Consider the following 113,379-nt stretch of genomic DNA (forward strand, 5'->3'; position numbering starts at 1 on the left):
CACCTTTACTATACTTTTACTATGAGTTATGACCATTGCTGCGCAGGATAGGTGGGAGGCTTTGATACCGGACTTTTGGGTTCGGTGGAGCCAACGGTGAGATACCACCCTGCGATTGTTGTGATTCTAACCTGCTCCCCTCATCGGGGAGAGGGACATAGTAAGACGGGTAGTTTGACTGGGGCGGTCGCCTCCTAAATTGTAACGGAGGCGCGCGAAGCTACACTCAGGTCGTTTGGAAATCGACCGTCGAGTGCAAAGGCATAAGTGTGGTTAACTGCGAGACCTACAAGTCGAGCAGATGCGAAAGCAGGCCTTAGTGATCCGGTGGTTCTGTATGGAAGGGCCATCGCTCAACGGATAAAAGGTACGCCGGGGATAACAGGCTGATCGAAGCCAAGAGTTCATATCGACGCTTCGGTTTGGCACCTCGATGTCGGCTCATCACATCCTGGAGCTGTAGAAGGTTCCAAGGGTTAGGCTGTTCGCCTATTAAAGTGGTACGTGAGCTGGGTTCAGAACGTCGCGAGACAGTTCGGTCTCTATCTGCTGTGGGCGTAGGAGATTTGAAGAGGGCTGTCCTTAGTACGAGAGGACCGGGATGGACGAACCTCTTGTGTTCCAGTTGTCCTGCCAAGGGCACGGCTGGGTAGCGAAGTTCGGTTGTGATAACCGCTGAATGCATATAAGCGGGAAGCACGCTCTAAGATGAGATCTCCCAACCCAAAAGGGAAATGAAGGGCCCAGGAAGACCACCTGGTTGATAGGCTGGAGGTTGAAGCGCAGTAATGCGTGTAGCTTACCAGTACTAATCGCCCGTTCGGCTTGTCCATAGAATTTACTCGGCACAGAAACAACTCATAACAACGCACCGTTGTTCTGATAAATTGTCCACTGTTCTGAATTCATTCAACACAAGCTTTGTAGTTATATCTTTTGGAAGAAACTACGAAATACCCAAGTAACAACCCAATCTATTCAGTTGTGGAAGATCGCGAGAGCGAAATTCTCAAGTTTGCCGGTGAGTTTACCGCGAGGGTCACACCCGTTCCCATCCCGAACACGGAAGTTAAGCCTCGTTGGGCCGATGGTACTGCACGCGTAAGTGTGTGGGAGATTAGGTGATCGCCGGCATTATCTCGGACAAAGCCCCAACTTCGGTTGGGGCTTTGTCGTGTCTGCCGCAGGAACGGCGGACGCAACGGCAGTTCGACGCCGGGCAAAGGCAAATAGAGTTTCTCGGTGGCTCAGTCGACGCAGTGGCCTGTGTCAGTGGCTTTGATTTCTGGCCACTTCAAGCTCTGTACTTCATGGAACCAGGATTCCATCGGGTTGAGCGCGGCGCGGGATTGCTGCCACTGCTGCTTCAGGGTGGGTGGACTGGCGTCAGGCGACTCGGTCTCGTGTCCGGTTCGTTCGTCCCAGGCGACATAGCCGTTGGTTCGCATCTCATCGGACTTTTGACGCTCGAGCTGAAATACTGCAAAGCGCGGTACTGTGACCGGAAGACGGGGAAGTTGAAAGGACGGGGCGTTGAGCAGATCCTGTGCGCCGAGGAGGCTTTGCAGGCGTGTCATTTGAAAGCTGTCGAATGTCGCCTCGTAGACGTGGGGGGTCGAGAAGGTATTTGGAAGCTTTTGGAGCCGGGTTTCCAAGTGGAAACGCCCGTCCGTACGCACCACCATGCAGGAGTTGAGCATGACTCCGTAGAGGAAATCGAATCTGGTTTCGCCGATGGAGATGAGGCGGGAGGCCTTTGGGGGAGATTGGGCGTCCTGGATGGTGAGGAGGGGTACGTGCAAAGCGGCGATCAACAGAGATTTAAGGATTGGTCCCAACGGACTCACCTCCTCTGAGCGGTTAGACGGAGGTTAGTGTAAATCGTCTTTGGTTAGGGAACGGCTAAATACAGGGGTCCTTCGCTTCGCCAAAGATGACGACGTAGAGTCTGCAACGGCAAGAACAACGATACGGGAACGGCAACGGTGGCTGCGACGGCACGGCGTGGACGGGCAACGGCAAGAGAAAGAGCAACGGCAGACGCAGATTCCCTTTGGGAATGACAGACAAATAGGCAACAGCAACGGCGGCGGGAGCCGTATTTGCGTGCGGCTAGATGACTGGGCCGGCGGCTTCCGCCGAGGGGGGCCTTGGCTTGGTTGAGTGGCGGGTGGATGGGGCTGCGGGGGATTCAGGGGCGGCGGGTGGGGTAAGCGTGATGGGTGGGGCTGGTGGTGGGAGGGGGGCTACTATGCCCTTCTTGACCGAGATGTCGTTCTGGGTGGTGTTGATGCGGATGAGGGAGCCGCCGGTGCCTACCGTTCCGGTTAGCTTGCTGACCTTATCGTCGTCGGAGTGCTGGAGAGGAAAGTCGGTTTCAACCTCGCCCTCGCGGGTTTCGGCCTGGACGGCAAAGTTGGCGTGTTCGGGGACGGTGACGTTGACCTCGCCGTTGCGATTCTGGATGGTGAGGTTGCCCATGGGAGGCGCGGCGGTGACGTCTACGGAGCCGTCGCTGGTAGTGACGGAGACGTCACCGGCTACGCGGTCGAGGGTGACGTTGTAGCTGCGGGCGCTGAGGGAGACGGGACCCTGGATCTGGTCGGCGGTCAGGTCGCCACGGGTGATGTCAACCTCGCCGTCGAGGCGGGCGAGTTGGAAGTCGGTGCGGCTGGTGTGGAAGCGAACGGAGCTGCCGATGTGCTCGAAGTGAGTCTTGCCGAAGAAATCTCCGTTGAGTGAGACGGCCCCGTGGACGTCGGCGATATCGGTGTCGCGGCAGTTGCCTTCGAGGGTGAGGGAGCCGGTGACGCCTCGGGCGTCGAAGGAGGAGCCGCGATTGTTGATGTGGGCGATGACCGATCCGCCGATAGCGTTGACTTCGACGTCGCCGTGATTCGAGGTGATGGTGACGGGCGCCTTGAGGGTGTTGACGTGGACGTTGCCGTGGTCTGCGGTGACGGTGGCCCCGGCGGTGTTGGGGAGGGTGATGGTGAGGTCGGCTCGGGCTCCGTCGAGGTTGGGGACGTTGAGGGACATGACGAGGCCGGAGGTGGTGAGGGTGGGGGAGAGACGGCTGGCCTTGTCGGCGGCGTCGGAGTCGGAGCGGGTGAAGACCTGCTTGTGGACGCCGACGTGGATCTGGCCGTCTTCGCTGGTTCCGGTGACGTAGACGTCGCCGTGCGGATTGTTGACGGAGAGGCTGGTCCCGGCGGGGAAGGCCTGGTCGAGGGGCTGATCGCTCTCGTGACGGTCGCCCATGAACTCTTCCATATTGTCGTCGTTGATGGAGAAGCCGTGAGCGAGTGAGTGAAGATCGCCGTGGGAGGCGCTGAGGATGATGCCGGGGATGCAGAGAAGGAAGAGCAGGAAGATGACGCCGCCGCCGATGCGGCTGCGGTTGGCGTAGGGATGGTCGGCGGGGCGGGAACGGTCGAAGATCCACTCGGCGAGGAGAACGATGCCTCCGGCGAGGAGGAGCATGGGCCACCAGCGTCCGTACCAGATGCCGACGTCGGTGTAGTCAAGGCGGCCGATGCGGAGGAGGAGGAAGATGACTCCGACGGTGATGAGGAGGATTGGGCCGAGGATGGAGCTGCTGCGGGTGCCGCGAGCCTGGAAGCGCTGCTGGTCGCGGTAGGCCTTCCAGTGTTCGCGGGAGATGTCGCGCTGGGCCTTGGCCTGTTCCCGCATGACGCGGCGCTGATATTTCCAATCGCCCTGAGGCGGATACGGAGGAGGATAGGGTGGGGGTGCGCCGGCCATGATCTACCTTCCTTCCTGAGAGTTGGTTGAGGGTGCGGTTTCGGTGGGGACGATGGCGGTTCCCGGGTTCGGGGTGTAGGTCGAAGGCGGCACGGGCGGGTTGGGCGGACCGTAGTTGTAGGGCGTTGGACCGGCTCCGCGATAGACGGCCCGCTCGACGAAGGCCATGACACCGGCGAGGATGAGGAAGAGCGGCCAGCTTCGGCCCCAGTTCAAGATGTTGAAGTCGTCCAGAAAGAAGATGACACCTACGAGGATGAGCCAGACGGTTCCACGTGCCGCACGGAAGAGGCGGACGCGGTATTCGGGGCTGCCGTCATCGGCGAGGCTGTGGCCGGTGCGCGTCATCCGATTGATGAAGAGCCAGATGCCGATACCGATGAAGAAGAGCGGCAGGAAGAAGCGAAAGTTGATGCCACGGAAGATGCCCGAGGTGTTGAGGAGAAAGAGGGTCCCGAGGGCGATGAGCCAGATGGCCCCGGCAGGGAAGCGGTGGCGCGGCGCGGGATAGGGGGGCTCGGCGTTCGGGTCGAACGGCACGTAGGTCTCGCCGGCGAAGGGCGGCGGGGTAACGGGCTGGTAGGGCGGGTAGTTTGGTGCCTGCTGCTGCGTGTAAGGGGGCACCGGTGGGGCGGTGTAGGGCGGGACCGGCGGGGGAGCGTAACGGTAGCTCTCCCATGGGGCTCCCCAGTTGGAGGTTGGAGCGCCTGTGGGTGGGGGCGGGGCGTTTGGGGCAGCGGCGCCCGGGGGCGGCGGCGGGGTCTGGGGGTTGCTGGGGTAGTTGGGCCAGGCTTTGCCGAAGCCGAGCTTCTCGCCGATGTCGTTGAGGCCGAAGGGGTTGGGGAGCGGGGTTCCATCGCGGCGGGCGCGGGCGGTGTGGTGGGCCTCGATGGACTGGTAGGCGACCCAGCCGAAGACAAAGAGGAGGAAGATGCCGTTCGAGTCGACGAGGCTCGAGAGGACGGCGAAGACGACGAGGTGGACGATTCCCTTGGCGTACTGGCCGTTGTACATGGCTCCGACGCCGGGGATGAGGCCGAGGAGGGCGGCGAGGCCGGGATTGGGGACGTCCCCGGCGGGCGAGGGTGGTGGGGGGTAGGGCGGCATCGCTCCGGGAGGAATGCCGCCGCCGGATGCTGTGGAGGGGCCGGACGTGGGCTCGGGGCCGGGATAGGTGTAGCCGGTAGAGGCTGGGGCGGCGAGTTTGGTCTCATTGCAGAGGCCACAGGCGAAGGCCCGGCCTGCCAGGCGATCGGCGTCGGAGGCGACCGCCCTCCCGCAGATCTGGCAAAAGGCTAGTTGCTGCGTTGGATCGGGTTGATAGGTGTCGTTCATGCCAGATCTCCTTTCGGAATGATTTGAACTTTGGAGGTGCCGGCGGTTACCGGGGAAAGGTTTACAAGGGTCAAAGTGATGGGGTCAGTGTTCGGTAGAACGAGAGCGGCGCGGTAGAGGTCGTCGCGGAAGAGCGGCTCCCGGCGGCTTGTGCCGGGGCCAGGCTTGGGACGGGTCTTCTGCTCTTCGGGCTTGTCGTCCGGGCGGCTCTTGGGGTCGGCGGGATTGTCGGGCGCGGGGGCCGGGAGATCGTCGGAGGTGGAGCGGAGATCGTGGGCGCGGGCTTCGAGCTCGTAGACGACGCGGAGGTTGTCGCAGTAACGGACGACGTGGGCGTTGGCCTCATAGAAGCTCTTGCGGATGGCGGAAGGCTTGAGGTCTTCGGCGGTGAGCGCGCTGAGATGGACGCCGGTGAGGTTGAGCGTGAGGGCGATCGAGAAGAAAGCCATGGCGGCCGTCATCGCGAGGCGCGGCTGCAGCATGGTGTGGGCGAAGCCCTGGGCGGCGGCGCGGAGGCGGAAGGGGAGGACCTTGGCTCCGGGGAAGTCGGCCGGGAGAGCGGGGCGATTGTAGAGAGACGGGCTCGGGGCCACGGGAGGCATGGCGACGGGGACAAACTCGCTCATGACCGTAACGGAGGACGGGGCTACCGCCGTTGTGGTGGAGGCGTCTTCGGCGGCTTGCAGGCCGCTGGTCTGGGCGATAATGCGGCTGAAGAGGTCGGCCGAGGGTTCGGGGCGCGGGTTGCGGAGCATCTCGATCCACGCCCCGCCACGCTTGGCGTCCATGAACATGCGGCTGCAGGCAGTGCAGCTCGCGAGGTGACGATCGAAGAAAGCCTGGTCTTCTGGTGAGGCCGTGCGGTCAAGCGCGTCCATCAGCAACGCCTCGCACTGGGCGCAGACCTGCGGATTTCCCGGTTTGGTGCTTCCGAATTGACTCATCTCGGCCACTTAAACCACCTGCCCTTCTATACGTTGCAAAAGCCGTGCCAGTTCACCACGACCGCGGCTGATACGGCTTTTTACCGTGCCCTCGGGAATGCGGAGGACTTCGGCGATCTCTTTGTAATCCATATCTTCGAGGTCCCGAAGGATAACAGCCTCGCGGAGTTCGGGAGAGAGTTGTTTGAGGGCTTCCTGGATGCGGACCTTGAGCTCCATGCCGGCGACGTGATGCTCCTGTGTGGGACGGGTGTCGGCGAGGCGGTCGCCCATGGTGGGGCCGTCCTCGTCTCCGTCGTAGGATGCGTCGAGGGAGTCGCTGGCGCGGTCGAGGCGGGTGCGGCGGAAGTGGTCGACGAGCAGATTGCGGGCGAGGGTGGTGATCCAGGTCTGGAAGCTGCCCTTCTGGGTGTCGAAGCTGGCGAGGTTCTTGTAGAGCTTGAGGAAGACGTCCTGGGTGAGGTCTTCGGCGTCGCAGGAGGAGCCGGTGAAGCGGTAGCAGATGGCGTAGATGCGGCGATGCTGGGTCGCGACGAGCTGCTGCCAGGCGTGCTGATCGCCGGCCATGCACTGGCGCACCAGCCTGGCGAGTATCTCCTGCGCGGCATCCTGTTCCGGCGTACGCTCCAACGGTGCGGGTTCACTCCTCTGGGATGTGAGAAGTGTACCCTTTGCGTCGATGGACGGCGGGGTGGAGGTCGCTGGAGCGACAGGGCGGTGCGTGGTTCGCGGGGCCGGACTCGCCGCTCTGGGTGTGCGCGGGAAGGGAAACGGCCGGTGGGGTGCGCCGAGAGACGGAATCGCGATGTGTAGAACGCCCATGCTGACAGTACGCATGGGCGTTCGAGGTTGTTCCGTAGGCTTTGAGTTGAAGGACGACTAGGGCGTGGGGGCGTTGATGACTCCGCACGCGATGCGGTTTCCGGCGGCTCCGGTTGGATCGGTCTTCTGGTCGTCGGCCTTTTCGTGAATCATGATGGAGGTGCCGAAGATGGAGTTCGGAGCCCCCGGGGTCATGGAGAGATAGTCGACCTTGTAGGTGATCTCGCCGGTGTGCTGCTCGCCGATGGTGATGTTCTTGCCGAGATCGCCATTATGGTGGCCCATGGGGTTGTCGAGGCCGTGCTGCTTGCCGTCCGGGTTGAAGTGGCCACCGGCGGACTTGAAGTCGGGGCCCTCGCAGAGGGGCTTCTGGTGGATGTGGATGGCGTGGTCGCCGATAGGCAGGTTCTTGAGTTTTACCTTGACCTCCACACCTTTCTTGGTGGGCGAGAAGACGGCCATTCCGGCGTCTTCCCCAGTCGAGGTCTTGATCGGAACGGTCACTGCATCCTTGGCTTTGGCGAAGGCTGGCATGGAACAGAGGGCGAGGGTAAGGACTGCTGCAACGGGACGGCGCATGGTCTTGATCTCTCCAAAGACGGTTTGAGATGCGTGAGGTGCTCCCCAACAGACTACTCCAGCGGGTCGCGGAAGATGTTTCATGAGGCCGCAACCTCCATGTATGGTGATTCGATGAGCACTTCGCACGTTGCCCGTCTTGCGGCCACGGTTAGTCTTGCCGCCGTTCTCTCGCTCTCTTCGAATACCTTCGCGCAGCAAGCGCCTCCGGCGAAGCCTGACGAGGCGAAGCAGGTGACGCCTCCTGCAACACCCCCGCCCCTGCCTCCGGATGCACATGTGCAGCAGACCGTGCAGGTTGATGGGAAGACGCTGCACTACACGGCGACTGTCGGGACGATCCAGATCAAGGGCAAGGACGGCAAGCCTGCGGCGGACGTTGTGTTCACGGCTTATACCGTAGAAGGCAAGGACAGGCCGGTGACGTTCGCGATGAACGGCGGCCCTGGGGCTTCGTCGGTGTATCTCAACCTTGGGGCGATCGGGCCGAAGCGGGTTGCGTTCGGTTCGGAGGGAGACAGTCCTTCGGATCCGGCGACGCTGCTGGACAACCCTGGAACGTGGCTCGATTTTACGGATCTGGTCTTCATCGATCCGGTGGGGACAGGATATAGCCGGGCGCTCGTGCCCGAGGCTGACGCGAAGAAGATGTTCTACGCGACCGCCGAGGATATTCATTACCTCTCGCGCGTGGTCTTCGATTGGCTGGTGAAGAGTGGGCGGATGACGAGCCGGAAGTACTTCGTCGGCGAGAGCTATGGCGGGTATCGCGGGCCGAGGGTGACGCACTATCTGCAGACACAGCTTGGTGTGGCGATGAATGGAGTGGTGCTGGTTTCGCCGTATCTGAATCCTCAGCAGGAGGCGAATGCAGATCTTTCGCCGCTTCCGTGGATGATGACTCTGCCTTCGATCGTGGCGGCGCGGCAGGAGCGAGAGCATGCACTTTCGCAGGTTTCGATGGATCCGGTGATCTCATATACGCGCGGCGACTATGCTTCGGCGCTTATGCGTGGGCGCTCCGATCCCGAGGCGACGCAGAAGATGATTCAGCATGTGACCGAGATCACGGGCCTGGATCCCATCTTTGTGAAGCGGGCGGGTGGACGGCTGGAGACGCAGGCATATCTTCGGGAGGTCTTCCGGGCCGAAGGGAAACTTGGCAGCCGATACGACCCGAACGTGACGGCTCCGGATCCGTTTCCGTATGACCCGGACCAGAGGTCGAACGATCCGATACTTGAGAGCATCATCGCTCCGACGACGACAGCGATGGTGAACTTCGTGACACAGACCGTTGGGTGGAAAGTCGATGCACGGTATGAAGCGCTATCCGGCGATGTCAACCGGAACTGGGATTTTGACAGCGCCGAGTTGCGACAGGGAGCGGTGGAGGATCTGCGGGAGGCAGTGTCAGCCGACACGAAGATGCGGGTGCTGATCGTGCACGGATGGAACGACCTCTCCTGCCCGTTCATGGGGTCGATTCTGACGGTAGACCAGATGCCTTTGCTCGGGGATCCTACGCGGGTGCAGGTACATGAATATCCGGGTGGGCACATGTTTTATAGCCGTCCGGCGAGTTCAGCGGCGCTGCGCAAAGATGTGATGGAATTGGTGGCTAAGCACTGAGGGTTCGAACAAGGACAAAGGCGCTATTGAGCGTTCTACGTTCCCACATTAGCCGATGCTCAAGCCGTCGGCGAAGATGGGGCACCTTTTGCCTGGGCTGGGACACAAGAGCGGAAAGACAGGCTTAAAGCTGCTGGATTGCTGGGAGTTCGAGTTGCTCGGATGCGTTTTCGTCGACAAAAGGCTGGAAGCAAGCGCGGCAGCGGGCTTCGTACATACCGGCTGCGCCGACGACAACCAGCTCCTGACTCGATCCTAAACGCTGGGTATGGATGGCCGGAGAGCCGCAGACCATGCAGACGGCGGACAGCTTAGTAACTTCGTCCGCAATGGCCATGATGGCGGGAATGGGGCCGAAGGGCTCGGCGTTGAAGGTCGTGTCGAGACCGGCGAGGATGACACGCTTGCCGACGTGAACGAGTTCGACGGCGAGGGGGATGATGCTGTCGTCGAAAAACTGGGCTTCGTCGAGGCCAATAACCTCAACTTCGTGAAGCTGCGGGTAGAGCGAGTCGCGGAGGCGCTCGACGTTGGCGACGGTTTCGGCCTCGTGGGTCTGAGAGCTATGGCTCGAGATCGCAGTGCGATGATAGCGAAGGTCAATGTCGGGCTTGAAGCAGGCGACACGCTGGCGGGCAATGCGAGCGCGCTTGAGCCGGCGGATGAGCTCTTCGCTTTTGCCGGAGAACATGGGTCCGGTGATGACTTCGATACGGCCCACGTCGGCGCGGCCCGAGTTGAGATGGTTCATGAATCTCATGTTAACCGCGCAGACCCCGGTGGAATACCCGGCGAAAATTCTCAGGCGAGATATGCCGCGTGGTCTTCTTCCGTCATCGGAAGCGGTTGCCAGAGCTCGATGCGATTGCCCTCTGGATCGACGATCCAGGCGAAGCGCCCGTAGACGTAGTCCTCCGGGTTGGGGTCGATCCAGACGCCGGCAGCGGCGAGTTGGGCAAGCATACCGTCCATGTCGTCGACGCGGTAGTTGACCATGGAGGCCTGGGGTCCGGGTCCGAAGTATTTCGTATCCTCCGGAAAGAGCGACCACGCCGTCATACCGGTCTTTTCGGGAACCTCATCACTCCAGAGAAAGTTGATTCCACCGTAATCCGTCAGTGCAACTCCGAGGTGCTGCGCATACCACTGCGCCAGCGCCCTTGGATCGCGCGCCTTGAGAAAGATCCCACCGATCCCGGTAACACGTGCCATTCCACCACCCCAAAAGTACGACAAACCAAAATTTCTTGTCCTCTCTGGCAACGTTCCCAGAAGGCATCCATCTTGCGCCCACCACAATACCTCGCGGCGTGTGGAATAGGCCATCAAAAAGTCAACGAGATGGATGGGGCGCTTGAAGAACAAACGGTTTATATCTGGGGAACGAGGGATAGTTCCGTTATGAGACGGGAGACCGAACCATTGTCAATCGCCTGCCGGGCAAGGCTGACGCCGGAGAGGAGGTCTCCGGCTAGGCCCGCGGTGACGAGGACGGCGGCGGCGTTGAGGAGGACCACGTCGCGGTGCGGGCCGGGTTCGCCGGCGAAGATGGAGCGGAGGATTTGTGCGTTGGCTGTGGCGTCTCCGCCGTGGAGTTGGCCGGGAAGTGCTCGCTTGAGGCCGGCGTCTTCCGGGGCAAAAGTCGAGAGGATGACCTTGCCGTCACGGACTTCGGCGATGGAGCTTGGGCCACCGATGGATATCTCGTCCATCCCCGTGCCGTCGCCGCTTTCGCCATGGACGACGAAGGCGTGCCTCGTTCCGAGAAGGACCATGGCTTCGGCGACGATCGGGACGAGATGGGGGGAATAGACGCCCATCACCTGGGCGCGGGCTCCGGCGGGGTTGGTGAGCGGACCGAGAACATGGAAGACGGTGCGGATGCCAAGGGCGCGGCGGACGGGCATGACGGCGCGCATGGCGGGGTGGTGGCCCGGGGCGTGGAGGAAGGCGAAGCGGTGGCGGCGGAGCGCTTCGGCTGCTCGCGGGGGTGTGAGACTGACGGGGATGCCGAGCGCTTCGAGTACGTCCGCGGAGCCGGATTTGGAGGTAACGGCGCGATTGCCGTGCTTAGCGACAGAGGCTCCGGCAGCGGCGGCGACGAGGGCGGCGGCGGTGGAGATATTGAAGGTTCCGCTGAGGTCTCCACCGGTTCCGCAGGTGTCGACGAGGGTATCGCGTTCGGCGCCGGTGAGAGGCAGGGTGGTGGCGGCGGAGCGCATGGCGTCGACGAAACCGGCGAGTTCTGCAGGATCTTCGGCGCGGCTGCCGAGTGCTCCGAAGAGGGCGGCGAGTTCAATCTCGGAGGATCCGCCGGAAAATACGGTTTCCATCAGTGCGCGCGCCTCGTCACGGCTGAGCGTGGCTCGCTCTTCCATCAGGCGCTTGAGGTAAGGCTTGAGCGACATAGGAAAAGGGTAGCAGGGTGTTAGAGCTAGGTTTGGAGTGTTCGGTAAGCGGACGGATGCGTCGATATTCATCCGGCTTGGTTGCCGCTCGTTCGTCGCGTCCGCTACACTTCATGCTGTTTGGCATAAGAAGGACACGAGCGGACGGCCCATGAAGATCCACGAGTATCAGGCAAAAGAGATTCTGCGGAAGTACAACGTGCCGGTTCCGGGCGGCGAGATGGCGACGACGCTCGAGCAGGCGGACACGGCAGCCAAGGCGTTGTTCTCAGCGGGCAACAAGGTTGTCGTGGTGAAGGCGCAGATTCATGCGGGCGGACGCGGCAAGGGCGGTGGCGTCAAGGTCGTCAAGACGCTGGAAGATGCGCAGGCGGCTTCGAAGGCGATCCTGGGGATGCAGCTTGTGACACACCAGACAGGGCCGCAGGGGCAGAAGGTGCAGAGGCTGCTGATTGAAGAAGGGTCGGCGATCGATCGGGAGCTTTATCTCGGGATCGTGCTGGACCGGGCTTCTGCGAAGATCGTGTTTATGGCTTCGCAGTCGGGCGGCATGGAGATCGAGGAAGTTGCTCATGCTACACCGGAGTTGATCTACAAGGAATATATCGAGCCGGCAATCGGGTTTCAGCCCTACCAGGCTCGCAAGCTGGCGTTCAAGCTTGGGTTGAAGACGACACAGATCAACCAGGCCGTCGCGTTCATGATGGGGCTGTACAAGGCTTTTGTCGATACGGATTCGACCCTGATGGAGATCAACCCCTTCATCACGACGAAGGATGACAAGCTGGTCGCGCTCGATTGCAAGATCAACTTCGACGACAACGCGATGTTCCGGCATAAGGATCTCAAGGAGCTTCGCGACCTCGCGGAAGAAGATCCGCTTGAGGTGGAGGCTTCGAAGTTTGCGCTGAACTACATCAAGCTCGATGGGTCGATCGCGTGCATGGTGAATGGCGCCGGGCTTGCGATGGCGACGATGGACATCATCGAGTATGCCGGGGGCAAGGCGGCGAACTTTCTCGATGTCGGCGGCGGGGCGAACCAGGAACAGATTGAGAATGCATTCGGGATCCTGCTGAGCGATCCGAATGTGAAAGCCATCTTCATCAATATCTTTGGCGGGATTCTGCGGGTCGATGTGCTGGCACAGGGCGTAGTGAACGCGGCCAAGAAGCTGAATGTGCAGATTCCGATTATTCTCCGGCTTGAGGGGACGAACGTCGAAGAGGGCCGGAAGATTCTGGCTGACTCCGGGTTGAATTTCCAGGTTGGAACGACGATGAAGGAAGCCGCCGATCTGGCCGTAGCCGCGGCGAAAGGCGGGAGATAGCAATGGCTGTTCTGGTCGATAAAAATACTCGTCTCATTGTGCAGGGCATTACGGGCCGCGAAGGCACGTTTCACGCTAAGGGTTGCGCGGAGTATGGAACCAACGTTGTTGGCGGTGTGACGCCGGGTAAAGGTGGGACCATTCATGAGGGGTTCCCGGTCTTCAATACCGTCGAGGAGGCGGTAAAGGAAACTGGCGCGAACGTGACCGTGATCTTCGTTCCGCCACCGTTCGCGGCGGATGGAATTCTTGAGGCGGTTGGGTCGAAGATTCCTCTGGTGATCTGCATCACCGAAGGCATTCCTACGCTCGACATGGTGAAGACGTGGGAGGTCGTGAAGAACTCTCAGTCGCGGCTGATCGGGCCGAACTGCCCTGGTGTGATATCGCCGGGCAAGGCCAAGGTTGGCATCATGCCGGGACGGATTCACAAGGAAGGCTCGGTTGGGATTGTGTCCAAGTCGGGCACGCTGACGTATGAGGCGGTGTATCAGCTCACGACGCGCGGTATCGGGCAGTCGACCGCGATTGGGATTGGTGGCGACCCGATCATCGGGACGACACATATCGATGCGCTGCGCCTGCTGAATGAGGATCCGGAGACCGAGGCGATCATCATGATCGGCGAGATCGGCGGGTCGGCGGAAGAGGCCGCCGCGAAGTACATCAAGGAGCATGTGCGGAAGCCGGTGGTTGGCTTTATTGCCGGGCAGACGGCTCCTCCGGGAAGGCGTATGGGACATGCCGGGGCGATCATCTCGGGCGGCGAGGGTACGGCCAAGGAAAAGATGATCGCGATGGAGGCCGCGGGCATTCACGTGGTGACTTCCCCGGCTGATATCGGTGAGGCGATGGCCAGGGTGTTGGGCAAGGCGTAGCTGGTTCTATCGTCGCTGCCGGCTGTAGAAGAGACCGGCGCCGAGGAACGTCGCGGCTAGCAGAAGTGCCAGCTGGCGTGGGGGATGTTGCCCAGCCTTAGGCTGATGACCGCGTCGAGGAACCACGCGGCGCATCCCGCGAACCAGATCCAGGCCATTCGCTTCATCCTGGTTTGGACGCTCCTTCCTGAGCTGCCGATAGCAGCCGATTCGCGGGCCTGCAACACCGTTGCTTTACACTGGAAGGATACAGTTGCGAGTGCGCGCGGCGAACCGCAGCGGCCGCCGCGACCCATCAAGGAGACTCACGTTGTCACAGCGCACATTCAGCATCATCAAGCCCGACGCCGTTCGCAAGGGCTATACCGCCGCCATTCTCGCTGAAATCCAGAAGGCCGGCTTCAAGATCGTTTCGATCAAGCGCCTCTCCATCTCGAAGGCGCAGGCCGAGGGTTTCTACCACGTGCATGCCGCGCGTCCGTTCTTCGGCGAGCTGACGGAGTTCATGAGCTCCGGTCCGATCTTCCCGATGGTGCTCGAGAAGGACAACGCCATCGCCGACCTTCGCAAGCTGATGGGCGCGACGAACCCGGCACAGGCGGAAGAGGGCACGATCCGCAAGCAGTTCGCGGCTTCGATCGGCGAGAACGCCATCCACGGCTCGGATGCCGAGGATACGGCTGCCTTCGAGATCGGCTACTTTTTCGCTGGTATCGAGCTTCAGTAAGAATTCTGTCGGCTGAAAAGAGAGGGCGGGAGCTTTATGGCTCCTGCCCTTTTGTTTTATTTCTTCTTGTCTTCGAAGAGCTTCAGGTCGATGCCTTCGCCCATGGCCTTGTAGCCGGCGTCCTTGGGATGGAGATGGTCGCCGCTGTCGTATGCCGGAAGAAACATCGTCGGGTTGGCTGGATCCTGGGTCATTTTGTCGAAGTCGATCACGCCGTCGAGCATGTTGGATGTTTTGATCCAGGTGTTGACGGCTACGCGTACTGCCTCGCCCGCCGGCGACGCGTAGCCCGCTCCGACGTAAGGCGTGAGGGTGGCTCCGATGATCTTGATGCCGTGCGTGTGGGCGCGTTCGGCCATCTGCTTGAAGCCTGAGATGAGGTCGTCGGCGGTGACGATGTCGTGAGGCGTCTTGGGGTTGTAGGCGCCGCCGATGTCGTTGATGCTTTCGAGCACGACGACGTACTTCACGCCCGCCTGGGCGATGACATCGCGATCGAAGCGCGCTAGGGCGCTTGGGCCGGTGCCGTCGTGCAGGATGCGATTGCCGCCGATGCCCTGGTTGAGGATCCCCATGCCGGCGGTCTTCTTGTTGTCGTGGAGGCGTTTGGCGAGAACGTCGGGCCAGCGGGCGTTGGCGTTACGCGTGGAGAGGGCTCCGTCGGTGATGCTGTCGCCGAAGGTGACGATGGAGGCGTCGTCAGCCGAGACGCGGACGTCTATGCCCTTGAGGAAGTCCCAGTTCGTGAATTCCTTCGCTCCCGCGAGAGTGCTCTTGCCGACCATGTTGCCGTCGGCCATGTAATTGGTCTGGTCAGCGAAGCCGTGGGAGGTGATCTGGCTGATCTTCTGGGCGGGAAGGAAGATGCTGACGGCGACGTCGGCGAAGGGTTTGAGCATCAGGGAGAAGCCGTCACTGACGGCGAGCGCACCGGGCGGGATAGTGATGGTTGGGCTTCCGCCGAAGGTCACGGAGTTGGCCGACGTGAGAGCAATATCGCTTCCGCCAGAGCTCAGGGCGACGTGGACGGCTCCAACGATCAGAGGCTCGGTGCCGAATTCATTGGTTAGGACGACGCGCGTGTAGGCGCCGCCGAGGGAAATGTGAACGATCTGGCGAAGAGTGATGTCGGTTGTGCCGAGGGCATCTTTGTTGGTTGCCGCCATGGGCGATGTGGCCCAGGTGCCAACCCAGATATCCGGCAGGGGCTTTTTGGCGAAGGCGGGGACTCCGGTGAAGCACAGGGCAAGCGACAGGGAAGCAAGAGCGGTACGCAGCATACGATCGAATTTCATGGAAACCGTCACCCTCGGAATGTAGTTGGTTGGGATGGTGTGCGCATCGTACGGCATGCAGGTCCGGACGCTCCCATAGTACTCGACGCGGCGCGGGCGGAGGGCGCTATCGCGCGGAGAGGGCGTTCACGTATAGTGGGCGTGCCAACCTGTGCGGCGACGATTCGAGCCGCGCCGGGCAAACCTACGAACGTATTTGCAACGTAAAAGGACTCCTGACCAATGACCTTGGCACGCGCTATTCTGCTTACTATGACCATCGCCGCCTCTACTCTCTCTGCCGGTGCCTCCGTAACGAAGGCCGGCTTTGGTGCTGACAAGAACGGAACGCCCGTCGATATCTACACCCTGACCAGCGGGAAGGTCGAGGCGCGCATCATGACGCTCGGAGCGCGGATCGTCTCACTGAAGGTTCCGGATCGTAACGGAAACGTGGCGGATGTGGTGCTTGGATATGACACAGTCGCGGAGTACCAGAAGGATGGCAACAGCTACTTCGGCGCTATCGTTGGCCGCTATGGGAACCGAATTGCGAAGGGCAAGTTTTCGCTCGATGGGCATGACTACCAGGTGCCGACCAACAATAACGGCAATTCGCTGCACGGCGGATTGATCGGTTTCGACTCTCTAGTGTGGACGGGCAAGCAGGTGCCGGATGGCGTCGAGATGACGCTTGTGAGCAAGGATGGCGACCAGGGGTATCCGGGGACGCTCACCGCGCACGTGACCTATACGCTGAAGGGAAGTGCGTTGAAGATCGACTACTCGATGTCGACCGATAAGGATACGGTGGTGAACCTGACGAACCACTCCTACTTCAACCTTTCGGGCGAGGGGAACGGCACGATTCTCGATGATCTGCTGACGATCCCGGCGGCTCGCTATACCCCGGTGGACTCGGGGCTCATTCCGACTGGGATCGAGTCGGTTGCGGGCACACCGCTTGATTTCCGGAAGCCTACGCCGATTGGCGCGCGCATCAATGATCCGAATGATCAGTTGAAGATCGCTGGCGGCTATGACCATAACTGGGTTCTCAGCGATACACCCGGTGTGCTGAAGGAAGCTGCTAAGGTTGAGGATCCGAAGACCGGGCGCGTGCTGACGGTGATGACGACGGAGCCGGGCGTGCAGTTCTACACGGGGAACTTCCTGACCGGGAAGCAGCCGGGCAAGGGAGGGGCTTCGTATCCGAAGAACGCGGCCCTTTGCCTGGAGACGCAGCACTTTCCGGATTCGCCGAACCATCCGGCGTTTCCTTCGACGGAGTTGAAGCCGGGGCATCCTCGGCATAGCACGACGATCTTCAGCTTCTCCACGGAGAAGTAATCTCGTTAGGCGTATAAGCCCCATTTCTGCTGACTTGATCGGTCGGCAGGAGTGGGGTTTCTGTTTTGGGGCCGCTGATGATGCCAGATATCCCGGATGATTTTGAGGGCTCGGATCGGTTTCATCTCGACGATGGATCGGTTGGGTGGACGGCTCCGGAGCTTGTTCGACAGGCGGGCCCTCGCAAGTCTGGGCAGGGTTCCGCGACGCTGCTTCGGCTTGAGCTGAACGCTCTTGCGCTACGGTACGCGGCGAAGCGGAGTCTGCTGCACGATACGACGACGGGTGGGTCGCCGTGTGTTGTGTTTGGGCCGGAGGGAACAGCGAGCGGCCCGCGTCACGGCAACTTTATCGATGAGGCGTATCGGGCGATTCTTGCCGATGTGGCGTGGTCAGCGCGATTGGAGAAGGCGCATACGGCACACCGGCGGGCCTGGCCACGGACGGACTGGCGCTGGCGTGAACTCGATGCGGCAACGAGTTCGGACGCGCTGCTGATGAATGTCTTCTGCTTTCCGGGCGTACTGGATGGAGCGGCCGGGTTGGGGTTACGGGTTCTGCTTGGGATCGGGGCTGGGGTGAGGTCAGAGTTCGGATTCAAGCCGAGGATCCCGTTGACGAATGGGCGATTCGATCGAACGGAGATCGATCTGAGGCTTGGCAGTCTGCTGGTTGAGGCGAAGCTCACGGAGTCGGACTTTCAGCAGGCGAGGCCTGCGCTGGTCGAGCGGTATCGGGATCTGCTGGAGGCGTTCGAACCGGAGATTGTTGCGGGGAAGACGTCCGTGGTTGGGTACCAGTTGATTCGCGGGACGCTGGCTGCGATGGCTGTGCCATCAGGATCGTTCTGCGTGCTTGCCGATGCGAGGCGTCCGGACCTGCTGGAGCAGTGGTACTCCGTGATGAGCAGGGTGCGGACGGGAGAGCTTCGGTGCCGTCTGCAGATGCTGACGTGGCAGGAGGTGTGTGCCGTGCTGCCCGTGCGCTTGCAGGAGTTTCTTGGGGAGAAGTACGGGATTCTTCCGGCCTGACATTAGCTGTCGTATGTTGGGAGCAGATCAACGACGAAAAGAGTGCCTATGCCGCGTGTTTGTTTTCTGTTGAAGGTTCGCAAGGAGCGTCTGGCCGAGTACAAAGAGGCTCATGCGGCAGTATGGCCCGAGATGCTCGATGCGCTGCGTGAGACAGGCTGGAAGAACTACTCATTGTTTCTGCGGCCCGACGGATTACTTGTGGGGTATGTCGAGACGGACGACTTCGAGGCCTCGCGCGCGGCGATGAAGCTGCATGCGGTGAATGCTCGCTGGCAGGCCGAGATGATGCCCTTCTTCGAAAGCACGGAAGCCACCGCCGATGATGCGATGGCTCCCTTGGAAGAGGTCTTCCACCTGGACTAGATGCTTAGCTGTACTTGAGCCAGCGGAGGATCTCGGGGAGGTTTGGCTTCTTGCCGTACATGAGGATGCCGACGCGGTAGATGCGGCTTGCGGTCCAGAGTACGGCCCAGATGGTGATGCCCATGAGCAGGAACGAGAGGGCGACCTCCCATGCCGGCGGCGGGTTAAGCGAGATGCGGAAGTTCATCAGAAGCGGGCTGCAGAACGGGATGAGCGAGACGATGCGCGACCAGGTTCCGTTCGAGTTGTTCATCACGACGGGAAGCATGAGCATGCAGAAGGCGAGCGGGATGACGAGAAACATGTTGAGCTGCTGGAGCTCCTGTTCGGAGTTCGTCATCGCGCCGAGAGCGGCGGCCATGCTGGAGTAGAGCAGGAAGCCGAAGATGAAGTAGAGGACGAAGAAGAGCGCCTGCCACCAGGTAATCGAGAAGGCAAAGTCTCCGTTGGCGAGGCTGGCGGCGAAGGGCGTCGCGGCGAGAATAAGGGCGGCGGTCATCCAGATAAGGATCTGCGTGATGCCGACCGCGCCGACGCCAAGAATCTTGCCGGCGAGCATCTCTTCGGGGCGGATGGTGGCGAGCAGGACCTCGAAGACGCGCGAGGTTTTTTCCTCGATGATGGAGCGTGCCGTATTCATGCCGTAGAGCATGACGACCATGTACATGAGGAAGAAGAGCACGTAGGCGACGGCAATAGAGGTGTTGGCGTTCTTGTGTTTGCCGCTGGAGTTCGTAGTGTCGATCGTGACGGGCGCGAGCATGGAGTCGACGTCGGAGGCGACCATTCCCTGGTGGGTGAGGCGCTCGCGCATGAGCACGGTACGGAGAGCGTCGCTGAGGATGGAGCTTGTGGCGACGTCGGCCTTCGAGCGCGGCTTGTAGTCGAAGGTGGGACGGCCGGTGTTGTCCGAAGCGGGCGTGATCCACATGTAGCCATCGATGGAGTGGTCGTCGAGCTCCTGGTCTAGGGAGTCACGCACACTCTCCCCGGGGGCCATGGTGTCGATGGTCATGTCGCTTCCCTTGCCCTTGTGCAGCTGATCCTGCAGGTCGAGTGCGAGTTGCGTGTCCTTGGTGACGATGACGATGTGCGAGGTGGACTTGGTCTTCTTCGAGAAGATCGCGGTGCCGAAGACGAAGCCACCCATGAGCAGCGGGATCAGGATGGTGGCGATGAGGAAGGCTTTGGTGCGGACGCGCTCGAGATATTCGCGCTTCGCGATGAGCCATGCGTTATGCATCGATTTTGCCTCCAACAGCCTCGATAAAGATCTCTTCGAGGGTGGGCTCCATGACTTCGAAGCGGGTGATGCTTGTGCCGCGTGCGACAGCTTCAGCGAGCAGGGGTTGAGCGTCGGGATCGGAGCCAGCGAGGCTGCGGAGCTTGATTTCTACGTGACCGCCGTATAACTCGGCCTTCTCGATCGACGGATGCTGCAGAAAGGAGTTATCGCCTTCGAACTGCATCACGACGCGGTTGCGCGGGTACTTTTGCTTGACCTCGCGCATGCTTCCTTCGAGTACGAGACGGCCCCGGCTGATGAGGGCGATCTCGTCGCACATCTTCTCGGCCTGGTCCATGCGATGGGTGGAGAAGAGGATGGCCTTGCCGGTCTTGCGCAGATCGAGAAGCGTGTCCTGGAGGAGCTTGCCATTGACCGGGTCGAGGCCGCTGAAGGGCTCGTCCATGATGATGAGGTCGGGCTCGTGGAGGAGCGCGGCGATGAACTGGATCTTCTGCTGCATGCCCTTGGAGAGGTCTTCGGTCTTCTTGGGGATGGCTTCGGTGATCTCCATGCGCTCGCACCAGGTGAGGGCGCGCTTGCGTGCGGTGGCGGCGTCGAGAGCATGTAACTGGCCGAGGAACACAAGCTGGTCGAGCACGTTCATCTTCTTGTAGAGGCCGCGCTCCTCCGGGAGGTAGCCGACACGCTTGAGGCAGTCGCGGGTGAAGGGCTGGCCGAAGAGCGAGACGGTGCCGGAGTCGGGGACCGTGATGCCGATCATCATGCGGATGGAGGAGGTCTTGCCCGAGCCGTTGGGGCCGAGGAGGCCGAAGATGGTACCGGGTTCGATGCGGAAGGAGAGACCTTCGACCGCTACCTTCTGGTCGTACACCTTGCGGACGTTCTTGAGTTCGACGATTGGCTTCTGTTCAACGCTAGACTTCTGTTCGACGATAGGCATGAGGTTCCTGAATGCAATCTGCACCCACGGAGCGAACTCCCGCCACACGTGGGGAATACCCCAGTCTACCAGTGTGTTTCCGTGCTAAGTCATGCTATCAACAGGGCAGGCGTACGGTGACTCCTGCATCGCGAAGGCTCGCTTTCAGGCCGCGCGAGTCGGTGACGCCGAAGTGGAAGATGCTTGCGGCCAGGGCGGCGTCGGCGCGTCCGCGACCGAAGACATCGGCGAAGTGCGCGGCGGAACCGGCTCCTCCGCTGGCGATGACGGGGATCTGGACGGCTTCGCTGACGCGCGCGGTCAATTCGCAATCGAATCCGTTACGCATGCCATCGGTGTTCATGGAGGTGAGGAGGATCTCGCCGGCTCCGCGCTGCTCGGCTTCGCGGGCCCAGTCGATGACGCGGAGGCCGGTTGGCTTGCGTCCCCCGGAGACAAAGACCTCGGCTTCGCCGACGGGGTCGGCTGCGCCCTCGGTGCGGCGTGCGTCGATGGCGACGATGACGGCCTGGGCCCCAAAGCTTCCGCCGATCTCGCCGATGAGCTCGGGGCGGGCGATGGCGGAGGAGTTGATGCTGACCTTGTCGGCTCCGGCGTTGAAGACGGCTGCGGCGTCTTCGGCGCTGCGGATGCCGCCTCCAACTGTGAAGGGAACGAAGAGGGCGGCGGCGGTGCGCTTGACGGTGTCGAGGAGGGTGCCGCGTCCTTCGTGGGTGGCGGTGATGTCGAGCAGGACGATCTCGTCGGCGCCGCCGGCGGCGTGGCGATGGGCTAGCTCGGCTGGGTCGCCGGCGTCGATGATGTCGACGAACTGAATGCCTTTGACGACGCGCCCGTCGCGGACGTCGAGGCAGGCGATGATGCGTTTGGTCAGCATTTGTCCGGAGCTCCCGGTAGCCGAAGCCACCCGTGAATGTCACCCAGTGCCGTCTCCGGCATCTCGGCTTTTGGAAGGTACAAGAACCGCTTTTTCCCAACAAACAGCAGAAGCATCGAATCGTCTTCCGCGGTCTCACAGATCGATCCGCGTTGGAATCGCCCCTCAGACTTACCCTCGATGCCCGAGATCAGCACATCTCCTTCCACCGCGACATAAATGTGCCGTGGGACCTTCGAATCACCCCCGTACAGACGGTACGTTCGCCGAACCGTCCAAGGTCTCATCAGAGGGCACACCGCTCCTCCTGCCATAGCTCCAACTGCAAGCGGCATCAGCGTAGCAAACACAACGTCATGTCCTGAGGACTTAAGCACTCCCAGGACAACAAGGGTCAGGAGACCCAACGTAAACAGACCCCATATCTGCATGTGAAAGAAGAACCGCCGTCTGCCACTGCTCCGCACGTAAGTCTGCTGTGCCCGTTTGAAGTGATCGAAGCCGGACCGATAGTCGTACCGCATCGTGCTGAACCCCTTTAGCTATGTATCTTTGTCCCACGCGACGGAGACCATCCTCAAACAATAATCGCGTTTGGTCAGCATGGGATTCCTGGGAGCGCCTCGAAGTCGACGACGACCTTGCCGAGCGAGCCGGCTGCGACTGCGGCGTGCGCCGCCTCGATGTCGTGCGAGGTGAAGCGCCGGGCGTGGAGGAGTGGCTTGAGCTTGCCCGCGTCGACGAGGGTTGCTATCTCGCGGAGGATCTCGCCCTGGTGCGAGCCATCCGCGCCGGAGAGCATGGGCTCGAGCGTGAAGACGCCGGAGTAGGTGGCACCGCGGAAGGAGAGCGGCGCGAGCGAGTGGTTGCTCCAGCCGAGGCAGCTTACGACGTGGCCGCTGTAGCGGCGGACGGCGGCGAAGGAGGCGTCGATGTTGGGGCCGCCGACGGTGTCGTAGATGATGTCGAAGCCTGCCCCGCCGGTGTGCTTCTTGACGTACTCCTCCACCGGGACGCTGCGGTAGTCAATGGGAGTGGCTCCGAACTGCTCGACTATATGCGTCTTCTCCGGCGAGACAGTAGCGAAGACCTCGGCTCCGTGAGCCTTTGCGAGTTGCACCACGATGTGCCCTACGCCTCCCGCGCCACCGTGGACGAGAACCTTTTGACCGCCGTGGACGCATGCACGGTCGACCAGGCCCTCCCATGCGGTGATGGCCGCAAGGGGCAATGAGGCCGCCTCGCGCATCGAGAGGGCGACGGGCTTGAGCGCGAGCAGCTTGGCCCGGGCGGCGACGAAGTCGGCCAGTGTGCCTTGCAGGCCGCCAACTCCGCCGACCATGCCGTAGACCTCGTCACCCGGACGAAAGGCGGTGACCGCAGGCCCGACTTCCTCGACGACGCCCGCCATCTCCACGCCGAGCACCGCTGGCAGAGGCTGCCGTGCGTGCACTGCCTGGCCCGCGCGGATCTTGGCGTCGAGAGGATTGACGCCGCTTGCGTGGATTCGCACCAGTACCTCGCCGGGACCGGCGACGGGGCGTGGCGTTTCCACGAGGGTGAACGGTCCTCCGGGATGTTGTACTACGAAGGCTTGCATGGGATCACCAGACGATCGACGGCCAGAATTTTCAGGAGCTGACGCTCATGCCGACGACCGGGCACTTGGCCACTGCAGCGTCGCTTCCGCCGACGCGTCCGAAGCCAAAGTCGTTGGTGCCGAGGAAGGTCATCTTGTGGTGGCGGGCCATGCCGGTCAACTCGTTGTGAACCATATGCATGGCCATCTGGATGGCGTGGACGCTGTCCGCTCCGCCCGCCGGGGTGATGTGATCGCGGCCGAGAGCGCTGATGCGGTAGGGGCAGGCCCATCCCTTGCCCTCGACGACGAACGGCTTGCCGAAGGAGACGGTCAGGGTGGCGGTGTGGCCTTCGTGTTCGAGATCGAGGAAGCGCTCCGCGATGGTCTCGAAGGGGATGAGGTCCATGCCGGTCCAGTTCGCGGCCTCCATCGGTTTGACCATCTCGACTGTTCCGGTTACTTCATAGCTTGTGTCGCCCATTGCAAATCCTCCACTAGGTTAGATGTCAGAGGTCGATGAAGTTCTGCAAAACCCGCAGGCCGACCGAGGCTGACTTTTCCGGGTGAAACTGCACGCCCATGACGTTGTCGCGCTCGACGGCCCCGGTGAAGGACCCGCCGTAGGGGGTGGACGCCGCGGTGTCGGGGCTGAGAGGGGCGCGCCAGGAGTGGGTGTAGTAGACGAACTCGCCGGGCTGGATGCCGCGCATGAGCTTTGAATCAGGCTTGAGGTCTTCGAGGGAGTTCCAGCCGACGTGCGGGGCCTTGAGGGGCTCGCCTTCGAAGAGGGCGGGGAAGCGCTCGCACTCGCCGGCGAAGTGTCCGAGGCCGGGCGTTTCGGGCGCTTCGGTCGATCCCTGGTAGAGCCATTGCAGGCCTACGCAGACGCCGAGAAACCAGGCTCCTCGGGCGATGCTCTCGCGCACGGCTTTGGTGATGTGGAGCTCGTTCAGTAGGGACGTGGCCCGGAAGTGGCCTACGCCGGGGAGGACGATCTTCGAGGCGCGGCGAACGACTTCGGGGTCCTGCGTGATCTCGGTCTCGGCGCCTAGATAGGTGAGGGTCTTCACTACGCTGGTGAGGTTGCCCGCCTTGTAGTCGATGACGGCGATCATATCTCCGTCTCCGCGAGGCCGGGACCCTCGAGCGTGAGCATGCTGCGGACGAACTTCCACCCGTCGGGCTCGCGGCAGAGGACGGCCATGTGGCGCATGGCGTACTGGTCGACCGACGACTCGGAGCGAAGGCTTACGGTGAGGAGTTCTCGCGCGTAGAAGACGGCGAGAGTGTTCTCGATGCGAAGGTCTTCTATGACAAAGGACGCCTGGACCGTGCCCTCGTCAAACATGGAACGGAAGAACTCGCCCACAGACGCGATGCCTGTACGCTTGGGCATCTCTCCGGTGATGAGCTCGCAGTCTTCGACGTAGAAGCGCATCATGCCCTCGACATCGCAGCGCGCCATGCATTTGCCGCGAGCGGCGATCATGGCTTCGATCTCATCGCGTGGGGTCATCGGTCTAGAGCAATCCTTTGGTGCTTGGAAGCATCTCGCGCATACGTTCGTCGCGGCTGCAGGCTCCGCGCATGGCGCGGGCGAAGGCTTTGAAGATTGCCTCGATCTTGTGGTGATTGGAACGGCCGTACATCGTTTTTACGTGGACGTTTGCTTTCGCTCCTCGAGCGAAGCCATCGAAGAAGTCGGAGACTAACTCGGTCTGGAAGTCGCCGACGATAGGGACGTTGACCTGGTCGTCGACGACGTAGGCGACGCGCCCGCTGAGGTCGACGGCGGCGACGGCGAGGGTCTCGTCCATGGCCATGACGAAGTAGCCGGCGCGCATGATGCCTTTCTTGTCGCCGAGGGCTTCGAGGAAGGCTTCGCCGAGGGCGATACCGACGTCTTCGACGGTGTGGTGCTGGTCGACGTCGAGGTCGCCCGTGCACTTGAGTTCGAGGTCGAAGCCGCCGTGGCGGGTGAAGAGCTCGAGCATGTGGTCGAAGAATCGGATGCCGGTCGAGACGGTGTAAGAACCCTGGCCGTCGATCGTGAGGGTCAGCGCGATCTGCGTCTCGGTGGTTGCGCGGTTGATGCTTCCTCGACGTATCTCTGGGGCTTCACTCATACTCCCTGACTCCTTCTTCCGGCCCTGCCGGCTTCCTGCCCGCGGGCGCTGTCCAATGAATCTCGGCGAGCGATTCTTTCATAGCTGCGAGTCCACGTGTTACATGATCTTCAATACCGATAGTGATGCGTACGAAGCCGTCGCATCCGGGGTCGGAGGAACGGTCGCGGAGAAGGATACCGCGTGCGCGCATGGCTTCGCACAAGGCCTTGTGTTTGGGGCCGATGTTCATAAGGACGAAGTTCGCGGCGCTTGGCCAATAGGTGACGCCGAGTTCGGTGAGGCCGGCCATCATGCGTTCGCGGCCGGTGCGCACCTGGTCGGTGTACCACGTGAGATAAGCCTGGTCTTCGAGAGCCACGGGAAGGCAGGCGAGCGCGATGCCGTTGATGTTGTAGGGCGAGGCGACCTTCTTGACGTAGGCGATGAGTTGCGCGTCCGCGGCGAGCATACCGATGCGGAGGTTCGCCATGCCGTAAGCCTTCGAGAAGGTGCGGGCGATGACGAGGTTCGGGATCGCCGGCACGTCGCCCATCGCGGTCTCGCCGTGGAAGTGGTAGTAGGCCTCGTCGACCATGACGACGGCTTGAGGCGCGGCCTCGCAGAGGGCCAACACCTGCTCGCGGCTGATGGTCGAACCCGTTGGGTTGTTGGGTGAGGCCACGATGATGAGCTTGGTGCGATCGGTGATGGCGGCCAGGAAGCGATCGAAGGGAAAGGCAAGCGTTTCGTCGGCCTGGACACGGATGAGATGTGGCGTCATCATCTGCACGCTGACGTCGTACATGAAGAAGGACGGGGTTGCGATGATGGCTTCGTCCTCAGCTTCGAGGAACGCCGCGCAGAGGAGGTGAATGGCCTCGTCGACGCCATTGGTAAGGATGACTTCGCTGGGCTGAAGGCTGAAGTGCCGCGCGACGATGTGCTCGACGCCTTCGCGCTCGGGATACTTCGTCAACTCCTCGGCGGTTGTGGCGCGAAGAGCTTCGAGCACGCGGGGCGAGGGGGCAAAGGTGTTCTCGTTGAAGTCGAGACGCAGCGCTGTACGTTCGGCGAGCGGCGGGTGGTACTCAGGCATTGCGAGAACGGCGGCGCGTGGTTTGACGGTTTTGGTTGCGGTGATCATGACTTCCTTCCCATCTTGACGCGAACACTTTCGGCGTGGCCGGTGAGGCCCTCGGCCTCCGCGAGCAGGATGGCGCGTGGGCCGAGTGCATCGAGTCCTTTGCGGGTGTACTCCTGCACGGTGATGACCTTAAGGAAGTCCGAAACGCTCAGGCCACCGCGCACGCGGCCATTGCGGCCTGTGGGAAGAACGTGGTTCGGGCCGGAGACGTAGTCGCCCATGGACTGCGGCGAAAAAGCGCCGACGAAGACCGATCCGGCGTTACGAACCCATGCGAGGTCCTCGGCGGAATCGACAGAAAGATGCTCCGGCGCGAGACGATTGGTGAGGGTTTGCGATACTGTAACTGATTCGGTTACAAAAATAACTCCCTGCGCGGCAATGGACTCTTTCGCGATCTCATTGTCCTTCGCCTGCCGGTTCACCTCGGCGGAGACGGCGTGAGCGAGCTGCTCGTTGCTTGTGATGAGGATGGCGAGTGCTTCAGGATCGTGCTCAGCCTGCGCGACGAGGTCGGCGGCGATGCCCGCAGGATCGCCAAGCTCGCTGGTGACGACGATCTCGGTTGGGCCGGCCGGCATGTCGATGCCGCACTCCTGCGAGACGATCTCCTTGGCGGCGGTGACGTAGAGATTGCCGGGGCCGACGATCTTGTCGACGCGCTCGATGGTCTCGGTACCGTAGGCCATCAGGGCGATTGCCTGGGCTCCGCCGGTGCGGTAGAACTCGGTGACTCCGGCGAGCCATGCGGCGGCCATGGTCTCACGCGCTGGCTTGGGGGAGCAGACCACGATGCGTTGGACGCCGGCCACCTGCGCCGGGGTTACCGTCATGAGTAAAGTAGATGGTAGCGGATAGCGTCCACCCGGAACATAACAGCCTACGGCTCCGATGGCGCGGACGATCTGGCCTGTCTTTACGCCACCCTTGGCGGGCTCAGGCGGAGAGATCGTCCACTCCTTCGGCTTCTGCGCTTCGGCGAAGGCGCGGATATTGGCCCGCGCAACTTGCATGGCTTCGCGAAGGTCTTCGGGAGTGTCGTCCCATGCGGCCTGCATCTCTTCACGCGAGACGAGCAGGGAAATATCCTTGCCTAACTCGTCGAAGCGGACGGCGTACTCGGCGACTGCGGCATCTCCGCCCTGGCGCACATCGGCGAGGATGGTGCGCACGACGGACTCGACCTTGGCGGTGTTGACTGCGCCGCGCTGCTCGAGCCCCTTGATGAGGGCTTCGGCTTTCTTCGCGGATTCTCCAAATGTCTTAACCAGCTTCATCGTGACTCCTGGCCTCCAGCCCCATATGACCGGAGGCCGTCAGGCAGTTACAGGACGACCTTACTCAGTGGATATTCGACGATCCCCGTGGCACCCGCAGCCTTGAGCTTCGGGATGACATCGCGCACAAGGCTTTCCTCAAGGATGGTGTTCAACGCAACCCACTCGGGATCGCTCAATTGGGAGACGGTAGGCGAGTTCAGCGCGGGAAGAACGCCCAGGACGGCATCGAGATTCGCTTTGCCCACGTTGAGCATGAGGCCGACCTGGCCCTGTGCCGCGATGGCTCCGTTCAGCATCAAGGCGAGGCTGTCGATCTTCTCTTTCTTCCACGCATCAGCGTAGGAATCCTTGTTCGCGATGAACTGCGTCTCGGACTCCATAAGCGTCTCGATGATGCGGAGGCGATTGGCGCGGAGGGAAGAGCCGGTCTCGGTGACCTCTACGATGGCGTCGGCGAGCATGGGAGGCTTGACCTCGGTGGCTCCCCAGCTGAACTCGACCTTGACGGGAATGTTCTTGCCGGCGAAGTAGCGCTTGGTGAACTCGACGAGTTCGGTGGCGATGGTCATGCCGGCGAGGTCTTCGGGTTTGTGGAAGGGGGAGTCTTCCGGAACGGCGAGCACCCACTTGACCTTCTGGCGGCTTGCCTTCGAGTAGGTGAGGCTGGTGACGTATTCGACGTCAGTCTGGTTCTCGAGGACCCAGTCGTGGCCGGTGAGTCCGGCGTCGAGGTGGCCCTGTTCGACGTAGCGGGCCATCTCCTGCGCGCGGACGAGCATGCACTCGATCTCGGTGTCGTCGATGGTGGGGAAGTAGCTGCGGCCGCTGGCGTAGATGCGCCATCCGGCGCGTTCGAAAAGGGCAATGGTTGCGTCCTGCAGGCTGCCCTTGGGGATGCCCAGCTTCAGTACTTTCTTGTCGCTCACTTGCTCTCTCCTGGTACGGTTGCGGCCGGCATCAGCGGCTTGGTGAAGCAGCTTACGGTTCCTTCGTGGCATACGAGTCCATCGCCTTCGACTTCAACCTTGAAAAGGAGCGCGTCGTTGTCGCAATCGGTCGCGGCCTCGATCACTCTCAACCGGTTGCCACTTGTCTCGCCCTTCATCCAGAGCTTGCCGCGTGTGCGGCTCCAGAAGGTGACGTAGCCGGTCTCTAAGGTCTTCTTGTAACTGACCTCGTTCAGAAAACCGAGCATGAGAATCTCGCCCGTCTTTGCGTCCTGCACCATGCCCGGGACCAGGCCATCCATTTTGGCGAAGTCGATCTGGATGTCTGCCCCTTTGGTCTCTACAGCCGTCATGCCATTCTCCCGAAACTGTTTTGTTGCGTCTCTCTAAGTTGCCGCGCGCGTAAAAAGGCCCGCTCGCGGTGTTCGCGTCAGCGGGCCTTTTCGAATCCTATTTGAGCGTCGTCTTACATCGCTCGACCGGACAGAGCCGCCAACACGCTGAATGCGTGGTGATGGGAATGCCCGTGATGGTGCGACCGAACGATCATCTGTCATAACGCTAATCGTGTCGCCCGGCCTTGTCAATGTAGCTTCGTCGGGTCTGCCCGAAAAGGATCGCCATGGGCTAATCTATTCGCGCACGCTGCCGGACGTTCCTGCGTTGCGTGAAAATCAAAAGACCTCTCACGCGCCGAACGAAAATCGTACCGAAATCGTAAACAGCCATCAGGAGTAAACGTCCTATGTTCAATCCTCTCTCGACCGTCCGCCGCCGTCTCCTCTCCGCCGCGCTTCTACTTTCGTTCGCTCCCGCCTTTGCTCTCGCCGCCCCGATGCAGGCGAAGCCCGCGGCTGCCGTTGTCGCTGATGCCAGTAAGCTCGACATCAACACGGCGACTCCCGATCAACTCAAGGCGCTGCCCGGAATCGGCGACGCGTACACCAAGCGCATCATCGATGGACGCCCCTACGCCGCCAAAACGCAGCTCACGAGTAAGGGAATTCTCCCGCAGAAGACCTACGACGGCATCAAGGACATGATCATTGCCAAGCATGCGAAGAAGTAACTAGCCGTGGTTCGGCTGGCTGGCTGCTACCATGCATCCAGCCAGCCCTTCAGGACGACCTTCCGATGAACCAGACGACCCGACGTTCCGGATGACACCCATCAAACAGACGAAGCGATCATCGTCCGCCCCTCTCTATGCGCTGCTTGCGCTCGTGGCCTCGATTGCGCTCAGCTACTCGGCCTTAGGTGCCTTTTCAAGCTTCAGGAATCTCCTGCACGGCACAGAGCGCGTCGAGACGCCGTTTTTCAACGGGTACCTCGCACATGTGATTCGTCTCAACCAGACACAGGCCCATATCGCAGGTGTTCCTTCCGGCTTCGCGCTCGATACCATCACGCTGGTGAATCCATCCGCGAAAGCCGCGGGCCTGGAGCGTGGAGACGCAGTAGACACCCTCGATGGCCTGCCCTTCCTGGGCAGCCGGGATATGGCACTGGCCGTTATTGACAAGCGTCCGGGCGACCGTCTCGACGTAACGTTCTGGCACCAAGGAACCTCGCTCGACGAACCTCCGCGCCATGCGATGATCGTTCTCTCGCCGCAGCGAGCGTCTCCCGCTCCCTTCCAGGCGTGGCTTGTTCAGAGCTTCTTGGTGCTGATGCCGATCTTTTGCTTGCTGACCGGCCTCTATGTCGTGTTCGCCCGGCCACGGAATCCGAATGCCTGGCTCATCTTTGCCATCCTCGCTTACTTTCACGCCGTCTTTCTGAATCCGGGTCAGCTCGGCAGCCGGTACATGCCCTTCGGCTTCCTCTGGAACAACGTCGTCCAGACCTCGATGTCGATCTGCTTCATGCTCTTCGGCGTCTATTTCCCAGAGCGTTCTCCGCTTGACCGGAAGGTGCCGTGGCTCAAGTGGCTCCTGCTCATTCCTCCGGTCTTGCTATTCCCGCTCGACAGCTTTCTGGATTATGCGAGCACCTTCCGCTTCAGCCTGGGCGCTTCCTTTCAGAACATGCGGGTTTCACTCAATGCCACGGAAAACGTGTTTGCCGTGCTTGCAATCTCGTACGGTTTCGCTTGCCTCTACTCCAAGGAAGGCGATGCCACGACCTCCCCGGACGCACGCCGGCGCCTTCGTGTTCTGATCGCCGGTTGTACGGTCGGCCTTCTGCCGTTCTTCGCCCTTGTCGCCTACTCGATGATTCGCGGCCTCGACGTTGGGGCGAGCACGCCGGAGTGGGTCGCTCTCTCGGTCTTCACTATCCTCTTCGCCTTTCCCGTGACGCTCGCGTATGTCGTGATCGTGCAGCGTGCGATGGATGTCCGGATCCTGTTGCGGCAGGGCACGAAATATTTCTTCGCTCGGCAGTCGCTCTGGGTCGTCACAGTCGCGCTTGCGACCTGGATGTCGATCTCGATCAACAACTACATCAAGCTTCATGAGCAGCGCCGGGCGGTCGACCTCGTTCATCTCGCCGTCGTCGTCGCCATCTTCATCGTGTACCGCTCGCTCGGAGCGAAGCGTCTGCAGGCGAGGATCGACCAGAAGTTCTTCCGCGAGGCTTATTCCACCGAGCAGGTCCTCTCCGAACTCTCCGAAGAAGCGCGTAACTTCACCGAGACCGCGCCGCTGCTCGAGACCATTACGCAGCGTCTCCGGAGCACGCTGCACATCGATCGAATCGCCGTGTTCCTGCTGGCAGGCGATACCTTCCAGCTCCAGTATGCGACCGGCACTCCAATCAGCCCGGGCTATATGCTCTCCCTGCCGTCGAATTCGACGACGATTCGGAACCTCTCCAAGCCAAAAGCCGCACCCGCGAATGTCTACCGCGACGACCCGGGTTCCTGGCTGATCGATGCGAGCGACGCGGAACGCGCAGCTCTCTCCGACCTCTCGACCGAGCTTCTTGTGCCGATGCCCGGGCGCAACCGCCTGATTGGCGTAATTGCCCTTGGGCCGAAGAGTTCCGAGGAGCCCTACTCGAAGATCGACCGCCAGCTTCTCCAGACCGTCGCCTCGCAGACAGGGCTCGCACTCGAGAACGCCGAATTGCTCAAGCGTCTGACTGCCGAACTTGCTCAGCGCGCCAGCCTGAATCGCGAGATCGAGATCGCACGCGAGGTGCAGGAGAGGCTCTTTCCGCAGACATACCCGACGGTCGATGGAGTGGACCTCGCTGGATACTGCCGGCCCGCTCAATTCGTCGGCGGCGACTACTATGACTTCTTTCTCATCCCCCAGCCGTTCAGCACGCCCGAAGCGCCGGCAAATCGCCTTGCCATTGCTGTGGGGGATATTTCGGGCAAAGGCATCTCGGCGGCGCTCCTGATGGCGAGCCTGCGGGCAAGCCTACGGTCGGTCGCCACGCTGCGACAGCCCGATGGCAGCGGCAACCAGCATCTCGCCACGCTGATGAAACACGTGAATGAGCTCGTCTATGAGGCCTCGACGACCAATCGCTATGCGACGTTCTTCTACGCCGAACTCGACCCGGTGACGAAGATCCTCAACTATGTCAACGCCGGGCATAATTGCCCCGTGATCCTTCGTCGCGGCGACCCGGGGCCGGGAGAGGCGATCCCGCTCGAGCCAACTGGCACGGTGGTCGGTCTTCTCCAGGGAGCGGATTACGATCAGGCATCGATCCAGCTTCAGCCCGGCGACACGCTCCTCGCCTTCACCGACGGTATCTCTGAGGCGATGACGGCCGATGACGAAGAGTGGGGCGAGGATAGGATGATCGCCGCCGCCCAGACCCTGCTCGGCGACCCCCGCAGATCGAGCACGGCGCAGGGCCTGTTGCAGGGGCTACTGGCCGATGCCGACGCCTTCACGAACGGCGCACCGCAGCACGACGATATGACGATCCTGGTCTGCACCCTCGCCTGAACCCGAATCGGGATCGGCCCGCACCTCCCCATTTGTGGTACCGCGCCAGGCACCGAAGCTCACTTTCCCGCCGCCTCGACGGCTTCGAATCGTTTAGTCTGAGGGCAGCTATGAGGAACAGACGCACACGATGAGCAACGAGGCGCAGGAGCTCATGTCGCAGGCCCCCGCGCGCACAAGGGGGCACCTCGCGCGTTTTTCCGCATGTCTGCTCGCCATCGTCACATCCTTCATAGTCTCGGGCTGCCAGAGCGTCTCGGGAACGAGCATCGTCACCTCGCAAGTGCGCATCATCGACGCCTCGCCCGACGCTCCCGCCGTCGATATCTACCAGGGAAGCAATCCCGTCGCCTATAACCTCGGTTTCGGCACGGCTACGTCGTACATTCCTATCTCGCCCGGCCTCTACGACTTCACAGCCGACACCACGGGTACGCGCCAGGTCCTCACAACCGCCCGCGCGACCTTCGCGACAGGCGGCCAATACACGGTGCTCATCAGCAACATAGCGGCCAGTCTGCAGGAGATCGTCATCAAGGATCAGGGCGCGTCGGCTCCAAGCGGTAATGTATCGCTGCGTTTCCTTGACGAGGGCACCGCGACCGGCGCGGTTGACGTATACCTTGTGCCCTCGGGTTCGGCGATCACGGCTGTCTCGCCGCTCGTCACCGGGTTCACCTTCGGCACGAACTCGGGCTATCTCAACGTGCCGGCCGGCGCGTACAAGGTAGTCATCTACCCTACGGGCTCTGTCCCAACCGCGACCAGCGTCGGCTCCTACACCGGCTCGCTTGTGACCTATAGCTCGGGCGCCGCACGCACGCTGATTATCCTCGATTCGAAGCTCCTCGCAAGTCCTGCAGCACAGATCATTACGGTCAGCGACTACGACTCGCCGAGCGCAACCAGTTAGTTGCTCAGGCAAACCAAAAGGCCACCTGTTTGAGGTGGCCCTTTCGTTTGCAGCTAATATGTGAGACTTAGTACCGGTAGTGCTCCGCCTTGTACGGACCCTCGACCGGAACACTGAGGTAGTTCGCCTGCTTCTCGGAAAGCGTCGTGAGCTTCACGCCGATCTTCTCGAGGTGCAGCCGCGCGACTTCCTCGTCCAGCTTCTTCGGCAGGATGTAGATCCCGGTCTTGTAGACGTCCTTGTTCTTCCAGAGATCGAGCTGTGCAAGCGTCTGGTTCGAGAAGCTGGCCGACATCACGAAGCTCGGGTGACCCGTCGCGCAACCAAGATTTACGAGGCGGCCCTCGGCGAGAACGAAGATGCTGTTGCCCGTCTCGGTGAAGGTGTACTTGTCGACCTGCGGCTTGATGTTGAGCTTGGCCGCGCCCTTGAAGGCGTTCAGCGGCTCCATCTGGATCTCGTTGTCGAAGTGGCCAATGTTGCAGACGATCGCCTGATCCTTCATCCGCTTCATGTGCTCGAGGGTGATGATGTCGACGTTGCCGGTGCAGGTGACATAGATGTCGCCACGTCCGAGCGTGTCTTCGACGGTCGCCACTTCGTAGCCTTCGATCGCTGCCTGAAGGGCGTTGATGGGATCGATCTCGGTGACGATGACGCGTGCGCCAAGCCCGCGCAGCGAAGCCGCCGAGCCCTTGCCCACATCGCCGAACCCGCAGACCACCGCAACCTTGCCCGCGACCATGACGTCGGTGGCGCGCTTGATGCCGTCGACGAGCGACTCGCGGCAGCCGTAGAGGTTATCGAACTTCGACTTTGTGACGGAGTCGTTCACGTTGATGGCGGGAACGAGCAATGTGCCCTTCTCCATCATCTTGTAGAGGCGATGAACGCCGGTCGTCGTCTCTTCGGAGACGCCGCGCCACTCCTTCGCCACATCCTGCCAGCGGGTGGGGCTCTCGGCGTGAACCTTCTTCAGGAGCGTCTTGATGACGTCCTCTTCGAGAGAGCCCGAGGGAGAGTTGACCCACTGGTCACCCTTCTCCATCTCTACGCCCTTATGGATGAGCAGGGTCACGTCGCCGCCGTCATCGATCACAAGCTGCGGTCCGAGCACGCCGCCCTTGCCGTCGGGGAACCGGAGTGACTCGTTCGTGCACCACCAGAACTCCTCGAGCGTCTCACCCTTCCAGGCGAAGACGGGAACGCCAGCCGCCGCAATGGCTGCCGCCGCGTGGTCCTGCGTGGAGAAGATGTTGCAGCTCGCCCAGCGAACATCGGCGCCGAGCGCGACCATCGTCTCGATGAGCACTGCGGTCTGGATCGTCATGTGCAGCGATCCGGTGACGCGTACGCCGGAGAGCGGCTTATCCGCCGCGTACTTGTTGCGGATGGACATCAGGCCCGGCATCTCCTGCTCGGCGATGTCGATCTCCTTGCGCCCAAACTCCGCAAGGCTCAGGTCACGGACCTTGTATTCCTTCGCTACACCCGTCGCAGTCGAAATCGCTGCCGTATCCAATGTTGCTGTCGCCATCTAAAACACCTCTGAGGATTGCGTTCTGCCTTATGAAGAATACCAGCCAGGGCCTATCCCGTGCCTGATCTCATGTTGATAGTTGACACGAGTCAAAACGGACGTACGGAATGCAATCGGGCACACCCGGCCTATTTTGCCTCGGATGCTGGCTTGCGAAGGGCCGCACATAGAAGGGCACCCAGGATCGCCAGCCCCGCGATCGCGAGAAGTCCAGCCTGAAAGCTGTGGGTCAAGTCCTTCAGCTTGCCAGTCATGAAGGGTCCCGTGAAGCCCCCGATACCGCCGACCATCGTGATAATCGCCACACCACCCGCCGCTCCCTGACCGCCGAGCACCTGCGTAGGCAGAGCCCAGAACGGACCCATAATGCTCCAGAAGCCCATTGCCGCCAGCGTCATGGCGCAGAGCGCGGTGGGAAGCGAGGATGCGTGGGACGCCCAGCCAAACCCGGCTGCGGCCAGAAGCATGCATCCGGCGATGTGCCAGCGGCGCTCGCCGGTTCGGTCGCTGTTCCACCCAACGGCCACCATGAAGATCGCCGCCGCGACATACGGGACCGTCGCATAGCGTGCGATCAGGCTCGCCGCCCCTGGACCAGCCCCAGCGTGGACGAAGGTATTCAGCAGCAGCGGCATCCAGAGGTTTACCGTGTATACGCCGACCTGTTCCAGAAAGAAGATTCCGGCCAGCACCCATACCATGGGCATCTTGAACGCGTCGAGAACGTGGTGGTTGTTGTCGGCACCTCCGGCCTCGCGATCCCGCTGCAACTCTTCATCCAGCCACTTCTTTTCAGGGTCCGAGAGCCAGGGCGCGTCGTCCGGATGATCCCTCAGAACGAACAGAACCGAAATCCCCATCAGGATCGTGGGAACGCCCTCCGAGATAAACAGCCACTGCCACCCATGCAGGCCGACGAACCCTTCGAGCTTCAGCAGAGCGCTCGACAGCGGAGCGCCGACCACACCCGCGATCGCAGTCGCCGTCATGAATGTCGCAACGGCCCGCGCTCGCTCCTTCGATGGGAACCAGTAGGTCAGGTAGAGAATCATCCCCGGGAAGAAGCCGGCCTCGCTGACGCCGAGGAAAAACCGCAGCGCGAAGAACGAGTGCGGTCCGGCTGCCCATGCCATTCCCGTCGCGATCATTCCCCACGTGATCATGATCCGCGCGATCCAGAGGCGCGGGCCGACCTTCCCCAGAAGCAGGTTGCTCGGCAGGTCGAAGAGCGAGGAACCAAGGAAGAAGATGCCCGCGCCCGTGCCATAGACCGTGTCGCTGAGTTTCAGGTCGCGCTTCATCTCGAGCGCCGCGAAGCCGACGTTCACGCGGTCGAGGTAGGCGAGGATGTAGAGGATGAAGATGTACGGGATCAGCCGCAGGCCAATCTTCCGGTACAGAGCGCGCGAGTCGACCTGCTCGCCTGCGACGGAGGCGTCCTGAACTGTTCCGCTGTCGTTCATTCCTCCACTGTACGTTGGGTTTCGGGCTGCGTCCGCGCCCTGTTGAAATCTCGCGGCACTAATGTCTGCCCCACTGCACCAGCGGAAGAAGGCTGGAGTAGTCGTCGGTCCAGGCCTGCACATCGGGCCTCGGTTTAATCCGCGTTCCCGTTGCCAGGTCGCCCTGCGTGAAGTAGTTCGGGTCGGTGCTCAGCAACACCCATGTCGCCCGATACTCTCCTTTGAACAGATCTTCGCCGCTGTCGAAGAAACGGGCGTTCATGCCCGACGCCACCGCAAGCGCGCCGATCTCCGGCACGAGGTTCAGGTACTGGTTCGAGACGTGGATCGCGACAACGCCTCCCGGAGCCAGGTGCCGCTTATACTCCCGCATGGCCTCGACCGTCAGCAGATGCACCGGGATCGCATCGCCGGAGAAGGCGTCGATGACGAGCACGTCGAAGCCCTGGGGAGCTTCGTTGTGCAGTGAGGCGCGGCCGTCCCCTTCGGCAACGGTGATCGTTGCGCCCGAGCCCTTCAGGTAGGTAAACCAGCGGTCGGCGATTGGCCGGACCAGCGGGTTGATCTCGTAGAAGCGGATGGTGTCGCCGGTTCGACCGTAGGCCGCCAGCGTTCCGACGCCGAGGCCAACCACGCCGATATGCCGCGCACGGTTAGTGCAGCATTCCTTGATCGCGAGCCCGACACCCGAGTCTTCGGCATAGTAGGTGGTGGGCAGCATCTCGCGTCCCGGTTGCTCCTGGATCTGGGTTCCGTGCTGAATAGTTCCGTTCGCGAGCATCCGGACGGCGCCAGCGGCTGACGTTGTCGCGGTCACGCGCAACGTTCCGTAGAAGTTCCTCTTCACCTCCAGCACTCGACGCTGATAGGCGACATGTAATAGCACAACGAGCACGCAGAGGAGCGCCGTTCCCACGCCCCAGAGCAGCCTCTGTCCCCAGCCATCGTTCCAGGTCACGGTGAGCGCGAGCGCTGCCGTCAGCAGAAACGAGAACGCGAGATCGTAGTTCGCCGAGAAGATCAGCGGACTCAGGATCGCGACGAAAAACGTTCCGGCGACACCACCGGCGGCAACGAGTAGATAGAACTCGGTCGTCTCACCACGCCCTTGCGGACGTAGGCGGTGGACCTCGGCATGGCAGAAAAGACACGCGGCAAAAAGTTCGAGAAGGAAGAAGGGAATGCCGACCGAGATCGGCAGTGAGACATCCGTCTTGGTGAGCGCATACCCCAGCCCCGCCATCATGACCACAAGCAGACGCACGACAAGCCCACGCTGGTAAAGCATCGGCATCTCGAACGCAATGATGAAGCTGATGAGGTAAGCAGCGAGAGGAAGCATCCACAGCAGGGGAATGGCGGCGATGTTCACTGTCAGGTGGCTGGTGATCGCCGCCAACTGCACCGCCGCAGCCATCGGCAGCAGGAACCACATGGCCTTGAGACGTCCACTCGACCGCACCGTCGGCGTTACCGCTTCTTCCTCATCTTTGCGCCATACGCCTTCACGAGCCGCGAGCCACGCCGCCAACGCCGCATACACGGCAAAGCTCACCGTCCAGCCGATCCGCTGCACCCGCAGCGTAATATACGGCTCAATCAGGATCGGGTACGCCAGAAGCCCAAGCAGCGATCCCAGGTTCGAGAGCGCGAAAAGACCGTATCGGACCCCGCGGCCCTCCAGCCGCGCCATCCACACCTGGAGCAGCGGACTCGTCGAGGCGAGCAGCAAGAACGGAAGCCCAATGGTGAGCCCAAGGGTGCGGAAGATCGTCCAAACCGGATGCCCCGCATCCCCAACCGGCACATGGGAATGCAGCAGAGTCGGAAGTGTCAGCGCGAACACGACAAATACGAGGTAAGCCCACCGCTTTCCCAATCCCCCACGCGTGATCCAGTGCGCGTACAAATAACCGAGAAGAAGCATCATCTGAAAAAACACAAGGCACGTCACCCAGACCGCCGACGACCCTCCAAGCACAGGCAGCAACCCCTTGGCCGCCATCGGCTCCACCAGGAAGAGCAGGAATGCCCCCAGGAAGACCGTTACCCCGAACAGCCACCGCGATCCCGCCAACGTCTCCTCCTCAGCGCTCAAACCCGCCACCCGTTATACAAGGATTGACCTGGAATCTGGCCGATGATCGCCCAAGTTGCTGATTCTCAAGTAGAAACCTAAACCATCTGCAATGGCCGAAGTCCTACGCACAGCACTTTGTCATATCGCCGAAACCTCCGGGGCGATATGCTGGGAGCGAAAATCTACCGACGAGGGCATATGAACAACGTACTCGCGCAACTGAAGGATGGCATCCGGAAGTTCCGGACCGAGGTGTACCCCGAACAGGCTGACGCGTTCCAGCACGCCGCGTCCACGCCGCAAACTCCCCACGCCCTCGTCATCACCTGCGCCGACTCCCGCATCGACGCCGAGACCATTACCAGCTCCAGCACCGGTGACATCTTCATCACCCGCAACATCGGCAACCTCGTCCCGGCCTACGGCGAGATGCTCGGAGGCGTCAGCGCCGTGATCGAGTACGCCGTCAGCGCCCTGAAAGTAAAGCACATCGTCATCTGTGGCCACAGCGACTGCGGCGCCATGAAGGCTCTTCTCAAGCCCGAAAGCCTCGAAGCCCTTCCCACCGTCAAGACGTGGATGAACAACGCCGCCGCCGCCCTCTCGGTGGCCAAATCGCTCGAGTCCCCCGAGGAGAGCCCCGCCGACAAGCTCAAGCGGCTCACCGAGGAAAACGTCCTCCTCCAGATGCAGCATCTCCGCACCCATCCCTCGGTCGCCGGAGCCATGGCCCGCGAGGAACTCACCATCTCCGGCTGGGTCTACGATATCGGCACCGGCCAGATCCGCATCACCGAAGACGGCAGCCGCAACTTCGAGGTCGTCATCGTCGAGGCCGACCACGCATGATCGTTCCCCGCGGGCCAGACCTGCTCCGCATGCTGCAGTACGTCGGCAAGCCTTTGCTTCTTCTTGCGCTTTACGACGTTGCCATCGTCTTCGCCTTCAAGGTGCTGCATTGGCAGTGGATAGCGCTGCCCCATATTCCTCTGGCACTCTATGGCTCCGCGATTGGCCTGATCCTCGGCTTCCGTAACCAATCCTGCTACGCCCGCTGGTGGGAGGCCCGGACGCTCTGGGGTGCGGTGGTCAACAACGCTCGAAGCTGGGTTCGTCAGACCGTAACCCTTCGCGCCCCGGAGGATCACGAGACGCCCGAGCTGCACGAGATGCGGGTCAACCTCGTCTATCACCAGATCGCCTTCGTACATGCGCTTCGCGCGCATCTTCGCAAGCTCGAGCCATGGAGCGATCTCAAGCCGCTCCTCGTCGAGACAGAGCTTGCCACGCTGCAGGGACAGGCGAACGTGCCGCTCGCGCTGCAACTCAAGATGGGCTCGCTTCTCCAGGAGTGCAAGCACCGAGGCTGGCTCGATCCCCTGCAATGGGCCGCGATGGACACGACCCTCAATGACCTCGCCGACGCTCAGGGAGGCACTGAGCGCATCAAGAACACCCCCATGCCGAAACAGTACGACTACTTTCCGCGTCTTTTCGTCCACATCTACTGTTTCCTTCTGCCGCTTGCGATGGTGACCAACATGGGCTGGTTCACACCGCTCGGTTCCACGCTCGTCGGCTTCATCTTCCTCACGCTCGACAAGATCGGCCGCGACCTCGAAGATCCGTTCGACAACAAGATCTACGACGTCCCCCTCACCTCCATCACGCGCGGAATCGAGATCAACCTCCGCCAGATGCTCGGCGAAACCAACCTGCCTCAGCCGGTCACTCCGGATAAGGGCGTTCTCTGGTAGCAGTCCCGGCTAGTTAGCACCTGCCTCTTTGGTTGTCATTCCCGAAGGGAATCTGCGTCTGCCTTTACCCGTGCTACTTTCGCTACCGGAATCAGCCCAAGCGCCCGCAACTCCTTCTCCGGCACGGTCTCTCGAAGATAATCTTTCAGCCTCTGCCCACGCTTCAGCACGAACGTCTCTTCCAGCACCTCGATCGTGCTCATGCGGTCGAGGCGGAAGTTGCGGAATCCTTTCCGCATCTCGCACCATGCCGCCATCGTCCACACGCCGCCCCAGAAGGCAAGCGCGAGCGGTCGCACGCGCCGTTCGCTCAGGGCGCCATCGAGGCGTTCATAGCGGAAGCGGACCGGGTGCGACCGCATGCACGCCGCATGCAGATCATCGATCCGCAGACGCACTTCGCGCGACAAGGCAAAGCCCGGCGCATACATCTGCACCATGTCCATCTCGATCCGCATCTGAGCCGGAAGCGCCGCCTCGATCTTGCGCAGCGCCTCGCGCGCGCACGCGGCCATGGCCTCGCCGCCCCATGCGCTCGCCATCCGCGCGCCGAGTACAAGCGCGGTCGTCTCCTCGGCGGTGAACTGCATCGGGGGCATATCCATCTCGCGCCGCAGCGTATAGCCGACGCCTGCCTCCCCCTCGATCATCACGCCGCTCGCCTGCAGGTCGGCAACGTCGCGATAAAGCGTTCGCGTTGAGATCTCGAGCTTCTCCGCTAACTGCGCCCCGGTCAGCAGTCTCCCGGAGCGCAGCATCTGGACGATTCGAAACAGCCGGTCAGCGCGTCGCATGCTGACACTCTACTGCCAATTCCCTCACAGCCCATGCACCCCGACCATGTTTCCTTCGGTGTCCTTCATCACAAACATCTCGCCTGGAACACCGGGAACCGACATCTTCGGCACAACCACCGATCCGCCGGCCTTCTCGACCCGCGCTTCGGCCTCCCCAACCTCTCCGGCAAAGACCGGAAGCTTCAGGTAGACCATCGTGCCGCAAGGCGAAGGCTGCGAGTGTGGCCGCTTCACCAGCGCTCCGCCGACACCCTCGCCGACAAATGGGAACATGACGATCGGATCGCGGCCTCCCGCGAACTCCTGCATGTTGGTATGCAATACATCCTCATAGAACCGGCGCGCCCGATCCAGGTCTACGGTTGGAATCTCGAACCACGTCAACGCATCGTTATTCATCTTGGCTTCTCCCGCAAGCAGCGTTCCGCCACTCACAGGATTAGGCTACTGACACCCTGCTGACACCATCCTGTCAGCAGCTTCACAGATGCCCAAAAGTATTTCTACCGCGCCTCAGCTTCGAGCAGCCGCCGCTTCCGGTCTACACCCCAGCGATACCCAGTCAACGAACCGTCTTTGCCCACGACACGATGGCAGGGCACGGCCACCGCGATCGGGTTCGCTCCGCACGCCGCCGCAACTGCACGCGAGGCCGTCGGAGCACCAAGCGACATCGCCAACTCGCCATAGCTTCTGGTCTCACCTCGCGGAATCTGGCGCAGAGCCGTCCACACCCTTTGCTGGAATGCCGTCGACCGCACATGCAGCGGGAACGCAGCCGCTGCCGGATGCTCCGTCGTCTGGCTCGCCACGAAGCTGACGGCGTCGGCCAGCCACCCTTTATTCGGCTTAGCCGGCATAAGCTGCGCCTTCGAGAACTGCGCCCGCAGGTTGCGTTCCAGCTCGGCGTCATCCTTGCCGAAGGCGATCGAGCAGACACCAACGTCGGTCGTCGCCACCAGCATCCGTCCAAGCGGGCTTGGCGCAATCGCATAGCGGATCAGAAGGCCAGCGCCGCCCTCGCGCATCTCCCGCGGCTTCATCCCCAGCGTGTCCTTGCTGTTCTCATACAGGCGGCTCGATGACCCGAACCCCGCCTCGTATAAGGCGTCCGTAATTTTTACCGGGCCAGCCGCCTTCGCGGCAGCCCGCCGCGCCCGTAGGCCGACCGACACACCAGGGGTGGCGCTGCCCTCAACCTGGAAGCTCTCGTCCACCTCGGCTTTCGGCTTGCGCACCTTCTCCTTGAACTTCTCCACCCGCTGCGCCTTGGCGAACTCGCCCGGTGTCACGCCGAGCACACGCTTGAAGCCCCGCAGGATCGTCAGCCGCCCAACTCCCGTCGCCTTGGCTACATCGGCCAGCTTCGTCCGCTCACCCGCATGGTCCTTCAGGTAGTCGGTCACCGCCGCGATGGCTCCGGCCTGCGGATCCGCCTTGGCTTCCACGCGGTCCGGCTCGCATCGCATGCAGGCCCGATATCCCGCTGCCTCAGCCGCAGCGGGGTTCGGGAAGAAGGTCACGTTCTTCCGATTCGGTCTGCGGCTCGCGCAACTGGGCTTGCAGTAGACCTTCGTCGATTTCACCGCGTAGACGAACACACCGTCCGCCCGCGCATCGCGCTCGAGCACCTGCTGCCACTGCTTCCCCGGAAATACGCTCGGTACATCTGTTACCAATCCTGTCGCCTGATTCTCCATGTCCGTCCCTCTTTCAGTATCCTCCCACCGGCTGCTCCGGCGCACACTCCGCTCTGTTCAGCCAAACTTGCGTACACACGCAACAAGGGCCCGGCGTTCCGGGCCCTCGTTCAATCCTTGCCTCGTCCCTGAAGCTAAAGCTTGCCCGGCACCGGAAGTGCCTTGCCGTCCTGATCGATCTCATTCGCTTCCACGTAGAAGTTCATGAGGTCGGCGCGTCCAAATGCTGTTGTAATGGCCACATCGGCGGCATCGCGACCCGTCGCCATCAGCACCCGGCCATAGCGTGGATCGTTATGCCGTGCATCCATCGTCCACCAGCGGCCATCGAGCCATACCTGGTACCACGCGCTGAAATCGCCCGGCCCACTATAAGGAATACGAATGTCCCCAAGATAGCCGGTTACGTAGCGCGCCGGAATGTTCTGGCAGCGGGAGAGCGTCACGGCGAGATGTTGGAAGTCGCGGCAGACGCCGATCCGCTCGGTAAAGACATCCATCGCGGTCTTTGTTGGGCGCGCGGCCTTGTAGTCGAACTGCACCTTATTGTGGACCCAATCGCGAATCGCCGTCGCCCGCGTCCATCCCGGGGAGTATCCGCCGAAGAGATCCTGCGCGATCGGCGAGAAGCGGTCTACCTCGCAGTACCGGCTCGGCAGAAGGAACTGCAGCACCTCGGCCGGAAGCTCGTCGATGGGAGCCTGCTGCGCGTCAGCAGCGATCTCGTCGGTGGTGTCCGGCCGCTCCACAATGGCCTCGGAGCTAAGCTTCAGGCGCCCTGGAGGGGCGACAAATCGTGTGCAGCGGTTGCCGAAGCTGTCGTTGTATTCGCGGAACGGGACGGTAGCGCCATCGACCTCTACGCGCAATTCGTTTCCACTCCGCACGGAGCCATCGATCGAGGGGTCGAGGTGCAGAAGCGCAATCATGGGCGTCGCGAACGCCGAATAAAACTGGATATCAAACTCCGTGCGAATCAGCATAGAGAGGGGGTCCTCAAAAAGATAAAATGTTATGGAAGAGGAAGAAATCGGTGGGTTTCTAGCTTCTCATCAACTATATAGACTCAGCGCGAGGCATCCCGGTTGTAAACAACCACGGATTAGTCCCCTGGACGCGCCCTACCGGATAAGTCGGGCCTGCGGATCGGTACAAAAAAGAAGCGGGCGAGCCCCGAAGGACCCACCCGCTCCCGGTGACGAACTCCTACTTGGCTGCTACTTCAACCTTGACGCCAGCCTGCTCCGCGAGGGCCGCGGCCTTGTCGGTCGCCTCCCAGGTGAAGTTATCGCCCTTGCGTCCGAAGTGACCGTAAGCCGCGGTCTTCTTGAAGATCGGGCGGCGCAGGTTGAGGCTCTCGATGATGCCTTTGGGCGTCAGCAGGAAGTTCTTGCGAACCAGCGCCTCGAGCGAGGTCTCATCGACCTTGCCCGTGCCGAACGTGTCGACCAGCACGCTCACCGGCTCAGCCACGCCGATCGCGTAGGCAAGCTGCACCTCGACGCGATCTGCAAGTCCAGCAGCAACGATGTTCTTGGCAACGTACCGCGCCATGTAAGCCGCGGAACGGTCGACCTTGGTCGAATCCTTGCCCGAGAACGCTCCGCCACCGTGGCGGCCCATGCCGCCATAGGTGTCGACGATGATCTTGCGTCCGGTCAGGCCGGTGTCGCCCATCGGTCCGCCGATGACGAAACGGCCGGTTGGGTTGATGTGGTACTTGGTGTCCGCATCGAGAAGCTCGGCGGGAATGACAGCCTGGATGACGTGCTCGAGGATCTCGGCGCGAAGCTGGTCGTTGCCGACCTCTTCCGCGTGCTGCGTCGAGATGACGACCGCGTCCACGCGAACAGGCTTGTGGTTTGAGTCGTACTCAACCGTCACCTGGCTCTTGCCGTCGGGACGGAGGTACGCCATCTTGCCCGACTTGCGGACTTCGCTCAGTTTCTCCGCCAGGCGGTGCGCAAGCGAGATTGGCGTCGGCATCAGTTCCGGGGTCTCGTTCGTAGCGTAGCCGAACATCATGCCCTGGTCGCCGGCTCCGCCGGTGTCCACGCCTTGCGCGATGTCGGGGGACTGCTTGTTGATCGTCGAGATGACAGCGCAGGTATTCGAATCGAAGCCGTGCGTCGCATCGTTGTAGCCGATCTCGGAGACCGTCGAACGAACCAGAGTCTGGAAGTCCACATACGCCTTGGTGGTGATCTCACCGGCGATGACGACGAGACCGGTGCAGGTCAGCGTCTCGCAGGCTACGCGGCTGTAGGGGTCCTGCTCGAGGCAGGCATCCAGGATGGCATCGGAGATCTGATCCGCGATCTTATCGGGATGCCCTTCGGTCACTGATTCACTTGTAAAAAGAAAACGGTCGCGTTTCGCCAACGAACTACCTCCAAAAACTTCTGTGCCGTGTGTTCAACCCTCCTATTTTACCCATTACAGGACAAGTGCAGCAAAACAGGGGGCAATGAGCTGCAGGGAACCCGCAGTGAGTGGCGTCATCTGGCATCGGCTGGAGTGCTATCCGGCGCGGAGACGATCTGGGCATTTTGCCGTAACTCCATCTGCCGATGCTGCACCAGATGCCACGCTAACCACACAATGGCCCACAACATAACCATCAAAATCGCCACGCCAACCCACCGCAAACCCATGCCGGGCTGCTCCGTTGACCGGCTTTTCTTCACATTTTCCGCGAACTGAACCCAATCCCGATCTCCGTCGCCGCCCAGGCCCACCTCCCGGCAGCTTTGCTCAAACCGTTCAATCCAAACGGCTTCTTCCATCCCAAGAGCACTGAGGTAGCTGCGCAGGATGCCTTTCCGAAACACGCCCCCAGGAAGCTGCGCGTACTCGCCCGCCTCGAGCGCCCGTACATTCTGCGGCGAAACCTTGGTCGCGGCGCAGATATCCTCCACCGCCACCCCCCGCACCTCCCGCTCGTGCCGCAACTCTTCGCCGAATCGTGTCATGTCGCTTCGTCTCGTGTGTCTGGCCGCTCAACACATTGTTATCCATGCAACCAAGTCGCCAATGCCTGCCTGTCATTTTATTCGAGCGCGCACCTAGCTGGAGAACCCTCGCCGGATCCCCCACAAACCCTCTGCTAGACTTTCCTCAAGTCCGTGCGGATCCCCTACCCAGTGCGAATTCCCGTCTGGCATGCCACTGTTTTCGCGGTGGGCCTGGCAGTCGTGCAACTCGCCCTCGGGACGAATGCCCTCTTCAGCGGACTTTGCATTGTCTTCATCGTGACGGCGACGTACGCGTTCAACATGGCCGGAGGTCTCGCCCGCCCATCCGGATCCTACGTCTTCTTCTTCGCGTTGCTTGCCGTGATTCTTGGTCTGGTCGCCAAGTGTCTTCTTTTGGAAGCCGCCGATTCGAACCTTCGCGTTCCGATGATTACGATGGAGGCGTATACCGGCGGCATCCTCGCCATGCTTGCCGCCGTGTACATGAGCCAGCGATTTATCCGGAGAGTAGGCTTCCTCCAAAATCTTGCGACCGTCGACAATATGAAGATGGCGGCGATTGGCTGCCTTGTCGCGGGCATCGGTGTCCCGCTACTCGGTGGTGTTCTCTACACCGAAGGCGGAAACGTCTTCACCCCCCTCTTCTCCGCCTACAACCAGATCAACCACTTTTTGCCCATGGCCATCATTCTTGGCGTTACGGCGGAGATCTATCTCAGCAACGGGACGCGCAGTGTCAACGCCCCGGTTCTGATTGCAGGCGGCTGGATGCTCTTCCAGGGAGGGGTACTCAGTTTCTCCAAGGAAGCCCTTTTCCTGCCACCCGTGTGCTGGCTTGCGACGGGGGCCTCGTTGCGTTACCGCTTCAGCCGGGGGCAGCTTTTCGGTGGCCTCCTAATCCTCTTCCTCTTCGGCCGCTACATGATCCCTTTCTGCCAGTACGGTCGATCCTTCCGCAGCGACTCCAACACCTTTTCGCAGAATGTCGACGTCTCCATCAGCCTCCTCTTCCGTCTCGAAGAGGTTCGAACGCTCTACGCGCAAAACCTCGCCATCATCGATCGCGGGAGTCAGCACGGATACTTCAACACCGATCAGGGCCTGTTCGACCGCCTTCAGATGTTTGGCATCGACGACGCGCTGAATGCCGTCACGGAAGAAGAAGGGGAGTACGGACTCACGCCGATACTCAGCTACTTTCTGAACGCCGTCCCGCACGTCTTCTGGCCAGACAAGCCGACCATCAACATGGCCAATGTCTTCGGTCATGCGGTCGGTCTACCGGAGTCCGATACCACCACAAGTATTTCGTTCAGCCCCGTCGCCGAGGCCTACCACGACGCGAAGTGGGCGGGTGTCTTCATCGTTGCGCCCATCATTTGGTTCCTGCTCTTCATCATCATGGATTCGCTATGCGGGGATACGCGCAAGTCCCCCTGGGGAATCCTCGCCTTGTCTCTCTTCGCGCACGACGCACCCGAAGGCATGCTTGGTGGCCCCGTGTACCTCATGAGCATGGGCGTGATCATTATCTCGACCATCGCCATCTTTTCGGCTTATCTTCTTCCTCTTCTCGCCACCATGACGACGGGAGCCAAGAGCAGGAAGGCCAAGCGGGTCCTTGCTGTCCTCCCGGCCGCCCGCCAGCGAGGTGGCCTCGTCTCCAAGCCCCCTGCTGCCGACTCCAGCCTCTAAGCTCTCGCCCATCGCCGGTCTCCTCCCATACACTGGAAGGTATTGTGAACAAACTTGTCGTCGGCAATCTCGTCCACCGTCCTCTGCGCTCCATCATCAGCGCCTTCGCCGTCGGAATCGAGGTCATCATGATCCTTTCCATCGCGGCCGTCATGTTCGGCATGCTGAACGGATCGAAGACGCGCCAGACCGGCATCGGCGGCGACATGATCGCGCATCCCGGAGCCTCCTCGAACCTCATCGGTCAGACCAGCGCCTCTGCCTCGGTCAAGGTCGCCGACATTCTCAACAAACTTCCTCACGTCGAGGTCGCCGCTCCCGTCTACCTGAAGCTGGTCGCCGGCTCCTCGCTCGAGAATATTTACGGCATCGACTTCGAGAGCTTCAACGCGCTCAAGCCCTTCGTCTTCCTCGAGGGCGGCCCATTCAAGAATCCCGACGACATCATCATCGACGAATTCATCGAGGCCAAGGGCTTTCACCTCGGCGACCCCATCCAGGTGCTGAACCATACTTTCCACGTCTGCGGCATCGTCGAACACGGTAAGGGTGGGCGTAAATTCATTCCCATCGCCACCATGGGTGAAATCGACACCAACCCCGGTAAGGCCAGCTATTTCTACCTGAAAACCGAAGACCAGCCCAAGTTCCAGGAAGCCGTCCGCAAGGAGATTCTCGCGACGGACGGGATGCAGTCCTACGATGTTCAGACCCTCGCCGAACTGCTCGATTCGCTCACCCCGGAGCGGATGCCTGGCTTCAACATCGCTCTGCGCGTTGTCATCGGAATCGCTAGCGTTATCGGCTTCCTCGTAATTTTTCAGTCGATGTATACCGCGGTTATGGAGCGTACTCGCGAGATTGGCATCTTGAAGTCCATGGGCGCGTCCAGCGGGTATATCGTCTCGGGCATCCTGCGCGAGACCGGACTCCTCGCCGCTGTCGGCATCGTACTGGGTGTGCTGGCGACCTACCTCATGCGGACGATTTTCCGCTACCGTATCCCGACGCTCGACTTCTCCATCACTCCGGGCTGGGTGCTGACAGCGATACTGATTGCTTTCACGGGCGCGCTCTTCGGAGCGCTTTACCCGGCGTTGAAGGCAGCCCGCAAGGACCCGATCGACGCCCTCTCCTACGAATAGCCCGCGGCCGCATGCATCCTGGTCCACGGATGAACGCGGGGAACGCCGTGTCTCCACCGATCGTATGCATCTGTGATACATAGAGGGTTTACCACGCCCTGACGCCGCACCCACTTGGCCGATACCCACTCCATCCCGGAGCGCCGCTCGCGTACCTTCCGCCTCATCGAGGCCGCGATCCTCTTTGCCGCGGCTGTCCTCTTCAGCCTGCACTTCCTCAATCTTGAAGCGGACTTCCCAAACCACTCCCCCTGGATGGACTGGTCAAAATACACGGACGAAGGCTGGTATGGCGACGCCGCCATCCGTCATTTTCAGTTGGGCCACTGGAACGTTCCCGGCGACTTCAATGCTGCCGCCGCGCTTCCGGTCTGGCCAGTTGTCGAAGGCTTGCTGTTTCGCTTCACAGGCGTCTCGCTCATAGCAGCCCGGGCCCTGACCGTAAGCGTCTTCGGCCTGATCCTAACCGCCTCCTACCTCCTTCTTCGGCGATGGAAGAGCTTCTCCGGCAGCGGGCCGGGGTCGACTATGATGACACGTCGCTCGCTCGCCCCCGCTCTCGCGGTTCTTCTGCTTGTCGCAAGCCCGTTCTGTTTCGTTTTCACGCGGCTCGCGATCCTTGAGCCGTTTCTCATCCTGCTTACGCTTCTTGCTCTGCACGCGGCCTCGTCCGCCCCTGCGCCCGGGATGAGAGGAAAGATCAATACCATCGTCCTTGGTCTTCTTCTTCCAGCGATGGTTCTCACCAAAACGACTGCGGTCTTTCTCTTTCCGGCTGTAGCCTGGCTTCTATGGGCGTCATCGCACTACCGGCTCTGGCCTTTTTTGCGTTCTGGGCTTTCCGCCCTCGCGGTGACCGCCGCCGCGTGGTCGAGCTACTTCCTCCTGGTCGTCCGCCCGCATTACCTGGAGGACTATCGATATCTCTTCAGCGCGAACGCCTACACCCGCATTACCGCCGATACCGCCATCTCCGTTCTCCATGACACCGTTATGGATGGTCTCTGGATCGGAGAGCTCCTGTACCCGCTGGCGATTCTCTGCCTCGTCGTCGCGCTCGTCCGCTTTCGCTGGTTCCGGGAGCGCCCCCTGGTTCCCACTCTTCTTCTTTGGGCCGTTGGATACGCGGCCTTTCTCGCTTATCACAACAACCTGCAGCCGCGGTATTACCTCGTCGTCGCGATCCCGCTCACCCTGTTCGTCGTTCTGGTTCTCGAACCCGCCATTCACCTTCTCAATCCGGCCTACAAGCCTACGCACTCCACTCCCGCGCGCCCGCTTCTTGCCCTTGGCGCGATGCTTGTCTTCACCGCTGTGGTCGTGACGGACAGCATCCAAACCCTCGATTTCATCCGCAACCCCGAGTACACCCTTGTCGACGCCGCGGCCGGCGTGGCGGCGGTCGTTCGCGCCGACCCGTCGCACAGCCCACTTCTTCTCTCCATCAGCGGCTCCGACATCTCCCTCATGACGGGCATCCACAGCATCTGCGACGACTTCGGGACGCTCGAACTTGCCGATAGGGTCAACCAGTATCGTCCCGGCTGGTACGCCGCTTGGAACCAGATCGACGACGACAAGATGGATGCTCTCTCTCCGCTCTATCACCCCGTGCGCGTCGCGGCTTTTCCGGCCATGGATGATCCCGAGCGCAACCTGCTCATCCTTTATCGCCTGGACGACAAGACCTCCGAGCCCGAACCCCGCCGGCGCCGCAAGCCCATCCCGCGTTCGCTCCAGACGAAGATCGGTCAGCAGCCGAGCGTCAACCAGCTTGAACATTGAGCGCTACTGCTGCGTCGTCACGAGTTTGAACTCTTCCGTCAAATCAAGCGCCAGCGGCACTGGAGTCCCCTTCAACTGTGCCGGCTCGAACTTCGTCTTTCCCAGCGCCTCAACAGCTTTCGCATCCAGACCGTATCCCAGAGGCCTCTGCACCGTCAGGTGCTGAGCCAGGCCCTTTGCGTCCACCACGACCCGGACCACGACGGTGCCCTGGACGTGGTCATGCGCCGCCTCGGGCGTGAACTCCGGCGGAGTACCACTCGCGATCTTTACCATCTGCTCAGGACTCATAGGTGCCGCGCTGCCAACGCCGTAGATCGTCTGCCCGGCAAGCGTGTCGCCTTGCCATGGAAGCTTCGGGTCGAAGTAATGCCTCCAGAAATCGGGCATCGAGCGCTGCATCGCCGGATCGATTCCCACAGAGAAGATGGCGGCGAGCGTGCGGTCGAAGTAGCCCTGTGAGATCACGTTCGTGCCATCGGTCGGAGGTGTCGCAACCAGTATTTTCATCGCCGCGTCCTTCTGCGAATGCCGCTCGAAGAGGCGATTGTCTGGGTTATATCGAATCGCGACCCGAACCCCATCCAACTCGATCTCCTTCGGTCCTTTCCGCATCGCACTCTGGATGTCGATCCCCGCAAGCGTCCAGTCACTGGCCTTCGGCGTTCCCTGAATGACTCCTGCCGCATCGTACGTCAGCTCGTTCGCTGTATAGAACCCCCGCACGAATAGCGCACGGCCAATCCACGTCTGAGCGGTGGCGAGAGCGCTGTCCGGCCCGGACACGGATGCGATCTTCGGGGGAGGCAGAGGCTTCTGTCCCAAAGCCACACCCAGACCAGACAGCCCACACGTCCCCAGAAACAAAGTCCCGGCCCATCGCATCGTCCCTCGCATCGCAATCCCTCTTTTGTGCCGATTGTAAGCGCAGATCAGCCGCTCGGAGTCTTGCACTACTCCCGCGACGCTTTGAGGAACGATCGGATTGCTTCGTTACATGCTTCCGGTGCATCCTGCTGGACCCAGTGCGACACACCGGGTAGAAATTTCAGGGTGAGCTGACTCACGAACTCCTCTGTCCCCTCGGTCGTGTACTTCGCCAGGAAGTCGTCTTCCTCGCCCCAGAGCAGAAGAGTCGGCACATCGATCCTGGGGAAACCGAGCTTCGCCTGCCTCCTCAATCCGCCGCCACGCAGGAATGCCCGGTACCAGTCGATCATGGCCTTCAGCGCTCCAGGCTGAGCTGCGTTTGCCCGTGTCGCTTCGACGAGGTCACGCGGAAATCGTTCCGGTGCCCTCGAGCTCCTTACCATCGAGTCGCCGACCAACTTTGCCCCATCTCTCGCCATGGCCCACTCTGGAAGTCTGGGAATCTGAAAGGCCGCGGCATACCAGGAACGGAGCATCTGACTTGGGCGGCGAGCGCTTCGCGCGAAGCAGATCGGGTGCGGCACATTGATGATCACCATCTTTTCGAGCGGGCGTAGGCGCCTCGTCACAAAGCACCAGGCAACGATGCCTCCCCAGTCGTGTGCGAGGAGAACCACCTTGCGCGCACCCGAAGCGTCAATCAGAGCGGCAACATCGGCCATGAGGTTTTCGATGGAGTAGTCCTCCATTCGCGGGGGCCGGCTGCTTCGTCCATACCCGCGCTGGTTCGGAGCCCAGACCCGGAAGCCCATCCCGGCCAGCATATGCATCTGGTCCCGCCAGCTAAGAGCGACCTCAGGGAACCCATGGAGGCAAAGCGCGAGCGTTTCACCCTCGCCGCACATCAGCACCTCGAACTATAGGCCGTTCGCCTCTATAAACTCCGCCCTCATTCCATCCTCGGCCATCTGGGCATGATCCTCTAAGAAATTCACCGCAGCAGCATCGGGCTGTCTAAGTAGATGACTTTCCGAGCGCAACCGGTGTTAAGCCTATCTTCTGTGGAATGAAGACTTTAGAAACGAAGTCCAACGCTAAGTCATTTGGTTTGAAGACTTTGAGACTTTATGGGGAGGGTGGGGGTACCTTGCTGTCGCAAACTCCATTGACTCGATGCACAACCTCGTCTATCCTGAAACCTCGCGCAGTCTCGCGTCTGCACGTCTGGGTCATTCCGGCGTAGCACCGAAAGAGACGTCTTGTGGATCCACGTGGGGCGGCCAAAAGCCCAGCCCCTGAAGCACCCACTCCTCAAGCCCCATCCAGGCTTTGTGCGGACCCGAAGCAGACCAGGCCTTCAGGCGTGTTGGAAATCTTTCCGACCTCTCATGGCTTGGCATGCGTCAAAAGTTGCTTGTCAACGCACCAGAAGCATAAATCGCTCGACCTCTATTCTTCCGAACCACGCTGACCAGGGAAGACAGCAGAACCAGGGAGTACACCGAAGTGAATAACACCACCACGATCCCGAGCGGCAAGAACATCCAGCGCAAGTGGTTCGTCATCGACGCCACGGGCAAGACCCTCGGCCGTCTCGCGACTACCGCCGCCTCCGTGCTCGCCGGCAAGACCAATCCTCTCTATACCCCCTATATCGACATGGGCGATCACATCGTCGTGATCAACTGCGAGAAGATTGTCCTCACCGGTCTGAAGAGCAGCCAGAAGCTCTATCGCCGTTACACCGGCTTCCCCGGCGGCCTCCGCGAAGAGTCCTTTGTCAAGCTGCTTGCCCGCCGCCCCGAAGCGATTGTCGAGCAGGCCATCAAGGGCATGCTGCCCAAGAGCAAGATGGGCCGCCAGATGGCGACCAAGCTCAAGGTCTACAAGGGTTCGCAGCACCCGCACCTCGCCCAGCAGCCTGTGCCGCTCGAGTTCCATGCGTCAAACGCACCCAAGGCCACCCCGGTCAAGCACAACGCGCTCGAAGGCTAGGTTCCGGATATCCGGTCGTAAGGTTTCGCTCACTTCGAAGTAACGGCACACCTCAAGCCAGGGCTCGAAGCCCAAGAGGTAAGGTTCAAGGAGCATCATGGCAGATTTGATCCAGTTCTACGGTACCGGCCGCCGCAAGTCGAGCATCGCTCGCGTCTTCCTGCGTCCCGGAAGCGGTAAGTTCGTCGTCAACAAGAAAGATGTTGACGTCTATTTCGTCACCGCTCAGCAGCGCGCCGCGGCAAAGCGGTCGCTCGGCATCGCCGACATCGGCGAGACCTTCGACGTTCTCACCACCGTCAAGGGTGGTGGCGTTATGGGCCAGGCCGACGCAGTCAAGCTCGGCATCGCCCGCGCGCTCATGGAGTTCAACCCCGAACTGCGCAAGGCGCTCAAGGCCGAAGGCCTCGTGACCCGCGACTCGCGCGGCAAGGAACGCAAGAAGTACGGACAGAAGGGCGCTCGCGCACGCTTCCAGTTCTCGAAGCGGTAATTGCCTGCTGGTTTCTTCTCAGCGGTTCCTGTGTTTTGGGGGGCCGCTGAGAACCGTTCCAAAGCGGCGAAAAAGAATCACCGCTCCGCACCACCCTCTCAAGTCATCGAGAGGCAAGGACCTAAATCTCCCGACGCGTGATCGCAAGGGATCAATCCAGACCAGCCGCAGTTCAGGTCGGTCTTAAAACAGGAGTCTTATATGGCAAGTATCACAATGAAGGAACTGCTCGAAGCCGGTGTCCACTTCGGTCACCAGACCAAGCGTTGGAACCCCAAGATGAAGGAATACATCTTCGGCGAGCGCAATGGCATTTACATCATCGATCTTCAGAAGACCCTGAAGATGTTCAAGGAAGCGTCGAAGTTCGTCACCGATCTTACCTCGACCGGCAAGCTGATCCTCTTCGTCGGCACCAAGCGCCAGGCCCAGGATGCGATCGCTGAAGAAGCGACCCGCGCCGGCATGCCCTACATCAACAGCCGCTGGCTCGGTGGTCTTCTGACCAACTGGGTTACCGTGCAGAAGTCGGTCAAGCGCCTCGCCGAACTCGACGACATGTCGACCGATGGACGCTATGAGCTTCTGACCAAGAAGGAAGTCATCAAGCTCGAGCGCGAGCGCAAGAGCCTTTCGACGAACCTCTCGGGTATCAAGACCATGAAGCGCCTCCCGGATGCGATCTTCATCGTCGACTCGAACAACGAAGCGATTGCTGTTTCGGAAGCCCGCAAACTTGGCATTCCGGTTGTTGCTGTCGTCGATACGAATTGCGATCCGACCGTGGTCGACTACGTCATCCCTGGTAACGACGATGCTCTCCGCGCCATCCGCCTCTTCACCACGAAGATCGCTGATTCGGCTGCGGAAGGCGTCCAGATGGTTTCGGAGCGTGCGTTTGCGACTGAGTCAGCCGACGTCACCCCGATCGCTACCGAAGCGCACTTCATCGGTGAAGATGGTGAGACCGATCTCTCCGCTGAACCGGTTGCCGAGTCGAGCCCGGTCGCAGAAGATGCGGCCGAGGAGGAGACCGTCGACCTTGAAGCCGCACTTGGTGGAAACATCCGCAAGGCTCCCGCAGCTGAGACTGAGCCAGAGCTCGATGCCGAGCCAGTTCACGCGGAAGCCACCGCTTAACCAGCCACGAACCGCACAGGAGAGCGTGGCTGCCGGCGAAAACCGCGCCACGCTCTTTCTGCGTCTGGAACATACCGGGCGCACAGAATTGAAACATCGGCCGCGTAGGCTGAAACCAGAGCTAGACACAAAGGATCCCAATGTCCACCGAAACCGCTGTGAAGATCGACGCCAAGCTTGTCAAGGAACTCCGCGAAAAGTCAGGCGCCCCGATGGGCGACTGCCTCAAGGCGCTACAGGAAGCCAAGGGCGACATGGAGGACGCATTCGTCGTCCTCCGCAAGCGCGGTATGGCTTCGGCCGCCAAGAAGGCCACCCGCTCGACCAACGAGGGCGCCATCGGCACCTATATCCACGCTGGCGGCAAGATCGGTGTTCTGCTCGAGCTGAATTGCGAGTCGGATTTCGTTGCCCGTACGGATGACTTTCAGGAGCTTCTGCGCGACATCGCCATGCACATTGCCGCGACTGATCCGCGCTTCGTGGGCCGGGAAGAGGTTCCGCAGGCCGATCTCGATCGCGAGAAGGATGTCTTCCTCGCGCAGCCTGCAATGAAGGGCAAGCCCGCCAACGTGATCGACAAGATTCTCGAGGGCAAGATGAGCAAGTTCTACGAGGAGACCTGCCTCCTGGACCAGCCGTTCATCAAGGAAGCTACTCAAACGATCTCGCAGCTAATTGCGTCGAAAGTCGCCAAGCTCGGTGAGAACATCAGCGTCCGCCGGTTCGCCCGCTTCAAGGTTGGTGCGTCCGACTGGACCGTAGCACAGACAAAGATTGCCGCAGAGGAACCACAAGCATAGGCCTCTGACTTACATCCGCAGCACACCGAGCCTGGGCAATAGCCCGGGCTCTTTCTTTCTCAGCTTACTGGTTGATTCTTAGTCGCCTCCGCACTCCGCGCGAGCGTTCCACCCTGACGCCTTTCCTTGAGCATTGCAGCGACCCGGTGCGCCTCGACCGGCCTGGAGAATAGATAGCCTTGGGCTAGATCGCATTGAAGGCTTCTCAAGAGATGCATCTGGGCTTCCGTCTCAACGCCTTCTGCGACGACCGTCATACCAAGATTGTGTCCGAGTGTGATGATCGTCTGGACAATGTCGCGGCTTTCCTTGCGATGTTCGATCGCGCCGATGAACGAGCGGTCGATCTTCAGGGTGCTGATGGGAAAGCGATGGAGGTAGCTCAGTGAGGAGTAGCCGGTGCCGAAATCATCAAGGCTGATGGACGCCCCGAGCTGGGTAAGATCGCGCAGGATCTCGGATGCCAGCACCGCGTCCTGCATCGTGAGGCTCTCAGTCAGTTCAAGTTCAAGACACGCGGGATCAAGCCCGGTCTGTTCGAGAATGCGACGAACACCAGGAACCAGGCGATGTTTCTCGAATTGCCTCGCGGAGATGTTCACGCACAGCGAGAGCGGGTCGTCGGCGGTCAGAGTCGCGTTCCACTCCTGCACCTGACGAGCGGCCTCGTGCATGACCCATTCCCCGATGGGGAGGATCAATCCGGTCTCCTCGGCGACCGGAATGAAAGACGCAGGAGATAGAAGGCCGAGTTGTGGATGATGCCACCGGACAAGTGCCTCAAGGCGTACGATCCGGCCGTCGCCTAGGGAAATGATCGGCTGGTAGTATACGTCGAATTGATTATTGTCGATGGCGCGGCGCAGGCCCTGCTCGAACTTGAGAAGTTCGAGCGCGGCCGCGTTGCCGATGGTATCGCCTACTTCGTACCGTGCCCTCCCGGCTACCTTAGCCCGGTACATTGCGATATCGGCGCTGCGGAGGATCTCGGTTGCATCAGTGAGGTTGCCAGTGCTCTTCGAGATACCGATACTCGTGGTGATGAATATGTCCTGTCCACCGATGAAAAAGCCGGCCCGAAGAACCGAGTTGATGCGCTGGGCGACGCCGATGCCGTCGCGGATATCTGCGATGCCATCGAGAAGGATAACGAACTCATCGCCTCCGATGCGCGCGACCATGTCCGCATATTCATGGGCATGATCACCCCGCGAGAGCGCGGTCTCAGTCCTTACGGCATCAAGGAGGCGAACGGCCACGCCCTTCATGAGTTCGTCACCGGCGAGATGCCCGAGGCTGTCGTTGATCATTTTGAAGCGGTCGACATCGACGAACAAGACGGCGAATTGGTATGCGCCGCTGTTTGCCCTGGCTACGCTTTCGGCTAGGCGTTCGACAAAGAAGCCGCGGTTCGGAAGCCCGGTGAGCGTGTCGTGACGTGCGTCATGGAGAAGCTTGTCTTGAAGTTGCAGGACACGCTGCCCCGCGCGGAGCCGCGCTCCCATCTCATCGGGGTTGCAAGGTTTGGTGAGGTAGTCGTCCGCGCCTGCCTCCAGACCGGTGACTACATCCTGGCTTTCACCCCTGGAGGTGAGAAGAATGAGGTAGACGTAAGGGGCACCTGTGTGCGCACGGACCTGACGGCATATGTCGGGGCCGTCTTTACCGGGCATTACCCAGTCGAGGACTGCTATGCGTGGACTACCGGGTGCCAGAAGGCATGCTTCGGCCTGAATCCCGTCCTCAAAACAAACAACCTCGAACCCGTTCCGCTCAAGCGTTCTCTGCAGAAATCTACGGGACACCGCATCATCGTCCGCGAGGAGAATCTTCAAACTCTCCTCCGGGGCTCATGGTGCATTCCATCCTTTTGCATCCGACTCACTTTCCTTTTGTTGACTCTAGAGTGTGTATATCGGCTTTGCTGATTGAACCTTCATCTTGGTACGAGAGGCCTCATACAGCAAAGCAAAGCGCAGAGGTTTGTGGTTTACGTTCGATGGCGACGTCTGGATTGCGTGAGGTTAAGGTTTTTTCGAGATACTTCACGGGTCAGACACTAAAGGGGAGAATGCTTAAGACGCAGAAACATACGGGGGGATGATTATCCACTTCCCGTGATGCTCTGCGCTGGGGTGTTGGGGATTGGTTTAGTCTTCTAGCAGATTAGCCGAACGCCGCGCATGCCGATTTCTCGTCAGGATGAAGCTTCGTGTACTTTGTGATGCCGACCATCGTGAAGACCTTCTGAAAGTGGGGAGTGAGGCCGAAGGTCTGAATCACCTGGCCTTGCTTACTGGCGGCAATCATCATCTGGATGACGAGAGCGATGCCGCTCGAGTTGAGGTACTCGACCTTCGAAAAGTCGAGAAGGATCTTCCTGGTCGTGGTCCCTAGACCCTGATAGTTGCCGAGAACTGCGGTCTGAGAGGCGCTGGTGATGTCGCCTGAGAAACGAAGGACCGTGATCGGGTCTCCACTGCCGCAACTCACTTCTTCTACTTTGACGCGCGTGCCTTGTTCCTGCATCGAGAGGTCTCCGGGATCTGGGGGTTATGCGTTGGCGCGGTTAAGGTGAATGACCATGCGGGCGTAACTGCCTGTGGACGGCGCGCTTACCCATTCGGCCTCGTCGACGAGCGCCTGGATGAGAAACATTCCCATGCCGCGCGCATCCTCTTCGCCGTGCATCTTCTTGTCGATATCGGGAGCGGCGGTCGTTCCCTGCGGGCCGTCACCCGTGTCGGTCACCTTCACTTCGAGGGAGTCCTTATCCATAGAAAGAACCACACCCACGCTGAGATTTTCATCGAGTTTATTGCCATGTTCCATCGCATTGATGCAGGCTTCGGCGACGGCGGTCTTGAGGTCTTCGACACGCTCATCCGCAAAACCCATCAGCTTGGCGACGCTGGCGGCAGTGTTCATCGCAACCTTCTCGTAGCCCAACCGGGAAGGCAGACGAAGTTCGATGGTGCTTGCGGTCTTTTCTACCAACTCAGATCTCCCTCATCCCTCGCGAAGCAGAACAACAGCGGTCATATCGTCGGACTGTTCCGGTTCGTCGGAGAACTCTTTGAGCGTGTTCCAAACTGTGTCTAGAACGTCTTCCGGCGTGATCGCCTCACAGTGTTGAAAGGCTTTGAGGAGACGCTCTTCGCCGAACTCTTCCTCACCACGGAACACCTCGGTCAATCCGTCCGTGTAGAGTAACAGCCGGGCTCCGGGCGGCAACGAATATTTCTCAAGTTGGTATGTCGAAAAGGGGAGCATCCCCACCGGCGTGCCCGATGCGCGAATGCGTTGAATCCTTGCGGGATCGTCTTCGGATCCATTGCCAGAGATGAGGAATGGCGGATTGTGGCCGGCGTTCACAACCTGCATAGTGTCGGTTCCTGGATCGAGCTGGACGAACATCGCCGTGACATAACGTCGACGAGATTCGGCTCCCTCGTTGAAATGCAGAAGATTCATGCGAGTGGCGATCTCTACGAGGGGAATACCCGAGTTTGCCATGGCGCGGAAGGCTGAGCGGAAGCTTGTGCCTACGAGAGCCGAGGCAAGGCCCTTACCGGCAACGTCGGCAACAACGATGATTGTCTCGCCCGAGGGCATCTCGACAATGTCGAGGTAGTCGCCACCAACTGCATAGCAGGCGACAGAACGTGTTGAAAGGCGGTAGCCGGGAATGTTCGGCATGACCTGGGGTTGCAGGCTCTTTTGCACGAGACGGGCGGAGTCGAGGTCGCTCTGGATGCGCTGCCACTGTACGGTGCGCTCGTGGAAGCGCGCATTCGCGATGGCGACCGAGGCCTGCATGGCGAGGCTTTCGAGGAAGTCTAGTTCGTCGAGGGTGAGGATTCGATCCGCAGGGGATATGACAACTAGTTCGGTGAAGACGACGCCTTCACTGTCTTGGAGGGGAAAACGGGAGTAGACGTCGGACGCGCTCTCCGGGGCGATATCGCCGTAGGTGTGAGCGAAGTTTGTGAAGAAGGCTCCGGTCAGCTCGATTTCGCGAACTACGATCTGAAGGACGGTCTGGATGACCTCGTCGAGAGCGATCGTGGAGTGAATCCTTCGGCTTGCTTCGAGGAGAGCCTGGAGCCGCACGACCTGTTGTTGTGCGAAGAGTGTTTCGTCCCGTTCCATCAATGCTTCCTTACGCCGTTCGTTGAGTTGGAGAGATCAGTATAGGGGGATGCGGAGGATTACGGCTTTACGGGTGGTTTCAGGTAGGTCTCGAACTGAAAGACGATGCGATTGAAGAGTGCGTTGCGCGCGGGTAGGCCAGCGATGGAATGCGTGAGCCGGGGGAAGAGCTGGAGGTCGTAGGGGATTCCAGCGGTGATGAGGGGCTGGAGAAACTGGATGGTGTTTTGCATATGGACGTTGTCATCGCCCGTGCCCTGTGCGATGAGGACGCGGCCCTTGAGGTTGGCGGCGGATTCGTTTACGGCGGCGGCTTTATAGACGGCGGGATTCTGGGCGGGCAGACCGAGATAACGCTCAACGTAGATGCTGTCGTAGTTGCGGTAGTCGGTTCCGGGGGCAACGGCGACTCCGGCACGGAAACGGTCGGAGTGGGTCATAGCGTAGAGGGTGAAGGTGCCGCCCCAACTCCATCCCCACCAGCCGAGACGCTTTGGATCGAACTGTGGGTTCTTGGCGAGGACTTGGTCGAGGGCGGCGATCTGGTCGGAGAACTGGACCGCTCCGAAGTCTTGGTAAGCCGCCTGTTGGAAGTCGCGTCCACGGCCTCCGGATCCGCGGTTGTCGACCTGCAGAACGGCAAATCCGTGCTGGGCTAAAAGGCTGTCGAAGAGGACGGAGCGGCCCGGCCAGGCGTTCGTAATACCGGCTGACGGCGTCGGGCCGCCGTAGGGGTTGAGAATGAGAGGAGTCGAGGCTTTGCCGGCATGCTTGGACGGCTGGGTAAGGTAGCCGTAGATCTTGGTAACACCATCGGCGGCTTTAAGCGTGACGATGTCGGTGGTGACGCCGGCGATGGGACCGAAGGCCTTCATGGTCCAGAAGACGTCGCAGTGGAAGGATGCCGTGTCGCAGAGTTCGGATCGTGGCGGCGTGATGTTCTTGAAGTCGCTGGCGAACTCGACGAAGTGAGTGCCGTCGGGAGAGACGTCGGGGTTGTGATAGCCGGGTCCGGTGGTGATTCGGTGCTTGTTCGTTCCGTCGAGGGAAATCGACCAGAGGTTCTGATCTAGCGGAGATCCTTCGGTGGAAGTGTAGAGGACGGTCTCAGCGCTGCCATTGGTGGTCGTGGACGGGGCGGAGATGGATTGAACTTCGTAGTCGCCGCTCGTGAGTTGGCGGACGAGTTTGGCTTCTCTGTCGAGAGAGTGTTCCTCGTCATATTGATAGAGGTAGATGTGGGTGTGGCCGTCGCGCCAGCTTGGGGCGAGGAAGCGGCCGTGGGGCAGGAGGGTGATGTCAGACGAGAAGTTGAGGTACTTGGGGTCGGTGTCGGTGTAGACAAGCTTTACTTTGCCCGAGGTTGCATCGGCGAAGTAGAGGTTGAGGTGCTTCTGGTCCCGGGTGAGGACGTCTATGTAGAGAGTGCTGGGATTGATCCAGCCGAAGCGGGGGATGTAGTCATTGCCCGGGCTCTGCGGGACCTCGATCCACTTCGTCTGGCCGCCCGAGACGGGGGCAATGCCTACGCGGACGATTGGATTTGGATCACCGGGCTGTGGGTAGCGCTGCTGGTCGAGGGTGGAATGCGTGGGGATGAAGTCCTGGATGGGGTACTGAGGCACCTTCTCCTCATTCATCTGGAGGTAGGCGATGGACTTTGAATCGGGAGACCAGAAGTAGTTGCTGCGGGCGTCAAGTTCTTCGAGGTAAACCCAGTCGAGCTCGCCGTTGAGGAGGGCCTCGTTGCCACTAGTAGTGAGAGCGGTTTCTTTGGGTGTGTCCCCGGCGACTGGGTGGACGTAGAGGTTGTGGTCGCGAAGGTAGGAGACGGAGCGCGCGTCGGGGGAGAACTTGGGATCGTCGCCGGAGCCGGAGTGGGTGTCAACGATCTGCTGACCCGTGCCGGATGCGATGTCGTAGAGCCAAAGGATGCCTCCCTTGTCGAGGAGGAGATGCTTCGAATCAGGAGCCCAGAGGAAGGAGGACATGCCGTAGCGGTCGCGGTGGTCGCGATCCTTTTCGTTGATGGCGGCGGAGCCTAGGGCATCGAGCTTTTCCGATGGCGCAAGGACGGTGACTTTGCCGGTGGAGGCGCTGACGGCGATGATGTCGCCGGGCTTGCCAGTGGAAATACCGTTGATGCGTGGGCTGTAGAGGTAGGCGATGACCTTGCCGTCAGGGCTCCATTGGCCGCCGAGCGGGGGATAGCCATAGGGCTCGCGGTTAACTGCGTCGACGGTAAGGTTGGCGGGGTCGGCGGGAGCCTGTGCGAAAGCAGCGGACGTGGTGAGGCAGAGAAGAACGACGGCGCGGCGAAAGGAGAACATGGTGAAGCGAGTGTAGCGTGGGACGTTTCCGTGCGGACAGATTTGATGGTCGTTGTATCGATGCGATACCTTCGGAGGACGGATTTTTGAGCCCTGATCCGATTGCTGAAGGAGTTTTGATGGTTGATGCAGGCACGACGCAGAATTTTTCTTCCCTGTTGCGGGAGAACCGGGTATTCGCTCCAAACGCCGAGTTCGCGGCCAAAGCTCATGTGAAGAGCGAGGCGGAGTACGAGGCGATGTACCGGAAGAGCGTCGAAGAGCCGGAGGCATTTTGGGGTGAAGCGGCGGGAGAACTGGAGTGGTTCGAGCCGTGGGAGACGGTGCTTGAAGGGACTTTCCCTGAACCGAAGTGGTTTGTCGGCGGCAAGCTAAACCTCTCGCACAACTGCGTGGATCGGCATGCGCTCGGGGCACGGCGGGATGCTGTGGCGCTGCTGTGGGAAGGCGAGCCGGGGGAGATCCGGAAGATCACGTACGGCGAGCTACTGGTCGAGGTACAGAAGTTCGCCAACGTACTGAAGGGTCTAGGCGTTCAGCGCGGGGATCGCGTCGCGATCTACATGGGGATGTGTCCCGAGCTTGCGATTGCGCTGCTCGCCTGCGCGCGGATCGGTGCGATCCATTCGGTTGTGTTTGGAGGGTTCGCGGCGCATGCGATCTCGGATCGTGTGAACGACTCGGGCTGTGTTGTAGTGCTGACGCAGGACACGAGCCATAGGCGCGGGAGCGAGATCAGGTTGAAGGCGATCGTCGACGAGGCGATGGAGAAGTGCTCGACTGTGCGAAACGTGGTGGTGTTTCAGCGGTCGGGCTCGCCGGTGAACATGGTCCCGGGACGGGATCTCTGGTGGCATGAGGAGATCGCGAAGGCTTCGGCAACGTGTGAGCCGGAGTGGATGGATGCGGAGGATCCTCTCTTTATTCTTTACACGTCGGGAACCACTGGCAAGCCGAAAGGTCTCGTGCATACGACGGGGGGATACTCAGTCGGCACTTATCTCACGACCAAGTACGTGTTCGACCTGCGGGATGAGGATGTGTACTGGTGCACGGCGGATATCGGCTGGATCACCGGACACAGCTATGTCGTTTACGGGCCTCTCCAGTGTGGGGCTACCGTGCTGCTGTACGAGGGGGCTCCGAACTGGCCGGAGAACGACCGGTTCTGGAAGATCGTCGACGCGCACAAGGTAAGCGTATTCTACACGGCTCCCACGGCGATTCGGGCGTTCATCAAGTGGGGCGACCAGTATGTGAAGGGCCACTCGTTGGATTCGCTGCGTCTGCTTGGGACCGTGGGGGAACCGATCAATCCTGAGGCTTGGATGTGGTTTTACCAGGAGATCGGGAAGGAGCGATGCCCGATCGTCGATACGTACTGGCAGACCGAGACGGGGATGCATATGATTGCGCCCGTTCCGGGTGCGGTAGCGACAAAGCCTGGATCGGCGACGAAGCCGTTCTTCGGGGTCGTCGCGGAGGTCGTCACGAAGGAAGGTGAGCTGGTGCCTCTAGGGCAGGGCGGCTTGCTTGTGGTGAGGAAGCCATGGCCCGCGATGGCGCGGACGATTTATGGGGATCACGCGCGGTTCGTGGAGGCGTATTTCTCCGAGGTTCCGGGGAGCTACTTTGCCGGTGACGGCGCGCGGCGGGATGAGGATGGGTACTTCTGGTTGATGGGCAGGGTGGATGATGTCATCAACGTCTCGGGACATCGGCTTGGGACGATGGAGATCGAGTCGGCTCTGGTGGCGCACGCGAAGGTGGCCGAGGCGGCGGTGGTCGGACGTCCGGATGAGATGAAAGGGCAGGCGATCGCCGCGTTCGTGACCTTGGAGGAAGGCAATGAGCCAAGTGAGGCCCTCAAGCAGGAGTTGCGGCAGTGGGTGGCGAAGGAGATCGGTGCGCTGGCTCGGCCGGATGACTTGAGGTTTACCCAGATGCTGCCGAAGACGCGGTCCGGAAAGATTATGCGACGGTTGCTGCGGGAACTGGCGACGACTGGCACGGTCAGCGGGGATACAACGACTCTAGAAGACTTTGGGGTCCTGGCGAAGTTGAAGGATGGGGAAGAGTAGGGATTCGGCAACAGCATCCCAGGGGCAATAGGGTAGATTCGCGCTGGTAGAGTGGAGTTGCGGCTGCTCATTGGCCGCGACTTTCTTCTGATTGGGTTACCTTTTGACGATGTTTGTGCCTGGCCATTTTCTCTTTGCGTCGACGCAGCGGATTCACTTCATCGGAATCGGTGGGATTGGGATGAGCGGGATTGCGGAGATCCTGCTGACGATGGGTTACTCGGTCTCGGGTTCGGATCTGCGGCGGTCTGCGGCGACGGCCCGGCTCGAAGGGCTGGGTGCAACGGTGTTCGAAGGGCACCGGGCGGAGAATGCGTCGGCCAGCGACGTCGTGGTGACGAGTTCGGCGGTGGCCCGGGACAATCCCGAGATACTCGAGGCGAGGGCGCGGAAGATCCCCGTGATTCAACGGGCGGAGATGCTGGCCGAGTTGATGCGGCTGAAGTACGGGATCGCCGTGGCTGGCATGCACGGGAAGACGACGACGACTTCGATGATCGCTGCGGTGCTGGCGGGTGGGGGGCTCGACCCGACGGTAGTGGTTGGCGGCCGCGTGGATGCGCTTGGGTCGAACGCACGGCTTGGGAGCTCGCAGTATCTGGTGGCCGAGGCAGACGAGAGCGACCGGTCGTTTCTGAAGCTGCCACCTGTGCTTGCTGTAGTCACGAATCTTGATCGCGAGCACATGGACTGTTACCGGGACATGGATGACGTGGAGGCGGCGTTCCTCGAATTCATGGACAAGGTGCCGTTCTACGGAGCGATCACGGCCTGTGTTGATAACGTAATGCTTCGGGGTGTGCTTGGACGGGTGAGACGCCGTCTGCATACTTATGGCGAATCGACGGATGCGGATTTTCAGATCCGAATGCTGGAGAAGGTGCCGGGCTGCCACTCGCGGTTCGAGATCAACTACCACGGGCTCCTGATCGGACCGTTCGAACTCCATGTGCCGGGGAAGCACAACGTGCTGAATGCGGCGGCGGCGGTGGCAATCGGTGTGCAGTTGGGAATCAGTCCTGAGAAGGTGGCGGCTGGGCTAAGTACGTTCCGGGGTGTCGACCGGCGGTTCCAGGTGAAGGGGATTGCGGCCGGGGTTACGGTCGTGGACGACTACGGACACCATCCGACTGAGGTGATGGCTACGCTGCGGGCGGCGCGCGAGTGCGGCTACAGTAAGGTGCATGTGTTGTTTCAGCCGCACCGGTTTACGCGAACACGGGATCTCTGGGCGGAGTTCCTGGGAGCCTTCGAGGCGGCGGATACGGTCCAGATAGTCGACATCTACTCGGCCGGCGAGGCTCCCGTGGCGGGTGTGAGTGCCGAGGCGCTGGCGACAGAAGTTGCGCGGAGGAAGAGTGGCATCGAGTATGCCGGATCGATGAATGAGGCGGTGGCTCGGCTGGCGGAGAGAGCACAGGAAGGTTCGGTGATCGTCACGCTCGGCGCAGGTTCCGTGTCGCAGGCTGGTCCCATGTTGCTGGAAGCCTTGGGGGATCACACGGTGAAGCTTCCGGGCGGCTGGTCGCGGTGATCTCTGAGAGCAGACGCGACGCTTTGCCATCTGCAAACCGTTCTCAAGCGTATGACAGCTGAGGCTAGTTGCGTCGTAAGGATAGCTGCGGCTTTTGACCGAACGGATAGATGATGGTCACCATGCTGTCGTACAGATGTCATATGTTTGTCGCGTGGTGGCAACGGAAGGGCGCGGTGGTGTAGTCTCCGGGCAAAGCGGCGCATCGTACGTGGGAAGATGACTGGTAGACGCGTATCGAGTGTTGATGATCAGAGCAGACGCATCACAGGGACCTCTATGTGGGATGGCAGATGTAGATCGGGGTGGGGATGGCTGGGAGCGGTCGCGTTGGCGTGCGTGCTGGGGCTCCATTCGGGAACGATCTGGGCGCAGGAGAATCCTCTTGGACAGGTGAATTCGACCGTACCGGCGCCTCCGCCGAAAACGCCCGCGGAAGTGAACCCGACGGTGCTCGGTCCGGACGGCGGGAAGGCGACCTCAACGCGGACCGCGAGGTTGCGGGTCGACGCGAACCTCGTGCTGGTTCCTGTCACAGTGACAGATCCGCTCGGAAGGCTGGTGACGGGACTCGAGAAGGAGAACTTCCAAGTCTTCGACAACAGCATGGGCCAGGTGATCAAGAGCTTCTCGACCGATGACACACCCATCTCGATCGGGATCATCTTTGATCTGAGCGGGAGCATGCAGTCGAAGTTCATGCGAGCACGGAAGGCGCTGACGGAGTTCCTCAGGACGTCGAACCCTCAGGACGAGTTCTTTGTCGTCGGATTTAATGATCGACCGGCCGTCATCGTGGACTACACGTCGGATGTGGACGATGTCGAGGCGCGTATGGTCATGCTGAAGCCGGAGAACAGGACCGCGCTCATCGATGCCGTCTACCTCGGAGTACATAAGCTGGGTGAGGCAAAGCGCGACCGCAAGGCGCTTCTGATCATTTCAGACGGTGGAGACAATCGCAGCCGGTACACCGAAGGGGAGCTGCGGCGCGTGGTTCGTGAGAGCGACGTGCAGATCTATTCGATCGGCGTCTTCGATCAGTACGCGCCAACCCAGGAGGAGCAGATGGGGCCGATCCTCCTGACGGACGTCTGCGAAATGACCGGAGGGCGGCTTTTCAAGGTCGGCGACCTGGGAGACCTCGGGGATATTGCAACGCGCATCTCACAGGAATTGCGCAACGAATACGTGATCGGCTACAAGCCATCCGAGGTCAAGAAGGACGGAAACTGGCGTAAATTGAAGGTGAGGCTTGTTCCTCCGCCGGGGCTTCCGCCGCTTACGGTGCATCATCGTCAGGGGTACTATGCACCTTCGCAGTAGAGGAGTCGGGTTGCGCTTTTTGGGAAACATGAGACGAGCGTTGTTGTGTCTCCTCGTTCTGGGTGGAACGAGAGGGTGGGCCCAGCAGGGAACGCCGGAATCGCAGCCTTCCCTGACGGTGGATCGCGATGTCGCTCCGTCGCCCGATCCTGATCCGGTGGTCCCAAAAGAAGCTGCGGGAGCGCAGGGTGTCGGGCTTGGGCAGGTGCAGGGAAGCGGGGGTAAATACACGCTCCGGCAGGACGCCTACGAAGTCGCGCTGAACGCCACTGTGCTGGACCAGGGTGGCCGCTCTATCCAGACGCTGCAGAAGGACGATTTCAAAGTCTATGAGGATGGGGTGCAGCAGACCATCTCTGGCTTTCGCCATGAGGATCTTCCGGTGTCGCTCGGCCTCCTGATCGACAGTTCTGGGTCTATGTACGACAAGCGAGCGGCTGTCGACCAGGCTTCGCTCGACTTTGTGAAGCTGTCAAACCGAGAAGACGAGGCTTTCCTCGTGGATTTCTCCTGGGAGGCCTTCATTGACCAGGATTTCACGAACGATATCAGCAAGCTCCAGCAGGGATTGAGCTATGTGAAGTCGAGTGGCGGAACAGCGATCTATGACGCCCTTGTCGCGTCGGCGGATTATCTCTCCAAGAACGCGAAGCATCCAAAGCAGGTTCTTCTAGTTGTGACGGACGGCGAGGATAATGCCTCGTCGTCCACGCTCGAACAGACGATCCGGAGAATTCAGGATCTGGATGGTCCCGTCATCTATTGCGTGGGACTGCTCTTCGGGGCGGATGTGAACAAGGGTGAGGCTCGGCACGCGAGGCGCGTGCTGGAGTCCCTGGCGGAGCAGACGGGAGGCGCTGCTTACTTCCCGAAGTCCGTGAAAGAAGTTGATGCCATTGCAGCCGAGGTGGCGCAAGACATCCGGACCCAGTACTCGATCGCGTACCGATCAACGAAGTCTCCAACGCTCGGCGGTTACCGTCAGGTGCATGTAGAGGCGAAGGGTGGAGGTCTAGGGAAGCTTTCCGTCAGAACCAGAAGCGGGTACTTCCCGAAGACTGGGGCTACAACCTCAAAGGATGCGGGCTTTAAAGATCAGGGCAAGCGGCCTCAGTAGCCTGTCCGACGACTTGTTACGCGCCGTTATACTTTCAAGATGCAGGCAAAGGTCTTGAGTGGCCCACGGCGAGAGATTGAGCTCGACTTTCTACGTGGTATCGCCATCTTGGCCGTGCTCGACTTCCACTCACAGTACCCGATTCTTTCGTATCCATTCACCAAGCTGGGATTTACTCCACTGGGCTGGGTGGGCGTTGACGTGTTCTTCGTTCTGAGCGGCTTTCTTGTGGGCGGTTTGCTGGTCAAGGAGTTGAAGGTTCGAGGGCGTGTCGACAGCCGGCGTTTTCTGATTCGTCGCGGCTTCAAGATCTGGCCGCAGTATTACCTGTTCCTCTCGCTCGTCGTTCTGACCGGCCATCGCTCAATGAGCGTGATGTGGCCCAGCTTCTTGAATATCCAGAACTACTATGAAGGCGTTCCACATCTCTGGAGTCTTGCCATTGAGGAACACGCCTATCTTCTCCTTGTGCTCCTGCTGGCGATTGCCTGGCGCGTCAAGATGCGCATGCGATCCATGTTCGTCTCGCTTGGGTTGATGTGTTTCGCCATTGTAGTGATTCGGTGCCTCATGCTCGCCACTGCGAGGCCCTTTTTCACGCAGACGCACACTCGGGTCGAGGGCATTCTTTACGGGGTGATGATCGCCATTGTGTACCACTGGCGGCCGAAGACGTTCGAACGGATACAGGAATGGCGCGCGATATGGATCGGGATGCTCGTGCTCGCTATCGGGTTCTTCCGCCTGCAGCTTCACCAGGTGTGGTCGCTTTCAGTCGCGATCGATGTGGCGAATCTCATCGGAGTTTGCTTGCTGATGCTGATCTACCGCCATCGTGAGGGTGTGGCGCGATCGCTGCCCTATCGGTTGGTGGCATGGATTGGGCTGTACTCGTACGGAATCTATCTGTGGCACGTTGCGCCGTCTTCGCTGGTCATCCGCATCGCGAGTGGGCTGCCGGAGAGAGCGGGAACGATCTTTATCGCGATGGCTCAACCTCTGCTTGGGATCGCGCTCGGCGTGCTCATGACAAAACTTGTTGAGTTTCCGATGCTCAGGCTGCGGGATCGCTGGTTTCCCCGGAGGGTCGAGTCCGCGGTCGAAGATACCCCGGTTGAGGCTGCGGCGCTGGCCCGCTGAAGGTTGATCGGGACTCAAGAAGACTGTTAGGCCGCCGATATCGTTTGCAGGGTAAGGCATGCCTTTCAAGAGCGAACAGAGGCGGTATCCACGTTACGAATACTCGGCTGAGGTGAAGGTTGGTGGTCCTGGCTCCGGGAACGAACGTGTGATTGGGTCGATCGTGAACGTGAGTATGGGCGGATGCCTGATCCGTTTTTACGAGGCGACGATTTTCGAGGACGATATGGCGGTCGAAGCTTGCCTGAGAGGCTACCACGTTGTTTTTCGGGCGATGGGCGTCGTTCGCCGGCGATCCGAACGCGGTTACCTCATCGGGATTTCATTTACGCATTTGAGCGACCGTGGTCAGATCGATCTGAAAGAACTGATCCGTGTTCTTGCCTTACGGAGCAGGATTGATTGGCTCGATACCCGTCGCCGTATTTCGGGATAGGCTTAGCAGGTTCGCGAAGATCCGGTACGCTCCGGGGACGCCTTCGGGAAGTTGGCGATAGAGGGCGTATGCGACGTAGACATAGGCTCCCTTGCCGGTTCGGGCGTAGAGGAGTCCGCCCTTCTGTGGTTCCTGTTCGGGATCGTGGGTTTCGGTGAGCGCCTCGTAGTGCGGGTCGTACGTGGCGGCGAAGCCGTGTCCCCGTTCTTCGATCCAGCCATCGAAATCCTTACTGGTGATCTTGTTCGGCCAGTTGAACACCGGAGCATCGGGAGTCAGAAGGGTGACGGGATCATCCTCGACCACAACGTTCCGGTCCGAACTGCCGGGAACGGTGATCGCGAAGGGCGCCTCAGAGGTGCCATATCGGGAGGTGTTGTATTGGACGATCACGACTCCTCCTGCCTTCGCGTATGCAAGAAGTTGCGGGTTCATCGTTGCAAGGTCCGGGTGCGCGGCGTAGGCGCGGACGCCGAGGACGACGACGTCAAAGAAGCGCAGATGTTCCTGGTTGAGCTGGCTGGTGGTGATAAGGGTCGCGTGGATGCCAAGATCCTCGAGATTGTCGGGGATCTCATCGCCCGTACCTGCCAGATACGCGACGCGGAGATTGGCGGGAACCTTGACGTCAACGCCGCGAGTTGCGTAGGTCGCAGGATGGTAGAGGTTCGCAGGGCGCAGGGTGGGATAGCCCACGGAGCGGAAGCCTTCACGGTACTCGTGGCCGTTCGCGGTGGCTACGGCGGTTATGGTGTAGGGCGTCGTCGTCACGCGGTCGGGCGTGACGGTGAAGGTGATTCCGGTGGCTTCACCTTCGTGGTTCAGGGAGAAGGGAACGGAGGCAGGGGTTGAGGTCCAGCCCTTCGGGAGAGTCAGGGCGAGGGTGCCGTTGATCGAGTTCCGGGTGCTCGAGGTTAGGTGAGCCGTGAGGGGGAAGGACTTGTCGGTGAGCGGTGTGACGCCGGCTGATGGGCTGACCGAGACCGAGAGGGCTGGGACCAGCGTGAGGGGCTCGTAGACGACGCCTTGTCCAGGGGCGCGGTGAGCGGTCTGGACGACCTGTCCGAGGCGGATCGGCGTCCCGTCGTAGTCGACTGTGACCCACGCGGTGAGCGGGAAGGGTGCGAGGGAGGCGTTGCGGAGACCGGGATCGGCGACCTCGTAGTGGGAGGTGGCGGCGTTGGGCTGGAGGAACGGAGGGCGTGTTGGCTCGGTGTCAGAGGGGATCTTGAGGGTGAGATGGGAGTCGCGGGGTGTGTTCTGGGGGAGCGCAGCCGAGGCTGATTCGGATGGGCTTTCGGCAGGGAAGGTCGTGGTGAGACGGGCTTCCTTCTCGGTGAGGGGTGTGTTGCTGCCATTGACGAGGCGGATGTTGACGGTGACCGTATCGCCGGGAACGGCGGTTATGGCTGTGTCGGCTGAGTCCTGGAAGGCTGCGAAGGGGCCTGTGATCTCGACCGCGGGCGCAAGCTGGGCGCGGAGGCTCAGGCCAAGCGACTGGACGAGGGCGTTGTTGAACTGCGTCTGCTTGACGCGGAGTTCGTGGGTGACGTCGACCTTCTGGAGCTTCGGCAGGGAGCTGGACTCGACCTTGTCGATCAGGTTCGTGGTGGCAACGAGGCCTTCGCGCAGCGTCGGGGCGATCGCGGAGGGGTTCCGCGGGCGGAAGTCGGTTGCGGCTCGATCGGCGATGGCCTCGATGGCGGTGAGTGCCTGAGGGAGGAAGGTCGTCTCGCCCGGAGCGAGGGTGGCGATGCCCTTGATGGACGTGTCGATGCCGTCGTAGAAGGTGGATTCGGTGTCCGCTGCCGGGATGCGCGAGCCGTAACGGTGATAGGCGACGTCGAAGGTTCCAGCCTGCGGGATGCCCATTCCACCGTTCTGGGTCTTCTGCATGCCCAGACCGAGGCGGGCGAACTGGAGGTAGGTCATGCCGAGAAGCGGGCTGTAGTCGCCTTCATGGATGGTCACGTTCGTTGCCGGAGTCTCGGTCGACCAGGCTTTCGTGACGTAGTTGTAGAACTTCGCTGGCGTGTAGTGTCCTGTGGCGTAGTCGAAGAGGCCTTTGGGCGTGATGGCGAAGGTCGGGTTGCGGGCGTAGACCTTCAGAGGGCTCCATGGAGCTAAGCCCATCTCGGGGAAGACCTTAGGATCGCCTGCGGCGGTGAAGACTTCCTGGGTGATCTCGCCGGAGACCTGGTGCTGTCCGTGTCCGTCGGTGATTCCTCCGATGAAGACTGCCGCGAGGACGAGGGGGCGATAGAGACGGACGGCGCGGACGGCGTCGTAGAGGACGCGCTCGTGCGTCCACTGGGAGAAGGCTTCTTCCTTGGTCTTGGAGAAGCCGAAGTCGATCTCGGTTCCCCAGAACTGGTCGACTCCTTCGTAGCGGTCCGCAGCGAGAAGCTCCTGCGTGCGCTCCAGGCCGAGAGCGTCGTTGAAGTCTCCAGTCATGACGTTTTGTCCGCCTTCGCCGCGCGTGAGCGTGAGCATCGCGGTTCGGGCTCCGAGGCCTCGGGACTGCGTGGTGAGCATTCCGCCGTCTTCGTCGTCTGGATGCGCGACGATCATCATGATGCTTGCGCGGGTGCGGAGCTTGACGAGAGATTGCTGGAGGGCTGCGACGCCTTCGTTCGTGGGAATCTCGCGGACATATTCGGAGGGATGAACGTGCTCGCGGGCGAGATCGGCCTTGTCGAGAGGATTCTGGGCGAAGGCGCTTGTGGCGAGAAGAGCGGCGAGAGCCACGGTGCGGCGGAGGACGTTCACGGTTGCCGGAAGGTTCGAAGGCGCCATTTGACTAATTTCTCACGTTTCTTCCCGTGCTCTGGAGCGAGAATCGGTGGGACTAGAATTACGTCTAATAGATGTCGGCACCTCTTCGAGAGGTCCATTGGAGTATTGCGATGAATCAGTACGGTATGAATTCCTATCAGGGCGTCATCGACGTTCCCCGCGAAGAGACTGCTTCGCTGCTGTCGAAGGTGCTTGCGATCACCGCGTTCGGCTTTTTGATGACAGCGGCCGGGGTTGCGACGGCTCCGCCGTGGGGTATGTTCGTCGGGATGATCGCCGTGTTTGGGCTTGTGTTCGCGATCAACTTCGCGCGGAAGTCGAGTCCTGGGCTGGCGCTGGGCCTCTTTATTGCACTCAGCTACTTCATGGGCTGGGAGATCGCTCCGATTATCCATCGGTATGTCGCGACGATCGGGTCGCAGGTGGTGTTCCAGGCTGCGGCGACGACGGGCTTCGGCATGGCGGCGATGGGCTGCTTCGCGTACCTGTTCCAGATTAACTACCGGAAGGTTGCCGGTATCGGCTTCGCGGCTCTTCTTCTGCTGATGCTGGCGGGTATCGCTTCCATGTTCTTCCATTTCCTGACTCCAGACGCTTACTCGTGGATGACGCTTGGCGTGTTCACACTTCTGACCGTGGGCGACTTTGCTCGCATACGGGCGGGCGGCGATGGGCGTTCGGCGGTATCGCTTGCGCTCTCGATCTACCTGGACGCGATCAACATCTTTCTTGCGGTGCTGCAGTTGATGGGCGGGCGGCGAAGCCGGGATTAGGGGCACCCCCCTCCCATAGCCCTGGGCTAAGTTGTTTGTTTGCTTGAGCATACACGCGATGTATCGCTGTAAACTATTCTAAACAAAAAACTTGGCCGCAAATATTAGTAATAAAAGGGGTTAGACACAAAAGCCGAGGCTCAACGCCCCGGCTTTTTCCTTCTACGTTAATTGTAACAAGCCAGCCGAAACTAAAAGGACACCGAGTTTTCTCTTTATTATCAGTCGTTTACGAGAAATAGGGGCTTGACAGGATTTTTGAGACTCCTCAACATGCCGCCGCGGGGTGCGTCGGGCGATTTCGGCGGCTCGAAGGCGCGATAGCGCGGACGATGGAGACTGAGATGGAGTTTTTTTGATACGCTACTCGCGTGCCCCGTTCGGCGAAATTGACGCGGCGAATCGACCAAAACCTAACTATCCGGACTTCGGGGCTGAACATCGGCCTATCGAACGCCTCGGGAGGAAATGATGCGCAAGTACCTCGTGCCGGCCCTGCTCACCACTGCCCTGATGTTTTCCTCCCACGCTGTGCATGGCCAGGCCAAGAAGGAAGCCGCGCCACCGGCGGGTGACGCCAAGGTTGGAGAAGATCTGTTCCAGCAGAAGTGCTTTCAATGCCACTCGGTGGCCGAGGGCGAGGTGCGGTTTGGTCCGAGCCTGTATCACGTGACCAAGGGGCCGAAGCCGCGGAAGACGCCTGCCGGGATTCACGAGATCCTGACGAATGGCAAGGGCAAGATGCCGTCGTTCAAAGAGATCCTGACCGAGAAGGACATGGACGATCTGATTGCTTATGTGAAAAGCCTGTAAGGGTGAGACAGGCAACGACAGACGCAGATTCCCTTCGGGAATGACAACCAGAACAGCAGCAGCGACGGCGAATTCCTGACGTCGCTTAGACTCAGAGGATTGAGACCCATGACAACTCGGGGCTGACGCGGACGCTTGGGCTGCGTGGGGCCGTCACGCTGAACATGCTGGACATGATCGGCGTGGGGCCGTTTATTACGCTGCCGCTGATCCTGGCGGCGATGGGTGGGCCGCAGGCGATGCTGGGGTGGATCTGCGGGGCGGTGCTGGCGCTGTGCGACGGCATGGTTTGGGCGGAGCTTGGGGCCGCGATTCCGGCGGCGGGGGGGACGTACCGGTTTCTGCGGGTGATTTATCCGGGCCGGGTGGGGCGGTGGCTGTCGTTCCTGTTTCTTTTTCAGTTGATGGTTTCGGCTCCACTTTCGGTGGCCTCTGGGTCGATCGGGCTGGCGCAGTACGCGGCTTACCTGTTTCCGCAGCTGGGCGGGCATACGGCGGTGCATGGGTTTCACTTTGGGGCGTATGCGGGGTCGGTGGTGGTTGGGCCGGGGTCGCTGATTGCGATGCTCTCGGTCGTGGTGGCGGTGGCGCTGCTGTATCGAGGGCTGGACGCGATCGGGCGAATGTCGTCGGCCATGGGCGTGGTGGTGCTTGGGACAATTGCGTGGATTCTTGTTACCGGGCTGCTCAAGGGACACATCGGGCAGGCGTTCGCGTTTCCGGCGGGGGCGTTCCGGCTGGATCACGGGTTCTTCCTGGGCCTTGGGTCGGCGATGCTGGTGGCGACGTATGACTTCTGGGGGTACTACAACGTCACGTTCCTTGGGGGCGAGGTCAAGGATCCGGAGAGGACGATTCCCCGGGCGATTTTGATCTCGATTGTGGCGGTTGGGCTGATCTACCTGGGGATGCAGATGGCGGTGCTCGCTGTGTTGCCGTGGCAGCCTCTGCTGGGGGCGCAGGGCGTGGAGGCGCGGCGGGCGGTGGTGTCGGCGTTTATGGAGGCGGCGTATGGGCCTTCGGTAGGGCCTCTGCTGGGGAAGATTGCGGCCATTTTGGTCATGGTGACGGCGTTCGCCTCCATATTTTCGCTGCTACTTGGGTATTCGAGGATCCCGTTCGCGGCGGCTCGGGATGGGAACTTCTTTCATGTGTTCGGGCGGCTGCATCCTTCGCGGGGGTTTCCGTATGTGTCGCTGCTGGCGCTTGGGGGGATGGCGCTGGTGTTCTGCTGGTTCTCGCTTGGGGATGTGGTGGCGGCGCTGGTTGTGCTGCGGATCTGTTTGCAGTTCTTGCTGCAGCATGTGGGGGTGGTGATGCTGCGGAAGAGGCGGCCGGAGCTGCGGAGGCCGTTTCGGATGTGGGCGTATCCGTTGCCGGCGCTGGTGGGGGTGGTGGGGTTCTGTTACATCCTGTTCGAGCGGGCGCGGTTTGAGCGGGAGTTGGTGCTGGCTGGGGTTGTGGCTTGTCTTGGGACGGCGGCCTATTGGGTGCGGGGTAGGGTTTTGGCGCGGTGATGTTGCAGCGTTTGGGCGGTATGGGCTCCCACCTTAGGCGCGGTGGGGCTGCGCCGAAGGTGGGGCACCCGGCATCCTGGCGGGGAAAGGACGACGGGAGTGGGTTAGAGGTCCGCCGGGGGGAGTTCGAGCTTGTCGACTTTCAGGGTGCCGATGGAGAGCTTCTCGATGCGGGCTTCGAGGATGCGCATGCGGCCTATGGCCAAGGCTCCGATAGCCAAAGCGCCTATGGCGGCGGCCCCGAAGGCGACCGCGCCTATCGCCAATGCGCCCAGGGCGATCCGGCGAGAGGTTTCTGCGTCCGCGGTTGTCTGGGTGAGGATCTCGTCGTTTGAGGTGTGGCTGATCGCGTCCTTCATGCCTGTTTGGATGCTGTCGACAAGGCGAAGTGTTCGGGGTCATCCAGCAGGGGCAGGTATTCGTAACTTTAGAAGCGGATGCCGCGTCTCACTAAGGATGGCGTGGTCCGCCGGCTGTGGTTTGTAAGGAAGGAACATCATGTTGATTCGCAAGGGCGGTGAGATTCACTCGTCGGAGATCACTCCCCGGGATGCGTTTTTGAAGAATACGGAGACGCGGCGGAGCTTCCTGAAGGGAGCCGCGGCGGTTGGTGTCGCGGCGCTGTCGGGGCGGGCCTGGGCGGACAACAAGCTGAAGACCGTCGACAGCAAGTACATGGTCAGCGAGACGCAGACCACCATGCAGAAGGCGACGACGTTCAATAACTTTTACGAGTTTGGCGGGGATAAGTCGGACCCTTCACATAACGCGCATACGCTGCAGACGCGGCCCTGGACGATTCAGTTGACGGGGATGGTGAAGAAGCAGCAGACCGTGGGAATCGATGACCTGATGGCTTACCGGCCGCTGGAGAGCCGCGTCTATCGGCATCGGTGCGTCGAGGCGTGGTCGATGGTGATTCCGTGGGACGGGTACTCGCTCTCGGAGCTGATCAACTTTGCCGAGCCTTTGCCTTCGGCGAAGTATGTGCAGTTTATTTCGAACCTGAACCGTAAGCAGATGCCGGAGATTCTTGGGGGCTTCGACTGGCCTTACTCCGAAGGGCTGCGGATGGATGAGGCGATGAATCCGCTGACGCTGCTTTGCTTCGGGTGCTATGGGGAGGCGTTGCCGAACCAGAATGGGGCTCCGGTGCGGGTGATTACGCCGTGGAAGTATGGGTTCAAGGGGGCGAAGTCGATCGTGCAGATCAAGTTCACGGATAAGCAGCCGAGGACGCTGTGGAACGACTCGGCTCCGAATGAGTATGGGTTTTATGCGAATGTGAACCCGCAGGTGGATCATCCTCGCTGGTCGCAGGCGAGGGAGAGGCGGATCGATACGGGCGTGTTTCCGCATATGGTGCCGACGCAGATGTTCAATGGCTACTCGGACCAGGTAGCTTCGATGTACAACGGGATGGATCTGAGGAAGAACTACTAGTGGCGGCGTGGACGGTGCGGAGGATCGTGCCTCCGGTGCGCGGTCTGGAGGAGTTGATCGCCGAGGCTGGGGCGGAGGGTTTCGACTTTCTCGATGAGCTGATTGCGGATTGGGAGAGTGGGAAGTACCGGTTCGACGGGCCGCATGAGGGTTTGTTTGGGGTGTATGTGGTCGATGAACTGGTGGCGATTGGGGCACTGAGCGTGGACCCGTTCGTGGGGCGGGCGGATACGGGGCGGCTGCGGCGGATCTTCGTGCGGAAGGCGTGGCGGAGGCAGGGGATCGGCGAGGGGCTGGTGAAGGCCTTGATGGTTGAGGCGGCGAAGGGGTATGCGATCGTTCGGCTGCGGGCGGAGACGCCCTATGCGGCGGGGCTGTATGAGCGGATGGGGTTTGTGCCGATCGTGGATGAGAATGCCTCGCATGAGAGGGCGGTTTTGGGGGCGATAGAGACTGGCGCTTCGGTAGACTGATCGCGATGCCTACACGTGCGATTCCTTATGTCAAAGTCCTGGTTCACCTGATCTGCCTGTTTCCGCTGATGGGGATGATCTATGCCTATCGGTCGGGGGCGCTGGCGAACGATGCGGACCCGGTGAATACGCTGACGCACTGGACGGGCGACTGGGCGCTGTGGTGGCTGTTTGTTTCGCTGGCGGTGACGCCTATCAGACGGCTTAGTCCGAAGCTTTCGAATTTGATACGGTTTCGGCGGATGCTGGGCTTGTATGCGTTTGTTTATGCGACGCTGCATCTTTCGACCTATGTGTTTCTGTTCTCGGGATTCGATGTGCAGGCGGCACTGGACGGGGTGCGGGCAGGGCACCTGGGGGTGATCGGTACGCAGTTGAAGGCGGTCTGGCCAACGATGCTGGACGATGTGCTGAAGCGGAAGTTTATCCAGGTAGGTCTGTTTGCGTGGGTGGTTCTGCTGGCGCTGGCGGTGACTTCTCCGACGTTCATGCTGCGGGCGATGGGTGGGAAGAACTGGCAGAGGCTGCACCGGTTCGTTTATGCGGCGGCGATTGCCGGGTGCATTCACTACTGGTGGATGGTGAAGGTGGGAGTGAGGACGCCGTGGAAGGACTCGGCTGTGCTGGCGGTGCTGCTTGGGGCGAGGGTGGTCTGGACAGTCTGGAATGAGCGGCGGAAGGCTAAGATGGTGGCGGTGAAGGCAGCCTGACGCAACTTCCCTTGGGTGGGGAGGGTCTAAGGTGTTGAGGATGTTGGAAGGAGGCTGGGCCATGTTCGCTCGAACGCTTGGTGTCATGGTGCTGGCGGGGGTGGTGGGGGCTTCGTTTGGGCAGGGACGGAAGGCGCCGGTGGGGAAGCCTGTTGCTTCGGCGAAGGCTGTGCCAAAGGATGTGCTGGTTCCGTTGACGGCGCGGGAGCGGGCGCAGCAGATGCTGAACCGGTTTACGTTTGGGGCGCGACCGGGTGAGGTCGAGCGTGTCTTGGCCGAGGGGCCGGATCAGTGGTTTGAGGAGCAGTTGAATCCGTCCGCGATCAAGGATGATGCTCTGGCGAAGAGGCTTGGTGACTTTCCCACGCTTGGGTTGACGGCGGACCAGGTGCTGCTGCGGTTTCCGGATCGGGGAGCAGTGGAGCAGGTGGCGAAGGGGTTGAGGCCGTATCCGGCGGACCCGCAGTTGGCGGCGCTGTATGAGGTTCAGGTATGGAAGTACAACGACGACCTGGTGAAGAACAAGGTCGATGCCTCGGGAAAGAAATCGTTTGATCCAAGCCCGGCTAAGATCGATGCGACGAAGAAGGCGGGACAGGCAGAGGCCTTACGGATCGCGGGTGAGCTGTTTGCGCTGCCGAAGCAGCAGAGGATGGCGGCGCTGATCAAGCTGCCGGTGGCGCAGAGGATCGCGTTTACGAGCTATCTGCAAGGGGACCAGAGGAACCAGCTGCTGGCGGACTTCAACCCGAGGGAGCGCGAGACGTTTACCGCGATGGCGGCGGATGTGAACTCGGCTTACCAGATCGGGCAGGAGCTGGCGCAGGCGAAGATGGTGCGGGCGGTGTTGTCCGAGAGGCAATTGCAGGAGGTGATGGCGGATTTCTGGTTCAATCACTTCAACGTATACGTGGGGAAGGATGCGGACCAGTGGTACACGACGAGCTATGACCGGGATGCGATTCGGAAGAATGCGCTGGGGAAGTTTCGCGATCTGCTGATGGCGACGGCGATGAGCCCGGCGATGATGATTTATCTCGATAACTGGACGTCGATCGGACCGGATTCGAAGGCGAATGCTCCAGCGAAGCCTGGGGGGAAGCCGGGGAATAAAGGGCTCAACGAGAACTATGGCCGGGAGGTCATGGAGCTGCATACGGTCGGGGTGGGCGGCGGGTATTCGCAGGCGGATGTGACGGCGCTGGCGGCGATCCTGACGGGGTGGGGTGTTGATCGGCCTTATCAAGGGGCGGGTGGGTTCCTGTTCGATCCTAAAAAGCATGAGCCGGGGGTGAAGCAGTGGTTCGGGCATGCGGTTCCGGATGCGGGGATGCAGGAGGGAGTGCAGGCGCTGGGTATTCTGGCTGCTTCGCCGAAGACGGCGCACTTCATCTCGTGGAAGCTGGCACAGCGGTTCGTGGCGGACGATCCTCCGGCGGGGCTGGTGGACCGGATGGCGGCTACTTATATGAGCAGCGATGGGGACATCAAGGCGGTGCTGCGGACGCTGGCGGGTTCGCCGGAGTTCAACTCGAAGAAGTACTTCCGGAACAAGGTGAAGACGCCGGTAGAGTATCTTGCCTCGGCGTTCCGGACTACGGCTACTGATCCTTCGAATCCGGGGGCGCTGGTGAATACGGCGAAGACGATGGGGATGCCGCTCTTTTATGCGCTGCCTCCTACCGGGTATTACATTACGGCGGAGCAGTGGATGAACTCGAGCGCTCTGGTGGACCGGCTGAACTTCGCGTATCAGCTTACGAATAACAAGTTTTCGAATCAGAAGTTCGACTCGCCGCATGTGCTTGCGCTTGGGTTGATGGCGCAGCCGGCGGCTTCGGCTCAGCCTGTCGGGTTTACTCCGGGTACAGAACAGGGTGTGGATGTGGTGCTTGGGGTACTTGAGAATACGTTGATTGGCGGGGGTGTTTCAGCCAAGACGAATGAGTTGATTCACAAGCAGGTGGAGGGGCAGGCGGGGATTGGGGACGCGGAGAGGCTGAATCTGCTGACGGCGCTGGTGATGGGGTCGCCGGAGTTTCAGGTGCGGTAAGGGGAGATGGGTTTGGGTGAGCCGGACCAGGCTGTATGGGCTCCCACCTTAGGCTTCGCCGAAGGTGGGGCGCCCTTGGTCTTGGCTGGGAAGAGGCAAAGCTAGACGTAGCTTCTCTTCGGAATGACAACCAGAAGGGCAACGGCCAAGGGAGAGACAACCAGCGGGGCCGAGTGAGGTGTTGGCTAGAGGCCCTCGAAGAGGCTGGTGAGGTGGGGAGCGGGCTGGGGGTCGATGGCGGCGGCGAGGGTGTAGTACTCGCTGTGGCCGTGCTCAGCGAAGATGGCTTTTGTCTTTTCCATCAGAGGGGCCTGAGAGGTGTGCTGTCGGAAGGCTTCGAGCTTGGTCTCGAAGACGGACCGGATGTCGAGGACGATGTTGTAGGGCGGGGGCAGGGGCGCGGGACGCTCGGGCAGGAAGTAGTTTGTGCTGACGTGGAAGAGGCGCTTCGGGGCGAAGATGGGGCCGGCACCCGGAAAGCGTTTGGCGGAGGCGGCCCAGTGGAAGGCGGTGCTGGCGAAGCAGGAGACCATGGCGTGGTCGGGATGGGTGTTGAGGCCGCCGTCGGAGTTGAAGGTGAGGACAACGTCAGGCTGGAAGGCGCGGATGCGCTCGACGAGGAGGCAAGCGGTGCGGGAGAAGTCGGCGAACTCGAGCTGGGCGTCCTGGTAGTCGAGAAGCTCGTGGCGGGTGACGCCGAGGACCTTGCAGGAGTCGGCGAACTCGTCGCGGCGCATCTGGCCGAGGTGCTCGCTGGTGGCGGCATCGCCACGGTTGGTGGCGGCCTGGCCGTCGGTGAGGCAGATTACGTAGGTCTCGACGCCCTCTTCCGCTGCGAGGGCGAGAGCCCCACCGAAGGCATAGCATTCGTCGTCGGGATGGGCCACGATGCACATCAGCTTGCGTCCGCTTAGGGACTTCCTGGTTGTCAGAGCCATGCTTCTCCTGATTCCACTACTTCCAAGTCTTCGGCTTCGAAGAGGAGCTCTTCCATGTCGGGGAGCTCGTCGATGTTCGCTGGGGCGTTGGGGTCGGAGGCGCGGACGGGGGCGAAGGACTGGCGGTGGAGGGGGGTGGGGCCGTGCTGGGTGAGGGCGCGGCGATGTTCGGGAGTGGCGTAGCCCTTGTGGGAGGCGAGGCCATACTGCGGGTGCGTGAGGTCGAGGTCGCGCATGAGGGCGTCGCGGTGGACCTTGGCGACGACGGAGGCGGCGGCGATGGAGAGGCAGAGGGCGTCGCCATAGAAGAGCTTGGTCTGGGCGCAGGGATGGTCGAGGCGCATGGCGTCGATGATGAGGTGGTCGGGGGGGATGGGGAGGCCGAGGACGGCGTTCAGCATGGCGAGGCGGGTGGCCTGGTAGATGTTGATGCGATCGATGGTCTCGGCGTCGACCTCGGCGATGGAGATGGCGACGGCGACGCGGCGGATGCGGCGGTCGAGGGATTCCCGCTCTTCGCGGGTGAGCTGCTTGGAGTCCTTGAGGCCAGCTTTGGCGAGGGCGTTGACAGTCTTGGGGAGGATGACGGCGGCGGCGACGACGGGTCCGAAGAGGGCTCCGCGGCCTACTTCGTCGACTCCGGCAATCTGCTTGTAACCGTGGTAACGGAGGGCTTCTTCGGGAGCGCTGGAGCAGATGAGTTGCTTGAGCATGCGCTGCTTGGCTGTGGCTTTGGTGATCGCCTTCTTCTGGGCCGGGCTGGCTTTGGGCGGCATGCTGGTTCTACTTTAGCGGATGGGGAGTGGCGGAAAACCGGGGTAAAGCGAAGACGGACGCAGATTCCCTTCGGGAATGACAACCAGAAAGGCAAGGGCAACTGCGGCGGCAAAGGAAAAAGCCACGACCGGGGGCCGTGGCTTTTTTGAGAAGCGAAAGGGGTTAGACGGCGCGGGCGACCTCGCGCAAGCGGGCTGCCTTGCCGCGGAGGCCGCGGAGGTAGAAGAGCTTGGCGCGGCGAACTTCGTAGGAGCGGATCTTCTCGACCTTGTCCACTACCTTGGAGTTGTAGGGGAAGATGCGCTCTACGCCCTGTCCGAAGGACATCTTGCGGACGGTGAATGTGCCCTGGGGGCCCTTGCGGCTGGCGATGACCATGCCTTCGAAGGCCTGGAGGCGCTCTTTCTCGCCTTCCTTGATCTTGACCTGAACGCGGACGGTGTCGCCGGGGGCAAACGCGGGGAGATCGGTCCGCTCGAGCTTCGCGGCCAGTTTCTGCATGATTGGATGAATGGACATGGAACTGCTTTCTCGCTACTGAAGTCGTTTCTCAGTGTACACCATTTCGGCCTGTTTTCTGGACGAGCGGGATTGCTGAGGGGCAGAGGTCTATACTCCCCACCTGGGTAGGAAAGTCCTAAAGTCTTCGAAACATTCAACTTAGCTTCGGACTTCGAGTGGCGCGATATGCAGCCGGACTTCCGCTATTCCTGAGGGAATTATAGCAGGGAAGTCAAGAGCGGGCCTCTTCGGCTTGCGGGCGCGAGGCTGTGGCGGGCGCGGCGGCGGGTCCGCGGCGGAGGTTCATGAGGCCGAGTCCCACGATGGTGATGCCGACGCCAAGGAACGTGCCCGGGCCTACGTGCTCATGGGCGATAAAGCCCCAGAAGACTCCCCAGATGGGCAGGAGGTAGGTGACGGCTACGACGTGGGTGGCGGAGATGGTGGTAAGGAGATGGAAGAAGAGGAGATAGGCGAGTCCGCTTCCGGCGAAGCCGAGGACGATGATGGCGAGCCAGTTGGCCAGATGAAGGTTCGTGGGATGGCCAAGGGTAAGGGCGAGCGGCGCGACCATGAGGGCAGCGAAGCCGAGCTGGCAGGCGGCGATGCCGATGGGGTCGACGCCCTGGAGCTTTGCCTTGGCGATGACGGCGGCGATGGCGTAGCCGAGGGCTCCGGTGGAGATGAGGAGGATGCCGCGAAGGAACTGCGCGTGGGTGACGCTAACGGGCATGGTGGCGGACTGGTTGAGGACTACGAGAACGACCCCGGCGAAGCCGAGGATGACGCCGCCGATGACGTTCCAGCCGATGCGCGTGCGATAGACGGCCAGGGTGAGAAGGAGCGTCCAGATGGGTGTGGTGGCGTTGAGGACGGAGGCGGTGTTGCTTGGGACGACCTGCTCGCCCCAGGCGAAGCAGGTGAAGGGGATGGCGTTGTTGAAGAGCGCGACGAGGAGGAGCCAGGGAAGATGTTTGCGCGCCGGTGGCTTATGGCCGGTGAGGAAGAGCGCGCTCCAAAGCAGGAGGGCTCCGAGTGAGCCGCGCATCATGGCAATCCAGAGTGGGGGGAAGGCTTCGCCGGAGATGCGAATGAGGAGGAAGGACACGCCCCAGACGGCGGAGAGGAGGAGGATCTGGAGAACGGACCTGGTGGTCATGCTTGTGGGCTTTCGGGTGGCATGGGGTGATTGTAGGGGTGGGAGTCTGTGGGGACACTCCGTTTTGTTCAGGTAATTCGTCGCTGCTCTTTCTCGGCTGCCGTTTGTCATCGCAGTTCTCCGGCGCTGGTGTATATACGGGTCAGAGGGGTCACCACGTGCGTTCAATCGTTGCCTTCACCCGTCACGCCGCGAAATCGGCCGCCCTGTCGATGCTCGCTGGCTCGCTTCTGACGTTTGCCCAGACGCCGCAGCCCCAGCCGGGAAGCTCGGACTTCAATGTGGCTCCTCCGAAGGATGAAACCCTCGGCAACCGGAAGAACACGGAAGACGGGCACGGAGAGAAATCGCGGGTGGATAGCCCTGAGCGGACCGTGGGCCCGCAGCGAGACGGATCCATCGTTGTCTCGGATAACCAGACCCTGACACCGGCCGGAAAGCTCATCGATCTGGGCTCTCCGGTGCGGGCGAAGGCGATTGCGCTCAACCCCGCGAAGGCCGCGCACACTGCCGCGGTGCTGCTGATGGGATCGCCGGAGCCGATCATCGTCTTCGACACGTTGACCGGTCAGGTGCTGCAGCGCTTTCTGCCGGGCACCGATCCCTCGGCCAAAGATCGGGCGGCTGGCTCGTTCGCCGGGATTACGTATTCTTCCGATGGATCGAAACTGCTCTTCAGCCAGGACAATAACTACGTATCGATCGCGAAGGTGGACAGGAAGACGGGGCTTCTCAGCGATGAGCAGAGGGTAACTCTGCCGCCACCGCCGAAGGATGGCCGTGTTTATCACAATGCGAAGGCGATCAATCCCGGCGGCATTGCGTTTTCGAGTGACGGCAAACGAGCGTACGTCGCGTTGAATGCAGCGAATACGCTTGGTGTGATCGATCTGGGTGCTTCTCCAGCGAAGCTTATCGCGCAGATTCCTGTCGGCAATGTGCCCAACAGCGTCGTCGTCCGGGGGAACTTCGCGTATGTGAGCAATGAGGGTGGGCGGGCGGCGACGGCGCAAGACTTCACCAACGATTCCGATGGAACGGCGATCGTGGTGGATCGGACGGATGCCTATACGCTCACCGGCACTGTATCGATTGTGGATCTGACTGCGGGCAAGCAGGTCAAGGAGATCACGGTCGGGCTTCATCCGGCGGGAATGACGATTGCGGGCCCCCGCCTCTACGTGGCGAACGCGTACAGCGATAGCCTGTCGATCATCGATCTCCAGACCGATGCGGTAGTACGAACGATCGATCTCAGTGTTCCGATCGCGGGAGGCGCTTTCGGCTCCGGGCCGAACGGAGTTGCGGTGACCGAGGACGGGAGAGCCTATGTGACGCTCGGGCAAGCGAATGCAGTGGCTGTCGTCAATCTTCAAGGGCGCGATGCGAAGCCGGTAATCGGGTACATCCCGACGGCGTACTTTCCTACTTCGATCAGCTACGACAAGGCGCAGAAGCTGCTTGTGATTGCGGATGACAAAGGCCTGGGATCGCGTGGAAGCACGACGCTTACAAACGGCGCCGTGGGATACAACACGCATGCCGACATGGGTGTCGTGAACCTGATTCCCGAGCCGGATGCGAGCGTGCTGGCGCGATCGAGCAAGCAGGTGTTCGAGAACAACCACTGGAACCTGACGACCAATATCGAAGTCGGCAAGGAGTTTGTCGATCCGAAGGCGGCGCCTGTGGCGATTCCTAAGCATATCGGCGAGCCGTCGCTGATCAAGCATGTTTTTCTGATCATCAAGGAGAACCGGACCTACGACCAGATGCTGGGTGATGTTGCCTGGGGGAACGGCTCGAAAGAGCTTGCGGTGTTTGCGTCGGCAGTGCCGAATCAGCATGCGATGGTGCAGCGATTCCCGCTGCTGGACAACGTCTATGCGCCTAGCCGGCAGTCGGCGGATGGGCATCCGTGGATCGGCATGTCTGGGTCGTTTTACTCGAACGATATCCTGTCGCCGGACTGGATCCGCTCGTATCCGGGAGGGCAGGCAGAGGATGCGCTGACGAACACGCCGAAGGGTTTTCTTTGGACTGAAATCGCCGCCATGGGGCTCACTGCAAGGCTCTATGGGGAGTGGAGCAGCGGCACCACGATCGCTCGCAAGCCGGATGGCTCGGCCTACACTTGGACCGATTTTTATAAAACTTCGCGATGCAAGGAAGGGAAGGCACCGGCGTCTGATTGCGTCGTTCCGGATGATGCGATTCATGTGAGTTCGGCGATTCCGTCCGCGGCGAAGATCATGGATCCGCACTTTCCGCCGTTCAATCTCGATATTCCGGACCAATACCGTGTCGATTACTGGATCAAGGAATTTCAGCGGATGGATGGGGCTGGCCAGGTGCCGAATCTGACGATTCTATGGCTGCCGAATGACCATACCGCCGGCACGTCGAAGGGGCATCCCCTGCCGATCAACTACCAGGCGGATAACGATCTCGCGCTGGGCCGGATGGTGGAGGCGATCAGCCACAGTAAGGTCTGGGACAAGTCCGCGATCTTCGTCGAGGAGGACGACTCGCAGGGAGGACCGGACCACGTGGATGGGCATCGGCAGCCGGTGTTTGTCATGAGCCCATATACGGCTGCATCGCAGGTTCCGGGGCAGGGGAAGGTGATTCACACGACCTATACGGCGGAGAACATCAACCGCACGATCGAGAACATCCTGGGGGCGAAGCCGCTGACGCAGTTCGACCTGGTGGCGTCGCCGATGTTCGACGCGTTCCAGAATAAACCGGACCTGACGCCGTACGATTGTCTGCGGGCTACCATTCCTTTGGATCAGGGGCCAGGGCTTCCGGAGGGTACGGTCGCTTCCTATAGCCAGGTCGAGAAGGCGTGGCTGAAGGCGACCGGCAAGGTGATGAAGAACAAGTACGATAAGGCCGACTCGGTCGATCCGAACTTTCTCAATCACGTGACCTGGTATGCGACGACGGGCTGGAATCGGCCCTATCCGGGTGAGGACAGAGTTCTACCGCCGGGTCCTCTGGTGAAGGTCGCGATGAAGTTCAACGGCGACGATGACGATGACTAGCCTGCTTGCACCGGTGATTATTTCCGGGCGCAGCGGATCTTGTGGTCGGCTTTGGTCAGGTCGGCTTTGGCGAGCAAGGTCGGGGCCGGTTCTTGAGGGTTTTTTCGAGCATGGCGCGGCACCACTGGCGGATGGGCCCGTGGTTGCCGTCGGGAAGGACTTCGGAGACGATGGCTCCGCGGCAATCGGTGCTCTGTGGGAACACTCCGCCTTGTTCAGGTAATTCTCTGTAGGTGGAATGAAATGTTTTGCTCCGCGTATTCACAATTTCCTCGCGCGCGAAGCGAGCCTGTGGTTGGCTGAATGCGCCTGGAGGATTTTCGATGTTGCGTGTGTCGACGGAGCGTGTAGCAAGGGGACTGATTGTTGGTGCCCTTCTTGGTGTGGCGATCCTCATGGGGTCGGTTTTTTGTGGGGCTCAAGATTCCGATGGAAAAAAAGCGGTGAAGAGCGAAACTGATCTTCCGCGGTTCAGCTACCCGATTTCGGGGACGGCGAGCGAGCTTCTGGTGGCGGACGATGCGGTGTTTCTGGCGTTTGCGCGGAAGGTGGGAGCGGATGTCGATGGCTTGCTTGCGGGATACGCGATCGACGACAAAGCTACGCTGCGCGGGTTGCTCGGAACGAAGGTGGATGTGCAGCTTCTGACGGGTGACGTCGACGGCGGGCTGGCTACGCTCGATAAGGTTCGTGATCTGGAGGAGAAGCCGCAGACGCGGGTGTCGTCGGGGCTGATTACGCGAGAGATTCTGAAGGCGGAGAAGGACTCGGGAGCGGCGAGCGGGCCGGCATTCCAGGCTGCATTCGCTAAGGAGTTCAAGGGGACGGTGGATGGGCTGCCGTGGGCGGCGGTGCAGGATCGGGTGAAGCAGTCGCGTGCGCAGTATTCCACGCTGACACCGGATGTACTGATCGGGAGCGTGAAGGCCAGCATGGATCCGGCGGTGACGAAGACGAAGAGCCTAGACTTCAGGATGGCGCAGAGCCTTGTGCTGCTGCGGACGGTTCTGAAGGACCGCTATCCGGTGAAGGAGACCATCGTCAACACGCTGGCGGCTTATATCAAGACGAACAATGCAGCCAAGCCGGATATCTGGGCGGCTCGGGATGTGAGCTTTGGGAGCGCTGCGACGCTGACGCCGGTGCTGATCGGGATATGGGACTCCGGGGTGGATACGTCGCTGTATCCGGGGCAGCTCTACGTGGATCCCAAGCCCGGGATGCATAGCCCGCATGGGCTTGCCTTCGACCAGCAGGGGAAGCTGTATAACGGCGATCTGCAGCCGTTGTCGGCGGAGCAGAAGGCGTTCTACCCGCGGGCGCTCGAGATCCGCCGAGGGCGGAACGACATGGTCGATGGGATCGACTCGCCCCTGGCGGCGAAGTTTCGGGAGGATTTAAAGACGACTCCTCCTGACCAGCTTGCGGCGGAACAGAAGACCAGCACCTTCCTGTCACAGTGGATGCATGGGACGCACGTAGCGGGGATTGCGGTGAAAGGGAATCCGGCGGCGCGGCTCGTGGTGGCGCAGTTCGATGACGGGATCGAGTATCTTCCGTTTGCTCCTACTGTCGAGTGGGCGAATACGTTCAAGGCGGATTTCGTGCAGATCGGGGACTACTTCCGCGAGCACCACGTGCGGGTGGTGAATATGAGCTGGTCAGACAGCCAGAGCGAGTTCGAGGACTGGCTGGCGAAAGCAAGCACGGAGAAGGATCCATCGGTGCGGAAGCAGATGGCCGCGCAGGTATATGCGATTTGGCGGGAGGCGGTCGAGGGGGCGATCAAGAGGGCTCCGGAAACGTTGTTCGTGTGCGCCGCCGGTAACTCGGACAGTAATCCGGGCTTCAACGGGGATGTTCCAGCTTCGCTGATACTGCCGAACCTGATTACGGTCGGTGCGGTGGACCAGGCGGGGGACGAGACGTCATTTACCAGTTACGGGACGACAGTGGTGCTGGACGCGGACGGGTTCCAGGTGGAGAGCTTTGTGCCTGGCGGGACGCGTTTGAAGGAGTCGGGAACTTCGATGGCATCGCCGAACGTGGTGAACCTTGCGGCGAAGCTGTTCGCGCTCGATCCGAGCCTGACTCCGGAGAAGGCAATCGCTTTGATGGAGAAGGGAGCCGATGCCAGCCCGGATGGGCGGCGGCATCTGATCAACCCGAAGGCTACGGTGGCCATGCTGCAGTCGAAGACGCCCTAGTCGTCTGAGTTTTCGGCGAGATGTTCCGAGCGGAGCTCTTCGAGGATCTTCCGATCGGCCTTGGTGAGGTGCGCCGTCACCAGGAGATCGGGGCGGTTTTTCAGGGTCTTCTCAAGCATGGCTCGGCGGCGCCACTGCCGGATGAGGTCGTGGTTGCCGTCGGTAAGGACCTCGGGGACGCTGGCTCCGCGAAAGTCGGCGGGGCGGGTGTACTGGGGGTAGTCGAGGAGGCCGCCGGAGCCGTGGGTGGAACGGGGAAGGCCGTCGAGGGTTTCAGCGTCGGCGGCGGAGTCCGGGGCTCCGAAGCTTTCGAAGCGGTTGGAGTCGGGGTTGCCGAGGACGCCGGGGAGGAGGCGGACAACGGTGTCGATGATGACAGCTGCCGCGAGTTCGCCGCCGGAGAGGACGTAGTCGCCGATGGAGAGCTCGCGGTCGCAGAGGAGGGTGTTGACGCGTTCGTCGACGCCTTCGTAACGGCCGCAGATAAGGACGATCCGGTCGAGTGAGACTAGTTCGTGGGCGACTGTCTGGTCGAAGGGGCGGCCCTGCGGGGAGAGCAGGATGACTGTCTCGCGGGCCAGGTCGCGGGTTTCCTTTGGGGTGACGGCGAGGGATTCGATGGCGTCGAAGATGGGCTCGGGCTTGAGAAGCATGCCTTCGCCTCCACCAAAGGGGCGGTCGTCGACGGTGCGGTGGCGGTCGTGGGTGAAGGTTCGGAGGTCGATGGGGTGGATGCCGACGGTGCCGTTCATGCTCGCGCGGCGGAGGACGCCGTGGTCGAGGGGGCCGGCGAAGAAGTCCGGGAAGATGGTGAGGATGTCGATGCGCATGGGCCGCTTTTTATTTTAGGTTGGGAGCCGGTTTGGCTCACAGAGGAGCGACGGCAGCGATTGGGCGGCTTACACTCCCACCCTAGCCGACGGTGAGGCTATCAGCGCCCTTGTTCGTTGCTATTCAGCTGAGGGCTTGGCGGCAGCGCGGCTAGGCGTTGACTTCGAGGAGGCCGGGCGGGAGGCGCATCAGGATGCGCTTGGAATCTGCATCGATGGAGAGGAGGTAGGCCTTGACGAAGGGGATGAGGATCTCGTTGCCGGATGGGGAGAGCACGGCGAGGAGGGGTGCGGCTTCTTCGAGGCGGCGGGCGCCGTCGGGAGTGGTGGGGAGGTGGACGTCGTCGACTGTGCCGATGAAGACGGGAGACTGGTCTGGGGAGTCGGGGACGTCGTAGACCTGGCAGTCGAGGAGATCGCTGATGTAGGAGGCGTCTTCTTCGGCCTCGAGGCGCTCTTCGTGGGGGACGATGACCTCGAGGTTGGCGAGGGTCTCCGCCTGGGTGATCGAATCGATTCCCGCGAGATGCAGAACGATGCGACCGCTGTTCTTGCCCACGGGAAGGAAGAAGCTGGTGATGGTGGCGGGGCGTGCCTCGGAGGCGGGACCGGTGAAGCCTGGCTTAGCAAGGAAGACGCGTGGTTCGCCATCGAATCGTTCGGGGAAGTCGGTGAAGAGATCTGCGAGGACCTCACCCTTGCGTCCCTGGGGACGCAGGATGTGAGCAAGGAGGAGCCAGGACGACGCTTGAGGGGCGTTGAGCGCATCGGTTGCCGTGGTTGGGGTGGTCTCCATGCCGTCAGGATGCGGTAGTCCTGGGTTGGATAGTCCAGGTTTGGAAGGTTTCAAAATCGATTAGAGGTCCTGCTCATCGCGAGCTGGGAGGTTGGCGGGGGTCATTCTTGGAGCCTCTCCGTGTTCGAGAATATCCAGTGCAAAGCGGTGATGCAGCTTCATACTGGCGGCGCCGAGGATGGTGCGAAGAGAGCGGGCTGTGCGGCCTTGTTTGCCAATAAGCTTTCCAACGTCTTTTTGTGAGACGCGGAGGCGGAGGACGGTTGAAGTGGAGTCTTGGTCTGCAACAACCTCGACAGAGACCGATTCGGGCTCATCGACGAGCGCGCGTGCGATCTCCAGTACGAGCTTTTGCATACCTTGCACAATGTCCGCCTGAGAGTCAGGCGAGGACGGCTGAGTCATCTAACACACCTCATGGGAGTAGCGCCTGACGCACGCGCTGAAGCCTTTGCCCCGTCTCGTGCGGGGTCTTCCGGCGTATAACGCTAGATGGCGTTTCGGCCACATCACCCTATACAACAAGTATGATGCGGAGAACTCGTTTTGGGGCGAGCCCACAGCCGAAGTTTACGCTAAGCCCTTGTAAGTCTTGAGACATTTCACACGTTCAGCCGAAGATTTCCCGACGCCAGTCAGAGCTGTGAGGTGACCCAGGTAACTTATGCGGTTACAGGGACTTCCACTGCGGGCGCCTGGGCAAGGAGCTTGCCGACGCGGTCAGAGAGCTGGGCGCCATTCCCGGTCCAGTAGTCGATGCGGTCGCGCTTGAGGTTGACGGTAGCCGGGTTGGTTCGGGGATTGTAGGTTCCGACGACTTCAACCGAACGGCCATTGCGGGCGCGGTCTTTTTCGATGACAACAATGCGGTAGTGGGGCTGCTTGCGCGCTCCAACGCGCGCCAGACGGATCATCAACACTTGGGTATTACCTTTCACAACGAATATGTAAAGACCGGTAGGGGAAGCTTGGGTAATCGACCGACCGGATGCGGGATCGATTATTGGGTCGTGAGGAGGACTGCATGCCGACACGTAGGCCAAGGCAGAGCCCTGCGGAACCCAACAACTAAGTATCGCCGAGTTTTGGCGATTGCGCAAACCAGAACAGCGATTTTTCGACCGTGAGTTCGAGCTACCCGCGGCGAAAGCTGCTTAGTCTCGGCTGACCTGACTCGAGTGTTCCGTGTCGACCGGTCATCTGGTTCAGCGCGATGATGAGTGCGGTTGGACCGTTAATGGTCTCGATGGAGAGTTCGTTCGGCGTCAGGTCGTGGATGGCGACCGAGGCGATGAGGAGAAGACACTTGATGAGCGGACGGATTTCCCGGAGGGCACTCCGGAGGCTTTCGCGGTCGGCGGATAAGACTCTGTGGCACAGGACCACGACATCACCGCGGTTCTCGAAGATGAGTTCTTCGGCTGCGGCGTACTCGGAGGCGCATTGAACGAGGAAGCTCTCACTGCGGAGAATCCATGCCCGGGTGTTGAGAAGAGTGAGATCCTTGCGTACATGACGACGGAGGAGCCCAGTGCAGGGAATGAGGTAGTCATCTTTCGCACCTCAAAGCTCACCATACATAGTCTGAGCCTCCCTGACTGTCGCTTTGGCGACTTGGCGCGAGACGTGCGTGGTGAGGCTATCTCGCTCGAAAAACAGGTCTTATCGGGGAGGGAAGAGAAAGCGGAGGACGTCGGGGAAACGGGCGGCCCACGCGAGCTCGTCGTGGACCGCTCCGGAGACGCGCTGGTAGGCAAGGTCGACGTTGTCGCGCCAGCCTAGTTTGACGAGGCGGTTGTGGAGGAGATCGGTGTCGCGGAGGTGGCGGAGGCCTTCGGCGGTGCCCATGTCGAGCCAGATACGGAGCGCGGGCTTGGGGATGGCGGAGCCGACGAAGGTAAGGATGCTGCGGTGGTCCCACCAGATAGAGGGGCTCATGACTGCGAGCTTGCCGAAGATCCTGGGGTGTTGGAGGCCGAGGTAAAGACTGATGAGTCCGCCCAGGGACGATCCGCCGAGGCCGGTCGTCGCAGCTGAGGGCTGGGTGCGGTAGGTGCGGTCGATGAAGGGCTTGATCTCTTTCATGAGGACGCGGCCGTAGGTATGCCCTTCCCCGCCAGCCATGCGGGCGTCGCGGGTGGGGGTGTACTCGGCCATGCGGCGGAGACCGGCGTTGGCGATGCCGACGAGGATGACAGGCTCGCACTCGCCGGCGAGGGAGAGGCGGTCGGCGGTCGCGTCGGCCTGCCAGGTGCGCCCGGGAACGTAGGAGAGGCGGGGATCGAAGAGGTTCTGGCCGTCGTGGAGATAGAAGACGGGGAAGCGGCGGGTGGGGTCTTCGTCGTACTGCGGGGGCAGGTGGACGGTGAGAATGCGCTCTTCAGGGATCGGAAGGAAGTTCGAGTGAAAGCTCCAGTTCTGGAGGGCGGGTTTTAGGTCAGGTTCGCCGTCGAAGTCGGATTCGGGGGCTTCCATTAGGGTGAAGGTGGGGCCGGGGCGGGGGGCTGCGGGAGCGACGTCGGAGGGGGTGAGGGGGGAAGCCGGTAAGGTATGTGGTTGATCCGGCTTGGATCGGTGCGATTTCAGAACTGAACTCCGGTGCGCTAGGATGGCTTCATCAGACTAGCAGAGGGGGCGAATGCGACGCGATTACAGGAAGTGGTTTTCCCCTTCACTGGGGCGCGATATGGAGCTTCTGGTCTTTGGGCACGCGGGGCTTCCCATCGTGGTTTTTCCGACCTCGCAGGCTCGGTTTTACGAGTTTGAAGACCGCAACATGGTGGGGACGATCGCGGACAAAATCGACCGGGGAGAGATTCAGCTCTTCTGCGTGGATTCGGTCGACTCGGAGAGCTGGTACAACCGGGGCGTTGGACCGGACTGGCGGATCGCGCGGCAGGTTCAATATGAGAACTACATCATTCATGAGGCGATTCCATTTGTGCGCGGGGAGAACTGGAACCCGCAGATCGCAACGCTGGGGTGCAGCTTTGGCGGGTATCACGCACTGAACTTCGCGCTGCGCCATCCCGACATCTTCACGGCCTGTTTGTCGATGAGCGGTATGTTCGACATGACGTTCTTCCTGGGCGGCTTCTATAACAACGATGTCTACATGCAGACGCCAACGCACTACATTCCGAACCAGCATGACGGGTGGTACTTCGACCGGTACCGGGGGAACACGTACATTCTGGCGACGGGGGTCCATGACCAGTGCTGGGCGTCGAATGAAGAGATGGGCCGGATTCTCCGGGATAAGGGAATTCCGTGCCGGCTGGATGTATGGGGCGATAACACCGGGCATGATTGGCCCTGGTGGCAGCAGATGATGCGGGCTTACCTGTAAGGCCTGGTGGTTCGGAACCCTGGCGGCACGAGAACCCTGTTGGAGGATCGATGAAGAAGATTGGCGTTCTATTTGGTGTGGAGAATACGTTCCCGGGTGCTTTGGTCGAGCACATCAATTCGCTGAACCTGGAAGGGATCACCGCGGAGTTCGTGCAGGTCGGCGGAGTGGAGATGGCGGTGCCGTCGGGATACTCGGTGATCGTGGATCGCATCTCGCACGACATGCCGTTCTACCGGTCGTTCCTGAAGAACGCGGCGCTGACCGGGACGCAGGTGATCAACAATCCGTTCTGGTGGTCGGCGGACGATAAGTTCTTTAACTACGCGCTGGCGACGAAGCTGGGTGTTGCTGTGCCGCGGACGGTTCTTCTGCCGCACAAGTACTTTCCGCCGAACATCAACGCGCAGTCGCTGCGGAACCTCGAATTCCCGCTGAACTGGCAGAAGATCTTCGACTATGTGCAGTTTCCGGCGTTCCTGAAGCCGCATGACGGGGGTGGATGGCGGGACGTGTTTCATGTTCACAACCCGGAGGAGTTCTTTAATGCGTACGACCAGAGCCGCGACCTGGCGATGACGCTGCAGGCGGCGGTGAAGTTTCAGGAGTACTTTCGTTGCTACGTGGTGGGACAGTCGAAGGTGAAGATCATGGCGTACGATCCGCGCCGTCCGCATGCGGAGCGCTATGTGCTGGAGCCGCAGACATACGCCCCTGGGCTCTTGGAGCGGGTCGAGAAGGACGCGCTCACGCTTTGCCGGGCGCTTGGGTATGACCTGAATACGGTCGAGTTCGCGGTTGAGGATGGTGTTCCGTATGCGATCGACTTCATGAATCCGGCTCCGGATGCGGACTTCTATTCGGTTGGCGAGGAGAACTTCCGGTGGATCGTGGAGGCGGTAGGGCGGCTGGCGGTCGAGAAGGCGCAGGCTGGAACGCCGGATCTTCATGAGATGCGGTGGGGGTCGTTGCTGACGGGTGGGACGATTGCTGCTAAGGCGGCTCCGGTGAAGGCGGCTGCTAAGAAGGCTCCGGCGAAGAAGACGGCAGCGAAAAAAGCGGCCAGTAAGAAGACGGCGGCGGAAAAAGACTAGCTCGCACCTTAAGGATGAAGCCCATTTCGCTTGAATCCGGCACGGCCACAGCCGCGCCCTTAACGAGGCGGTCGTCAGAGGCGCTCTGACGCCGCCGTCTTGATTGGTCGGTCGTGCATGGAAGCGGCGGAACTGCTTGTGCTCACTCAACGTCTTCAGGCTCTCGCGCAGGCTGGGCTGGCTTACTCGACGAATGCGTTCGATCTTGAGCGGTACGAGGAGATTCGTGGGCTGAGCGTGAGGCTACTAGGGGAGATCACCGACGAGCCTTACGAGAAGATTGTTCAGGTGTTTGCGAGTGAGACCGGTTATCAAACGCCGAAGGTGGATATTCGGGCGGTGATCTTTCGCGGCGACTCCGAGATTCTGATGGTGCGGGAGACGAACGACGGCGGGCGGTGGACGCTGCCGGGCGGGTGGGCGGATGTGGGGTATACGCCTTTTGAGACGGCGGAGAAAGAGGCGCTTGAAGAGACGGGGCTGATCGTGAAGGCGGTGAGGCTGCTGGCGCTGCTGGATAAGCGGAAGCATGAGCATCCGGCGCAGCCCTGGTATATCTACAAGGCGTTTATCCGGTGCGAGATGGTGGGCGGGGAGTTGCTGCAGGAGACGGCGGAGACGGGTGGAGCGCGGTGGTTTACTTTGGCCGAGGCTTTGGGGGCTGAGCTATCTGTCGACCGGGTTACGGCATCGCAGTTGGAATTGATGTTTCGGTTTGTGGAGGATCCGGGGATGGCGGTGGTTTGTGATTGATGGCTGGCGTTCCAGGCACGGCTTGGGTTAGGGTGGCGGTGTAAGACAGGCAAGGCCAAAGGCAAACGCAGATTCCCTTCGGGAATGACAACCAGAAAAGCAACGGCAACTGCCAGGAGAGACGATGCGGCCTTCGTTTACGTTGGGGATTGAAGAGGAGTACCAGACGATCGACCCCGAGACGCGGGATCTACGGTCGCATGTTTCGACCGAGATGCTGGAGCAGGGGAAGATCCGACTCGAGGAACGGGTGAAGGCGGAGATGCACCAGTCCGTCATCGAGGTTGGAACGCGAGTCTGCCGGAACATCACCGAGGCCAAGGAAGACCTGTTCGACCTGCGGCGGAACATGATCCGGCTGGCGGAGGAGAACGGGTTGGTGCTGGTGGCGGGGGCGACGCATCCCTTTGGCGACTGGCGGGAGCAGAAGATCTATCCCGATCCACGGTATGCGCAGGTGGTCGAGGATCTGCAGCTTGTGGCGCGGGCGAACCTGATCTTCGGGCTGCATGTGCATGTGGGGATTGAGGATCGGGAGGCGGCGATCCGGATCATGAACTCGATCCGCTACTTTCTGCCCCATATCCTGGCGCTTTCGACCAATTCACCCTTCTGGCAGGGGATGAAGACGGGGTACAAGAGCTACCGGGCGAAGGTCTTCGAGAACTTTCCCAGAACGAATCTTCCGGACACGTTCGGGAGCTATTCGGAGTTCGAGAATTACATCAACCTGCTGATCAAGACGAACTGCATCGACAACGCGAAGAAGATCTGGTGGGATGTGCGGCCGCATCCATTCTTCAACACGGTCGAGGTGCGGGTGTGCGATATCCCGATGAGGGCGCAGGAGTCGATCGCGATCGCGGCGCTGATCCAGGCGACGGCGGCGAAGCTCTGGAAGCTGCACTCCTGCAATCAGGACTATCGGCAGTATTCCAGGGCGCTGCTGATGGAGAACAAGTTCCGGGCGGTGCGGTACGGGCTAGACGGCAAGATGATCGACTTCGGCAAGCAGTGCGAGGTTCCGGTTCGGGAACTGATCCACGAATATCTTGCATTTATCGACGATCAATTGGACGAGCTGGGTAGCCGCAAGGAGATTGAATACATCTACACCATGATGGAGAACGGATCGGGAGCCGATCGGCAGTTGAAGGTGTACGAGGAGACGGGCGATCTGAAGCAGGTCGTGGACTTTATGGCGAGTGAAACCCGGGCTGATCTTTAGTCGTATCGATCGGCAGCCGTGGGTAATACACGCTGGACTGGCGAACGCGGTATTCTACACACATGATCGCTGGGGCAATGGAAAATCGGATGAATTCTACGGTTGCAGTCGATGGGCACGCGTTGCGGGAAGTTCCCTTTCCGGCGGAGTACAGTGCCGGCGCGCGGAATGCGGCGACCACCTGTTTGCGGATTCAGCCTGAAGAGAAGGTAACCCTCATCACGGACCGGAGCTGCATCGCGGTGGCGGCTTCGATTGCGCATGAGTTGGACAAGATCGGCTGCACCTGGAACGGGTTCGTGCTGGAAGAGGTCGCGTTGCGTCCTCTGGACGGCATGCCGAAGATCATTCTGGAAGATATGGAGAGTTCGCAGGTCAGCATCTTCGCAGTGGAAGTGCAGCAGAATGAGCTGCGTAGCCGCATGGAGATGACCGACGTCGTGAACCGGCGGAGGATGCGCCACGCCCACATGGTGAACATCTCGGGCGAGATCATGGTGCAAGGCATGCGGGCGGACTTCACGCTGGTCGACAAGCTGAGCCAGGCGGTTTTGGATAAGGTTCGCAAGGCCACGTACGTTCGGGCCACGACCGATGCGGGCACGGATATTCATGCGGAGCTTTCGCCGGATTACCGCTGGTTCAAGACTTCGGGGATCATCAGCCCGGAGAAGTGGGGGAACCTTCCGGGTGGCGAGTGCTTTACGGCTCCCGGCGAGGTAAACGGGGTGTTTGTGGTTGATGGCGTGGTGGGGGACTTCCTTTGCGCACGCTATGGAATTCTCCGGGAAACCCCGCTGACGATCAATATCGAGGCAAACCGGATCACGAAGGTTTCGAGCGCGAACAAGGATCTGGAGCGGGACTTCTGGGCGTACACGCATACGGATGCGAACTCGGACCGGGTGGGCGAGTTTGCCATTGGGACGAACATCGGGGTGGAACGGGTGATCGGGAACATTCTGCAGGATGAGAAGTTTCCCGGGGTGCATATCGCGTTTGGCGATCCGTACGGAGCGCATACGGGTGCGCCGTGGAAGTCGTCGACGCACATTGATGTGGTGGGGCTCGGGTTCAACATCTGGCTCGGGGACGCCGACGGTGAGGAGCAGATTATGCGGGACGGCGAGTTTTTGATCGAGGTCGAGTAGACCGGGCGGGGTTCAATGCTTCAGCCGTTTCGTGGGGATTTCAACAAAGACTTTACCGCGGCGAAGTATGTTGAGCTGCAGAAGCGGCTCGACGCGGCGGCGCGTACGCAGGTTCAGTTTCGTGTGTGCGAGACCCCAGCCTTCTTTCCCAAGGAAATGCTCGACGAGTTGGCAGAGGTGGGGATCGAGCTGACGCGACAACTTGTTGAGAACCCGGAGTACATGAGGATATCGTCGGGATCGATTCCGGCCGAGTACCGGGTTCCGCGAGAGACTCCGTGGCCGGAGTTCATGACGGTCGACTTCGGCCTGGTGCGGGCGGCGGATGGGTCGCTGAAGCCGAAGCTAGTGGAGATGCAGGCGTTCCCTTCGGTCTTCGGCTATCAGGACGTCCTTTCGCGGGAGTATTGTTCGGTCTTCGATTTGCCCAAGGAACTTCGGTGGCATCTTGGCGGGCACGATGAGGCGAGTTATTGGGAGCTGCTGCGCCGGGTGATCGTTGGGAAGCATGACCCGAAGCACGTTGTCCTGGCTGAGGTTGAGCCGGAGCATCAAAAGACGCTTCCAGACTTCAAGGTGTACGAAGAGCGGCTTGGAATTGTGACCGTGGATGTAGCGAAACTGGAAAAGGTTGGCCGCAAGCTTTTTTACCTGAACGATTCAGGCGAACTGGTCGATATACACAGGGTATTCAACCGGGCAATCGTCGATGAGATCGAGCGCAAGGGGATCGAGCTGGCTTTTCGGTACTGCGACGATCTGGATGTGGAGTGGGCCGGGCATCCGAACTGGTTTTTTCGGATCAGCAAGTTCTCGCTTCCGTATCTCGACCACGCATCGGTGCCGGCAGCGGTATTTTTGAACGACTGGTTTGATGGAAAGGGCAGAACGAAGCTGCCCTCGGATCGAAATGAAGTGCTGTTGAAGCCTTTGTACTCCTTTGCCGGGAAGGGGATCCAGTTCGCCCCAACGGACGCAGAGCTGGAAGCGATCCCGGTTGAAGAGAGAAGTTTGTATTTGTTACAGGAAAGAGTACATTTTCAACCTGTGATCGAAACTCCGCACGGGATGACCCAGGCGGAGATCCGGGTGATGTATCTGTGGCCGGAAGGCGGAAGGATGGAACCGGTGATCAGCCTGGTACGAATGGGACGCGGATTGATGATGGGCGTTGATCACAATCGGGACCAGGAATGGATTGGCGGGTCGGCAGCGCTTTACCCGGCATAAAGGTTTATAACGCAACGCGGCTGGAGGATGCATCTTGGTAACAGACTGGCAGAAGTTGATGACCGATACGCCGGTGCGCTCCGCCGTCCGGTTTCCCATTCGCATGGGAATCTGGCTCGAGACCGAACACGGCCGGTGTGAGGCGATGACCGAAGATATTTCGGCGAACGGACTTCTGTTCAGTGGTGACAGGCTGCCCGAGGTTGACAGCCGGATCGAATTCACAATGACGATGCCGGCAGCTATCATGGGCAACGCAAGAGATCTCATCATCCATTGTGTTGGACGCATCGTACGTCATCAGAGACGGTTGACGGATGACCTCGCCGCAGCAGTGATTGACGAATATGTACTCGGAGGCTAGGGATATTATGTCGGAAACGGGGGGGCAGACTCTGGAATCTCAAGAAATGGCTGAAGAAGCATCGAAACAGCTTGGGATCCGGGTTATTCTTGCAGATTCTCAGGCCATCTATCGCGTTGGCATGCGGAAGGTATTCGCGGTGGAGGACGACATTCGCGTCGTCGCCCAGGCCGAGTCGTTAGCGAACCTTTACCTAGCGTTGCAGCGCTACCCCACGGATGTGGTTGTTCTCGAAGGGCAACTGATTGCAGGGACGACGGACGCGATTCCGGAGCTCGTCCGGACGGCTCCCGACGCGAAACTGATTGTGCAGGTGGTGGAGACGGACGAGGCAAACACGGTAGAACTCTACCGCCGCGGCGTGCGCGGAGTGGTTCCACGGTCGATCACGCCGGACCTGCTGATCAAGTGCGTGCGGAAGATCGCCGCGGGCGAGACGTGGATCGACAACCAGTCGGTTAGCTGGGTGATCGATGCGTACCGTGCACAGGCGACCTCGCTGACCGGACCGAAGACACAGCCGAAGCTCTCGAAGAAGGAACTGGCGATTATCAGTTGCATCACGCGCGGCATGCGTAACAAGGAAATCGCCTACCAGATCGGGACGACGGAGCAGGTCATCAAGAATTACCTGCGCAAGGTATATGACAAGCTTGGGGTCTCCGACCGGCTTGAGCTCGCGCTTTACTGCCTGCATCACCAGTTGCTGAAGAAGTACACGGCTGACCCGGATGTGCTCCCCGTCGCACAGGCCACGCCGCTGCGTTCGAAGATGTAACGGAGTAGGTTGCTTTTCAAGCAGGCCACCGCGTCGCCGCGGGGCTGAGCTGTTCGATTCCTCCCGATGACAATCCCGCGAAACGCTCCTGGCAAATGCTAGGATGGGCGAACCTATGGGCATGCTCGCGGAGTGGCGTGGATTGACGAAGACACAGCGGAGCACGTTCTTCGCGTGCTTTCTTGGATGGACGCTCGATGCGTTCGATTTCTTCCTGTTGACGGTGTGTCTGAAGGCGATCGCGACGGACTTCCACGTGGGCATCAAGCAGGTGGCGGAGGCGATCTTCTGGACGCTTGCGATGCGGCCAGTGGGGGCTTTTCTCTTCGGCCTGATGGCGGAGCGTTGGGGCAGACGGCCAACGCTGATGGTGAATATCATCGCGTTTTCGGTGTTCGAACTTGCGTCGGCGATTGCGCCTACTCTTCCTTTATTTCTGGTGTGCCGGGCTTTGTTCGGAGTCGCGATGGGCGGGGAGTGGGGCGTCGGCGCGGCGCTTGCGTTTGAGACGCTACCGGCGCGCGGGCGCGGGTTCTTTTCAGGAGTGCTACAGGAAGGGTATGTCGTCGGCAACCTGCTGGCGGCGGCGACCTATGGGCTTCTCTTTTCACACCTGCATGGGACGGGGATATGGACGCCGTGGCGTGTATTGTTCATGATCGGGGCGTCGCCGGCCCTGCTTGCCTTCTACCTGCGGTTCAAGGTGGAGGAGTCGCCGACGTGGCTTGAGGCGAAGGCGGAAAAGACGCGCAATCCGCATGTCGGGTTCGAGTGGGGCAAGCTGGTGACCTATCTCCCGAGCTTTCTCTTTCTGGTTGTGCTGATGACGGCGTTCACGAGTTTCAGCCATGGCACGCAGGATCTGTATCCTACGTTCCTCGAGAAGGATCGTGGGCTGTCGTCGGGGATGGTTGGTCTGGTGATTGTCGTCGGGAGCCTTGGGGCTCTATGCGGGGGGATCGTGTGCGGTTCGCTCTCGGAGCGCTTTGGGAGGAGGAAGGCGATTGTCGTTTCGTCCCTGCTGGCGATTCCGATGATTCCGCTGTGGGCGTGGTCCCATGGGGTGGTGGCGATGGCGGCTGGTGGCTTCATGATGCAGTTGATGGTGCAGGGAGCGTGGGGCGTGATTCCGGCGCACCTGAACGAGCTTTCGCCGGGGCCGGTGCGTGCGGTCTTTCCGGGATTCGCGTATCAGCTTGGGAATCTCTTGTCGTCGCGTAACGGGGTGTTTCAGGCAGGGCTGGCGCAGCGTTTTGCGGGTGGCATGCTTGGGCCTGTGCTCTCGGGAACCGTGCTTGTTGTGGCGGTCGTGGTGGCCGCGGTGACGGCGTCGGGCTCCGAGGCGAAGGGCGTTGAGCTTTCGGTGGCTGAAGAGACGAACGCTTAGTTTCCGAGCACGGTGAAGGCCGTGCTGCCGAGGTTGGCGGCGTAGGCGGTATGGGTCTTCGGGTCGACGACGAGCGCGTAAGGGTGGTCGCCGGCCTTGACCGTCTTGATGGCGCGGCGGGTGGCTTCGTCGATCAGCGTGACGGTGTTGTCGGCGGCATTGGCGACGTAGGCGACACCACGGCTTGCGTCGATAGCGATGGCCTGCGGATGTTCGCCGACGGTGATGGTGGCGAGAACCTTGCCGATGCCTCCGTCGATGATGGTGACAGAGCCGTCGCCGTAGTTCGCGACGAAGACGTTGCCGGTGGTGGAGTCGACGGCGATGGCGCTCGGCATCGCGCCGGTGTCGATCTTGCGGATGGACTTTGTTTCCACGTCGATCGCGGCGATGGAGGAATCCTGGATATGCGAGACGAAGAGAGTGCGCTCGGACTGCGCCAGACCCCAGAGATGGAGTGCGCCTGCAGGAAGCTTGCTGATTGCCTGCGTCTCGGTGTTGACGACAGTGAGGGCATCGCTCTCGTATCCGAGCAGGTAGATCTGCTTGCGCTTCGCATCGACGAGGATGGCGTCGGCTGAACCCGTCTTGATATCGGATGCCGTGTTGGTCTTGCCGTCTATGACGGTGAGGAGGTTGCTGAAGGTGAGTGAGACGTACACCTTGTTCGCGGTGTCGTCCGACGCGATGGCGTAGGCGCGGGCGGGCGTGGGGATGGTGGCGACGATGGCGTCGGTCCTGCTGTCGATGACCGAGACGGTTTTGTCTCCGGAGTTCGCCACGTAGAGCATGCCGGTGCGGTTGTTCATCGCGAGCGCCTCGGGGCCGACGCCGACCTTGATGGTTTTTGTGGCTCCGCTCTCGTCGATGACGGCGACTGAATCGTGCGAGCGGTCGACGGCGTAGACCTTGCCTGTGCTCTCGCTGAGGACGATTCCCGTGCGATTGACGAGGGTGGCGACGGCCTCGGGCGTTTGTGCTCCTAGCGCCGCGTAACTCAAGAAGAATGCGAATACGGCGAGACGCGGGGCATGGGGTAAAGTAGACTTTCTAAAGAAACGTTTGTTAGTGGCGCCGGGCCTGCCGAATACGAATGTCATACCTTACCTCATATCTTCTTCACGCAGACACCTAGAATAGTACCGAATTCCCGAGACAGGACTTTGACGATGCCTCTGAATGGACGCTTTCTTCCTTCGTATCTTGCCGCGATGCTGCTTGTGATTGGCTGTGCTGGAAGGATCTTCGGGCAGGCGAAGCCGCCGGTCGCGCCGACTTACAAGGTGCTTGCTATCGCGGAGACGGGTGGGATTCATAAGCCTTTCGTCGATGCGGCAAAGATATGGCTCGCTCATGAAGCAACCGTCGATGGATTCACGATCGACTACATCGAAGACACGCAGAAGATCGATGCGGCGTACCTTTCGCAGTACAAGGTATTTCTCCAGTTGAACTATCCCCCGTATAACTGGACGCCCACGGCGATGAGCGCATTCCACGACGCGATTGAGAATGGAACGATTGGATGGGTCGGGTTTCATCATGCGACGTTGCTAGGTGAATTCGATGGGACGCAGATGTGGCCGTGGTTTTCGGAGTTCATGGGAGAGATCCGCTTCACGAAGTACATTCCCACCTTTGCGGATGGGGTTGTTACGGTCGAGGCTCCGAACCATCCGGTGATGCGGAACATCCCGGGTTCGTTCACGATCAAGCAGGAGGAGTGGTATACGTGGAGCCGGTCGCCGCGACCGAACGTGCGCGTGCTTGCCAGTGTGGATGAGAACACTTATAAGCCCTCAAGCGATATCAAGATGGGGGATCATCCGGTGATCTGGACGAACGAGCATGTGAAGGCGAGGAACGTGTACCTCTTCATGGGGCATCATCCGGAGCTGCTCGAGGACAAGGCGTTCACCACCCTCTTTCATAACTCGATCGTGTGGGCGGCGGGCAAATGAAGCGCCTCCTCTTATTCCTCTGCGCGTTGATGGCTTGCGGTGTGGCGCGGACGCAGCAGCCTGCTACGCTTCATGTGCTTGCTTTCTACTCCGATAAGGTCGAGCACGACCATGTCGATTTCGCGCACCAGGCGATCCAGTTTTTCTCGGGTGTGGCGCAGCGGGATCACTTCGAGTTCGCGTCCACCGTGAGCTGGGACGATATGAACGCGGAGAACCTGGCGAAGTACCAGGTGGTGATGTGGCTGGATGACTTTCCGCACACCGCGCAACAGAAAGCGGCGTTCGAGCAGTACATGACTCACGGCGGCGGGTGGCTTGGCTTCCATATCGCTGCTTACAACGACAGCGGCACGCACTGGCCGTGGTTTGTCGACTTCCTGGGTGGCGGGGTGTTTTACGGGAACGAATGGCCTCCGCTCCCCGCGAAGCTCACTATCGACGATCCGGCGCATCCTGTCGTCAAGCGCATGCCGCAGAGCTTCGTGTCTCCGTCGAACGAGTGGTATATCTGGAAGCCGTCGCCCCGCGAGAACAAGGACGTGAAGGTGCTGATGACGCTCGCGCCTTCGAACTATCCTATCGGCCTGAAGGATGTGCTGGCGGGTGGGGATCTGCCGGTGGTATGGACGAACCAGAAGTACCGGATGCTCTACATGAACATGGGACACGGCGACCGCGTGCTCACCAGCGATGTGCAGAATCAGCTCTTCGAGGATGGGCTGCTGTGGGTGGCGAGCACAAAGCAGGGTGCCGTGAAGTAGCTGTTATTCGGCCCAGGAGAGGCCGTCGGCGCCGGCGCCAGCTTCGATCGTGCCGCTGACCTGCATGGTTGCCGTGTCGATGATGGCCACCTTTTTGTTACAGGAGACGTAGGCGAACTTGCCGTCGGGGCGGACGAGGACCTCCACCGGCAGGCCTGGCATGTCGAGCGTCTTGACGACTTTCATGGCTTGCAGATCGATGATGGCGACTTGTTTCGGATCGCGCAGGGCGATGATCAGGAAGCGGCCGTCTTTGGTCGAGGCGCTGCCATAGCCGGTGGCCGGCATCGGAATCCAGGTCTTGATCCTGTTGGTCGCGGTGTCGATGACGGCGAGTTGCGGCTTGGTCTGGTCGGAGGTGAAGACCATGCTTCCATCGCGTGAGATGGAGATACGCTGCGTGTTGCCCGAGATGGGAATGACGGTGATGGTCTTGTGTGAGACGAGATCGAGGACAGAGACATTGCCGGGGCCTACGTTCGCGGTGTAGGCGCGCTTGCCATCCTTGCTCACGACGAACATGTGCGACTCGTTCTGCGTGGTCGGGATGGTGAAGAGCGTCTTGTAGGTCTTTGGATCAAAGGCGGTGATGGCCTGGTCGAGCTCGGTGGTGACATAGAGGATCTTGCCGGTGGGATCGAAGACGGGCAGATGTGGACGGACACCGTGGGGGAAGTCGATGGTGTGGACGATCTTGCGCGAGGCGAGGTCGATGACCGCGATGCTCTGGCCGTCAGTGCCCGCCTTGCCTACGCCGGAGTTGCCGTAGATCGGGACGAAGGCGGTGCGGCCGTCGGGGCTGGCGGCAACTTCGTGGCCGGTGACGCCGCCGACGTCCACAGCGGCGACCTGCTGATTCGTCGCGACGTCGATGAGGCTCAGGCTGTGATCTTTCTGATTCGCAACGAGGAGGAGGGGCTTGGAGGCAGTCTGGGCAATCATGCAGGCAGGAAGAAGGATAGAGGCAGCGACGAGAAGCTTCGTGCGAATCATGGGGAGGAGGATAGCACCGGCGAATGGACTATGGCCAACCTGCTAAGGGTAGAGGCGGGTGCGAGTCCAGCCGCCGGCGGTGCGGGTGTAAAGCATGCGGTCGTGCAGGCGGTCAGGGCCGTCCTGCCAGAACTCGATGGCGCTTGGCTGCACGACGAATCCGCGCCAGTAGTCCGGACGCGGGATGATCTCTGGGAAACGGGCGGCGAGCGCCTCGGCTTCGCGTTCGAGGTGCTGACGACTGGCCAGTGGGTGGCTCTGGTTGGAGGCGACGGCGCCAATCTGGCTTCGGCGGGAGCGGCTGTGGAAGTACTCGTCCGAGTCTTCGGGCGAGAGCATCTCGACCGGGCCGTCGATACGGACCTGGCGCCGCTGCGTCTTCCAGTGAAAGCAGAGCGAGGCGTTTGGATTCGCCTCAAGTTCCTCGCCCTTGCGGCTCTCGGCATTGGTGTAGAAGGAGAAGCCTCGTTCATCAAGGCGCTTCATCAGCACCATGCGAACGCTTGGGTGGCCACTGAGCGTCGAGGTCGCTATGGCCATGGCGTTGGGGTCATTCGGTTCGGTCTTGCTGGCTGCGTCGAGCCACTGACGAAAGAGCGCGATGGGGTCGGTGGCGCTGGCCTCTGCCGGTTCGAAGATTCTTACGGGATGTTCAGAACTGGCTTGCTCGACGGTTTCCATGTTTCTGATTCCTCGACGGCTGCAACTCATTCAGGCTATGCGTCCGTTTGCGCTGCGAAACGTGGGATTTGCACTGCTTTTGGTGGGGTGAACGAAAGGCATAGCGTTCTTTTCAAGGGTGGATGCGGATGGCGTGGCCGATGAGGAGAAGCACCGGCGCGGCACCGACGTGCTCGTCTTGCAGGTCGGCGAGCGTGGTGGTGTGGGTCTGCTGATGGGGTGTCGAGACACGCGAGATGGCGGCGACAGGCGTGTCGGCAGCGATGCCGGATGCAATGAGGTCATCGGCGAGCGCGCGGAAGTGGCGGCCGGGCATGTAGAGGGCGAGCGTGGAGTCGTGGGGCAGGGATCCGGACCAGATAGGCGTAGCGTCGGTCTTGGCCGCGCTGTGGTGGCCCGTGGCGAGAATAAGGCGGCTGGCGGCGGCGCGGTCGGTGAGCGGTGTGCCGAGAGCAGCGGCGGCAGAGAAGGCGCTGGTGATGCCCGGGACTATTTCTACGGGGACGGCGGCGGCGCGGAGAGCCTCGAGCTCTTCGCCGGCGCGGCCGAAGACGAGGGGGTCGCCGGATTTCAGACGCAGAACGGACTCTCCGGCGCGTGCGGCGGCGATCATCATGGCGTGGATCTCTGGCTGGGTGACACGCGGCTTTCCGCAGCGCTTGCCGACGGAGGTGAGTGCGGCGGCGGGGTTGGCGAGCGCGAGGATCTCTTCCGAGACGAGGTCGTCGTGGAGGATCGTGCTCGCCGTTTCGAGGAGGCGCAAGGCGCGCACGGTCAGGAGAGACGGGTCGCCTGGGCCGGCTCCGGCGAGGTAGACGGTTCCTGCTCTTGCGATAAGGTCTGAGCTTCCGTTCACGACAGCTCAGGCTCTGCCGGCATGGGATTAGTGCGGGCGTGGGCGCGGGCCATCTGGCGGGAGGGGCAGCCGTCGAAGCCGCAGACATCGCGCTGGGCGAGTTGATGGAGGAGCAGTCGGCGCTCCTCGTTCAGAGGCTCGGCCTGGACCACTTCGCGGCGCAGGTTGCCGAGATCGTTGAGCCAGTCGCCAAGATCGAGCGGAAGCTGCGCGTTGAGCTCCTTGCGCAGCCGCTGGGCGAGTGCCGGGCTGGCACCGGCGGTCGAAATGGCGATCTGGAGGTCGCCGCGGCGGACCACGGAAGGGAAGTAGAAGTCGCAGAACGGCGGGTCGTCGACTGCGTTGCAGAGGATGTTGCTCTGCTCTGCTTCGGCGAAGACGGCGCGGTTGACGGCGGGGTTATCGGTCGCGGCGACGACGAGAAAGTTTCCGGCGAGGTCGCCCTGGGCGTACTCACGCGGGTGGTAGTGAATCTCGCCCGCTTCAGCCATGGCGAGGATGCGCTCGCGGGCGTTCGGCGCGATGACGGTGACGTGGGCGTTAGCGGCGCGGAGGCTTTCGATCTTCGACTCGGCAAGATTGCCCGCGCCGATGACGATGCATGGGCGCGCCGAGAGTTTGAGGAAGATCGGGAACAGGTCCATCGGATTATTTTACGAGGGTTCAAGCGTTCGCGTGAGGCACGCAGCACCGCGGTGCGCCCGGATGTGTCCGCGAGCGGGGAAGAGCGTTACAGTAAATAGATGACGAATTTGTCGCAGGTCGACCTGGTCGGCGTCGGACTGAATGCCACCGACACGGTGATCCCGCTCACGAAATACCCTGTAGTCGGTTCGAAGGTAGAGTATCGGAACGCCACGGTACACCCGGGCGGGCAGGTTGCGACCACGGTCGTCGCGTGCCAGAACTGGGGCATGAAGACCCGGTACGTTGGCAAGCTTGGAGACGATGATGCAGCACGTCTGCACCGGCATGAGTTTGAGCGGCTTGGCGTCGACGCGCGCATCACGACGGTTCCGGGCGGGTCGAGCGCGCAGTCGCTGATCCTGGTGGATGGCGAAGGAGAGCGGACGGTGCTCTGTCGCCGCGATGAACGGCTCGTGCTGGCGCCGAGCGATCTTCAGCGAGATTGGATCGTGAACGCGAAGGCGCTGCACGTGGACGGCTATGATACCGCCGCCGCGACAACCGCAGCCCGGTGGGCTCGCGACGCTGGGATCCCGGTGATCGCGGATCTTGATGAGCTTTATCCGGGTGTGGAAGAGCTGATCCAGAACATCGACTACCTGATCGTGAGCCGTGATTTTCCCTGCCGCCTGATGCAGGAGGACGATGTGGAGCGAGCGCTGCGGCAGATGCAGCGGAAGTTCGGATGCCTGTTGACGGCGGCGACACTTGGGCCGGACGGCGTTGTTGCCTGGGATGGCAAGGAGATCCACAGCACCCCCGCCTACTGCGTGCCGGTCGTCGATACGACTGGTGCCGGAGACATCTTCCACGCCGGCTTCATCTACGGGCTGACGCAGGGGTGGGACCTTGGACGCCAGCTTGACTTCGCCTGCGCCGCCGCGGCGTTGAACTGCATGGCGGTCGGTGCACGCGGTGGCATTCGTTCCGTTGAGGCGGTCGAGGAACTGGTTGGCACAGGGGAACGGTACGGTGCCACTCGCTTCATCTCCAGCGCCGTCTAGGAGGACTGTCCGGGCGCTGTCATTCACGGGCGGTTCGGTCGAACCGGCACCGGCTCCGTAGGCTTGGTGGGCTTCGCCTTCGTCGTGCCGCTCGACGGAACGGGGTTCCTGCCGCCCACGTTGACGAGCAGAACGCCGGAGTGTCGCCCGGGGTTGAGCACGGTCATCACGCACAGATACTCGTTGCCTTTCTGGAAGGCGGCATAGCGGATGTCTCCTGAGGCTGCGCCGAGGCTATCGAGCGTGATGTTGTGATATCCCGTCCCGCCGAGCGCGGAAAGGAGTGGGTCGCGAAGGGCATAGGCAAAGGCCGCGGCGTTGCACTCCGCTTTCGCGCACGTGAAGATCTGCTTATAGCCTTCGCCGGTGAGTTGGGCAGAGATGTTATTGAAGTTCTGAAGCGTCGATACGGTCGGCGGGCCGGAGTAGGCGAGGTAGTCGACGGCACCGGTGGCGGTGACGGTCTTCTCGAATTTGCTGTGATAGAAGCGGCTCAGCGGGACGGCGAATTCGTCGCTATCGATATGCGAAGAGCCCGCGATGATGGATCCTGACGGACGAGTCACGGTAGGCCAATCAGATCCCTGAGGATAGTCGGTGGTCTGGTTCTGAGCCTGGACGGCACAGACGAAGAGGCAGAAAGCGAGGAGCGCGGAGAGCGCCTTGATCTTCATGCTGCGATTGTGTCACAGCCCGATCTACAGCACCATCAACAACTTCCGGAGAGCAGCCGGGGGATGATCACGCCGCCACAGAAGGGCAAGGCGCACCTCGTGCCGAGTGTTCTTGAGAGGAATGAAGGCGACGCCGGGGTGTTCGAGCGTGCGGATCGTCGTCGGCAGGATGGAGATGCCTACGCCTGCGGCGACCATTCCGAGCGCGGTCTGCGCCGTCGTGATCTCCTGAATCAGGTGCGGCCGGAAGCCGGAGTCCTCGCACTCGGCCATGATCGCATCGCGCAGAGTGGTGGCGACCTTGCGGGAGGGAACGACGAAGACCTCCCGGGAGAGTTCGCTGATGTCGAGATCCTCTTTCCGCGCGAGAGGATGGTTCTCGGGCAGAACGGCGAAGAGGGACTCGGCCGGAAGCCGGGAGGTCTCGAACTCTGGTGTCGACTGCGCGTAGCCAATGCCGACATCGATGCTTCCGTCCCGTAGGGCGCGCAACTGCGCTTCCGCACCGATCTCGGTCAGGTGGACGCGGATGTCAGGGTAGCGGTCGCCGAAGTTCTTGACGACCCGGGGTACGACGCGAATTCCCGCTGCGCTGCTGAAGCCAAGCGAGAGATTGCCGGCTTCGCCCCGCGCGACCTTGCGGGCGGCATTTTTCGCCAGTTCGAACTGGTGCAGGCTGCGTTCGGCCTCGGCGAGAAAGACCGCGCCGGCCTCGGTAAGGAGGAGGGTGCGCCCGTTGCGGGCGATCAGCGTCGCTCCGAGCTCCTGCTCGAGATGTTGGATGTTCTGGGTCAGCGCGGGCTGCGCGACGTGTAGTTGCTCAGCGGCCCGCGTCATGTGCAGCGTGCGCGCGAGCACGGAAAAGTAACGAAGATGACGGTTTTCGATCAGATCGGCACCCTCGCCTTTTGTAAATCTTTATTTCAGTAAGCTACAGTTTCATCAACAAAGTTCGACTGAGTATCACCCTTATGAACTTTCTTATCAAACATCAGGAAAAAAACGATTGGGCAAAGAGCGGTGCGATGTGGTCTAAATGACTATCCCACATCGAGAGAGCACAATGAACGAGCTCAGCCCCGCGGAAGTGGCTGTACGCGGTTTTCTGCGGGAAACGATCGAGGCGGTACGGCTCGAACTCACGTTCTCGATCACCGTGCACCCTGGCGAGCCCACACGGCTTGAGGTCGTCTTTCGTGGGAGGGATACGCTGCTTCTGACGCAGAATGAAGGCGACCTTCTTCAGGCGTTGAAGTACTTTGCCAACGCGGTCTCAGGGTTTGACGAAAACGCCACCGACCGCGTCGTGCTCTCGGTTCGTGACTGAGGTCAATGGCAAAGTCACGCTAATGCACATCTGACGATGTGGCGTAGAGGGAGATGTTGGCGTTCGACAGGACCGCGAGCCGTTGGCCATCTGGCGAGAGCGCGAACGATTGCTCGGCGAGAGACACGCTCGGATCGACCGTATTAAAGAGGCGCTTTCCATCGGCGATGCGGTAAATGCTGATCTCCTGCTCATGCAAGTCTTCCTTGTGGAAGCGGTCTCCGCGCGCCTTCGAATGCAGTGCTCGCACGACACGGATGGCGAACTGCGACCCGTTGCTGCTCGACGAAGATTGCTCCAGCTCCTGCGAGCTGCCGCGCGCTTTGAGGATAGGGTGCCCATCCAGGCGAAGCATCCGGTACCAGTTCTGGAGTGGCTGGCTGGTGCAGCCCTTCAGGAAGAGCGATCCCGGAAGCGGTGCTGAGACTGTGGGGTGACAGGTCGAAGTGGTCGTTGCGATCGTCCGTTCGGAGCGATCCCACAGGTAATCGGTTATGCGCCAGCGGTCGTGGCCGGCTGGAACCACGCGAATTTCACCGTCGTCCGAGAGAACCGGTATCGGGATCGACGTCGTCTGCCGGGCCGTGAGCAGGAGGGTGAATGATCGGTCGAAGAGCTGGACGTCTATGTCTTCCTCGGGTTCGTAGCCAAGTGTGTTGTAGAGCTGATCGTGGCTCTCGCGGGTGTAACGCTCATGGAGCGTTCCTATGGCGATGCGTTCTCCGAGCGGAGAGAGAGTTGCGAAGGCGAGCTCTCCCGGTACGTCGATGGATCGTATCGTATCCAGGTTGGCATCGAGCAGACGAAGCTGATGTCCGATGTGGACGAGAATCTCGTTGGAACCGGATCGCCAGAGGAACCGGCCGTCGCCCTGCACCTGCCACTCGCGAATCTTCTTTACAGCCAGAGTCGCCGGGTCGAGCAGAACGGCTCGTATCTGGCGCATGGACTCGCCGCGAAAGCCGGCCGGAAGGCGCTGGCGCAGCTTATGGGAGTCGAAGGTGAAGAGCAAGTTGTGCTCGTCGATAAAGGTGAGGGTGGATTCGTAGTCGAACGCCGTGTACTCCCTGCGATCGTGTGGCACGAAGCCGAGCGTGCCAGCCGGGAACATGAGCGCAGCCTTGGCAATCTCGGATCTGGCTGGCGGAGCCACGACCGTGCAGGACGCCGCGCAGACCTCGGTCTCGTCCGGCAGCGCAGGAGCGACCACGACGGTGGGAGGCGGCGTGAGCTTCGTGGGAGCCGGCGTCCCCGCGCCCTTGGCCATCATCTCCGGTGCAGCGCGCACGACGGCCGGTACGGGCATCAGGACGAGTTGCGTGGCTCCATCGATATGCAGGTTGTTCTTTGGATCGGTGATGACGGAGCCGTCGTCCTGACCGTCACCCGGATCGAGGGTGATCTTGTCCAGCCCGAAGACCATGCCGGCGAGGATTACCGTAGGCAGTTCGCGCTTCCGGCGGTTCGACTGGCTCATGTCCTGGCTGGGATCATAGGGAGGAGGTGCTGGGGCAGTTCGGCCGCCACCCATGGTCAGTGGGGCTCGTGGGCTGATTGAGCCGAAGAGCCCAGCACGATCCAGCAACGGCGAACCTTCATCGACTCTCTGCTCGCCGATCATTGCAAAAATGCGAAAACGCACCTCAGCCGGTCCGTTTCCGTGGCAGTTAGCGTGGTCGAAGAGAATTGTGAAGCTTGTGCCCTTGTTCTGCTTCGTCCGCTGCTGGATTGCGGAGATGTGTCCCGTGATCAGGGCGCCGGATGGAAGGGGACAGGCTGGATAACTCCAGTCGAAGCGGCTCTTCGCGAGCACCGGCGAGCCCACAGCAAGCTTCGAGGCGTCCAGAGGCGCGAGGAGCTCCGCCTGCAGAGGGGCCTGCGGGTTGATGCGCCGCTCCGTGCGACTAGAGCCCTTCTGGGCCGAGACAGGGGGAGATATCCCGAACAATGCGGCACACGAAAAAAGAAATGCGCTGACGATCTTGGGAGAGATGAAACCGCTCAACAATGCAACTCCGTGACGTTGGCCTTTGCTGCAAGTTTCAGCGTACCCTACGCATCCGCGACGTGCCTCCCGCCGGCGGGCGGAGCATCGCGCTCCACGGGGTCGATGAAGGTTCCGTTCAACTGCGCGCGGAGATGTTCGTCATCCGTCCGGTTGAAGTAGGCGCGAAGGTCTTCCTCGGGTTCGCGGGCTGCGAGATATCCACGCAGAAGGCGTTCGATGGCGGCGGGGCAGTCCTCGGCGGCGGCGCGGAAGCCGAGTGGGCGAGCCGGGCGGGCATACTTGCCCACCGCACCACCGACGCAGAAGTAGAAGGCGTCGACTGTCTTGCCATCCTTTTTGAGCTTCTTGCCCTCGAGGCCGATATCGGCGATCCAGTGCTGGCCGCAGGAGTTGGTGCAGCCCGTGACATGCAGCTTGATCTGTTGATCGAAGGCTGGGAGACGGTCTTCGAGCTCGGAGACGAGCCACTTCGAGAAACCCTTGGTCTCGGCGATGGCCAGCTTGCAGAACT

Annotated in this window: 106 protein-coding genes and 2 rRNA genes (2 of these 108 running past the window's edge); 49 read left to right on the forward strand and 59 right to left on the reverse strand. The window is 61.0% G+C overall.

Annotated features, from left to right (window positions below):
• Positions 1 to 833, forward strand: a 23S ribosomal RNA gene (locus tag GRAN_RS18670); it begins 2,116 nt to the left of the window's first position.
• A 184-nt stretch (positions 834 to 1,017) separates the two neighbouring features.
• Positions 1,018 to 1,134: ribosomal RNA gene (rrf, locus tag GRAN_RS18675) — 5S ribosomal RNA — on the forward strand.
• A 113-nt stretch (positions 1,135 to 1,247) separates the two neighbouring features.
• Here the strand turns inward: rrf and GRAN_RS18680 are convergent.
• The 6 genes from GRAN_RS18680 to GRAN_RS18705 all read right to left on the reverse strand — a co-directional run bounded on the left by GRAN_RS18680 (position 1,248) and on the right by GRAN_RS18705 (position 7,445).
• Complete coding sequence (locus tag GRAN_RS18680; protein ID WP_128914563.1) at positions 1,248 to 1,838, reverse strand: hypothetical protein; 591 nt, start codon at positions 1,836 to 1,838, stop codon at positions 1,248 to 1,250.
• 274 nt (positions 1,839 to 2,112) lie between these two features.
• Positions 2,113 to 3,765, reverse strand: a complete 1,653-nt coding sequence (locus tag GRAN_RS18685) for a DUF4097 family beta strand repeat-containing protein (RefSeq protein WP_161571058.1) — start codon at positions 3,763 to 3,765, stop codon at positions 2,113 to 2,115.
• A gap of 3 nt (positions 3,766 to 3,768) precedes the next feature.
• Positions 3,769 to 5,100 carry a LiaF transmembrane domain-containing protein gene (locus GRAN_RS26415; protein WP_241654987.1) on the reverse strand — a complete coding sequence of 444 codons (1,332 nt, stop codon included), beginning with the start codon at positions 5,098 to 5,100 and terminating at the stop codon, positions 3,769 to 3,771.
• Complete coding sequence (locus tag GRAN_RS18695) at positions 5,097 to 6,044, reverse strand: zf-HC2 domain-containing protein (protein WP_128914564.1); 948 nt, start codon at positions 6,042 to 6,044, stop codon at positions 5,097 to 5,099. The genes GRAN_RS26415 and GRAN_RS18695 overlap by 4 nt, the downstream gene beginning before the upstream one ends.
• A 9-nt stretch (positions 6,045 to 6,053) precedes the next feature.
• Positions 6,054 to 6,881 (reverse strand): RNA polymerase sigma factor, encoded by an 828-nt coding sequence (locus tag GRAN_RS18700; RefSeq protein ID WP_241654989.1) that lies wholly within the window; start codon positions 6,879 to 6,881, stop codon positions 6,054 to 6,056.
• A 42-nt stretch (positions 6,882 to 6,923) separates the two neighbouring features.
• Positions 6,924 to 7,445, reverse strand: a complete 522-nt coding sequence (locus GRAN_RS18705; protein ID WP_128914565.1) for a superoxide dismutase family protein — start codon at positions 7,443 to 7,445, stop codon at positions 6,924 to 6,926.
• 114 nt (positions 7,446 to 7,559) lie between these two features.
• Here GRAN_RS18705 and GRAN_RS18710 point away from each other — a divergent pair, with 114 nt between their 5' ends.
• Positions 7,560 to 9,077: a S10 family peptidase gene (locus tag GRAN_RS18710; protein WP_241654991.1), complete on the forward strand. Its 1,518-nt coding sequence runs from the start codon at positions 7,560 to 7,562 to the stop codon at positions 9,075 to 9,077.
• Between the two features lie 124 nt (positions 9,078 to 9,201).
• On the opposite strand, the gene GRAN_RS18715 is transcribed toward GRAN_RS18710, so the two are convergent.
• The 3 genes from GRAN_RS18715 to trpD all read right to left on the reverse strand — a co-directional run bounded on the left by GRAN_RS18715 (position 9,202) and on the right by trpD (position 11,557).
• Positions 9,202 to 9,828, reverse strand: a complete 627-nt coding sequence (locus tag GRAN_RS18715; RefSeq protein ID WP_128914567.1) for a thymidine kinase — start codon at positions 9,826 to 9,828, stop codon at positions 9,202 to 9,204.
• Between the two features lie 50 nt (positions 9,829 to 9,878).
• Positions 9,879 to 10,289 carry a VOC family protein gene (locus GRAN_RS18720; protein WP_128914568.1) on the reverse strand — a complete coding sequence of 137 codons (411 nt, stop codon included), beginning with the start codon at positions 10,287 to 10,289 and terminating at the stop codon, positions 9,879 to 9,881.
• A gap of 158 nt (positions 10,290 to 10,447) precedes the next feature.
• Entirely contained in the window at positions 10,448 to 11,557 is a 1,110-nt protein-coding gene (gene trpD / locus GRAN_RS18725) for an anthranilate phosphoribosyltransferase (RefSeq protein WP_338323454.1), read from the reverse strand.
• Positions 11,558 to 11,636: 79 nt separating this feature from the next.
• On the opposite strand from trpD, the gene sucC reads away from it, so the two are divergent.
• The 3 genes from sucC (at position 11,637) to ndk (ending at position 14,420) form a co-directional block, all read left to right on the forward strand.
• A complete protein-coding gene (gene sucC / locus GRAN_RS18730; protein WP_128914569.1) occupies positions 11,637 to 12,815 on the forward strand; it encodes an ADP-forming succinate--CoA ligase subunit beta in 1,179 nt (392 codons plus the stop codon).
• Between the two features lie 2 nt (positions 12,816 to 12,817).
• Positions 12,818 to 13,693 carry a succinate--CoA ligase subunit alpha gene (gene sucD, locus GRAN_RS18735; RefSeq protein WP_128914570.1) on the forward strand — a complete coding sequence of 292 codons (876 nt, stop codon included), beginning with the start codon at positions 12,818 to 12,820 and terminating at the stop codon, positions 13,691 to 13,693.
• Positions 13,694 to 14,003: 310 nt separating this feature from the next.
• Positions 14,004 to 14,420 (forward strand): nucleoside-diphosphate kinase, encoded by a 417-nt coding sequence (gene ndk / locus GRAN_RS18740; protein WP_128914571.1) that lies wholly within the window; start codon positions 14,004 to 14,006, stop codon positions 14,418 to 14,420.
• A 56-nt stretch (positions 14,421 to 14,476) separates the two neighbouring features.
• Here ndk and GRAN_RS18745 read toward each other — a convergent pair whose 3' ends face one another.
• Positions 14,477 to 15,772 (reverse strand): SGNH/GDSL hydrolase family protein, encoded by a 1,296-nt coding sequence (locus GRAN_RS18745; RefSeq protein WP_241654992.1) that lies wholly within the window; start codon positions 15,770 to 15,772, stop codon positions 14,477 to 14,479.
• A gap of 165 nt (positions 15,773 to 15,937) precedes the next feature.
• Between GRAN_RS18745 and GRAN_RS18750 the strand changes: the two genes are divergently transcribed.
• The 3 genes from GRAN_RS18750 to GRAN_RS18760 all read left to right on the forward strand — a co-directional run bounded on the left by GRAN_RS18750 (position 15,938) and on the right by GRAN_RS18760 (position 18,441).
• The gene (locus tag GRAN_RS18750) at positions 15,938 to 17,044 is read left to right on the forward strand and encodes an aldose epimerase family protein (RefSeq protein WP_128914572.1); all 1,107 of its coding nucleotides are present in this window, start codon (positions 15,938 to 15,940) and stop codon (positions 17,042 to 17,044) included.
• A gap of 77 nt (positions 17,045 to 17,121) precedes the next feature.
• Entirely contained in the window at positions 17,122 to 18,075 is a 954-nt protein-coding gene (locus tag GRAN_RS18755; protein WP_128914573.1) for a PGN_0703 family putative restriction endonuclease, read from the forward strand.
• A gap of 48 nt (positions 18,076 to 18,123) precedes the next feature.
• Positions 18,124 to 18,441 (forward strand): L-rhamnose mutarotase, encoded by a 318-nt coding sequence (locus tag GRAN_RS18760; protein WP_128914574.1) that lies wholly within the window; start codon positions 18,124 to 18,126, stop codon positions 18,439 to 18,441.
• A 4-nt stretch (positions 18,442 to 18,445) separates the two neighbouring features.
• Here the strand turns inward: GRAN_RS18760 and GRAN_RS18765 are convergent, their stop codons facing one another.
• The 12 genes from GRAN_RS18765 to hisI form a co-directional block, all read right to left on the reverse strand.
• Positions 18,446 to 19,684 (reverse strand): ABC transporter permease, encoded by a 1,239-nt coding sequence (locus GRAN_RS18765; protein ID WP_128914575.1) that lies wholly within the window; start codon positions 19,682 to 19,684, stop codon positions 18,446 to 18,448.
• On the reverse strand, positions 19,677 to 20,630 hold the full coding sequence (locus tag GRAN_RS18770) for an ABC transporter ATP-binding protein (protein ID WP_128914576.1): 954 nt from the start codon (positions 20,628 to 20,630) through the stop codon (positions 19,677 to 19,679). The genes GRAN_RS18765 and GRAN_RS18770 overlap by 8 nt, the downstream gene beginning before the upstream one ends.
• A gap of 97 nt (positions 20,631 to 20,727) precedes the next feature.
• On the reverse strand, positions 20,728 to 21,507 hold the full coding sequence (gene hisF / locus GRAN_RS18775) for an imidazole glycerol phosphate synthase subunit HisF (RefSeq protein ID WP_128914577.1): 780 nt from the start codon (positions 21,505 to 21,507) through the stop codon (positions 20,728 to 20,730).
• Positions 21,508 to 22,105: 598 nt separating this feature from the next.
• Positions 22,106 to 23,107 (reverse strand): zinc-dependent alcohol dehydrogenase family protein, encoded by a 1,002-nt coding sequence (locus GRAN_RS18780; RefSeq protein WP_128914578.1) that lies wholly within the window; start codon positions 23,105 to 23,107, stop codon positions 22,106 to 22,108.
• A 31-nt stretch (positions 23,108 to 23,138) separates the two neighbouring features.
• The gene (locus GRAN_RS18785) at positions 23,139 to 23,570 is read right to left on the reverse strand and encodes a DUF6968 family protein (RefSeq protein ID WP_128914579.1); all 432 of its coding nucleotides are present in this window, start codon (positions 23,568 to 23,570) and stop codon (positions 23,139 to 23,141) included.
• Positions 23,571 to 23,595: 25 nt separating this feature from the next.
• Positions 23,596 to 24,204, reverse strand: coding sequence for an imidazole glycerol phosphate synthase subunit HisH (hisH, locus tag GRAN_RS18790; protein ID WP_128914580.1), 609 nt, complete (start codon positions 24,202 to 24,204; stop codon positions 23,596 to 23,598).
• A complete protein-coding gene (locus GRAN_RS18795; protein WP_128914581.1) occupies positions 24,201 to 24,605 on the reverse strand; it encodes a YybH family protein in 405 nt (134 codons plus the stop codon). Before GRAN_RS18795 ends, hisH begins: the two co-directional genes overlap by 4 nt.
• 4 nt (positions 24,606 to 24,609) lie before the next feature.
• The gene (gene hisB / locus GRAN_RS18800) at positions 24,610 to 25,215 is read right to left on the reverse strand and encodes an imidazoleglycerol-phosphate dehydratase HisB (protein WP_128914582.1); all 606 of its coding nucleotides are present in this window, start codon (positions 25,213 to 25,215) and stop codon (positions 24,610 to 24,612) included.
• Positions 25,208 to 26,341, reverse strand: a complete 1,134-nt coding sequence (hisC, locus tag GRAN_RS18805) for a histidinol-phosphate transaminase (RefSeq protein WP_128914583.1) — start codon at positions 26,339 to 26,341, stop codon at positions 25,208 to 25,210. Before hisC ends, hisB begins: the two co-directional genes overlap by 8 nt.
• Positions 26,338 to 27,618 carry a histidinol dehydrogenase gene (hisD, locus tag GRAN_RS18810; RefSeq protein WP_128914584.1) on the reverse strand — a complete coding sequence of 427 codons (1,281 nt, stop codon included), beginning with the start codon at positions 27,616 to 27,618 and terminating at the stop codon, positions 26,338 to 26,340. Before hisD ends, hisC begins: the two co-directional genes overlap by 4 nt.
• Before the next feature lie 47 nt (positions 27,619 to 27,665).
• On the reverse strand, positions 27,666 to 28,547 hold the full coding sequence (gene hisG, locus GRAN_RS18815) for an ATP phosphoribosyltransferase (protein ID WP_128914585.1): 882 nt from the start codon (positions 28,545 to 28,547) through the stop codon (positions 27,666 to 27,668).
• The gene (gene hisI / locus GRAN_RS18820) at positions 28,544 to 28,921 is read right to left on the reverse strand and encodes a phosphoribosyl-AMP cyclohydrolase (protein ID WP_128914586.1); all 378 of its coding nucleotides are present in this window, start codon (positions 28,919 to 28,921) and stop codon (positions 28,544 to 28,546) included. The genes hisG and hisI overlap by 4 nt, the downstream gene beginning before the upstream one ends.
• A gap of 392 nt (positions 28,922 to 29,313) precedes the next feature.
• On the opposite strand from hisI, the gene GRAN_RS18825 reads away from it, so the two are divergent.
• The 3 genes from GRAN_RS18825 to GRAN_RS18835 all read left to right on the forward strand — a co-directional run bounded on the left by GRAN_RS18825 (position 29,314) and on the right by GRAN_RS18835 (position 33,389).
• A complete protein-coding gene (locus tag GRAN_RS18825; protein ID WP_128914587.1) occupies positions 29,314 to 29,637 on the forward strand; it encodes a ComEA family DNA-binding protein in 324 nt (107 codons plus the stop codon).
• Between the two features lie 91 nt (positions 29,638 to 29,728).
• A complete protein-coding gene (locus GRAN_RS18830) occupies positions 29,729 to 32,476 on the forward strand; it encodes a GAF domain-containing SpoIIE family protein phosphatase (RefSeq protein ID WP_161571059.1) in 2,748 nt (915 codons plus the stop codon).
• A 130-nt stretch (positions 32,477 to 32,606) separates the two neighbouring features.
• Positions 32,607 to 33,389 carry a DUF4397 domain-containing protein gene (locus GRAN_RS18835; protein WP_241654994.1) on the forward strand — a complete coding sequence of 261 codons (783 nt, stop codon included), beginning with the start codon at positions 32,607 to 32,609 and terminating at the stop codon, positions 33,387 to 33,389.
• A gap of 67 nt (positions 33,390 to 33,456) precedes the next feature.
• Here the strand turns inward: GRAN_RS18835 and ahcY are convergent, their stop codons facing one another.
• The 3 genes from ahcY to GRAN_RS18850 all read right to left on the reverse strand — a co-directional run bounded on the left by ahcY (position 33,457) and on the right by GRAN_RS18850 (position 38,469).
• Positions 33,457 to 34,926 (reverse strand): adenosylhomocysteinase, encoded by a 1,470-nt coding sequence (ahcY, locus tag GRAN_RS18840; RefSeq protein WP_128914589.1) that lies wholly within the window; start codon positions 34,924 to 34,926, stop codon positions 33,457 to 33,459.
• Between the two features lie 131 nt (positions 34,927 to 35,057).
• Positions 35,058 to 36,392: an MFS transporter gene (locus GRAN_RS18845; protein WP_128914590.1), complete on the reverse strand. Its 1,335-nt coding sequence runs from the start codon at positions 36,390 to 36,392 to the stop codon at positions 35,058 to 35,060.
• 58 nt (positions 36,393 to 36,450) lie between these two features.
• Positions 36,451 to 38,469: a spermidine synthase gene (locus tag GRAN_RS18850; protein WP_128914591.1), complete on the reverse strand. Its 2,019-nt coding sequence runs from the start codon at positions 38,467 to 38,469 to the stop codon at positions 36,451 to 36,453.
• A gap of 201 nt (positions 38,470 to 38,670) precedes the next feature.
• Between GRAN_RS18850 and GRAN_RS18855 the strand changes: the two genes are divergently transcribed.
• Both GRAN_RS18855 and GRAN_RS18860 read left to right on the forward strand, forming a co-directional pair.
• Complete coding sequence (locus GRAN_RS18855; RefSeq protein WP_128914592.1) at positions 38,671 to 39,321, forward strand: carbonic anhydrase; 651 nt, start codon at positions 38,671 to 38,673, stop codon at positions 39,319 to 39,321.
• On the forward strand, positions 39,318 to 40,229 hold the full coding sequence (locus tag GRAN_RS18860; RefSeq protein ID WP_128914593.1) for a bestrophin family protein: 912 nt from the start codon (positions 39,318 to 39,320) through the stop codon (positions 40,227 to 40,229). The genes GRAN_RS18855 and GRAN_RS18860 overlap by 4 nt, the downstream gene beginning before the upstream one ends.
• 35 nt (positions 40,230 to 40,264) lie before the next feature.
• Here the strand turns inward: GRAN_RS18860 and GRAN_RS18865 are convergent, their stop codons facing one another.
• The 6 genes from GRAN_RS18865 to GRAN_RS18890 form a co-directional block, all read right to left on the reverse strand.
• On the reverse strand, positions 40,265 to 41,023 hold the full coding sequence (locus GRAN_RS18865; protein WP_128914594.1) for a helix-turn-helix transcriptional regulator: 759 nt from the start codon (positions 41,021 to 41,023) through the stop codon (positions 40,265 to 40,267).
• Positions 41,024 to 41,047: 24 nt separating this feature from the next.
• Positions 41,048 to 41,425 carry a VOC family protein gene (locus GRAN_RS18870; protein ID WP_128914595.1) on the reverse strand — a complete coding sequence of 126 codons (378 nt, stop codon included), beginning with the start codon at positions 41,423 to 41,425 and terminating at the stop codon, positions 41,048 to 41,050.
• Between the two features lie 104 nt (positions 41,426 to 41,529).
• Positions 41,530 to 42,726, reverse strand: coding sequence for a bifunctional transcriptional activator/DNA repair enzyme AdaA (locus tag GRAN_RS18875; RefSeq protein WP_128914596.1), 1,197 nt, complete (start codon positions 42,724 to 42,726; stop codon positions 41,530 to 41,532).
• A 134-nt stretch (positions 42,727 to 42,860) separates the two neighbouring features.
• Entirely contained in the window at positions 42,861 to 43,709 is an 849-nt protein-coding gene (locus GRAN_RS18880; RefSeq protein ID WP_128914597.1) for a transglutaminase-like domain-containing protein, read from the reverse strand.
• 223 nt (positions 43,710 to 43,932) lie between these two features.
• Entirely contained in the window at positions 43,933 to 45,108 is a 1,176-nt protein-coding gene (gene metK, locus GRAN_RS18885) for a methionine adenosyltransferase (protein ID WP_128914598.1), read from the reverse strand.
• A 116-nt stretch (positions 45,109 to 45,224) separates the two neighbouring features.
• Positions 45,225 to 45,698 (reverse strand): helix-turn-helix domain-containing protein, encoded by a 474-nt coding sequence (locus GRAN_RS18890; protein ID WP_128914599.1) that lies wholly within the window; start codon positions 45,696 to 45,698, stop codon positions 45,225 to 45,227.
• 171 nt (positions 45,699 to 45,869) lie between these two features.
• On the opposite strand from GRAN_RS18890, the gene GRAN_RS18895 reads away from it, so the two are divergent.
• From GRAN_RS18895 to GRAN_RS18905, 3 genes are all read left to right on the forward strand, one after another.
• Entirely contained in the window at positions 45,870 to 47,396 is a 1,527-nt protein-coding gene (locus GRAN_RS18895; RefSeq protein ID WP_128914600.1) for a hypothetical protein, read from the forward strand.
• 44 nt (positions 47,397 to 47,440) lie between these two features.
• Positions 47,441 to 48,541, forward strand: coding sequence for an ABC transporter permease (locus GRAN_RS18900; RefSeq protein ID WP_128914601.1), 1,101 nt, complete (start codon positions 47,441 to 47,443; stop codon positions 48,539 to 48,541).
• Positions 48,542 to 48,655: 114 nt separating this feature from the next.
• Entirely contained in the window at positions 48,656 to 50,326 is a 1,671-nt protein-coding gene (locus tag GRAN_RS18905) for a hypothetical protein (RefSeq protein ID WP_241654996.1), read from the forward strand.
• A 3-nt stretch (positions 50,327 to 50,329) separates the two neighbouring features.
• Here the strand turns inward: GRAN_RS18905 and GRAN_RS18910 are convergent, their stop codons facing one another.
• On the reverse strand, positions 50,330 to 51,223 hold the full coding sequence (locus GRAN_RS18910) for a TonB family protein (protein ID WP_128914602.1): 894 nt from the start codon (positions 51,221 to 51,223) through the stop codon (positions 50,330 to 50,332).
• A gap of 56 nt (positions 51,224 to 51,279) precedes the next feature.
• Positions 51,280 to 52,101, reverse strand: a complete 822-nt coding sequence (locus tag GRAN_RS18915) for an alpha/beta fold hydrolase (protein ID WP_241654997.1) — start codon at positions 52,099 to 52,101, stop codon at positions 51,280 to 51,282.
• 601 nt (positions 52,102 to 52,702) lie between these two features.
• Between GRAN_RS18915 and rplM the strand changes: the two genes are divergently transcribed.
• From rplM to GRAN_RS18935, 4 genes are all read left to right on the forward strand, one after another.
• Positions 52,703 to 53,191, forward strand: a complete 489-nt coding sequence (gene rplM, locus GRAN_RS18920; protein ID WP_128914603.1) for a 50S ribosomal protein L13 — start codon at positions 52,703 to 52,705, stop codon at positions 53,189 to 53,191.
• A gap of 97 nt (positions 53,192 to 53,288) precedes the next feature.
• Positions 53,289 to 53,684 carry a 30S ribosomal protein S9 gene (rpsI, locus tag GRAN_RS18925; protein WP_128914604.1) on the forward strand — a complete coding sequence of 132 codons (396 nt, stop codon included), beginning with the start codon at positions 53,289 to 53,291 and terminating at the stop codon, positions 53,682 to 53,684.
• Between the two features lie 201 nt (positions 53,685 to 53,885).
• Positions 53,886 to 54,824 (forward strand): 30S ribosomal protein S2, encoded by a 939-nt coding sequence (rpsB, locus tag GRAN_RS18930; RefSeq protein WP_128914605.1) that lies wholly within the window; start codon positions 53,886 to 53,888, stop codon positions 54,822 to 54,824.
• 140 nt (positions 54,825 to 54,964) lie between these two features.
• Positions 54,965 to 55,627, forward strand: a complete 663-nt coding sequence (locus GRAN_RS18935) for a translation elongation factor Ts (RefSeq protein ID WP_128914606.1) — start codon at positions 54,965 to 54,967, stop codon at positions 55,625 to 55,627.
• Between the two features lie 59 nt (positions 55,628 to 55,686).
• On the opposite strand, the gene GRAN_RS18940 is transcribed toward GRAN_RS18935, so the two are convergent.
• The 5 genes from GRAN_RS18940 to GRAN_RS18960 form a co-directional block, all read right to left on the reverse strand.
• Complete coding sequence (locus tag GRAN_RS18940; RefSeq protein WP_128914607.1) at positions 55,687 to 57,462, reverse strand: putative bifunctional diguanylate cyclase/phosphodiesterase; 1,776 nt, start codon at positions 57,460 to 57,462, stop codon at positions 55,687 to 55,689.
• Between the two features lie 331 nt (positions 57,463 to 57,793).
• Entirely contained in the window at positions 57,794 to 58,156 is a 363-nt protein-coding gene (locus GRAN_RS18945) for an STAS domain-containing protein (RefSeq protein WP_128914608.1), read from the reverse strand.
• A 24-nt stretch (positions 58,157 to 58,180) separates the two neighbouring features.
• Positions 58,181 to 58,624 carry an ATP-binding protein gene (locus GRAN_RS18950; RefSeq protein WP_241654998.1) on the reverse strand — a complete coding sequence of 148 codons (444 nt, stop codon included), beginning with the start codon at positions 58,622 to 58,624 and terminating at the stop codon, positions 58,181 to 58,183.
• A gap of 12 nt (positions 58,625 to 58,636) precedes the next feature.
• Positions 58,637 to 59,779 carry a PP2C family protein-serine/threonine phosphatase gene (locus tag GRAN_RS18955; RefSeq protein WP_128914609.1) on the reverse strand — a complete coding sequence of 381 codons (1,143 nt, stop codon included), beginning with the start codon at positions 59,777 to 59,779 and terminating at the stop codon, positions 58,637 to 58,639.
• A gap of 59 nt (positions 59,780 to 59,838) precedes the next feature.
• Positions 59,839 to 62,109: an alpha/beta fold hydrolase gene (locus GRAN_RS18960; RefSeq protein WP_128914610.1), complete on the reverse strand. Its 2,271-nt coding sequence runs from the start codon at positions 62,107 to 62,109 to the stop codon at positions 59,839 to 59,841.
• Positions 62,110 to 62,228: 119 nt separating this feature from the next.
• Between GRAN_RS18960 and acs the strand changes: the two genes are divergently transcribed.
• The 6 genes from acs (at position 62,229) to GRAN_RS18990 (ending at position 69,743) form a co-directional block, all read left to right on the forward strand.
• Positions 62,229 to 64,190, forward strand: a complete 1,962-nt coding sequence (gene acs, locus GRAN_RS18965) for an acetate--CoA ligase (protein ID WP_128914611.1) — start codon at positions 62,229 to 62,231, stop codon at positions 64,188 to 64,190.
• A gap of 109 nt (positions 64,191 to 64,299) precedes the next feature.
• On the forward strand, positions 64,300 to 65,724 hold the full coding sequence (gene murC / locus GRAN_RS18970; RefSeq protein WP_128915101.1) for a UDP-N-acetylmuramate--L-alanine ligase: 1,425 nt from the start codon (positions 64,300 to 64,302) through the stop codon (positions 65,722 to 65,724).
• Positions 65,725 to 66,117: 393 nt separating this feature from the next.
• Positions 66,118 to 67,050 carry a VWA domain-containing protein gene (locus GRAN_RS18975; protein ID WP_241655002.1) on the forward strand — a complete coding sequence of 311 codons (933 nt, stop codon included), beginning with the start codon at positions 66,118 to 66,120 and terminating at the stop codon, positions 67,048 to 67,050.
• Positions 67,051 to 67,078: 28 nt separating this feature from the next.
• Positions 67,079 to 68,167: a VWA domain-containing protein gene (locus tag GRAN_RS18980; protein WP_128914613.1), complete on the forward strand. Its 1,089-nt coding sequence runs from the start codon at positions 67,079 to 67,081 to the stop codon at positions 68,165 to 68,167.
• A 54-nt stretch (positions 68,168 to 68,221) separates the two neighbouring features.
• Positions 68,222 to 69,307, forward strand: coding sequence for an acyltransferase family protein (locus tag GRAN_RS18985; protein WP_161571060.1), 1,086 nt, complete (start codon positions 68,222 to 68,224; stop codon positions 69,305 to 69,307).
• A gap of 58 nt (positions 69,308 to 69,365) precedes the next feature.
• Positions 69,366 to 69,743 (forward strand): PilZ domain-containing protein, encoded by a 378-nt coding sequence (locus tag GRAN_RS18990; protein WP_128914615.1) that lies wholly within the window; start codon positions 69,366 to 69,368, stop codon positions 69,741 to 69,743.
• On the opposite strand, the gene GRAN_RS18995 is transcribed toward GRAN_RS18990, so the two are convergent.
• A complete protein-coding gene (locus tag GRAN_RS18995; protein ID WP_128914616.1) occupies positions 69,693 to 72,539 on the reverse strand; it encodes a PIG-L family deacetylase in 2,847 nt (948 codons plus the stop codon). The two genes, GRAN_RS18990 and GRAN_RS18995, sit on opposite strands and share 51 nt — an antisense overlap.
• A gap of 110 nt (positions 72,540 to 72,649) precedes the next feature.
• Between GRAN_RS18995 and GRAN_RS19000 the strand changes: the two genes are divergently transcribed.
• From GRAN_RS19000 to GRAN_RS19010, 3 genes are all read left to right on the forward strand, one after another.
• Entirely contained in the window at positions 72,650 to 73,312 is a 663-nt protein-coding gene (locus tag GRAN_RS19000) for a Bax inhibitor-1/YccA family protein (RefSeq protein WP_128914617.1), read from the forward strand.
• A gap of 468 nt (positions 73,313 to 73,780) precedes the next feature.
• Entirely contained in the window at positions 73,781 to 74,125 is a 345-nt protein-coding gene (locus GRAN_RS19005) for a c-type cytochrome (protein WP_128914618.1), read from the forward strand.
• Between the two features lie 140 nt (positions 74,126 to 74,265).
• A complete protein-coding gene (locus GRAN_RS19010; protein ID WP_277751243.1) occupies positions 74,266 to 75,642 on the forward strand; it encodes an APC family permease in 1,377 nt (458 codons plus the stop codon).
• Positions 75,643 to 75,746: 104 nt separating this feature from the next.
• On the opposite strand, the gene GRAN_RS19015 is transcribed toward GRAN_RS19010, so the two are convergent.
• Positions 75,747 to 76,001 (reverse strand): hypothetical protein, encoded by a 255-nt coding sequence (locus GRAN_RS19015; protein ID WP_241655004.1) that lies wholly within the window; start codon positions 75,999 to 76,001, stop codon positions 75,747 to 75,749.
• Positions 76,002 to 76,140: 139 nt separating this feature from the next.
• Here GRAN_RS19015 and msrP point away from each other — a divergent pair, with 139 nt between their 5' ends.
• From msrP to GRAN_RS19035, 4 genes are all read left to right on the forward strand, one after another.
• Positions 76,141 to 77,085 carry a protein-methionine-sulfoxide reductase catalytic subunit MsrP gene (gene msrP / locus GRAN_RS19020; RefSeq protein ID WP_128914620.1) on the forward strand — a complete coding sequence of 315 codons (945 nt, stop codon included), beginning with the start codon at positions 76,141 to 76,143 and terminating at the stop codon, positions 77,083 to 77,085.
• Complete coding sequence (locus GRAN_RS19025) at positions 77,085 to 77,558, forward strand: GNAT family N-acetyltransferase (protein WP_128914621.1); 474 nt, start codon at positions 77,085 to 77,087, stop codon at positions 77,556 to 77,558. The genes msrP and GRAN_RS19025 overlap by 1 nt, the downstream gene beginning before the upstream one ends.
• 5 nt (positions 77,559 to 77,563) lie before the next feature.
• Positions 77,564 to 78,268 carry a protein-methionine-sulfoxide reductase heme-binding subunit MsrQ gene (locus GRAN_RS19030; protein WP_128914622.1) on the forward strand — a complete coding sequence of 235 codons (705 nt, stop codon included), beginning with the start codon at positions 77,564 to 77,566 and terminating at the stop codon, positions 78,266 to 78,268.
• Positions 78,269 to 78,329: 61 nt separating this feature from the next.
• Positions 78,330 to 80,321, forward strand: a complete 1,992-nt coding sequence (locus GRAN_RS19035; protein ID WP_241655007.1) for a DUF1800 domain-containing protein — start codon at positions 78,330 to 78,332, stop codon at positions 80,319 to 80,321.
• A 185-nt stretch (positions 80,322 to 80,506) separates the two neighbouring features.
• Here the strand turns inward: GRAN_RS19035 and GRAN_RS19040 are convergent, their stop codons facing one another.
• From GRAN_RS19040 to GRAN_RS19055, 4 genes are all read right to left on the reverse strand, one after another.
• On the reverse strand, positions 80,507 to 81,259 hold the full coding sequence (locus tag GRAN_RS19040; RefSeq protein ID WP_241655008.1) for a PIG-L deacetylase family protein: 753 nt from the start codon (positions 81,257 to 81,259) through the stop codon (positions 80,507 to 80,509).
• A complete protein-coding gene (locus tag GRAN_RS19045; protein WP_128914623.1) occupies positions 81,250 to 82,035 on the reverse strand; it encodes a ribonuclease HII in 786 nt (261 codons plus the stop codon). Before GRAN_RS19045 ends, GRAN_RS19040 begins: the two co-directional genes overlap by 10 nt.
• A 163-nt stretch (positions 82,036 to 82,198) precedes the next feature.
• Positions 82,199 to 82,555, reverse strand: a complete 357-nt coding sequence (rplS, locus tag GRAN_RS19050) for a 50S ribosomal protein L19 (RefSeq protein WP_128914624.1) — start codon at positions 82,553 to 82,555, stop codon at positions 82,199 to 82,201.
• Between the two features lie 214 nt (positions 82,556 to 82,769).
• Positions 82,770 to 83,696, reverse strand: coding sequence for a DMT family transporter (locus tag GRAN_RS19055; RefSeq protein ID WP_161571062.1), 927 nt, complete (start codon positions 83,694 to 83,696; stop codon positions 82,770 to 82,772).
• A gap of 158 nt (positions 83,697 to 83,854) precedes the next feature.
• Between GRAN_RS19055 and GRAN_RS19060 the strand changes: the two genes are divergently transcribed.
• Together GRAN_RS19060 and GRAN_RS19065 are read left to right on the forward strand one after the other, a co-directional pair.
• Entirely contained in the window at positions 83,855 to 86,746 is a 2,892-nt protein-coding gene (locus GRAN_RS19060) for a bifunctional YncE family protein/alkaline phosphatase family protein (protein WP_128914626.1), read from the forward strand.
• 443 nt (positions 86,747 to 87,189) lie between these two features.
• Positions 87,190 to 88,953: a S8 family serine peptidase gene (locus GRAN_RS19065; protein WP_161571063.1), complete on the forward strand. Its 1,764-nt coding sequence runs from the start codon at positions 87,190 to 87,192 to the stop codon at positions 88,951 to 88,953.
• Here the strand turns inward: GRAN_RS19065 and trmD are convergent.
• The 6 genes from trmD to GRAN_RS19095 all read right to left on the reverse strand — a co-directional run bounded on the left by trmD (position 88,950) and on the right by GRAN_RS19095 (position 93,054).
• Entirely contained in the window at positions 88,950 to 89,783 is an 834-nt protein-coding gene (gene trmD, locus GRAN_RS19070) for a tRNA (guanosine(37)-N1)-methyltransferase TrmD (protein ID WP_128914628.1), read from the reverse strand. The two genes, GRAN_RS19065 and trmD, sit on opposite strands and share 4 nt — an antisense overlap.
• A 151-nt stretch (positions 89,784 to 89,934) precedes the next feature.
• The gene (gene rimM, locus GRAN_RS19075) at positions 89,935 to 90,579 is read right to left on the reverse strand and encodes a ribosome maturation factor RimM (RefSeq protein WP_128914629.1); all 645 of its coding nucleotides are present in this window, start codon (positions 90,577 to 90,579) and stop codon (positions 89,935 to 89,937) included.
• 60 nt (positions 90,580 to 90,639) lie between these two features.
• Positions 90,640 to 90,984: a KH domain-containing protein gene (locus tag GRAN_RS19080; protein ID WP_206662805.1), complete on the reverse strand. Its 345-nt coding sequence runs from the start codon at positions 90,982 to 90,984 to the stop codon at positions 90,640 to 90,642.
• Between the two features lie 257 nt (positions 90,985 to 91,241).
• Entirely contained in the window at positions 91,242 to 91,493 is a 252-nt protein-coding gene (gene rpsP, locus GRAN_RS19085; protein ID WP_128914630.1) for a 30S ribosomal protein S16, read from the reverse strand.
• A 220-nt stretch (positions 91,494 to 91,713) separates the two neighbouring features.
• Positions 91,714 to 91,965, reverse strand: coding sequence for a hypothetical protein (locus GRAN_RS19090; RefSeq protein ID WP_128914631.1), 252 nt, complete (start codon positions 91,963 to 91,965; stop codon positions 91,714 to 91,716).
• A gap of 276 nt (positions 91,966 to 92,241) precedes the next feature.
• Positions 92,242 to 93,054, reverse strand: a complete 813-nt coding sequence (locus tag GRAN_RS19095) for an alpha/beta hydrolase (RefSeq protein WP_128914632.1) — start codon at positions 93,052 to 93,054, stop codon at positions 92,242 to 92,244.
• Between the two features lie 211 nt (positions 93,055 to 93,265).
• On the opposite strand from GRAN_RS19095, the gene GRAN_RS19100 reads away from it, so the two are divergent.
• From GRAN_RS19100 to GRAN_RS19140, 9 genes are all read left to right on the forward strand, one after another.
• Positions 93,266 to 93,928 (forward strand): esterase family protein, encoded by a 663-nt coding sequence (locus GRAN_RS19100; protein ID WP_338323456.1) that lies wholly within the window; start codon positions 93,266 to 93,268, stop codon positions 93,926 to 93,928.
• A gap of 50 nt (positions 93,929 to 93,978) precedes the next feature.
• The gene (locus GRAN_RS19105; protein WP_128914634.1) at positions 93,979 to 95,022 is read left to right on the forward strand and encodes an ATP-grasp domain-containing protein; all 1,044 of its coding nucleotides are present in this window, start codon (positions 93,979 to 93,981) and stop codon (positions 95,020 to 95,022) included.
• 138 nt (positions 95,023 to 95,160) lie between these two features.
• The gene (locus GRAN_RS19110; protein ID WP_241655011.1) at positions 95,161 to 95,775 is read left to right on the forward strand and encodes an NUDIX hydrolase; all 615 of its coding nucleotides are present in this window, start codon (positions 95,161 to 95,163) and stop codon (positions 95,773 to 95,775) included.
• Between the two features lie 124 nt (positions 95,776 to 95,899).
• Entirely contained in the window at positions 95,900 to 97,003 is a 1,104-nt protein-coding gene (locus GRAN_RS19115) for a carboxylate-amine ligase (protein WP_128914636.1), read from the forward strand.
• An 89-nt stretch (positions 97,004 to 97,092) separates the two neighbouring features.
• Positions 97,093 to 98,154 (forward strand): aminopeptidase, encoded by a 1,062-nt coding sequence (locus tag GRAN_RS19120; RefSeq protein WP_192898039.1) that lies wholly within the window; start codon positions 97,093 to 97,095, stop codon positions 98,152 to 98,154.
• Between the two features lie 15 nt (positions 98,155 to 98,169).
• On the forward strand, positions 98,170 to 99,384 hold the full coding sequence (locus GRAN_RS19125) for an ATP-grasp domain-containing protein (protein ID WP_128914638.1): 1,215 nt from the start codon (positions 98,170 to 98,172) through the stop codon (positions 99,382 to 99,384).
• A 34-nt stretch (positions 99,385 to 99,418) separates the two neighbouring features.
• Positions 99,419 to 99,748, forward strand: coding sequence for a PilZ domain-containing protein (locus tag GRAN_RS19130; RefSeq protein WP_241655013.1), 330 nt, complete (start codon positions 99,419 to 99,421; stop codon positions 99,746 to 99,748).
• Between the two features lie 46 nt (positions 99,749 to 99,794).
• Positions 99,795 to 100,526 (forward strand): response regulator transcription factor, encoded by a 732-nt coding sequence (locus GRAN_RS19135; RefSeq protein ID WP_128914639.1) that lies wholly within the window; start codon positions 99,795 to 99,797, stop codon positions 100,524 to 100,526.
• Between the two features lie 115 nt (positions 100,527 to 100,641).
• Positions 100,642 to 101,913, forward strand: coding sequence for an MFS transporter (locus tag GRAN_RS19140; protein ID WP_128914640.1), 1,272 nt, complete (start codon positions 100,642 to 100,644; stop codon positions 101,911 to 101,913).
• Here the strand turns inward: GRAN_RS19140 and GRAN_RS19145 are convergent.
• On the reverse strand, positions 101,910 to 102,914 hold the full coding sequence (locus tag GRAN_RS19145) for a YncE family protein (protein ID WP_161571064.1): 1,005 nt from the start codon (positions 102,912 to 102,914) through the stop codon (positions 101,910 to 101,912). The two genes, GRAN_RS19140 and GRAN_RS19145, sit on opposite strands and share 4 nt — an antisense overlap.
• 168 nt (positions 102,915 to 103,082) lie before the next feature.
• On the opposite strand from GRAN_RS19145, the gene GRAN_RS19150 reads away from it, so the two are divergent.
• Both GRAN_RS19150 and GRAN_RS19155 read left to right on the forward strand, forming a co-directional pair.
• The gene (locus GRAN_RS19150; RefSeq protein WP_206662806.1) at positions 103,083 to 103,874 is read left to right on the forward strand and encodes a ThuA domain-containing protein; all 792 of its coding nucleotides are present in this window, start codon (positions 103,083 to 103,085) and stop codon (positions 103,872 to 103,874) included.
• The gene (locus GRAN_RS19155) at positions 103,871 to 104,638 is read left to right on the forward strand and encodes a ThuA domain-containing protein (RefSeq protein WP_128914642.1); all 768 of its coding nucleotides are present in this window, start codon (positions 103,871 to 103,873) and stop codon (positions 104,636 to 104,638) included. The genes GRAN_RS19150 and GRAN_RS19155 overlap by 4 nt, the downstream gene beginning before the upstream one ends.
• A gap of 3 nt (positions 104,639 to 104,641) precedes the next feature.
• On the opposite strand, the gene GRAN_RS19160 is transcribed toward GRAN_RS19155, so the two are convergent.
• From GRAN_RS19160 to GRAN_RS19175, 4 genes are all read right to left on the reverse strand, one after another.
• Positions 104,642 to 105,631 (reverse strand): beta-propeller fold lactonase family protein, encoded by a 990-nt coding sequence (locus tag GRAN_RS19160; protein WP_128914643.1) that lies wholly within the window; start codon positions 105,629 to 105,631, stop codon positions 104,642 to 104,644.
• 42 nt (positions 105,632 to 105,673) lie between these two features.
• On the reverse strand, positions 105,674 to 106,312 hold the full coding sequence (gene pdxH / locus GRAN_RS19165) for a pyridoxamine 5'-phosphate oxidase (RefSeq protein WP_128914644.1): 639 nt from the start codon (positions 106,310 to 106,312) through the stop codon (positions 105,674 to 105,676).
• A gap of 112 nt (positions 106,313 to 106,424) precedes the next feature.
• On the reverse strand, positions 106,425 to 107,168 hold the full coding sequence (gene cobA / locus GRAN_RS19170) for a uroporphyrinogen-III C-methyltransferase (protein ID WP_241655017.1): 744 nt from the start codon (positions 107,166 to 107,168) through the stop codon (positions 106,425 to 106,427).
• Positions 107,165 to 107,812 (reverse strand): precorrin-2 dehydrogenase/sirohydrochlorin ferrochelatase family protein, encoded by a 648-nt coding sequence (locus GRAN_RS19175; RefSeq protein ID WP_128914645.1) that lies wholly within the window; start codon positions 107,810 to 107,812, stop codon positions 107,165 to 107,167. Before GRAN_RS19175 ends, cobA begins: the two co-directional genes overlap by 4 nt.
• A 99-nt stretch (positions 107,813 to 107,911) precedes the next feature.
• Between GRAN_RS19175 and GRAN_RS19180 the strand changes: the two genes are divergently transcribed.
• Positions 107,912 to 108,859 (forward strand): carbohydrate kinase family protein, encoded by a 948-nt coding sequence (locus tag GRAN_RS19180; RefSeq protein WP_128914646.1) that lies wholly within the window; start codon positions 107,912 to 107,914, stop codon positions 108,857 to 108,859.
• A 23-nt stretch (positions 108,860 to 108,882) separates the two neighbouring features.
• Here GRAN_RS19180 and GRAN_RS19185 read toward each other — a convergent pair whose 3' ends face one another.
• A complete protein-coding gene (locus GRAN_RS19185; protein WP_128914647.1) occupies positions 108,883 to 109,533 on the reverse strand; it encodes a hypothetical protein in 651 nt (216 codons plus the stop codon).
• 24 nt (positions 109,534 to 109,557) lie between these two features.
• The gene (locus GRAN_RS19190; protein WP_338323463.1) at positions 109,558 to 110,424 is read right to left on the reverse strand and encodes a LysR family transcriptional regulator; all 867 of its coding nucleotides are present in this window, start codon (positions 110,422 to 110,424) and stop codon (positions 109,558 to 109,560) included.
• A 172-nt stretch (positions 110,425 to 110,596) separates the two neighbouring features.
• Between GRAN_RS19190 and GRAN_RS19195 the strand changes: the two genes are divergently transcribed.
• Positions 110,597 to 110,860 carry a hypothetical protein gene (locus GRAN_RS19195; protein WP_128914649.1) on the forward strand — a complete coding sequence of 88 codons (264 nt, stop codon included), beginning with the start codon at positions 110,597 to 110,599 and terminating at the stop codon, positions 110,858 to 110,860.
• Positions 110,861 to 110,879: 19 nt separating this feature from the next.
• Here the strand turns inward: GRAN_RS19195 and GRAN_RS19200 are convergent, their stop codons facing one another.
• Positions 110,880 to 112,865, reverse strand: a complete 1,986-nt coding sequence (locus GRAN_RS19200; RefSeq protein WP_128914650.1) for a hypothetical protein — start codon at positions 112,863 to 112,865, stop codon at positions 110,880 to 110,882.
• Between the two features lie 47 nt (positions 112,866 to 112,912).
• Positions 112,913 to 113,379 carry the 3' portion of a nitrite/sulfite reductase gene (locus GRAN_RS19205; protein ID WP_128914651.1) on the reverse strand. The gene runs 1,267 nt beyond the window's last position, so only the last 467 of its 1,734 coding nucleotides appear in the window; its start codon lies beyond the right edge, outside the window; the stop codon is at positions 112,913 to 112,915.

The sequence above is a fragment of the Granulicella sibirica genome (assembly GCF_004115155.1).
Taxonomy (GTDB): domain Bacteria; phylum Acidobacteriota; class Terriglobia; order Terriglobales; family Acidobacteriaceae; genus Edaphobacter; species Edaphobacter sibiricus.

Excerpts from the sequence above, each read along its gene's own strand:
- GRAN_RS18880 (WP_128914597.1), bottom strand. The coding sequence starts at position 43,709 with ATGCTGATTCGCACGGAGTTTGATATCCAGTTTTATTCGGCGTTCGCG.
- GRAN_RS18795 (WP_128914581.1), bottom strand. The coding sequence starts at position 24,605 with ATGACCCCACGCGATGAGATCGAAGCCATGATCGCCGCTCGCGGCAAA.
- trmD (WP_128914628.1), bottom strand. The coding sequence starts at position 89,783 with ATGCGCATCGACATCCTCACCATCTTCCCGGACTTCTTCGCCGGCCCC.
- hisF (WP_128914577.1), bottom strand. The coding sequence starts at position 21,507 with ATGCTGACCAAACGCATCATCGCCTGCCTCGACGTCCGCGACGGGCGC.
- hisD (WP_128914584.1), bottom strand. The coding sequence starts at position 27,618 with ATGAAGCTGGTTAAGACATTTGGAGAATCCGCGAAGAAAGCCGAAGCC.
- GRAN_RS18890 (WP_128914599.1), bottom strand. The coding sequence starts at position 45,698 with ATGACACGATTCGGCGAAGAGTTGCGGCACGAGCGGGAGGTGCGGGGG.
- GRAN_RS19105 (WP_128914634.1), top strand. The coding sequence starts at position 93,979 with ATGAAGAAGATTGGCGTTCTATTTGGTGTGGAGAATACGTTCCCGGGT.
- GRAN_RS19135 (WP_128914639.1), top strand. The coding sequence starts at position 99,795 with ATGGCTGAAGAAGCATCGAAACAGCTTGGGATCCGGGTTATTCTTGCA.
- GRAN_RS19150 (WP_206662806.1), top strand. The coding sequence starts at position 103,083 with ATGCCTCTGAATGGACGCTTTCTTCCTTCGTATCTTGCCGCGATGCTG.
- GRAN_RS26415 (WP_241654987.1), bottom strand. The coding sequence starts at position 5,100 with ATGAACGACACCTATCAACCCGATCCAACGCAGCAACTAGCCTTTTGC.
- GRAN_RS18685 (WP_161571058.1), bottom strand. The coding sequence starts at position 3,765 with ATGGCCGGCGCACCCCCACCCTATCCTCCTCCGTATCCGCCTCAGGGC.
- GRAN_RS19195 (WP_128914649.1), top strand. The coding sequence starts at position 110,597 with ATGAACGAGCTCAGCCCCGCGGAAGTGGCTGTACGCGGTTTTCTGCGG.
- GRAN_RS19120 (WP_192898039.1), top strand. The coding sequence starts at position 97,093 with ATGAATTCTACGGTTGCAGTCGATGGGCACGCGTTGCGGGAAGTTCCC.
- sucC (WP_128914569.1), top strand. The coding sequence starts at position 11,637 with ATGAAGATCCACGAGTATCAGGCAAAAGAGATTCTGCGGAAGTACAAC.
- GRAN_RS19095 (WP_128914632.1), bottom strand. The coding sequence starts at position 93,054 with ATGGAAGCCCCCGAATCCGACTTCGACGGCGAACCTGACCTAAAACCC.
- GRAN_RS18945 (WP_128914608.1), bottom strand. The coding sequence starts at position 58,156 with ATGCAGGAACAAGGCACGCGCGTCAAAGTAGAAGAAGTGAGTTGCGGC.
- GRAN_RS18750 (WP_128914572.1), top strand. The coding sequence starts at position 15,938 with ATGACCTTGGCACGCGCTATTCTGCTTACTATGACCATCGCCGCCTCT.
- GRAN_RS18870 (WP_128914595.1), bottom strand. The coding sequence starts at position 41,425 with ATGAATAACGATGCGTTGACGTGGTTCGAGATTCCAACCGTAGACCTG.
- GRAN_RS18915 (WP_241654997.1), bottom strand. The coding sequence starts at position 52,101 with ATGTGCGGCGAGGGTGAAACGCTCGCGCTTTGCCTCCATGGGTTCCCT.
- GRAN_RS19030 (WP_128914622.1), top strand. The coding sequence starts at position 77,564 with ATGCCTACACGTGCGATTCCTTATGTCAAAGTCCTGGTTCACCTGATC.
- GRAN_RS18755 (WP_128914573.1), top strand. The coding sequence starts at position 17,122 with ATGATGCCAGATATCCCGGATGATTTTGAGGGCTCGGATCGGTTTCAT.
- GRAN_RS18960 (WP_128914610.1), bottom strand. The coding sequence starts at position 62,109 with ATGTTCTCCTTTCGCCGCGCCGTCGTTCTTCTCTGCCTCACCACGTCC.
- hisB (WP_128914582.1), bottom strand. The coding sequence starts at position 25,215 with ATGAGTGAAGCCCCAGAGATACGTCGAGGAAGCATCAACCGCGCAACC.
- GRAN_RS19005 (WP_128914618.1), top strand. The coding sequence starts at position 73,781 with ATGATGCGCAAGTACCTCGTGCCGGCCCTGCTCACCACTGCCCTGATG.
- GRAN_RS18910 (WP_128914602.1), bottom strand. The coding sequence starts at position 51,223 with ATGCGAGGGACGATGCGATGGGCCGGGACTTTGTTTCTGGGGACGTGT.
- GRAN_RS18780 (WP_128914578.1), bottom strand. The coding sequence starts at position 23,107 with ATGCAAGCCTTCGTAGTACAACATCCCGGAGGACCGTTCACCCTCGTG.
- GRAN_RS18770 (WP_128914576.1), bottom strand. The coding sequence starts at position 20,630 with ATGCCTATCGTCGAACAGAAGTCTAGCGTTGAACAGAAGCCAATCGTC.
- GRAN_RS19185 (WP_128914647.1), bottom strand. The coding sequence starts at position 109,533 with ATGAAGATCAAGGCGCTCTCCGCGCTCCTCGCTTTCTGCCTCTTCGTC.
- GRAN_RS18785 (WP_128914579.1), bottom strand. The coding sequence starts at position 23,570 with ATGGGCGACACAAGCTATGAAGTAACCGGAACAGTCGAGATGGTCAAA.
- sucD (WP_128914570.1), top strand. The coding sequence starts at position 12,818 with ATGGCTGTTCTGGTCGATAAAAATACTCGTCTCATTGTGCAGGGCATT.
- GRAN_RS18855 (WP_128914592.1), top strand. The coding sequence starts at position 38,671 with ATGAACAACGTACTCGCGCAACTGAAGGATGGCATCCGGAAGTTCCGG.
- GRAN_RS18955 (WP_128914609.1), bottom strand. The coding sequence starts at position 59,779 with ATGGAACGGGACGAAACACTCTTCGCACAACAACAGGTCGTGCGGCTC.
- rpsB (WP_128914605.1), top strand. The coding sequence starts at position 53,886 with ATGGCAAGTATCACAATGAAGGAACTGCTCGAAGCCGGTGTCCACTTC.
- GRAN_RS18760 (WP_128914574.1), top strand. The coding sequence starts at position 18,124 with ATGCCGCGTGTTTGTTTTCTGTTGAAGGTTCGCAAGGAGCGTCTGGCC.
- pdxH (WP_128914644.1), bottom strand. The coding sequence starts at position 106,312 with ATGGAAACCGTCGAGCAAGCCAGTTCTGAACATCCCGTAAGAATCTTC.
- GRAN_RS19115 (WP_128914636.1), top strand. The coding sequence starts at position 95,900 with ATGCGGCCTTCGTTTACGTTGGGGATTGAAGAGGAGTACCAGACGATC.
- msrP (WP_128914620.1), top strand. The coding sequence starts at position 76,141 with ATGTTGATTCGCAAGGGCGGTGAGATTCACTCGTCGGAGATCACTCCC.
- hisI (WP_128914586.1), bottom strand. The coding sequence starts at position 28,921 with ATGACGGCTGTAGAGACCAAAGGGGCAGACATCCAGATCGACTTCGCC.
- GRAN_RS19000 (WP_128914617.1), top strand. The coding sequence starts at position 72,650 with ATGAATCAGTACGGTATGAATTCCTATCAGGGCGTCATCGACGTTCCC.
- GRAN_RS18875 (WP_128914596.1), bottom strand. The coding sequence starts at position 42,726 with ATGGAGAATCAGGCGACAGGATTGGTAACAGATGTACCGAGCGTATTT.
- GRAN_RS19100 (WP_338323456.1), top strand. The coding sequence starts at position 93,266 with ATGGAGCTTCTGGTCTTTGGGCACGCGGGGCTTCCCATCGTGGTTTTT.
- GRAN_RS18865 (WP_128914594.1), bottom strand. The coding sequence starts at position 41,023 with ATGCGACGCGCTGACCGGCTGTTTCGAATCGTCCAGATGCTGCGCTCC.
- GRAN_RS19160 (WP_128914643.1), bottom strand. The coding sequence starts at position 105,631 with ATGATTCGCACGAAGCTTCTCGTCGCTGCCTCTATCCTTCTTCCTGCC.
- GRAN_RS18700 (WP_241654989.1), bottom strand. The coding sequence starts at position 6,881 with ATGCGTACTGTCAGCATGGGCGTTCTACACATCGCGATTCCGTCTCTC.
- GRAN_RS18720 (WP_128914568.1), bottom strand. The coding sequence starts at position 10,289 with ATGGCACGTGTTACCGGGATCGGTGGGATCTTTCTCAAGGCGCGCGAT.
- GRAN_RS19180 (WP_128914646.1), top strand. The coding sequence starts at position 107,912 with ATGACGAATTTGTCGCAGGTCGACCTGGTCGGCGTCGGACTGAATGCC.
- GRAN_RS19080 (WP_206662805.1), bottom strand. The coding sequence starts at position 90,984 with ATGACTCAGCCGTCCTCGCCTGACTCTCAGGCGGACATTGTGCAAGGT.
- GRAN_RS18990 (WP_128914615.1), top strand. The coding sequence starts at position 69,366 with ATGCCTTTCAAGAGCGAACAGAGGCGGTATCCACGTTACGAATACTCG.
- GRAN_RS18705 (WP_128914565.1), bottom strand. The coding sequence starts at position 7,445 with ATGCGCCGTCCCGTTGCAGCAGTCCTTACCCTCGCCCTCTGTTCCATG.
- hisC (WP_128914583.1), bottom strand. The coding sequence starts at position 26,341 with ATGATCACCGCAACCAAAACCGTCAAACCACGCGCCGCCGTTCTCGCA.
- GRAN_RS19140 (WP_128914640.1), top strand. The coding sequence starts at position 100,642 with ATGGGCATGCTCGCGGAGTGGCGTGGATTGACGAAGACACAGCGGAGC.
- rpsP (WP_128914630.1), bottom strand. The coding sequence starts at position 91,493 with ATGATCCGTCTGGCGCGCGTTGGAGCGCGCAAGCAGCCCCACTACCGC.
- GRAN_RS19155 (WP_128914642.1), top strand. The coding sequence starts at position 103,871 with ATGAAGCGCCTCCTCTTATTCCTCTGCGCGTTGATGGCTTGCGGTGTG.
- GRAN_RS18980 (WP_128914613.1), top strand. The coding sequence starts at position 67,079 with ATGAGACGAGCGTTGTTGTGTCTCCTCGTTCTGGGTGGAACGAGAGGG.
- murC (WP_128915101.1), top strand. The coding sequence starts at position 64,300 with ATGTTTGTGCCTGGCCATTTTCTCTTTGCGTCGACGCAGCGGATTCAC.
- rpsI (WP_128914604.1), top strand. The coding sequence starts at position 53,289 with ATGGCAGATTTGATCCAGTTCTACGGTACCGGCCGCCGCAAGTCGAGC.
- GRAN_RS18935 (WP_128914606.1), top strand. The coding sequence starts at position 54,965 with ATGTCCACCGAAACCGCTGTGAAGATCGACGCCAAGCTTGTCAAGGAA.
- GRAN_RS18825 (WP_128914587.1), top strand. The coding sequence starts at position 29,314 with ATGTTCAATCCTCTCTCGACCGTCCGCCGCCGTCTCCTCTCCGCCGCG.
- GRAN_RS18835 (WP_241654994.1), top strand. The coding sequence starts at position 32,607 with ATGAGCAACGAGGCGCAGGAGCTCATGTCGCAGGCCCCCGCGCGCACA.
- GRAN_RS18745 (WP_241654992.1), bottom strand. The coding sequence starts at position 15,772 with ATGCCGTACGATGCGCACACCATCCCAACCAACTACATTCCGAGGGTG.
- GRAN_RS19175 (WP_128914645.1), bottom strand. The coding sequence starts at position 107,812 with ATGGACCTGTTCCCGATCTTCCTCAAACTCTCGGCGCGCCCATGCATC.
- ahcY (WP_128914589.1), bottom strand. The coding sequence starts at position 34,926 with ATGGCGACAGCAACATTGGATACGGCAGCGATTTCGACTGCGACGGGT.
- GRAN_RS19035 (WP_241655007.1), top strand. The coding sequence starts at position 78,330 with ATGTTCGCTCGAACGCTTGGTGTCATGGTGCTGGCGGGGGTGGTGGGG.
- GRAN_RS19015 (WP_241655004.1), bottom strand. The coding sequence starts at position 76,001 with ATGAAGGACGCGATCAGCCACACCTCAAACGACGAGATCCTCACCCAG.
- GRAN_RS18710 (WP_241654991.1), top strand. The coding sequence starts at position 7,560 with ATGAGCACTTCGCACGTTGCCCGTCTTGCGGCCACGGTTAGTCTTGCC.
- GRAN_RS19055 (WP_161571062.1), bottom strand. The coding sequence starts at position 83,696 with ATGACCACCAGGTCCGTTCTCCAGATCCTCCTCCTCTCCGCCGTCTGG.
- GRAN_RS18995 (WP_128914616.1), bottom strand. The coding sequence starts at position 72,539 with ATGGCGCCTTCGAACCTTCCGGCAACCGTGAACGTCCTCCGCCGCACC.
- GRAN_RS19045 (WP_128914623.1), bottom strand. The coding sequence starts at position 82,035 with ATGCCGCCCAAAGCCAGCCCGGCCCAGAAGAAGGCGATCACCAAAGCC.
- GRAN_RS18695 (WP_128914564.1), bottom strand. The coding sequence starts at position 6,044 with ATGAGTCAATTCGGAAGCACCAAACCGGGAAATCCGCAGGTCTGCGCC.
- GRAN_RS19125 (WP_128914638.1), top strand. The coding sequence starts at position 98,170 with ATGCTTCAGCCGTTTCGTGGGGATTTCAACAAAGACTTTACCGCGGCG.
- trpD (WP_338323454.1), bottom strand. The coding sequence starts at position 11,557 with ATGAATATCGACGCATCCGTCCGCTTACCGAACACTCCAAACCTAGCT.
- GRAN_RS18765 (WP_128914575.1), bottom strand. The coding sequence starts at position 19,684 with ATGCATAACGCATGGCTCATCGCGAAGCGCGAATATCTCGAGCGCGTC.
- GRAN_RS18830 (WP_161571059.1), top strand. The coding sequence starts at position 29,729 with ATGACACCCATCAAACAGACGAAGCGATCATCGTCCGCCCCTCTCTAT.
- GRAN_RS18715 (WP_128914567.1), bottom strand. The coding sequence starts at position 9,828 with ATGAACCATCTCAACTCGGGCCGCGCCGACGTGGGCCGTATCGAAGTC.
- acs (WP_128914611.1), top strand. The coding sequence starts at position 62,229 with ATGGTTGATGCAGGCACGACGCAGAATTTTTCTTCCCTGTTGCGGGAG.
- hisH (WP_128914580.1), bottom strand. The coding sequence starts at position 24,204 with ATGATCGCCGTCATCGACTACAAGGCGGGCAACCTCACCAGCGTAGTG.
- GRAN_RS18845 (WP_128914590.1), bottom strand. The coding sequence starts at position 36,392 with ATGAACGACAGCGGAACAGTTCAGGACGCCTCCGTCGCAGGCGAGCAG.
- rplS (WP_128914624.1), bottom strand. The coding sequence starts at position 82,555 with ATGTCCATTCATCCAATCATGCAGAAACTGGCCGCGAAGCTCGAGCGG.
- rimM (WP_128914629.1), bottom strand. The coding sequence starts at position 90,579 with ATGGAGACCACCCCAACCACGGCAACCGATGCGCTCAACGCCCCTCAA.
- GRAN_RS19040 (WP_241655008.1), bottom strand. The coding sequence starts at position 81,259 with ATGGCTCTGACAACCAGGAAGTCCCTAAGCGGACGCAAGCTGATGTGC.
- GRAN_RS18860 (WP_128914593.1), top strand. The coding sequence starts at position 39,318 with ATGATCGTTCCCCGCGGGCCAGACCTGCTCCGCATGCTGCAGTACGTC.